This is a genomic window from Serratia sp. BIGb0234, assembly GCF_024809915.1.
Classification (GTDB): Bacteria; Pseudomonadota; Gammaproteobacteria; order Enterobacterales; family Enterobacteriaceae; genus Serratia; species Serratia liquefaciens.
Genome location: NZ_JANUEI010000002.1, coordinates 167655 through 279732, shown reverse-complemented (window position 1 = coordinate 279732; position 112078 = coordinate 167655). Strand labels below are relative to the sequence as shown.

General features: G+C 54.9%; 117 protein-coding genes, 1 pseudogene and 1 riboswitch (2 of these 119 only partly in view). Of the genes and pseudogenes, 67 read left to right on the top strand and 51 right to left on the bottom strand.

All coding sequences use genetic code 11. The features are described from left to right. The 4 genes and pseudogenes from M2407_RS08365 to M2407_RS08350 all read left to right on the top strand — a co-directional run. Positions 1–555: the 3' portion of an acyl-CoA desaturase gene (locus M2407_RS08365; RefSeq protein ID WP_259217581.1), read on the top strand. The gene continues 537 nt to the left of window position 1, outside the view; 555 of the gene's 1092 nt are visible here — the last part of the coding sequence; its start codon lies beyond the left edge, outside the window; it ends in the stop codon at positions 553–555. A gap of 2 nt (positions 556–557) precedes the next feature. Continuing rightward, complete coding sequence (locus M2407_RS08360) at positions 558–1652, top strand: acyl-CoA desaturase (RefSeq protein WP_115060999.1); 1095 nt, start codon at positions 558–560, stop codon at positions 1650–1652. Between the two features lie 125 nt (positions 1653–1777). Next, positions 1778–2002, top strand: coding sequence for a hypothetical protein (locus tag M2407_RS08355; protein WP_020827426.1), 225 nt, complete (start codon positions 1778–1780; stop codon positions 2000–2002). Beyond that, positions 1999–2264, top strand: a pseudogene (locus M2407_RS08350) (hypothetical protein). The gene M2407_RS08355 and the pseudogene M2407_RS08350 overlap by 4 nt, the downstream one beginning before the upstream one ends. Positions 2265–2272: 8 nt before the next feature. Here the strand turns inward: M2407_RS08350 and M2407_RS08345 are convergent. Genes M2407_RS08345 through M2407_RS08335 form a run of 3 tightly spaced genes read right to left on the bottom strand, consistent with a single transcriptional unit; the run spans position 2273 to position 4847 of the window. Then, complete coding sequence (locus M2407_RS08345) at positions 2273–2422, bottom strand: DUF2474 domain-containing protein (RefSeq protein WP_071844604.1); 150 nt, start codon at positions 2420–2422, stop codon at positions 2273–2275. 14 nt (positions 2423–2436) lie between these two features. Further along, positions 2437–3444, bottom strand: coding sequence for a cytochrome d ubiquinol oxidase subunit II (cydB, locus tag M2407_RS08340; protein ID WP_020827423.1), 1008 nt, complete (start codon positions 3442–3444; stop codon positions 2437–2439). 2 nt (positions 3445–3446) lie between these two features. After that, on the bottom strand, positions 3447–4847 hold the full coding sequence (locus M2407_RS08335; protein ID WP_020827422.1) for a cytochrome ubiquinol oxidase subunit I: 1401 nt from the start codon (positions 4845–4847) through the stop codon (positions 3447–3449). A 144-nt stretch (positions 4848–4991) separates the two neighbouring features. Between M2407_RS08335 and M2407_RS08330 the strand changes: the two genes are divergently transcribed. The 6 genes from M2407_RS08330 to M2407_RS08305 all read left to right on the top strand — a co-directional run bounded on the left by M2407_RS08330 (position 4992) and on the right by M2407_RS08305 (position 12151). Further along, positions 4992–6410, top strand: a complete 1419-nt coding sequence (locus tag M2407_RS08330) for a PLP-dependent aminotransferase family protein (RefSeq protein ID WP_046373304.1) — start codon at positions 4992–4994, stop codon at positions 6408–6410. A 153-nt stretch (positions 6411–6563) separates the two neighbouring features. Next, on the top strand, positions 6564–8252 hold the full coding sequence (locus M2407_RS08325) for an ABC transporter substrate-binding protein (protein WP_129940748.1): 1689 nt from the start codon (positions 6564–6566) through the stop codon (positions 8250–8252). Positions 8253–8300: 48 nt separating this feature from the next. Beyond that, positions 8301–9257 (top strand): ABC transporter permease, encoded by a 957-nt coding sequence (locus tag M2407_RS08320; protein WP_020827419.1) that lies wholly within the window; start codon positions 8301–8303, stop codon positions 9255–9257. Between the two features lie 2 nt (positions 9258–9259). Then, on the top strand, positions 9260–10210 hold the full coding sequence (gene opp4C / locus M2407_RS08315; protein WP_122079649.1) for an oligopeptide ABC transporter permease: 951 nt from the start codon (positions 9260–9262) through the stop codon (positions 10208–10210). Continuing rightward, positions 10207–11193, top strand: a complete 987-nt coding sequence (locus tag M2407_RS08310) for an ABC transporter ATP-binding protein (protein WP_128864737.1) — start codon at positions 10207–10209, stop codon at positions 11191–11193. Before opp4C ends, M2407_RS08310 begins: the two co-directional genes overlap by 4 nt. Then, on the top strand, positions 11183–12151 hold the full coding sequence (locus M2407_RS08305) for an ABC transporter ATP-binding protein (RefSeq protein ID WP_122079648.1): 969 nt from the start codon (positions 11183–11185) through the stop codon (positions 12149–12151). Before M2407_RS08310 ends, M2407_RS08305 begins: the two co-directional genes overlap by 11 nt. A gap of 2 nt (positions 12152–12153) precedes the next feature. On the opposite strand, the gene M2407_RS08300 is transcribed toward M2407_RS08305, so the two are convergent. Further along, positions 12154–13128 (bottom strand): alpha/beta hydrolase, encoded by a 975-nt coding sequence (locus M2407_RS08300; protein ID WP_128864735.1) that lies wholly within the window; start codon positions 13126–13128, stop codon positions 12154–12156. A 259-nt stretch (positions 13129–13387) separates the two neighbouring features. Here M2407_RS08300 and M2407_RS08295 point away from each other — a divergent pair, with 259 nt between their 5' ends. After that, positions 13388–14314 (top strand): N(4)-(beta-N-acetylglucosaminyl)-L-asparaginase, encoded by a 927-nt coding sequence (locus tag M2407_RS08295; RefSeq protein WP_129982710.1) that lies wholly within the window; start codon positions 13388–13390, stop codon positions 14312–14314. A 97-nt stretch (positions 14315–14411) separates the two neighbouring features. Here the strand turns inward: M2407_RS08295 and M2407_RS08290 are convergent, their stop codons facing one another. From M2407_RS08290 to M2407_RS08265, 6 genes are all read right to left on the bottom strand, one after another. Further along, positions 14412–15404 carry a LacI family DNA-binding transcriptional regulator gene (locus M2407_RS08290; protein WP_122079646.1) on the bottom strand — a complete coding sequence of 331 codons (993 nt, stop codon included), beginning with the start codon at positions 15402–15404 and terminating at the stop codon, positions 14412–14414. 61 nt (positions 15405–15465) lie between these two features. Beyond that, entirely contained in the window at positions 15466–16599 is a 1134-nt protein-coding gene (locus M2407_RS08285) for an ABC transporter ATP-binding protein (protein ID WP_041415470.1), read from the bottom strand. Continuing rightward, on the bottom strand, positions 16599–18011 hold the full coding sequence (locus M2407_RS08280; protein WP_130016300.1) for a M17 family metallopeptidase: 1413 nt from the start codon (positions 18009–18011) through the stop codon (positions 16599–16601). Before M2407_RS08280 ends, M2407_RS08285 begins: the two co-directional genes overlap by 1 nt. 4 nt (positions 18012–18015) lie before the next feature. Next, the gene (locus tag M2407_RS08275) at positions 18016–18849 is read right to left on the bottom strand and encodes a carbohydrate ABC transporter permease (protein ID WP_020827410.1); all 834 of its coding nucleotides are present in this window, start codon (positions 18847–18849) and stop codon (positions 18016–18018) included. Beyond that, positions 18839–19780 (bottom strand): carbohydrate ABC transporter permease, encoded by a 942-nt coding sequence (locus tag M2407_RS08270; RefSeq protein WP_046373311.1) that lies wholly within the window; start codon positions 19778–19780, stop codon positions 18839–18841. The genes M2407_RS08275 and M2407_RS08270 overlap by 11 nt, the downstream gene beginning before the upstream one ends. A 61-nt stretch (positions 19781–19841) precedes the next feature. Continuing rightward, positions 19842–21116, bottom strand: a complete 1275-nt coding sequence (locus M2407_RS08265; protein ID WP_020827408.1) for an ABC transporter substrate-binding protein — start codon at positions 21114–21116, stop codon at positions 19842–19844. A 740-nt stretch (positions 21117–21856) separates the two neighbouring features. Between M2407_RS08265 and M2407_RS08260 the strand changes: the two genes are divergently transcribed. The 6 genes from M2407_RS08260 to ompC all read left to right on the top strand — a co-directional run bounded on the left by M2407_RS08260 (position 21857) and on the right by ompC (position 29879). Beyond that, on the top strand, positions 21857–23071 hold the full coding sequence (locus M2407_RS08260) for an aspartate aminotransferase family protein (RefSeq protein WP_128864731.1): 1215 nt from the start codon (positions 21857–21859) through the stop codon (positions 23069–23071). A gap of 52 nt (positions 23072–23123) precedes the next feature. After that, positions 23124–24158: an arginine N-succinyltransferase gene (astA, locus tag M2407_RS08255; RefSeq protein ID WP_020827406.1), complete on the top strand. Its 1035-nt coding sequence runs from the start codon at positions 23124–23126 to the stop codon at positions 24156–24158. Next, complete coding sequence (gene astD / locus M2407_RS08250) at positions 24158–25630, top strand: succinylglutamate-semialdehyde dehydrogenase (RefSeq protein WP_130016299.1); 1473 nt, start codon at positions 24158–24160, stop codon at positions 25628–25630. The genes astA and astD overlap by 1 nt, the downstream gene beginning before the upstream one ends. A 180-nt stretch (positions 25631–25810) precedes the next feature. Then, a complete protein-coding gene (gene astB, locus M2407_RS08245) occupies positions 25811–27151 on the top strand; it encodes an N-succinylarginine dihydrolase (protein WP_259217570.1) in 1341 nt (446 codons plus the stop codon). Between the two features lie 11 nt (positions 27152–27162). Continuing rightward, complete coding sequence (gene astE / locus M2407_RS08240) at positions 27163–28146, top strand: succinylglutamate desuccinylase (RefSeq protein ID WP_259217568.1); 984 nt, start codon at positions 27163–27165, stop codon at positions 28144–28146. Between the two features lie 650 nt (positions 28147–28796). Further along, complete coding sequence (ompC, locus tag M2407_RS08235) at positions 28797–29879, top strand: porin OmpC (RefSeq protein ID WP_046373317.1); 1083 nt, start codon at positions 28797–28799, stop codon at positions 29877–29879. 83 nt (positions 29880–29962) lie between these two features. On the opposite strand, the gene M2407_RS08230 is transcribed toward ompC, so the two are convergent. After that, positions 29963–30187, bottom strand: coding sequence for a biofilm development regulator YmgB/AriR family protein (locus M2407_RS08230; protein WP_020827319.1), 225 nt, complete (start codon positions 30185–30187; stop codon positions 29963–29965). Positions 30188–30317: 130 nt separating this feature from the next. Further along, positions 30318–30509 (bottom strand): YebW family protein, encoded by a 192-nt coding sequence (locus M2407_RS08225; RefSeq protein WP_012145560.1) that lies wholly within the window; start codon positions 30507–30509, stop codon positions 30318–30320. Between the two features lie 228 nt (positions 30510–30737). Between M2407_RS08225 and lysM the strand changes: the two genes are divergently transcribed. The 4 genes from lysM (at position 30738) to M2407_RS08205 (ending at position 33626) form a co-directional block, all read left to right on the top strand. Further along, entirely contained in the window at positions 30738–31184 is a 447-nt protein-coding gene (gene lysM, locus M2407_RS08220) for a peptidoglycan-binding protein LysM (protein WP_020827318.1), read from the top strand. Positions 31185–31642: 458 nt separating this feature from the next. Then, complete coding sequence (locus M2407_RS08215; protein ID WP_020827317.1) at positions 31643–31807, top strand: hypothetical protein; 165 nt, start codon at positions 31643–31645, stop codon at positions 31805–31807. A gap of 96 nt (positions 31808–31903) precedes the next feature. Then, a complete protein-coding gene (locus tag M2407_RS08210; RefSeq protein WP_142815072.1) occupies positions 31904–32845 on the top strand; it encodes a pirin family protein in 942 nt (313 codons plus the stop codon). Positions 32846–33272: 427 nt separating this feature from the next. Beyond that, on the top strand, positions 33273–33626 hold the full coding sequence (locus M2407_RS08205; protein WP_046373320.1) for a DUF1304 domain-containing protein: 354 nt from the start codon (positions 33273–33275) through the stop codon (positions 33624–33626). A 29-nt stretch (positions 33627–33655) separates the two neighbouring features. Here the strand turns inward: M2407_RS08205 and M2407_RS08200 are convergent, their stop codons facing one another. Next, on the bottom strand, positions 33656–34042 hold the full coding sequence (locus tag M2407_RS08200; RefSeq protein WP_041414657.1) for a helix-turn-helix domain-containing protein: 387 nt from the start codon (positions 34040–34042) through the stop codon (positions 33656–33658). A 457-nt stretch (positions 34043–34499) separates the two neighbouring features. After that, positions 34500–34712 (bottom strand): YccJ family protein, encoded by a 213-nt coding sequence (locus M2407_RS08195; protein ID WP_037419942.1) that lies wholly within the window; start codon positions 34710–34712, stop codon positions 34500–34502. Positions 34713–34912: 200 nt separating this feature from the next. Between M2407_RS08195 and M2407_RS08190 the strand changes: the two genes are divergently transcribed. After that, positions 34913–35152, top strand: coding sequence for a DUF2766 family protein (locus M2407_RS08190; RefSeq protein WP_004945684.1), 240 nt, complete (start codon positions 34913–34915; stop codon positions 35150–35152). A 42-nt stretch (positions 35153–35194) separates the two neighbouring features. On the opposite strand, the gene M2407_RS08185 is transcribed toward M2407_RS08190, so the two are convergent. Next, entirely contained in the window at positions 35195–35428 is a 234-nt protein-coding gene (locus M2407_RS08185; RefSeq protein ID WP_020827312.1) for a YobH family protein, read from the bottom strand. A 163-nt stretch (positions 35429–35591) separates the two neighbouring features. Here M2407_RS08185 and M2407_RS08180 point away from each other — a divergent pair, with 163 nt between their 5' ends. Then, positions 35592–35750: a PhoP/PhoQ regulator MgrB gene (locus tag M2407_RS08180; RefSeq protein WP_044551945.1), complete on the top strand. Its 159-nt coding sequence runs from the start codon at positions 35592–35594 to the stop codon at positions 35748–35750. Between the two features lie 99 nt (positions 35751–35849). Then, positions 35850–36122: a YebO family protein gene (locus M2407_RS08175; protein ID WP_020827311.1), complete on the top strand. Its 273-nt coding sequence runs from the start codon at positions 35850–35852 to the stop codon at positions 36120–36122. A gap of 49 nt (positions 36123–36171) precedes the next feature. On the opposite strand, the gene fos is transcribed toward M2407_RS08175, so the two are convergent. After that, positions 36172–36579 (bottom strand): fosfomycin resistance glutathione transferase, encoded by a 408-nt coding sequence (gene fos, locus M2407_RS08170; RefSeq protein ID WP_129982719.1) that lies wholly within the window; start codon positions 36577–36579, stop codon positions 36172–36174. 169 nt (positions 36580–36748) lie between these two features. Here fos and M2407_RS08165 point away from each other — a divergent pair, with 169 nt between their 5' ends. The 3 genes from M2407_RS08165 to M2407_RS08155 all read left to right on the top strand — a co-directional run bounded on the left by M2407_RS08165 (position 36749) and on the right by M2407_RS08155 (position 38911). After that, positions 36749–37063, top strand: a complete 315-nt coding sequence (locus M2407_RS08165) for a phage protein NinX family protein (RefSeq protein ID WP_020827309.1) — start codon at positions 36749–36751, stop codon at positions 37061–37063. Positions 37064–37130: 67 nt separating this feature from the next. Further along, positions 37131–37367 (top strand): DUF4060 family protein, encoded by a 237-nt coding sequence (locus M2407_RS08160; protein WP_020827308.1) that lies wholly within the window; start codon positions 37131–37133, stop codon positions 37365–37367. A 176-nt stretch (positions 37368–37543) separates the two neighbouring features. Beyond that, the gene (locus tag M2407_RS08155; protein ID WP_048760154.1) at positions 37544–38911 is read left to right on the top strand and encodes an amino acid permease; all 1368 of its coding nucleotides are present in this window, start codon (positions 37544–37546) and stop codon (positions 38909–38911) included. Positions 38912–38949: 38 nt separating this feature from the next. On the opposite strand, the gene M2407_RS08150 is transcribed toward M2407_RS08155, so the two are convergent. After that, positions 38950–39240, bottom strand: a complete 291-nt coding sequence (locus M2407_RS08150; protein WP_020827306.1) for a hypothetical protein — start codon at positions 39238–39240, stop codon at positions 38950–38952. Positions 39241–39462: 222 nt separating this feature from the next. Between M2407_RS08150 and M2407_RS08145 the strand changes: the two genes are divergently transcribed. The 3 genes from M2407_RS08145 (at position 39463) to cspE (ending at position 41708) form a co-directional block, all read left to right on the top strand. After that, the gene (locus M2407_RS08145; protein ID WP_020827305.1) at positions 39463–40461 is read left to right on the top strand and encodes an MBL fold metallo-hydrolase; all 999 of its coding nucleotides are present in this window, start codon (positions 39463–39465) and stop codon (positions 40459–40461) included. An 879-nt stretch (positions 40462–41340) separates the two neighbouring features. After that, positions 41341–41457, top strand: a complete 117-nt coding sequence (locus tag M2407_RS08140) for a DUF2627 domain-containing protein (protein WP_071593021.1) — start codon at positions 41341–41343, stop codon at positions 41455–41457. A gap of 41 nt (positions 41458–41498) precedes the next feature. Next, positions 41499–41708 (top strand): transcription antiterminator/RNA stability regulator CspE, encoded by a 210-nt coding sequence (gene cspE / locus M2407_RS08135; protein WP_002221949.1) that lies wholly within the window; start codon positions 41499–41501, stop codon positions 41706–41708. 52 nt (positions 41709–41760) lie between these two features. Here the strand turns inward: cspE and pgeF are convergent, their stop codons facing one another. After that, on the bottom strand, positions 41761–42477 hold the full coding sequence (gene pgeF, locus M2407_RS08130; protein ID WP_259217548.1) for a peptidoglycan editing factor PgeF: 717 nt from the start codon (positions 42475–42477) through the stop codon (positions 41761–41763). Between the two features lie 142 nt (positions 42478–42619). Between pgeF and rlmA the strand changes: the two genes are divergently transcribed. Then, positions 42620–43441, top strand: a complete 822-nt coding sequence (rlmA, locus tag M2407_RS08125) for a 23S rRNA (guanine(745)-N(1))-methyltransferase (protein ID WP_217331347.1) — start codon at positions 42620–42622, stop codon at positions 43439–43441. A 100-nt stretch (positions 43442–43541) separates the two neighbouring features. Here rlmA and mntP read toward each other — a convergent pair whose 3' ends face one another. The 5 genes from mntP to manX form a co-directional block, all read right to left on the bottom strand. Then, on the bottom strand, positions 43542–44111 hold the full coding sequence (mntP, locus tag M2407_RS08120; RefSeq protein ID WP_041414651.1) for a manganese efflux pump MntP: 570 nt from the start codon (positions 44109–44111) through the stop codon (positions 43542–43544). A gap of 7 nt (positions 44112–44118) precedes the next feature. Next, positions 44119–44306: riboswitch (yybP-ykoY riboswitch) on the bottom strand. A 221-nt stretch (positions 44307–44527) separates the two neighbouring features. After that, positions 44528–44986 (bottom strand): DUF986 family protein, encoded by a 459-nt coding sequence (locus M2407_RS08115; RefSeq protein ID WP_020827301.1) that lies wholly within the window; start codon positions 44984–44986, stop codon positions 44528–44530. A gap of 54 nt (positions 44987–45040) precedes the next feature. Continuing rightward, positions 45041–45883: a PTS mannose transporter subunit IID gene (locus tag M2407_RS08110; protein ID WP_012145539.1), complete on the bottom strand. Its 843-nt coding sequence runs from the start codon at positions 45881–45883 to the stop codon at positions 45041–45043. A 15-nt stretch (positions 45884–45898) separates the two neighbouring features. Then, the gene (locus M2407_RS08105; RefSeq protein ID WP_017893113.1) at positions 45899–46699 is read right to left on the bottom strand and encodes a PTS mannose/fructose/sorbose transporter subunit IIC; all 801 of its coding nucleotides are present in this window, start codon (positions 46697–46699) and stop codon (positions 45899–45901) included. 55 nt (positions 46700–46754) lie between these two features. Next, positions 46755–47726 carry a PTS mannose transporter subunit IIAB gene (manX, locus tag M2407_RS08100; protein ID WP_046373327.1) on the bottom strand — a complete coding sequence of 324 codons (972 nt, stop codon included), beginning with the start codon at positions 47724–47726 and terminating at the stop codon, positions 46755–46757. A gap of 575 nt (positions 47727–48301) precedes the next feature. Here manX and M2407_RS08095 point away from each other — a divergent pair. Continuing rightward, positions 48302–49846, top strand: a complete 1545-nt coding sequence (locus M2407_RS08095; RefSeq protein WP_046373328.1) for a TerC family protein — start codon at positions 48302–48304, stop codon at positions 49844–49846. A 15-nt stretch (positions 49847–49861) separates the two neighbouring features. Here the strand turns inward: M2407_RS08095 and M2407_RS08090 are convergent, their stop codons facing one another. The 4 genes from M2407_RS08090 to pabB form a co-directional block, all read right to left on the bottom strand. Beyond that, positions 49862–51478, bottom strand: coding sequence for an EAL domain-containing protein (locus tag M2407_RS08090; protein WP_142815077.1), 1617 nt, complete (start codon positions 51476–51478; stop codon positions 49862–49864). Between the two features lie 281 nt (positions 51479–51759). Further along, a complete protein-coding gene (gene sdaA / locus M2407_RS08085) occupies positions 51760–53124 on the bottom strand; it encodes an L-serine ammonia-lyase (RefSeq protein ID WP_041414647.1) in 1365 nt (454 codons plus the stop codon). 445 nt (positions 53125–53569) lie between these two features. Beyond that, entirely contained in the window at positions 53570–54148 is a 579-nt protein-coding gene (locus M2407_RS08080; RefSeq protein ID WP_046373330.1) for a CoA pyrophosphatase, read from the bottom strand. Next, positions 54145–55518, bottom strand: coding sequence for an aminodeoxychorismate synthase component 1 (pabB, locus tag M2407_RS08075; protein WP_259217543.1), 1374 nt, complete (start codon positions 55516–55518; stop codon positions 54145–54147). The genes M2407_RS08080 and pabB overlap by 4 nt, the downstream gene beginning before the upstream one ends. A gap of 500 nt (positions 55519–56018) precedes the next feature. Between pabB and M2407_RS08070 the strand changes: the two genes are divergently transcribed. Further along, positions 56019–57026 (top strand): glycosyltransferase, encoded by a 1008-nt coding sequence (locus M2407_RS08070; RefSeq protein ID WP_046373332.1) that lies wholly within the window; start codon positions 56019–56021, stop codon positions 57024–57026. Between the two features lie 63 nt (positions 57027–57089). Then, on the top strand, positions 57090–57335 hold the full coding sequence (locus M2407_RS08065) for a YoaH family protein (RefSeq protein WP_020827293.1): 246 nt from the start codon (positions 57090–57092) through the stop codon (positions 57333–57335). A 33-nt stretch (positions 57336–57368) separates the two neighbouring features. Here M2407_RS08065 and purT read toward each other — a convergent pair whose 3' ends face one another. Continuing rightward, complete coding sequence (gene purT / locus M2407_RS08060; protein WP_046373333.1) at positions 57369–58547, bottom strand: formate-dependent phosphoribosylglycinamide formyltransferase; 1179 nt, start codon at positions 58545–58547, stop codon at positions 57369–57371. 241 nt (positions 58548–58788) lie between these two features. On the opposite strand from purT, the gene dbpA reads away from it, so the two are divergent. From dbpA to yebF, 4 genes are all read left to right on the top strand, one after another. Next, a complete protein-coding gene (dbpA, locus tag M2407_RS08055) occupies positions 58789–60171 on the top strand; it encodes an ATP-dependent RNA helicase DbpA (RefSeq protein ID WP_048760146.1) in 1383 nt (460 codons plus the stop codon). Positions 60172–60259: 88 nt separating this feature from the next. Beyond that, positions 60260–60583: a YebG family protein gene (locus M2407_RS08050; RefSeq protein ID WP_115058644.1), complete on the top strand. Its 324-nt coding sequence runs from the start codon at positions 60260–60262 to the stop codon at positions 60581–60583. A gap of 39 nt (positions 60584–60622) precedes the next feature. Further along, on the top strand, positions 60623–60931 hold the full coding sequence (gene yqfB, locus M2407_RS08045) for a N(4)-acetylcytidine aminohydrolase (RefSeq protein WP_020827289.1): 309 nt from the start codon (positions 60623–60625) through the stop codon (positions 60929–60931). Between the two features lie 70 nt (positions 60932–61001). Then, positions 61002–61361, top strand: a complete 360-nt coding sequence (yebF, locus tag M2407_RS08040; RefSeq protein ID WP_048760142.1) for a protein YebF — start codon at positions 61002–61004, stop codon at positions 61359–61361. Positions 61362–61444: 83 nt separating this feature from the next. Here yebF and M2407_RS08035 read toward each other — a convergent pair whose 3' ends face one another. The 5 genes from M2407_RS08035 to mdtH all read right to left on the bottom strand — a co-directional run bounded on the left by M2407_RS08035 (position 61445) and on the right by mdtH (position 66148). Next, on the bottom strand, positions 61445–62008 hold the full coding sequence (locus M2407_RS08035) for a lipoprotein (protein WP_020827287.1): 564 nt from the start codon (positions 62006–62008) through the stop codon (positions 61445–61447). Between the two features lie 154 nt (positions 62009–62162). After that, positions 62163–63803 (bottom strand): AarF/ABC1/UbiB kinase family protein, encoded by a 1641-nt coding sequence (locus tag M2407_RS08030; RefSeq protein WP_128864717.1) that lies wholly within the window; start codon positions 63801–63803, stop codon positions 62163–62165. Between the two features lie 27 nt (positions 63804–63830). Then, positions 63831–64478 carry a glutaredoxin 2 gene (grxB, locus tag M2407_RS08025; RefSeq protein ID WP_115058646.1) on the bottom strand — a complete coding sequence of 216 codons (648 nt, stop codon included), beginning with the start codon at positions 64476–64478 and terminating at the stop codon, positions 63831–63833. A 129-nt stretch (positions 64479–64607) separates the two neighbouring features. Then, positions 64608–64856, bottom strand: coding sequence for a hypothetical protein (locus tag M2407_RS08020; RefSeq protein WP_020827284.1), 249 nt, complete (start codon positions 64854–64856; stop codon positions 64608–64610). Between the two features lie 86 nt (positions 64857–64942). Further along, positions 64943–66148 (bottom strand): multidrug efflux MFS transporter MdtH, encoded by a 1206-nt coding sequence (gene mdtH / locus M2407_RS08015; RefSeq protein WP_128864716.1) that lies wholly within the window; start codon positions 66146–66148, stop codon positions 64943–64945. 345 nt (positions 66149–66493) lie between these two features. Here mdtH and rimJ point away from each other — a divergent pair, with 345 nt between their 5' ends. The 4 genes from rimJ to murJ all read left to right on the top strand — a co-directional run bounded on the left by rimJ (position 66494) and on the right by murJ (position 70302). Then, the gene (gene rimJ / locus M2407_RS08010) at positions 66494–67078 is read left to right on the top strand and encodes a ribosomal protein S5-alanine N-acetyltransferase (protein ID WP_020827282.1); all 585 of its coding nucleotides are present in this window, start codon (positions 66494–66496) and stop codon (positions 67076–67078) included. 9 nt (positions 67079–67087) lie between these two features. Beyond that, positions 67088–67732, top strand: a complete 645-nt coding sequence (locus M2407_RS08005; protein WP_048760134.1) for a YceH family protein — start codon at positions 67088–67090, stop codon at positions 67730–67732. Next, complete coding sequence (locus M2407_RS08000) at positions 67725–68645, top strand: Gfo/Idh/MocA family protein (RefSeq protein ID WP_048760132.1); 921 nt, start codon at positions 67725–67727, stop codon at positions 68643–68645. Before M2407_RS08005 ends, M2407_RS08000 begins: the two co-directional genes overlap by 8 nt. A 121-nt stretch (positions 68646–68766) precedes the next feature. Continuing rightward, on the top strand, positions 68767–70302 hold the full coding sequence (murJ, locus tag M2407_RS07995; protein WP_259217539.1) for a murein biosynthesis integral membrane protein MurJ: 1536 nt from the start codon (positions 68767–68769) through the stop codon (positions 70300–70302). Between the two features lie 71 nt (positions 70303–70373). On the opposite strand, the gene argS is transcribed toward murJ, so the two are convergent. Next, the gene (argS, locus tag M2407_RS07990) at positions 70374–72104 is read right to left on the bottom strand and encodes an arginine--tRNA ligase (RefSeq protein ID WP_020827278.1); all 1731 of its coding nucleotides are present in this window, start codon (positions 72102–72104) and stop codon (positions 70374–70376) included. Positions 72105–73022: 918 nt separating this feature from the next. On the opposite strand from argS, the gene M2407_RS07985 reads away from it, so the two are divergent. Continuing rightward, entirely contained in the window at positions 73023–73586 is a 564-nt protein-coding gene (locus M2407_RS07985) for a VOC family protein (protein ID WP_122079624.1), read from the top strand. On the opposite strand, the gene M2407_RS07980 is transcribed toward M2407_RS07985, so the two are convergent. Next, positions 73583–74734 (bottom strand): MalY/PatB family protein, encoded by a 1152-nt coding sequence (locus M2407_RS07980; protein WP_259217538.1) that lies wholly within the window; start codon positions 74732–74734, stop codon positions 73583–73585. The genes M2407_RS07985 and M2407_RS07980 overlap by 4 nt on opposite strands. A gap of 100 nt (positions 74735–74834) precedes the next feature. Between M2407_RS07980 and cutC the strand changes: the two genes are divergently transcribed. Further along, positions 74835–75593 carry a copper homeostasis protein CutC gene (gene cutC / locus M2407_RS07975; RefSeq protein WP_128864714.1) on the top strand — a complete coding sequence of 253 codons (759 nt, stop codon included), beginning with the start codon at positions 74835–74837 and terminating at the stop codon, positions 75591–75593. Between the two features lie 113 nt (positions 75594–75706). Here cutC and M2407_RS07970 read toward each other — a convergent pair whose 3' ends face one another. Continuing rightward, on the bottom strand, positions 75707–76801 hold the full coding sequence (locus M2407_RS07970; protein ID WP_128864713.1) for an acyltransferase: 1095 nt from the start codon (positions 76799–76801) through the stop codon (positions 75707–75709). A gap of 570 nt (positions 76802–77371) precedes the next feature. Next, complete coding sequence (locus M2407_RS07965; protein WP_259217537.1) at positions 77372–77494, bottom strand: hypothetical protein; 123 nt, start codon at positions 77492–77494, stop codon at positions 77372–77374. Positions 77495–77830: 336 nt separating this feature from the next. Between M2407_RS07965 and M2407_RS07960 the strand changes: the two genes are divergently transcribed. Beyond that, complete coding sequence (locus tag M2407_RS07960) at positions 77831–78328, top strand: hypothetical protein (protein WP_259217536.1); 498 nt, start codon at positions 77831–77833, stop codon at positions 78326–78328. A gap of 51 nt (positions 78329–78379) precedes the next feature. Here M2407_RS07960 and cmoB read toward each other — a convergent pair whose 3' ends face one another. The 5 genes from cmoB to M2407_RS07935 all read right to left on the bottom strand — a co-directional run bounded on the left by cmoB (position 78380) and on the right by M2407_RS07935 (position 82160). Further along, entirely contained in the window at positions 78380–79351 is a 972-nt protein-coding gene (gene cmoB, locus M2407_RS07955) for a tRNA 5-methoxyuridine(34)/uridine 5-oxyacetic acid(34) synthase CmoB (protein WP_128864711.1), read from the bottom strand. Continuing rightward, positions 79348–80091: a carboxy-S-adenosyl-L-methionine synthase CmoA gene (gene cmoA / locus M2407_RS07950; RefSeq protein WP_046373343.1), complete on the bottom strand. Its 744-nt coding sequence runs from the start codon at positions 80089–80091 to the stop codon at positions 79348–79350. The genes cmoB and cmoA overlap by 4 nt, the downstream gene beginning before the upstream one ends. A 102-nt stretch (positions 80092–80193) precedes the next feature. Then, positions 80194–80589, bottom strand: coding sequence for an MAPEG family protein (locus M2407_RS07945; RefSeq protein WP_020827270.1), 396 nt, complete (start codon positions 80587–80589; stop codon positions 80194–80196). Positions 80590–80691: 102 nt separating this feature from the next. After that, positions 80692–81507: a DUF72 domain-containing protein gene (locus M2407_RS07940; RefSeq protein ID WP_130015448.1), complete on the bottom strand. Its 816-nt coding sequence runs from the start codon at positions 81505–81507 to the stop codon at positions 80692–80694. A 74-nt stretch (positions 81508–81581) separates the two neighbouring features. Continuing rightward, on the bottom strand, positions 81582–82160 hold the full coding sequence (locus M2407_RS07935; RefSeq protein ID WP_116690313.1) for a hydrolase: 579 nt from the start codon (positions 82158–82160) through the stop codon (positions 81582–81584). A gap of 202 nt (positions 82161–82362) precedes the next feature. Between M2407_RS07935 and M2407_RS07930 the strand changes: the two genes are divergently transcribed. From M2407_RS07930 to ruvB, 7 genes are all read left to right on the top strand, one after another. Continuing rightward, entirely contained in the window at positions 82363–82590 is a 228-nt protein-coding gene (locus M2407_RS07930; protein WP_020827267.1) for an FmdB family zinc ribbon protein, read from the top strand. 202 nt (positions 82591–82792) lie between these two features. After that, a complete protein-coding gene (aspS, locus tag M2407_RS07925) occupies positions 82793–84583 on the top strand; it encodes an aspartate--tRNA ligase (protein ID WP_128864709.1) in 1791 nt (596 codons plus the stop codon). Beyond that, complete coding sequence (gene nudB, locus M2407_RS07920; protein WP_020827265.1) at positions 84583–85029, top strand: dihydroneopterin triphosphate diphosphatase; 447 nt, start codon at positions 84583–84585, stop codon at positions 85027–85029. Before aspS ends, nudB begins: the two co-directional genes overlap by 1 nt. Positions 85030–85048: 19 nt before the next feature. Continuing rightward, positions 85049–85792, top strand: a complete 744-nt coding sequence (locus tag M2407_RS07915; RefSeq protein ID WP_020827264.1) for a YebC/PmpR family DNA-binding transcriptional regulator — start codon at positions 85049–85051, stop codon at positions 85790–85792. A gap of 73 nt (positions 85793–85865) precedes the next feature. Continuing rightward, positions 85866–86387: a crossover junction endodeoxyribonuclease RuvC gene (gene ruvC, locus M2407_RS07910; protein WP_020827263.1), complete on the top strand. Its 522-nt coding sequence runs from the start codon at positions 85866–85868 to the stop codon at positions 86385–86387. A gap of 259 nt (positions 86388–86646) precedes the next feature. Beyond that, positions 86647–87261 carry a Holliday junction branch migration protein RuvA gene (gene ruvA / locus M2407_RS07905; RefSeq protein ID WP_020827262.1) on the top strand — a complete coding sequence of 205 codons (615 nt, stop codon included), beginning with the start codon at positions 86647–86649 and terminating at the stop codon, positions 87259–87261. A gap of 20 nt (positions 87262–87281) precedes the next feature. After that, positions 87282–88286: a Holliday junction branch migration DNA helicase RuvB gene (gene ruvB, locus M2407_RS07900; protein WP_020827261.1), complete on the top strand. Its 1005-nt coding sequence runs from the start codon at positions 87282–87284 to the stop codon at positions 88284–88286. A 69-nt stretch (positions 88287–88355) separates the two neighbouring features. On the opposite strand, the gene znuB is transcribed toward ruvB, so the two are convergent. Beyond that, positions 88356–89141: a zinc ABC transporter permease subunit ZnuB gene (gene znuB / locus M2407_RS07895; RefSeq protein ID WP_020827260.1), complete on the bottom strand. Its 786-nt coding sequence runs from the start codon at positions 89139–89141 to the stop codon at positions 88356–88358. Continuing rightward, complete coding sequence (gene znuC / locus M2407_RS07890; RefSeq protein WP_020827259.1) at positions 89138–89896, bottom strand: zinc ABC transporter ATP-binding protein ZnuC; 759 nt, start codon at positions 89894–89896, stop codon at positions 89138–89140. Before znuC ends, znuB begins: the two co-directional genes overlap by 4 nt. A 78-nt stretch (positions 89897–89974) precedes the next feature. On the opposite strand from znuC, the gene znuA reads away from it, so the two are divergent. From znuA to lpxM, 3 genes are all read left to right on the top strand, one after another. Next, positions 89975–90940 carry a zinc ABC transporter substrate-binding protein ZnuA gene (gene znuA / locus M2407_RS07885; protein ID WP_046373347.1) on the top strand — a complete coding sequence of 322 codons (966 nt, stop codon included), beginning with the start codon at positions 89975–89977 and terminating at the stop codon, positions 90938–90940. A 21-nt stretch (positions 90941–90961) separates the two neighbouring features. Next, a complete protein-coding gene (mepM, locus tag M2407_RS07880; protein ID WP_182822034.1) occupies positions 90962–92284 on the top strand; it encodes a murein DD-endopeptidase MepM in 1323 nt (440 codons plus the stop codon). Between the two features lie 149 nt (positions 92285–92433). Continuing rightward, positions 92434–93402: a lauroyl-Kdo(2)-lipid IV(A) myristoyltransferase gene (gene lpxM, locus M2407_RS07875; RefSeq protein ID WP_020827256.1), complete on the top strand. Its 969-nt coding sequence runs from the start codon at positions 92434–92436 to the stop codon at positions 93400–93402. Between the two features lie 67 nt (positions 93403–93469). Here the strand turns inward: lpxM and M2407_RS07870 are convergent, their stop codons facing one another. From M2407_RS07870 to M2407_RS07860, 3 genes are all read right to left on the bottom strand, one after another. Then, positions 93470–94354, bottom strand: coding sequence for a leucine-rich repeat domain-containing protein (locus tag M2407_RS07870; RefSeq protein ID WP_259217522.1), 885 nt, complete (start codon positions 94352–94354; stop codon positions 93470–93472). A 107-nt stretch (positions 94355–94461) separates the two neighbouring features. Beyond that, positions 94462–95904 (bottom strand): pyruvate kinase, encoded by a 1443-nt coding sequence (gene pyk / locus M2407_RS07865; RefSeq protein ID WP_020827254.1) that lies wholly within the window; start codon positions 95902–95904, stop codon positions 94462–94464. A 188-nt stretch (positions 95905–96092) separates the two neighbouring features. Continuing rightward, a complete protein-coding gene (locus M2407_RS07860; protein WP_020827253.1) occupies positions 96093–96965 on the bottom strand; it encodes a MurR/RpiR family transcriptional regulator in 873 nt (290 codons plus the stop codon). A 417-nt stretch (positions 96966–97382) separates the two neighbouring features. Here M2407_RS07860 and zwf point away from each other — a divergent pair, with 417 nt between their 5' ends. From zwf to mdtI, 4 genes are all read left to right on the top strand, one after another. Then, the gene (zwf, locus tag M2407_RS07855) at positions 97383–98858 is read left to right on the top strand and encodes a glucose-6-phosphate dehydrogenase (RefSeq protein ID WP_020827252.1); all 1476 of its coding nucleotides are present in this window, start codon (positions 97383–97385) and stop codon (positions 98856–98858) included. A 154-nt stretch (positions 98859–99012) separates the two neighbouring features. Further along, positions 99013–99654: a bifunctional 4-hydroxy-2-oxoglutarate aldolase/2-dehydro-3-deoxy-phosphogluconate aldolase gene (locus M2407_RS07850; protein WP_046373349.1), complete on the top strand. Its 642-nt coding sequence runs from the start codon at positions 99013–99015 to the stop codon at positions 99652–99654. Between the two features lie 565 nt (positions 99655–100219). Next, entirely contained in the window at positions 100220–100588 is a 369-nt protein-coding gene (gene mdtJ, locus M2407_RS07845; protein WP_046373350.1) for a multidrug/spermidine efflux SMR transporter subunit MdtJ, read from the top strand. Continuing rightward, complete coding sequence (mdtI, locus tag M2407_RS07840; protein ID WP_020827249.1) at positions 100575–100904, top strand: multidrug/spermidine efflux SMR transporter subunit MdtI; 330 nt, start codon at positions 100575–100577, stop codon at positions 100902–100904. Before mdtJ ends, mdtI begins: the two co-directional genes overlap by 14 nt. Positions 100905–100954: 50 nt before the next feature. On the opposite strand, the gene M2407_RS07835 is transcribed toward mdtI, so the two are convergent. Continuing rightward, complete coding sequence (locus M2407_RS07835) at positions 100955–101299, bottom strand: RidA family protein (protein WP_020827248.1); 345 nt, start codon at positions 101297–101299, stop codon at positions 100955–100957. Positions 101300–101432: 133 nt separating this feature from the next. Between M2407_RS07835 and M2407_RS07830 the strand changes: the two genes are divergently transcribed. The 5 genes from M2407_RS07830 (at position 101433) to rnd (ending at position 107919) form a co-directional block, all read left to right on the top strand. Next, complete coding sequence (locus M2407_RS07830; RefSeq protein ID WP_046373351.1) at positions 101433–103337, top strand: ATP-dependent DNA helicase; 1905 nt, start codon at positions 101433–101435, stop codon at positions 103335–103337. An 80-nt stretch (positions 103338–103417) separates the two neighbouring features. Further along, positions 103418–104119, top strand: a complete 702-nt coding sequence (tsaB, locus tag M2407_RS07825) for a tRNA (adenosine(37)-N6)-threonylcarbamoyltransferase complex dimerization subunit type 1 TsaB (RefSeq protein ID WP_259217520.1) — start codon at positions 103418–103420, stop codon at positions 104117–104119. Between the two features lie 101 nt (positions 104120–104220). After that, on the top strand, positions 104221–104811 hold the full coding sequence (locus M2407_RS07820) for a Slp family lipoprotein (protein WP_259217519.1): 591 nt from the start codon (positions 104221–104223) through the stop codon (positions 104809–104811). Between the two features lie 208 nt (positions 104812–105019). Beyond that, positions 105020–106708 carry a long-chain-fatty-acid--CoA ligase FadD gene (gene fadD / locus M2407_RS07815; RefSeq protein ID WP_046373352.1) on the top strand — a complete coding sequence of 563 codons (1689 nt, stop codon included), beginning with the start codon at positions 105020–105022 and terminating at the stop codon, positions 106706–106708. An 89-nt stretch (positions 106709–106797) separates the two neighbouring features. Then, the gene (gene rnd / locus M2407_RS07810; protein WP_259217518.1) at positions 106798–107919 is read left to right on the top strand and encodes a ribonuclease D; all 1122 of its coding nucleotides are present in this window, start codon (positions 106798–106800) and stop codon (positions 107917–107919) included. 233 nt (positions 107920–108152) lie between these two features. Here rnd and minE read toward each other — a convergent pair whose 3' ends face one another. From minE to minC, 3 genes are read right to left on the bottom strand one after another with little or no spacing between them, the layout of a single operon-like run. Continuing rightward, entirely contained in the window at positions 108153–108422 is a 270-nt protein-coding gene (minE, locus tag M2407_RS07805) for a cell division topological specificity factor MinE (RefSeq protein WP_012145482.1), read from the bottom strand. A gap of 3 nt (positions 108423–108425) precedes the next feature. After that, positions 108426–109238 (bottom strand): septum site-determining protein MinD, encoded by an 813-nt coding sequence (minD, locus tag M2407_RS07800; RefSeq protein WP_020827242.1) that lies wholly within the window; start codon positions 109236–109238, stop codon positions 108426–108428. Positions 109239–109263: 25 nt separating this feature from the next. After that, entirely contained in the window at positions 109264–109965 is a 702-nt protein-coding gene (minC, locus tag M2407_RS07795; protein WP_020827241.1) for a septum site-determining protein MinC, read from the bottom strand. Between the two features lie 136 nt (positions 109966–110101). Between minC and M2407_RS07790 the strand changes: the two genes are divergently transcribed. The 3 genes from M2407_RS07790 to M2407_RS07780 form a co-directional block, all read left to right on the top strand. Then, positions 110102–110374 (top strand): YcgL domain-containing protein, encoded by a 273-nt coding sequence (locus tag M2407_RS07790; protein WP_020827240.1) that lies wholly within the window; start codon positions 110102–110104, stop codon positions 110372–110374. Positions 110375–110430: 56 nt separating this feature from the next. Beyond that, positions 110431–111495, top strand: a complete 1065-nt coding sequence (locus M2407_RS07785; protein WP_130015441.1) for a lytic transglycosylase domain-containing protein — start codon at positions 110431–110433, stop codon at positions 111493–111495. 83 nt (positions 111496–111578) lie between these two features. Then, positions 111579–112078, top strand: partial view of a fumarylacetoacetate hydrolase family protein gene (locus tag M2407_RS07780; protein WP_044551811.1) — the 5' portion only. Its footprint extends 157 nt past the window's final position; 500 of the gene's 657 nt are visible here — the first part of the coding sequence; it begins with the start codon at positions 111579–111581; its stop codon lies beyond the right edge, outside the window.

Sequence of the window (112078 nt, the reverse complement as noted above, 5' to 3'; positions counted from 1 at the left end):
CTGGTGTTCGATTGGTCGGATCGTTTGGGCAAAACAGCGTTGGCGACCAAGGGCGTATTGCCGGGGCGCAAGGGCTGGGCGATGTTCATTGCCGGGAAATTGTGTCACCTGTTGCTGGTGCTGGTGATCCCGTTGGTGGTGGCACAACAAAATGGCATCGGCTGGCAAACGGTACTGATTGCCTATTTGATTAGCCAAATGCTGGCCTCGTTACTGGTGGTTTTTTTGCTGTTGGGCACGCACTGGGCGCAAGCCGAATTTTATGCGGTGCCGGCAGGCAGCCAGATGCCGCAGGGCTGGTATCGGCATAACTTCGCCACCGCCTGCGACTGGGAAACTTCGCCGAAGAGCTTGCACCATCTGACCGGCGGGCTGAATTATCATCTTACTCACCATCTGTTCCCCGGCTGGAATCATCGCCATTATCCGGCGCTGGCTGCCATATTGGCTGAGACGGCGGCGCGACACGGCATGGATTATCGCTGTATCGGTTATCGTGAATTGTTGCGACAGCAGCAACGTTTTTTACGTGCTATGGGGCAGCCACCACAATGAAAATGCCGGATACCACACCGCTGCCGCCTTTGGCGTTCCAGCGAGAGGCGAGTGAGATCCATCAGGAGCTGATGCGGGCCAGCCAGGCCTACCTGGCGACGCGCGGCGATCACCGTTTTGCCGACGGCAGAATGTTCGCCAAGCTGTTGGCGCTAATACTGCTGTGCGCCGGTTTTTACGCGCTGAGCCTGCAGCAGCAACATTTCTGGGCCTATTTCGGCTGTTACGTCGGCTTTATTTTTTCCGCCATGATGCTAACGGTGAATGTAGTACACGACGCCTCGCATAATGCCGTTTTCAAACGCGCACGGTTAAATCACTGGCTTAACTTCTTTGTCAGTATGCCCCTGGGGCTGGATGCCGACTGCTGGCGAGTGCGGCATGTCATTTTCCACCACGCCTATAACAACATCGAAGGTTACGATCCGGACATTGAACCCAACGGGGTGTTGCGCCAAACGCCGTTCCAGCGCCGCAAGGCGTTTATGCGCCTTCAGCCTTACTATTGGCCGATCGTCGCGGCGCTGACTTTCCCTTATTACATCTGGTTGTTCGACTGGTTGGATCGTGCCGGTAAAACCCGCATGACGCCAAAGATGATGTTCCAGGGCCGGAAGGGGTGGGGGATTTTCCTGTTGGGCAAGCTGGCGCATTTTACCCTGGCGCTGGCCATTCCGCTGTGGCTCACGCCGCCGACGATCGGTGTCGGCACGGTGTTACTGACCTATCTGCTCAGCCAGATGCTGTCGTCGCTGGTGTTTGTGATGCTGATTGTCGGCACCCACTGGGCCAAAGCCAACTTTTATCAGGCCCCAGAACAGGGAAGGTTGGCGCACGGTTGGTATCAGCACGTTTTTGCCACCACCTTTGACTGGCAAGCTTCACCGGCGTGGCTGGGGTATTGGCTTGGCGGGGCTAACCTGCACCTGACGCACCACCTGTTTCCCCATTGGAATCACCGGCACTACCCGGCATTGAGTCGCATCATTGAAGAGGTTGCCCCGCGTTTTGGCATTGATTATCGGGTTCTTGAACTGAGGGAGCTGCTGCGGTTACAGCAACGTTTTCTCAGCGCTATGGGGCGTAAGCCCAGCTGATCGTGGCTAAACGCAAGTCTTGCAACATATTGAATTTGCGAGACGTTACGCAGTTCACTAATTGAACAGGCCGTGCGGCTCACGTAAACTCTATCTCACTGACAGTAAGCCACAGGAGGTGGAGTATGCGCAGTTTGCCGATCCGTTTATCCAATAAGATTGATGACGATCTGAATGATATAGCCCGGCGCCATGGGATGGAGAAAACCGAGGTGATCAAGATGGCCTTTGCGTTGATAGCCATAGCCGATAAGCACTGGATGAAACAGAACGGAACGTCCCTTGGCATCGTGCGGGAGAATGGCAAAGAGCTGGAGGCCGTGGGGCGAGTCGTGGGGATCTTCCCATGAGCACCGAAAACGCAAACCTGCACGATGAGGCCGCCAGGGGGTACCTGAAGGAGATATTGGTCTTCGATGAAATGGAACGTTTGCGCTTGGCGCGTCAGGTGCTGTGCGGGATCTTCGTGATAAGCGTGGGCGTTTTACCGCCCAAGCTTATTGGGATCAAAGCGAGCCTATCAGGCAAGTGTTCGAGCTGTTGAAAATTGGTGCGCTACCCTTGGTAACGCTGGTTATTTCCTTCTACTTCCCCAATACTTCGGCCAGATAGCGCTCAACTTATTCCGATTTCATGCCCGCGGCGGTCATCAGCAGGCGGAACATCGAGGCGACCAGGAACAGCCCCAGTACGCTGGCGCTCCAGATAATCACCAGCCAGCCAACGCGCTTCCACCAGGGGGCCGGAGCGGATGCGGTTTTATTTTGCATAATGTCTTCCCTCATCAGTGGTAACCCTGTTCATGGCTGACCTTGCCGCGGAACACGTAGTAGCTCCAGAAGGTGTAGACCAAGATAATCGGGATGATAAACAGCGCGCCGACCAGCATAAAGCCCAGGCTTTGCGGTGGGGCTGCGGCGTCCCACAGGGTGATGGACGGTGGGATCAACAGCGGCCAGATGCTGATGCCCAAGCCGCTCAGGCCGAGGAACACCAGCAGCAGGGTCAGCAAGAACGGCGAATAGTGCGCCGCGTTTTTCACGCCGCGCTGGATGCCCCAGGCGCTGAGCAACACCAATACCGGTACCGGCAGCAGCCAGAACAGGTTTGGCAGCGTAAACCAGCGGCTGGCGATCTCGGGATGGGCAATCGGCGTCCAGATACTGACCACCGCCAACACCAGCAGCAAAGTGATCAGCAGCGGCGTCGCCAACCGATACATGCGTGCCTGCAGATCCCCGGCGGTCTTCATCACCAGCCAGGTACAGCCCAGCAGTGCATAGGTCACCACCAGCCCCAACCCGCAAAACAGCGCGAACGGCGTCAGCCAGTCTAAAGCACCACCGGCATAGCTGCGGCCGTTGACCGGGAAGCCGTTGATGATGGCGCCCACCACCACCCCCTGACTGAAGGTGGCGAAGAGAGAGCCCCAGATAAACGCCTTATCCCAGATATGCCGCTTTTCTTCCTTGGCCTTGAAGCGGAATTCAAAGGCCACGCCGCGGAAGATCAACCCGAACAGCATCAGGGTGAGCGGGATGGCCAGCGCATCGAGGATCACCGCGTAGGCCAACGGGAAGGCGCCAAACAGCGCCGCACCGCCCAGCACCAGCCAGGTTTCGTTACCGTCCCACACCGGTGCGACGGTGTTCATCATCACATCGCGGTCACCGCTGTCCTTGACCCAGGGGAACAGGATACCGATACCCAAATCAAAGCCGTCCATTACCACGTACATCATGGTGCTGAACACGATGATCACAAACCAAATCAACGGAAGATCAATGCCCATGCTCAGCTCCTGTCATCCAGAGTTTCTTTTACCGCAGACAGCGGGCGAGCCGGTCTGCCGTCCGTGTCGTCTTCATGGCTTTCATGCTGCTGCGGTCCCTTACGGATCAGGCGCATCATGTAGGAGTAGCCCACGCCGAACACCGAACAGTAAACGATGATAAACGCCAGCAGGCTGATGCTCATGTGCAAATCACCGTGCGCAGAGACCGCATCTTTGGTACGCAGCAGGCCATAGACCACCCACGGCTGTCGGCCGATTTCGGTGGTGAACCAACCCGCCAGCAGCGCCAGCAGCCCCGATGGCCCCATCCACAGGATGAAGTACAGGAAGGGACGCGACTGGTACAGCCCGCCGCGCCAGCGCAGCCACAGGCTCCACACCCCCGCGAGGATCATCAGCATGCCGAGCGCCACCATGATGCGGAACGACCAGAACACCACGGTGGAGTTGGGGCGATCTTCCGGCGGGAAGGATTTCAGCGCCGGGACCTGTTCGGTCAGGCTGTGAGTCAGGATCAGGCTGCCAAGATAGGGCACTTCCAGCTTGAAGCGAGTCTCTTCACGCTCCATGTCCGGCCAACCGAACAGGATCAGCGGCGTGGCCTCTCCCGGCGGGTTTTCCCAGTGGCCTTCAATGGCGGCAATCTTCGCCGGTTGGTACTTCAGCGTATTCAGGCCGTGCGCATCACCAATCAGGGCTTGTACCGGCGCGACGATCAGCGCCATCCACATCGCCATCGACAGCATTTTGCGCATTGCCGGCGTATCACGCCCGCGCAGCAGGTGCCAGGCGGCGGAAGCGCCCACGAAGAAGGCCGAAGACAGGAAGGCGGCGGTCGACATGTGCAACAGACGGTAGGGGAATGACGGGTTGAATATCACTTTCAGCCAGTCGACCGGTACCACCTGGCCGTTGATGATTTCGTGGCCCTGCGGCGTTTGCATCCAGCTGTTGGAAGCCAGGATCCAGAAGGTGGAAATCAGGGTGCCCAGCGCCACCATGCAGGTCGCGAAGAAGTGCAACCCTGGCCCGACGCGGTTCCAACCGAACAGCATCACCCCAAGGAAACCGGCTTCGAGGAAGAAGGCGGTCAGCACTTCATAGGTCAGCAACGGGCCGGTAATACTGCCGGCAAACTCAGAGAAGAAGCTCCAGTTGGTACCGAACTGATAGGCCATTACCAGCCCGGAAACCACGCCCATGCCGAAGTTGACGGCGAAAATTTTTGACCAGAAATGGTACAAATCGCGATAGGCTTCATTGCGCGTTTTCAGCCATAACCCTTCCAGCACCGCCAGATAACTGGCCAAACCTATGGTGATTGCGGGAAAAATAATATGGAAAGAAACGGTGAAGGCGAACTGTATTCTGGCAAGTTCCAGTGCATCAAGACCCAGCATGGCGCCTCCTTGGGTTGGACATAAAATAACCTCTTCAGTATAGCTGTAATTTTTTTGTGGAAAGCTTGGCGTCAAGTTAAGCACGGAGTACAGTGACTATAATAGTGACAGTTATTTCACTTTTTCATATAACAGTTAAGGCCTATGACCAGATACGAGCAGCTTGCACAACAAATTCGTGAACAGATCCAGAACCGGGTATGGCGGGCGGGGGACAAGCTGCCTTCGCTGCGGGAAAGCGGTAAACGCGCAGGCCTGAGTCTGATGACGGTGGTGCAGTCGTATCAACTGCTGGAGAGCCAGGGATGGATCGTTGCGCGCCCGCAGTCCGGTTATTACGTGGCGGCGCGTCCGCAGCCGCTGCCGCAGCCGGCGCGCGGGGAGAAACTGCTGCTGAGCGAGCAGGTAGACATCAACACCTTTGTTTTCGACGTGCTGCAGGCGTGCAAAGACCCAGGCATTGTCCCGTTCGGTTCGGCCTTTCCCGATGCCACGCTGTTTGCTCAGCCGAAGCTGGCGCGGGCGCTGAGCAGCGTAGCGCGCAAATTTACCCCGCACAGTTCACTGGCTAACCTGCCGCCCGGCAACGACGCGCTGCGCCGCAATATTGCCCAGCGTTATGCTTTAAGCGGCATGCAGGTGGCCCCGGATGAAATCGTGATTACCGCCGGAGCCATGGAGTCGCTGAGCCTTAGCCTGCAGGCGGTGACGCAGCCGGGGGATTACGTGGCGATCGAGTCCCCGGCCTTTTACGGGGCGTTGCAGGCACTGGAGCGGCTGCGGTTAAAGGCGGTGGCGATCGCGACCCATCCGCAGGACGGCATCGATCTGGATGCGTTGGAACATGCCTTGGAACAGTACCCGATCAAGGCCTGCTGGCTGATGACCTACTTCCAGAATCCATTGGGCGCCTCGATGCCGGCAGAGAATAAACAGCGGCTGGTGGGCATGCTGCGCGAGCGGCAGATATCGCTGATTGAGGACGATGTTTACGGTGAACTGTACTTCAGCGCTGAGCGCCCTCAGCCGGCCAAGGCATTAGACCAGGGCGGACAGATTTTGCACTGTTCGTCGTTTTCCAAATGTCTGGCGCCGGGCTTTCGCGTGGGCTGGGTGGCTGCCGGGCGCTACGCACAGCAGATCCAGCGTTTGCAACTGATGAGCACGGTATCCACCAGCGTGCCCACCCAGCTGGCGATCGCTGATTATCTGTTGCATGGTGGCTACGATACCCATCTGCGGCGCTTGCGTCGGCTGCTGGCTCAGCGTCAGAGCATGATGCGTCAGGCGATTGCTCACCACTTCCCTCCGACCGTGAAGGTCAGCCAGCCAGATGGCGGTTACTTTTTGTGGGTAGAGCTGGATCCGGCGTTGTCGTCGATGGAGCTGTATCAGCGCGCGCTGGCGCTGGGGGTGAGTATCGCGCCGGGCAGGATGTTCACCACCGGCAACCATTTCAACCACTGCTTCCGACTGAACGCCTCTTTCGACTGGAGCGACAAGCATGAAGCGGCTATCCAGACCTTAGCCAAACTTATCCGGCAGCTCGAGCCGGCAGGCTAAACTCCACCCAACGGCCGGCTATCGCAATAGAAAAATTCATATTGCGATTTCCGGCAATAGAATGCCGGTTTCGTTGTTAGACAGCCTCCCGGCCGCCGATTACTCTGCGATAAATTTTGTCACATTTATCAACGGGTAAACGAGGGGCAGTGGGTGAGAAAAATAAAAAACAAGGCAATCAAACCTTTACAAAAGCGGCTGGTTACGCTGGCGATCGCCTGTGCCGTGGGGCTGGCATTTAGCGTGCAGGCGGAAACCTTGGCGGAAGGTATTACCCCGGCCAGCGATGCCAGCCTGGTGCCGGCGGCGGCCAAGTTGCGTAAAGACACCGTGGTGGCCGGTATTCTTGAACCTCAGGGTAACTTCAATCCCTATCTGTTCAGCAATGGCTGGGATGAGAACGTCACCGACGTGATCTTTACCCGGCTGATTGGTCTGGACAGCCAGGGCAAGCCTGTGGCGCGGCTGGCAGAGTCCTGGCAGGTCAGCCCGGACAACCGGGTCTACACCATTAAACTGCGGCCTAATCTGGTCAACAGCGACGGCTCGCCAATCAAGGCCGAAGATATTGCCTTTACCCTGACGCTGCTGCATGACCCGGCCTATGACGGAGAGACCGACATTACTCCGGCGCACATTCAGGGCGGGGCGGAGTACAAGAACGGAACTGCCCCCAGCATCAGCGGGCTAAAGGTGATCGACGATCGTACGCTTCAAATCACCACCACCCAGCCGGGGGCGACTACGCTGCAGTTGATCGGCGGGCCGGTGCTGTCGAAAGCCTATTACGGCAAGGAGTATCAGCGCGGTAAGCTGGACAGCGTGCGTGCGCTGAACGGCAAGCCGTTAGGCAATGGCCCTTATATTTACGACAAATACGTGCCGGGTCAGGAGATCCGTTTTCACGCCAACCCGAACTTCTATCTCGGTAAGCCAGCGGTGGCGCGTTTTATTTACCGCGTGACCAACCCTTCTACCAACTTCCAGCTGTTCCAGACCGGTGAAACCGACTACGACGCCTTTACTTCCAAACCGGATGATATTGAACAGCTGAAGCTGCTCGGCTTCGCCAATATCAATTTGTACAGCTCGAGCGACTACAGCCGGGTGGATTTCAACTTTAAACGCCCGGCACTGCAGGATGCGCGTGTGCGTCAGGCGCTGATTTACGGGCTGGATCGGCAAAAGCTGATCACCGTGGTCTACCAGGGTTACGGTTCGGTCGCCAATCAGCCGATCTCACCCGTTTCCTGGGCTTATGATCCCAAGGGGATCAACCCCTATGCTTACGATGTCAACAAAGCCAAGCAACTGCTGGATCAGGCCGGTTGGAAACCGGGAGCGGACGGCATTCGCCAGAAGGACGGTAAAAAGCTGGAGCTGACGCTGTTGGTGACCAAAAAGCTGATTAACGACGCGCTGGTGCCGATTGCCAAAGATAACTATCGGCAGATTGGCGTGCTGTTGAAGCCGCAGGTGCTGGATTTCAATGCGCTGCTGGCGCAACGCAAGGCCGGTAATTACGATCTGGCGTCGCTCAGTACCAGCGGGCTGAATGATCCGCACGACGGGGTACGCGATTTCATCAGTCAGGTCAGTGAAACCGGCTATAGCAATCCGCAGGTGGACAAGCTGATTGGCGAGGCTAACGCCACGCTGGACATCGAGCAGCGTAAGCCGCTGTATCACCATCTGTATCAGGTGCTGGCTGAAGATCCGCCGGTGATCCTGTTGGGGAACCGTAAAGTGCTCAGCGCCAGCAGCGCACGCGTCACCGGCTTTAAACCGGACGTATACAACGGCCTGACCGGCAGCCTGCCGGACGTCAAGATCGCTCAGTAACGGTAAGGCACCGCTGCGCCGGTTTGGGCAGCGGTGACGGAAAACACCATGAGAAATTTTATCCTGCGCCGCTTGCTGCAAACCCTTCCGATGATGCTGCTGGCATCGCTGCTGATTTTCTTTATTTTCGCGCTGACCCCCGGTGACTTTATCGACGGCAACATCAACCTGACGCCGCAGCGCGCGGCTGAGCTGCGGGCGCTTTACGGGCTGGATCAGCCGTTGTTCAGCCGTTATCTGCACTGGCTCGGTCAACTGCTGCAGGGCGATCTCGGTTTCTCGCTGCAATACCAGATCCCGGTCAGTACCTTGTTGAATCAGTACATCTGGAACTCCTTCCTGCTGGCGTCGGTGGCGCTGGTGCTGTACTGGGGCATTGCGCTGGCGGTAGGTGTCGCCTCGGCGATGAAACCCTATTCGCTGTTCGATCATCTGGTGACCGTGGCGGTGTTCGGTGCCATGTCGTTTCCCACCTTTTTCCTGTGTCTGTTGCTGATCAAATGGTTCGCCGTCGATCTGCACTGGCTGCCTGCGGGTGGCATGCTGCGCACCGGTAGCGAAGCCAGCGGATTGGCGTGGGCACTGGACGTGGCGGCGCACCTGTTGCTGCCGGTGCTGGCGTTGGTGATGCTGCAGGCCGGCACCCTGACGCGCTATTTCCGCGCCAGCATGCTGGACGTGATCCGCATGGATTATATCCGTACCGCACGCGCCAAGGGGCTGAAGGAAAAGACGGTGATCCTGCGGCATGCGCTGCGGAATGCGCTGTTGCCGATCATCACCTTGTTGGGTTTTGAGCTACCCGCGCTGTTTTCCGGTGCGCTGATCACCGAAAAAATCTTCAACTGGCCGGGCGCCGGGCACATCCATCTCGATTCGCTGGCGGCGCGCGACTACCCGGTCTTGATGGGCTTTACGCTGTTTCTGGCGGTATTGACCATTTTAGGCAATCTGCTGGCGGACATTTTGTACGCCTATGCCGACCCGCGCATTCGTTTGAGGTAACTATGTTGGCATCCTTGTTTTTCGGGCGTCGTCGCCGTTGGCGGCAAGCGCAACTCCCGGCGCTGGCGCAGCTATCACCACCGCCGACCGCCCAGGCCTGGCAGCGGCTGCGGCGTCACCGCCTGGCGATGATTTCACTGCTGCTGTTGGTGTTGATGGCGGTGCTGTGCCTGTTCGGCCCGATGCTGTCGCCCTGGCAGGACGATGCCGGCGATGCGTTGAATATCAATCAGGCACCCGGCGCACAACACTGGCTGGGCACCGATTTTCTCGGTCGCGATATTTATACCCGCCTGCTGCTGGCGGGGCGTATTTCGCTGACCATTGGCCTGGTGTCGATGCTGTTGTCGGTCACGCTCGGCTACCTGCTGGGGGCGCTGTCCGGCTATCTTGGCGGCGTGGTGGATAAGCTGATTATGCGCTTTGCCGATCTGTTGATGACCATTCCCAGCCTGCCGCTGCTGATCATCATGGGAGCGATGCTGTCGGAGCTGGACGTTTCGCCGGACTACCGTATTTACATGGTGATGATCATGCTCAGCCTGCTGGGTTGGCCGTCGCTGGCGCGGCTGGTGCGCGGGCAAATTTTGTCGTTGCGCGAGCGTGACTTCATGCTGGCCACTGAGGTGCTGGGGTTATCCACCCGGCGGCGTATCTTCGGCCACCTGCTGCCCAATACCATTCCGATCCTGGTGGTGGTGGCCACCATGGGCGTCGCTAATGCCATTCTCAGTGAATCGGCCCTGAGCTATCTGGGGTTGGGCGTGGTGCCGCCAATGCCGTCGTGGGGCAACATGATGGACGCCGCCAACAGCCTGATCGATTTTCAACGTCGCCCCTGGCTGTGGATGCCGCCGGGGTTGGCGATTTTCATCACCGTGGTGGCGATTAATATTCTCGGCGACGGCCTGCGAGACGCGCTTGATCCAAAAATGAACGGGGTAAGACGATGAGCCAACCGCTGGTGGCCTTTAATCAACTGTCGGTAGCCTTCCAGGGCGAACAAGGGCGGGTGCGGGCGGTGCAACAGGTGAGTTTTGACCTTTATGCCGGACAAACGCTGGGGGTCGTTGGTGAGTCCGGCTGCGGTAAAAGCGTGACCGCGATGGCGCTGATGGGGCTGCTGCCGCAACCGCTGGCGCAAATCGACGGTGGTGAAATCCATTTCGACGGCCAGGACTTGCTGAAACTACGCCCGCAACAGATGGCCGATTTACGCGGTAACCGTTTGGCGATGATCTTTCAGGAGCCGATGAGCGCGCTGAACCCGGTGCTGACCATCGGTGAGCAGTTGGTTGAGCCGTTAATCCGCCATCGGGGGACTGCGCCAAAAGCGGCCTGGCGGGAGGCCACGGCGCTGATTACCGAGGTCGGACTGGCACGCGCCGAACAGCTGATGACCAGCTATCCGCACCAGCTTTCCGGTGGCATGCTGCAGCGCATCATGATCGCCATGGCCATCAGTTGCCGGCCGGCGTTGCTGATTGCCGACGAACCCACTACCGCATTGGATGTCACCGTGCAGGCGCAAGTTCTGGCGCTGCTGCGCGAGCAGGCGCGTAAGCACAATATGGCGATGATGCTGATTACTCACGATCTCGGGGTGATTGCCCAGATGGCGGATCGGCTGGTGGTGATGTACGCCGGGCGTATTGTCGAGCAGGGGGCCACGCATGAAGTGCTGGCCAACCCGCAGCACCCTTACACTCAGGGATTGATGGCCTCGCGGCCGGTGGCGGGGCAGCGACGGCGGCGGTTGTATTCGATCCCCGGTCAGGTGCCCGATCTGGCCAGTTTGCCGGACTACTGCGCCTTTGCCGAACGCTGTGACAAAGCGAGCGCCCGCTGCCGTGACGGTATTCCGCCATTGTATGGCGATCGGCGGCGGCAATCCGCCTGTTTCCTGAATGCCGGGGGGCGTATTCATGTTGGCTGAACCCTTGGTGGAGGTAAAAGGGCTGAAGAAATATTTCCCGCTGCGTGAAGGGCTATTCGGTCAGACTACCGGGCAACTGCGGGCGGTGGATGATGTCAGCTTCAGCATTCGCCGGGGAACGATTTTTGGCCTGGTGGGGGAGTCCGGCAGCGGTAAAACCACCGTAGGCCGAACCCTGCTGGGGCTGCATGAAAAGACCGCCGGTGAGGTACTGTTCAAAGGACAGGCGTTAGATGCGCTCAGCGCCCGCGAGCGGCGCGCGATGCGCCCGAAGATGCAACTGGTGTTTCAAGACCCGTATAGCTCTCTGAATCCGAGAATGCGGGTAGGCGATGCGATTGGCGAAGCGCTGCTGCAGCACGGTTTGGCGCAAAAGAGCGAGCTGCGAGACCGGGTGATAGACACCCTGGAAATCTGCGGGTTGTCGGCACAGCATTACGGGCGCTTCCCGCACGAGTTTTCCGGCGGCCAGCGCCAGCGCATCGGCGTAGCCCGTGCGCTGATCCTGCAGCCGGAGTTTATCGTCGCCGACGAACCGATTTCGGCGCTGGACGTCTCTATTCAGGCGCAGATCATCAACCTGTTTTCCGATCTTCAGGAACAGCAGGGGGTGACTTTCCTGTTTATTTCGCACGATCTTGGGGTGGTGGAGCATCTGTGTCAGGACGTAGCGGTAATGTACCTCGGGCAGATTGTCGAAAGCGCCGATCGCGATGCGCTGTTTCGTCGGCCGCTGCACCCTTACACTCAGGCACTGTTGGCCGCGGTACCCAGTTTGGATCCGCACCGTCAGCCGCAGGCGATGGCCCGGGGAGAATTACCTGACCCTGCCCAACCGCCGCAGGGCTGTCGCTTTCATACTCGCTGTCCGCAGGCCACTGCGCAATGCCGGGAACAGGCCCCGGCATTGCGGCAGGTAGCGGCAGGACATCGGGTGGCCTGCCATTATGTCGGCTGAGCTTAGGCCAGATAATGTTTTAGCGCACGCCCGGCCTGATGGATGGCCGAGTGCACCGCCGGGACTTCTGCGATCGCGTTGAGCAAGCCATAGTCGTGGATCAGCCCGTTATAACGGGTGGAGGTGACTTCGACTCCGGCGGCATTGAGCAGGCGGGCGTAGGCTTCGCCTTCGTCGCGCAGCACGTCCAGCTCGGCGGTTTGCACCAGCGCCGGTGGCAGGCCTTTCAACTGTTCCAGCGTGGCGTTAAGCGGCGAGGCGTAGATCTCTTTGCGCTGGGCTTTATCGGTGGTGTAGTGGTCCCAGAACCATTTCATCATATTGCGGGTGAGGAAATAACCTTCGCCGAACTGGTGGTAAGACTCGGTATCGAAATTGGCGTGGGTCACTGGCCATAGCAGGATCTGGCTGCGCAGGGCAGGCGTGCCTTTATCTTTCGCCATCAGGCTGACCACCGCCGCAATATTGCCGCCGGCGCTGTTGCCGACGACCGCCAGACGTGAACCGTCAACGTTGATTTTCTCGCCGTACTCGGCCACCCATTCGGTCGCCGCGTAGGCCTGATTGATGGCGACAGGGTAAGGCGCTTCCGGCGATCGGGTGTAGTTAACGAACACCGCCGCCGCGCCGGAGCTGTGGACCAGATCGCGCACCAGCCGTTCGTGGGTCGGGAAGTCCCCCAACACCCAGCCGCCGCCGTGGAAGAACATGAATACCGGCAGCTTCTCCTTTGCTTTGGCCGGCCGCACGATGTGCAACAGGATATCCTGGCCATCGACGTGAATGGTTTTTTCGCTGATTTCGACTTCACGCAGAGGGACTTCGGTACCGCTTTGCAGGCCCTCCATCACCTTACGCGCTTCTTTCGGCTTCAACTGCTCCAGGGGTTTGGCGTCACTGGAGTTCAGCGCATCAAGAAAGGTACGGATATCGTGCTGTGCTGCAGGCTGGGTGAGATCAACAGTTTTCTTGGACATCTTGATTCCTCTGGCACAGGGGGATGAAATCTTCTGGTGAGATCACAGTGTAGTAGAACAATGTGCCTGTGGGCTTAGTGGTGTGTGCCCTGTTGGAAAAGGCGCGTCACGCCACGCTTTTCACCGCTTCGGTTTGACTTTTCAGGTGGGCAGCGATATTTTTTAATCACCATGGAACACGTGTTCCATGGGGGCGAATGACCGGTCATTACCGGTGCCTTTCTTTTAGCGCTGAACGCCGTGCGGGAAACATAACCCTATGATTGTGATTGCAAACTCTGAAGGACATCCGGGTATCGGTCTGTCTGCCGAACGGTTACGACAGGGGCAGAATGGCCTGCGTGCCATCGTTGAGGGTATCAAGCTGGTGGAGCTGGATCCGAGCGTACGTACGGTGGGTTTCGGCGGCTGGCCCAACGTGCTGGGTGAGATGGAGCTGGATGCTTCGGTGATGGACGGCGACAGCTTGCGCACCGGTGCGGTGGGAGCGTTGCAAGGCTATCTGCATCCGGTGGAAGTCGCTTATCGGGTAATGGAAGATCTTAACCATGAAATCCTGGTGGGCGCCGGAGCGGCACGTTTCGCCGCTGAGATCGGCGCGTTGGCGGGTGACAACCTGATTGCCGACTCCAAGCGTGTCTGGTGGGAAAAACTGGAGCAGGCGATGGACGCCGAACAGCTTCGCAACTGGCCGAATATCCCACTGGCAGGGTTGTCGAATAATGCCACCGATCCAGAACGGGTGCGCGACACCACGGTATTTTTAGCCATGGATGGTGGGCGCACGCTCAGCGCGGCGACGTCAACGTCAGGCTGGGCGTGGAAATATCCGGGGCGACTGGGGGACAGCCCGATCATCGGCAGCGGCTCCTATGCCGACAGCCGCTATGGCGCCTGTGCCTGTACCCACACCGGGGAAATGACCATTCGCTGCGGTACCAGCCGCGCAGTGGTGCTGTATATGAAGATGGGCATGACGCTGGAACAGGCGGTGTACGAGGCCATCGAGGATCTGAATTACCTGAAAGATGGCTACACCGAAGGGGTGACTATTCACGCCATCGATAAGGACGGAAAGCATAAGGTCGTCAGCCTTAACTGCCCGGGCCCAATTCAGTATTGGCTGTGGCAGAGCGGTATGGCAGCGCCGGAATTGCGCGATGCGGAGATTATAACCACCCGTTGACCCGCTGCTCTGTGGTTTATGGAAGGGGCGCGGCATGCTGCGCCCAATAGCATCATCAATGCGTTAAATTGGGCCGAACAGGCTCACCCCTACCGGTTTAGCAGGACGCGCGAACCACCAACTCGGTGGGAATGGTTACCTGCTGCGGCGCAGCCTGGGGGCTGCCGCTGCGCAGTTCGACCAGCCGAACGATGGCGGCGATCATTGCGTCCATATCTCGGCGTACCGACGTGAGTTGGTAACTCGGCCAGGCTGCCATCGGGATATCGTCGAAGCCGTAAACCGCGACGTCCTGAGGGATCTGCAGCGAAGTGTGCAAACGAATATAGTCCATCACCCCCATCGCCATGGAGTCTGCGGTGCAGAAAATGGCCTGCGGAGCCGGAAGCGCGTCGAGCAGCTGCGGCGCGAGGTTAAAGCCGCTCAGGTAGCTGTAGTCGCCGCTCAGCTGCGCGACAATCTCTAACTGCTGCTGTGCGGCATGAGCCAGAAAGGTTTGTTGACGCAGCTGTTCACCGTGGGCGCTGCTGCGGCCACCGAGCAGCGCCACGCGGCGTTGACCCTTTTGCGCCATCAGTGCCGCCAGCTGTTGCAGGCTGGGTGACTCATCGGCGTTGAGAGCGTCGCACAGGGCGTCGCCCGCCAAACCGTTGAGCATAATGGGCGTAGCGATGCGAAACAGATCTTTTGCTGCACGCGCGCTGATGTTGTCGGCGAACACCACGGCAGAATCGACATGGTAAGAGATGGTTTGCTTCAGGTAGTTGGCCGGATCGTCAATGCCTTCCAGGCGGATCATCACCGCCTGCCGGTTGCTCTTCTGCAGTTGTTCAACCAGACGATCGAAAAACTCCAGGTCAGACAAATCGTGAAAGTGGTTCACTACCACCGCGACAAAGCCGGTTTTGCCGCTGTGCAGGCTCTGGGCGATGGCGTCTGGCGCATAGCCTAACTGACTGGCGACGCGCATCACCAGATCGCGGTTCTTTTGCGAGACCCGGCCCTGATTGGAAAAGGCGCGTGACACCACGGTGCGTGAAACGCCGGCCACGCGGGCGACATCGTGAGAGGTGACTTTTTTCATCGGCATACGGCAGCTACTCAACGGAAAACGGGGCGCTGCGGCAGAGGCACGCAGCGGCGATATGGTCTCACAGAATGCCAGCCGGCAACACTGTTTCCCCGCTTTGAGCTACCCGTTGACCGCTATGCGGATCAAAAAAGTGCAGGGCGGTGATATCCAGCGTAATGGCCAGCGGCTGGCCCTGGGCATACTGCAGTTGGGCGTGCTGTTTGACGATGTACTGCGCACCGTTGTCACCCTGTACGAACAGGTTGCTCTCAGCGCCCAGGTTTTCACTGTACACCAGTGTTCCACTCAAGTGGGGTTCTGCCCGTGGCGCGCTGATGCTGCACGCTTCCGGACGACAGCCCAGCGTCAGCCAGTCGCCTCCTCTTGCTGCCAGCGCCGGGAATTCGGCGGCGCTCAAGGGCAGCAGCAAACCAGAGTCGCCCTGCAATACGATCTGCTCGCCCTGCACCAGAACCTGCACGTCAAACAGATTCATCTGCGGCGAACCGATAAACTCGGCGACAAAGCGATTAACCGGGCGATGATAAAGATCCAGCGGCGTACCGATCTGCTGCACTTTCCCCTGATTCATGATGACCACTTTGTCCGCCATGGTCATGGCTTCCACCTGATCGTGGGTGACGTAAATGATGGTCGCGCCGATCGCCTTATGCAGTGCAGACAACTCCTGACGCATGCGGTTGCGCAGTTTGGCGTCGAGGTTGGAGAGCGGTTCGTCAAACAGAAACACCTTGGGCCGCCGAACAATCGCCCGGCCCAACGCCACGCGCTGACGCTGACCACCGGAAAGCTGGCCGGGTTTGACCTTCAGGAATTCCGTCAGGTGCAGCATTTCGGCCACGGCGGCAATCTGCGTGGCAATCTCCGCTTTGGCCATTCCTTTGATTTTCAAAGACAGCGCCATGTTTTCATAGACGGTCATATGCGGGTACAGCGCATAGCTCTGGAAAACCATGGCGATATCACGGTATTTGGGCAGCACCTCGTTCATGCGTTCGCCGTCGATCAACAGTTCGCCGGAGGAGAGGGTTTCCAGCCCGGCTATCATCCGCAGCGTGGTGGACTTGCCGCAGCCGGACGGGCCGAGCAGCACCACAAACTCACCTTTCTCCACCTGCAGATTCACGTCGCTGGCGGCCTGGTAACCGTTGTCATAGCGTTTGTTGATATCAACCAGTTCTACGTAAGCCATCATTCGCACTCCGTCTGGGCAAGCACGGCACTCAATCGCGCCAGCAGCAGCACGCCGAATGAGGACGCGCCGTTGGCGTACAGCTTGCGGTGCGGCATATCGGTAGACATGGCGGCAATATCCAGGTGCGCCCAGCGCTGGCCCGGCTGCACGAACTCGCCAATAAAGGTCGCCGCCACGCACGGGCTGCCGTGCGGATCTTCACCGCCGTGACGATAATCGGCAAATTCAGACTTCAATACCCCGCGATACCAGCCGCCGTGCGGCATTGGCCACACCGGCTCGGCGCTGGCCTTGCCCGCCTGGGTGACCTGTGCCAGAAAGTCGTCGTCGTTACCCATCATGGCCGCATACTCCTTGCCCAGCGCCACGCCTGCGCCGCCGGTCAGGGTGGCGATATCGAGTAAAAAGTCGGGCTGGAAGCGCTGCTGGGCATAGCTGATGACGTCCGCCAGCACCATGCGGCCTTCGGCGTCGGTTGAAATGATTTCCACCGACTTGCCGTTGTGCATGGTTACCACGTCGCCGGGGCGCTGTGCGCGGGAGGAGGGCATGTTTTCTACCAGGCCGCACAGGCCAATCACGCGGATCGGCAGTTGCAGCGCGTCGATGATACGCATGGCGCCCACCACCGCAGCCGCACCGCCCATGTCGAACTTCATGGTGCTCATGCGTGCCGCACCTTTGATGCTGATGCCACCGCTGTCGAAGGTGACACCTTTACCCACCAGCGCCAGAGTATGGCGTGCGTTGGCGGGATGGTGATCGAGGATCAGTAATTGCGATGCGCGGGCGCTGCCTTGACCAACGCCCAGCAGGCCACCGAAGCCAAGCTGTGCCATCTGCTCTTCATCCAGCACCTCCTGGCGCACATGAGTAAAGGCCAATTGCGCGACGGCCGCCACGAAGCTTTGCGGATAGAGAATATTGGCCGGCTTATTCATCAGCTCACGTCCGATGATCACGCCCTCGGCATGCAGATTGGCCCAGTCGCACAGCGCCTGCGTTGTCGCATCATGGCTGGCTAACGGCTGGGTCGGGTCGGTCAGCGTAGCGCTGGCATGATGTTGATAGCGATAAGCGCCCAGACGCAGGCCGAACAGCAGCCAGCGCCAGGTTTCTGTACTGGCCGATGAGCCTTCATCCAGTGTCAGACGCAGGTGCTGCAGCCCGAAGTGTTTTTGCCCGGCGGCGATACCGGCACCGGCATCCTGTAGGGCCGCGGGAGTCAGGGAAGGGCCGATATTGAGCGCAAAACGGCCGTCACCCAGCGGATAAAGCACGCCGACGGCGGCCTGTTGCAGGCCGGCATTTTGCAGCGTTACCGGCAGCGAACCTTCCGCAGCGGTAAACAGGGTGATTTGCTGGCGCGCCGCAGTGTCGTTTTCAATGTAAATATCAATGAATTGCATAAGGTTACCCTTTGACCGCCCCACGGGTGAGGCTTTCCATCATTTGTTTGGACGAGAAGATAAAGGCGATCAGCAGTGGGACGATCGCCAGGAAACTGCCGGTCATCACCAGGTTCCACGGCGTGGCGGTAGCGCCGCTCAGGCTGCGCAGCACCAGTTGGAGAATTTGCTTGTCCGGCGACTGCAATGCCACCAGTGGCAACATAAAGTTGTTCCAGGTATCGACCACCACCACGATCGCTACCGTCAGCAGCGCCGGGCGCATCAGCGGCAGGCCGATACGCAAAAATATCTGCAGTTCATTCAGACCGTCCATGCGTGCACTGTCGAGTATTTCGCTGGGCAGTGAGGAACTGACGTATTGCCGTACCAGGAAAATCCCGAAGATATTCACCCCGGCGGGCAGCCAGACGGCGGCAAACTGATCGAGCAAGCCAACGCTTTTAATCACGAAGAAGTAGGGCACCAGATTGACCACGCTGGGCACCATCATGGTCAACATGAGGGTGGTGAATAACACCTTTTTGCCCTTGAACTGATAGACGCTGAAGGCGTAGCCCGCCGCCGCGGAAACCAGCACGCTGGTCAGGGTGGCCATGGCGGTGACATACAGGGTGTTGAGCAGCGAGCGGGTGAAAGGCACCTGTTGCTCCAGCCCCCGGTAGTTTTCCAGCAGGTGGCTGCCGAAGCGCAGCGACATGCCCATGATGCTGCGGGTGTCCTGCGTCGCCAGCAACGCCGACCAATAGAACGGGAACAGCGACAGCGAGGCGAACAGCGATACCAACAGGTAAATCACCAGCTTGCCGGTGTCGAAACGGCGGCCCTCAGCGATCATTTTTGAGTCCTCCACGGTTGCCGAAACCCCAAAACACCAGCGCGCTCACCAGCGCAATCAGCAGGAACAGGATCCAGGAGATGGCCGACGCGGTGCCCATATCCAGATAGGACCAGCCGGTCTTGTAGACGTACATCGATACCGTCAGGCCGCTGTTGTCGACGCCGCCGGTGCCCTGCGTCAGGATCATGGGTTCATTGAACAGCTGCATGTTGCCGATCAGCGTCATCAGCGTGGCGAAGAAGATAAAGGGCGCCAGCAGCGGCAGTGCGATATAGCGGAATTTTTGCCAGCGGCCAGCACCGTCCAGCTCGATCGCTTCGTACAGGTCCGGCGAAATAGAGGCCAGACCGGTCATGTAAATCACCGTATTGATACCGGTGAATTTCCAGGTCACCTGATTGGCGATGGTGAAGCGGATCCAGTCGCTGTCAAAGAAGTTGATCGGCAACGCGGCGGCCAGCGCGCTCAGGTGCAGCTTGGCGGCCAATCCGCTTAACAGCTCGTTGACCATGCCGACCGGCGAGAACAGGTTGAACACGATCAGGCTGACGGCGACGGAAGAGGTGATGTAGGGCAGGAAGATCGCCGCCTTCAAAAAACGCCTGCCGCGCACGATGATGTGCAGCAGCGAATAAGCCAGGGTGATGGCGAACAGATGTTGGCACAGGCCGGACACCAACGTGATTTTAATGGTGTTGACCAGCGACACCCAGAAGGCGTCATCGGTGAAGGCATAGTAAAAGTTATCCAGCCCGACAAACTTCATCGAACTCAGGCCTTTTACCGGGTTCCAGGATTGGAATGAGAGAAACGCCGAGAAGAAGATCGGGAAGGCGTTGAACACCGCAAACAGCAGCATGAAAGGCAGCAGCAGCAGGTAGGCGGTGCGGTGATCGTGCAGCAGCCCTTTGAAAAATCGCTTACGCATAGACTCCCCGAACCGTCGGAAAACGAAAAAAGGCGGCCGGTAAGCCGCCGCAGTCTGATGATTACAGGGCGCGCATCCGCCGCTCCAGCAGCTTATTGGCATCGCGCAGAGTGCTGTCGATGTCCTGATGCTGCACCAGGATCTTCTTCGCCGCTTCGTTGAGAATTTCGTTGGCGATATTGTCTTCCGGTGAGGAAGCTACGGGCTTCAGGTCCGGCACCAGGCTGGCGTAATAGCGCATCGAGTGTTGGCCGCCGAGAATGCTGCTGGGCGTATCGAAGTAAGGCGCGTTATACACGTCGAGGCGTGCAGGCAAGGTGCCGGCGGTTTTCGCGGCGTCGATCACCACGTCACGCTGCATAAAGTATTGAATGAACTGCCAGGCCGCCTGGGCATTCTTGCTTTGCTTGGGGATCACCAGCGTGGTGCCGCCTGCGTTGACCTTGATATTGCCCGGCACGCCCGTCACCCGCCACAGACCGGCTTTCGCACCGTCCGGATCCAGTTCCTGCTCGATGCGGCCTTCGTCCCACGGGCCATCGATATCGGCGAACAGTTTCCCCTGCCGGTACAGTTTGATGTATTCCTGCGAGTTGGTGGAGCCGTCCAGGGAGGCTGCCAGCCCTTTGTCATACAGCGTTTTGATTACTGTCATCAGCTGTTTGATTTGCGGTGAATCCAGGTTGGGCTTGCCGTCTTTGGTGTATACCGGCTTACCCGGCTCACTGTTCATGCCTACCACCAGCGGATTGATCAGGCTGGTGGCTGCCGGCAGCAGATAGGCGCCTTGCTCTTTTTTCAGCTTCTCACCGAAGGCGATAAAGCTGTCCCAGCTTTGGGTTATGTCTTCTATTTTGACGCCGGCCTTCTGAACCATGTCGTTACGGTAGATCATGATCACCGGCCCGGTGTCGTAAGGCACGCCATAGATATTGCCGTCATTACCCTTCGCCAGGCTGATCATCGAAGGATCGAACTGCCAGCCCTGGCTATCAATGCTGAACGGCGGGGCGCTCAGGTTATTCAGGCCGCCGGAGTTGGCGAAGCTGCCGAGTTTGATGGTGCTGACGCTGAAGATATCGGCGGCGCCCTGGCCAACGGCCAACGCGGTGGTCAGCTTTTGATGACAGTCGGCGAAGCCGCATTTGATCGACTGCACCTGAATGTCCGGATGCGCCGCCTCAAAGTCTTTAATCACTTTGTTGATGTAATCATTGGGCAAATAGTTGGCGAAGGTAATGCTGGTGTTGGCACTGGCGGAAAGGGGCAGGCCCAGCAGCACGGCCAGTGCGACCCCGGTGATTCTTTTATTATTACGCAAGCAGACTTGAGCCATGATAACCCCGATCCTGTGCAGTCGATGTGGTGTGTGTTTTTTCATCATGGAACACGTGTTCCATTGAAATTAACCTATTATCGCGTCAGCAGACTGTCAACATTTTGTTCGGCAAGTTAACAAATATGAGATCTGACGCGGCAGTTGCCCAGCTTCACGCCCGATTTTGGCCCACACAGTGGCACGCAGAGCCTGTAATGACGCGGGTTTGCCCGCATCCGGTGCATTTTCTGCACCTGAATGGGGCAAAAGTGTGATGGGGAGCAAATCAGGCCAAATTATTTTTGCGAGCGCGATCAGAAATATCGAAGTTTTTTGTCATTGAATAGGATTTCGCAGCCAATGATGATTTTTCGCCTTATTTTTCCAATTATTCATTAGCAATGCATATTTATTGAATAAGTATGCATTATAAGCCGTTGTTTTACCGAAAAAAACCGCGTTTTTCGCCAAAAATCCCGTTTTGGCACGATAGCTGCTCTACACTCTTTATCAAACGGCATGTATTTTAACTGCTCGTTAACATTTATTCCCCGTTACAGGACCTGATACCCGGCATAAATAGCGAAAAACGCGAATGATGTAACAGATTTGTTTCTGCATAGGCGGTGAAAGGCAGAGTTATCACCGGCTAAAAAACGGATCGAACGGCGCGGTTTTTTATGTTTTGTTGTGGACCATCCAGGCTGGAGCGGCCTTTACAGTCAAAATTCAGTCTTTGCTGAAGTTATGAGGTCATTATGGAACAGCCAATCGCAGTTACCCGCCAGTCTTTCGACGACTGGATGGTCCCGGTTTATGCCCCCGCTGATTTTATTCTGGTACGGGGAGAAGGCTCGCAGGTATGGGATCAGCAGGGTAAGTCTTACATCGATTTTGCTGGCGGCATTGCGGTTAACGCGCTGGGCCATGCGCACCCGGTCGTGACCGCAGCGCTGGTGGAGCAGGCGGGCAAACTTTGGCACCTGGGCAACGGCTATACCAACGAGCCGGTGCTGCGGTTGGCCAAACTGCTGATTGACGCCACCTTTGCCGAGAAGGTGTTTTTCTGTAACTCCGGGGCAGAAGCCAACGAAGCGGCGCTGAAACTGGCGCGTAAACGCGCACTGGATAACGGCAACCACAGCAAGAACCAGATTGTGGCATTCAACAACGCCTTCCACGGCCGCACGCTGTTTACCGTGTCTGCCGGTGGCCAGCCTAAGTATTCCAAGGACTTCGCGCCATTGCCGGGCGGCATCACCCACACGCCATTTAACGATCTGGCGGCCGCTGCCGAGGTGATTAACGACAACACCTGCGCGGTGATCGTCGAGCCTATTCAGGGCGAAGGCGGCGTGTTGCCGGCCGATGCTGCTTTCCTGCAAGGCCTGCGTGAGCTGTGCGATCGCCACGATGCGCTGCTGATTTTCGACGAAGTGCAAACCGGCATGGGCCGTACCGGCGACCTGTACGCCTACATGCAGTACGGCGTGGTTCCTGACGTGCTGACCACCGCGAAAGCGCTGGGCTGCGGCTTCCCGATCGGCGCCATGCTGACCACTGACGAACTGGCCAAAACCCTGAGCGTCGGCACCCACGGCACCACCTACGGCGGTAACCCGCTGGCGACGGCGGTGGCGGGCGCGGTGTTCTCCGTCATCAACACGCCGGAAGTGCTGGAAGGGGTTAAGCAACGCCACCAGTGGTTCCTTGACGGCCTGAACAAGATTAACCAGCAGTATCCGATTTTCTCTGAAATCCGCGGCGGCGGCCTGTTGATTGGCTGCCAGTTGACCAAGGACTACGCCGGCAAGGCGAAGCAGATCACGCAGTTGGCCAACGAAGAGGGCGTGATTGCCCTGATCGCCGGTCCGGACGTGGTGCGTTTCACCCCTTCACTGGTTATTCCTGAGCAGGATGTGAAAGAGGGGCTGGCGCGATTCGCGCGAGCCGTGGCGCGGATTTGCAGCTAACACACAGGCTGCGCCCTTACCGGCGCAGCCTGATTCAGACGAGGTTCGCATTATGATGATTATTCGCCCTATAGAGCGTCGCGATTTGGCTGACTTACTGACGCTAGCCGGTAAGTCCGGCATCGGTCTCACTTCCCTGCCACAAGATGAAGATACCTTGTCGGCACGCATTGAGCGGGCGTTAAAAACCTGGCAAGGCGAACTTCCGCGTGGTGACCAGTGTTATCTGTTTGTGCTGGAAGACAGCGAGCGCCAGCAGGCGGTAGGGGTTTGCGCGATTGAAGTGGCCGTCGGGCTGACTGAACCCTGGTACAGCTTCCGCGTCGGCACGCAGGTGCATGCATCCAAACAGTTGAACGTGTATAAATCGGTGCCGACGCTGTTCCTCAGTAACGATCACACCGGCCATTCCGAACTGTGTACGCTGTTCCTCGATCCGGACTATCGTCACGGTGAAAACGGCAAGCTGTTGTCGAAGGTGCGTTTCCTGTTTATCGCCGCTTTCCGTGAGCGTTTCTCCGCCCGGCTGATTGCCGAAATGCGCGGTTTCTCTGATGAAGAGGGCCGTTCGCCGTTCTGGGAGAGCGTCGGGAACCATTTCTTTTCCATCGAGTTCGCCAAGGCGGACTACCTGAGCGGCACCGGCCAGAAAGCGTTTATCGCCGAACTGATGCCGAAACACCCGCTATATGTCGATTTCCTGGCCGAAGACGCGCAAAAAGTAATAGGCGAAGTGCACCCGCAGACCGTGCCTGCACGTCGGGTACTGGAGTCCGAAGGGCTGCGTTATCAGGGTTACGTCGATATTTTTGACGGTGGCCCAACGCTGGAAGCGGAAATCGATCAGATCCGCGCGGTCAAACAAAGCCGTCTGGTGAAAGTGGTACTGGATGAGACCCCGATGCGCGCCGATGCGCCGGCTCTTTTGGTGGCCAACGATCATTATGAGAATTACCGCGCACTGCTGGTCAATGCCGATCTGTATGACGACCGTCTGCATCTCAATGCCGCTACCGCCGAGGCGCTGGGCGTTGAACAAGGCAGCCCGGTGCGGGTCATCCCCCTTATTGCACAGGAGAAAGCGTAATGTCACATCCTGCACTCTTTATTAATGGCGCCTGGCAGCAAGGCCATGGCGCTGCGTTCAGCAAAACCGATCCGGTTGATAACCAACCGCTGTGGCAGGCTAACGCCGCCGACGGCAGCGATGTTGCTGCCGCCTGTGAAGCTGCCCGCGCCGCTTTTCCGGCCTGGGCTCGTACCCCATTCGAACAACGCGAACAGTTGGTGAAGCGTTTTGCCGCTTTGTTGGAAGAGCACAAGTCTTCTTTGGCGGCGGTGATCAGCCGTGAAACCAGTAAACCGCGTTGGGAAACCCTGACCGAAGTGCAGGCGATGATCGGCAAAGTGGCGATTTCATTGCAGGCCTATCAGGCGCGTACCGGCGTAAGCCAGACTGCGATGGCGGACGGCGCTTCGGTGCTGCGCCACCGCCCGCATGGAGTACTGGCGGTGTTCGGCCCTTATAACTTCCCCGGACATTTGCCGAATGGCCACATCGTGCCGGCGCTGCTGGCGGGCAACACCGTGGTGTTCAAGCCGAGTGAACTGACGCCGCAAACTGCCGAGGAAACCCTGAAGCTGTGGCAACAGGCCGGGCTGCCCGATGGGGTTCTCAATCTGGTGCAGGGCGGGCGTGAAACCGGTGAGGCGCTGGCCGCCAGCGCGGATATCGACGGCCTGCTGTTCACTGGCAGCGCGGGTACCGGTTACCATCTGCATCGCCAGTTGGCCGGGCAGCCAGAAAAGATCCTGGCGCTGGAAATGGGCGGCAACAACGCGCTGATTATCGATCAGATCGAGGATCGCGATGCGACGGTTAACCTGGCGATTCAGTCGGCGTTTATTTCCGCCGGCCAGCGCTGCACCTGCTCGCGCCGCATTCTGGTGAAACGCGGCAGTGAGGGCGACGCTTTTATCGAGCGTTTGGTGCAGGTGGCGAGTGCGCTGCGTGTCGGGCGTTGGGACGCTGAACCGCAGCCGTTCATGGGCGGCGTGATCTCTTCGGCGGCGGCGGAAAAAATGCTGGCGGCGCAACATCACCTGTTGGCACTGGGCGGCAACGCTCTGCTGACCATGCAGCGTCTGGAAAGCGGCAGCGCGCTGCTCAGCCCAGGCATTATTGACGTGACCGGGGTGCGTGACGTACCGGACGAAGAGTACTTCGGCCCGCTGACCACCATCATTCGCTATAACGACTTTGATGAGGCGCTGCGTATCGCCAACCAAACGCGTTATGGCCTGTCGGTTGGGCTGGTCTCGCCGCTGCGTGAGCAGTTTGATCATCTGCTGCTGGAAGCGCGTGCCGGTATCGTCAACTGGAACAAACCTTTAACCGGGGCTTCCAGTGCGGCACCTTTCGGCGGTGTCGGGGCGTCCGGCAACCACCGTCCGAGCGCCTATTACGCGGCAGATTATTGCGCCTGGCCAATGGCGTCATTGGAAAGCGAAAGCCTGACGCTGCCGGCCAGTTTGTCGCCGGGGCTGTCGTTTAATTAAATTTTACCCGTCGCCTTTCAAGCCGCAGCGGGGCGAATAAGTTCGCCCCGTTTAACGCGGGCACAGCATGTAGCGCCCCTACAATAACTGGGGATGAGCAAACTGCTCGCCTGGCTGCAACTTGAAATTCATAGGGTATGTTTTGAGTAGGGCCGAGCTTGCTGGGCCCAGGAGAAAAGCATGTCAGGATATGAAGTCAATTTCGATGGTCTGGTGGGCCTGACGCATCACTATGCCGGGTTGTCATTTGGCAATGAGGCCTCGACCCAGCATCAAAACAGCGTGTCGAATCCGAAACTGGCGGCCAAACAGGGGCTGCTGAAGATGAAGGCGCTGGCGGATCTCGGCTTTCAGCAGGGGGTATTGCCGCCGCAGGAACGGCCGCACCTGCCGATGCTGCGTAAGTTGGGTTTCAGCGGCAGCGACGAAACGGTCTTGGCGCAGGCGATGAAGCAGTCTCCGCGCCTGCTGTCTGCGCTCAGCTCGGCTTCTTGCATGTGGACCGCCAATGCGGCCACGATTTCACCTTCGGCGGACAGCGCGGATGGCAAAGTGCATTTCACCGCGGCCAATCTGAACAACAAATTCCATCGCGCGATTGAGGCCGAGACCACCACCGGCGTGCTGCGGGCGATTTTCAACGATCCACGCCATTTCGCCCACCATGAGGCTTTGCCGCAGGTGGCGCTGTTTGGTGACGAAGGCGCGGCCAACCACAACCGACTGGGCGGCGATTATGGCAAGCGTAGCGTGCAGATGTTCGTCTACGGCCGACAGGAGTTTGGCGGAGAAATCGCCCCAACTCGCTATCCGGCACGCCAGACGCGCGAGGCCGGGGAGGCGATTGCCCGTCTGCACCAGTTGGATGAGCAACATACGGTGTTTGTGCAACAGAATCCGGCGGTGATCGATCAGGGCGTATTCCACAACGACGTTATCGCCGTCAGTAACCAGAATGTATTGTTCCACCATCAGCAGGCGTTTTATCAGCAGCAGCAGGCGCTGGATGAAGTGCGTCGCAAAATGGCGTCGCTGGACAGCGAACTGGTGGCGATTGAGGTGCCGACGGAGCGGGTTTCCGTGGCGGATGCGGTCGCGACATATCTGTTCAACAGCCAAATTCTGACCAAGCCTAACGGCAAGATGATGATTGTGGTGCCGGAAGAGTCGCGTCAGCATCGCGGCGTGTGGGGCTATCTGAGCGAGATGGTGGCCAGTGGCGGACCAATTGATGAAATCAAGGTGTTCGATCTGCGTGAAAGTATGCGCAATGGCGGTGGGCCTGCCTGCCTGCGATTACGTGTGGCGCTGAACGAGCAGGAATTGCGGGCAGTCAATCCGCGCGTGATGATGAACGATACGCTGTTCGTTACGCTCAATGACTGGGTTGACCGCTATTACCGAGATCGTCTGACGCAGAACGATTTGGCTGACCCGCAATTGCTGCGTGAAGGGCGCGATGCGCTGGATACCCTGACGACCATCCTCGGGCTGGGATCGGTTTATCCTTTCCAACAATAGGCGATGTCATCATGTTTGATTTGTTGGCTCTGACGCTGGAAGGGCAAACGCCCGAAGAGCAACGGGGCGAAAATGCGGATTTACACTGGCGTTGGCTGGGGGAAGGCCTGCTGGAAATCACACCGCGCCGGGGATACCGGCAGGCGGTGGTGCTGTCGGCGGGGATCCACGGCAATGAAACGGCGCCGATTGAGCTGCTCAATCAACTGGTCAAGGATCTGCTTGGCGGCGAGCGAACTTTGGTGGTTCGGCTGCTGGTGATATTGGGCAATCCACCGTCAATGCGCGCCAATAAACGGTACCTGCACAGCGACATGAACCGGATGTTTGGCGGCCGCTATCGCGATTTCAGCCACAGCGACGAAACCGTGCGGGCGCAGCAACTGGAGCAGGCCGTCGCCGCGTTTTTCGACGGTGAGCAAGCGACACGTTTCCATTATGATCTGCATACGGCTATCCGAGACTCGCGCCTGCCGCGCTTCGGGATTCTTCCTTTCCAGACCCGGCCTTACAGTGCCGAGATGCTGGCATTGCTGGACGCGGCCGATTTGGATGCGTTGGTGATCCACAGTGCGCCGGGCGGCACCTTCAGTAATTTCACCAGTGAGCATGCCGGCGCCGCCAGCTGTACGCTGGAACTGGGCAAGGCGCGGCCGTTTGGTAGCAATGATTTACAGCAATTTGCGGCCATTAACCGTGCACTGCAGGCGGCAGTCAGTGGCGAAGCCTTGCCGCAGCGAATGGGAGAGGCTCTGCGGGTGTTCCGCGTTGAGCGATCGCTGATCAAACGTAGCGAAGCGTTCAAACTGCATCTCAGTGATGATACCGCCAATTTTACCGAGCTGGAGCAGGGGACGTTACTGTGTGAACAACCGGGGGAGGAGTACCGGGTTCAGCATGCCAGAGAATGGATTTTGTTCCCTAATCCCCAGGTCGCACTTGGATTGCGCGCCGGTATGGTGCTGATTGAAGCGCCGCGCAGCACGCTGTATTAACCTGTCAGTTTCGAATACGGTTTTATACTTACAGTATTTAAGGTTGTAGCGATGTCGGCTGCAACCTTAAATAACGGTGGTATATCCTGCTGCTAATTCCTGTTACTTCCCCTTCTTTATAGTCTCTCTATCGAAACTTATATTTTATGTTGAATTTATTTTTGCCTTCATTTTTTGATGGTTTGAATCGATTTAATTATTCGAAGCGGTAAAAGACTTGCTTAAAACGTGGCGAAACACACTAAATCACCGCAATGACTTTACTCAGATAAAAATGTGAAATAAGTAACGTTATTAGTAACCATGCTAAGATTCATGGTATTTATGAATCGAATGGAAAGCATACAAAAGGAAATCAAATTGCACCTTTATGGTGCGTTGCACCAAATTGGTTATAAGATATGTAATAAATATCAATATGAATCAATGAGTTGATTGACTTCTTTGTTGTAATATTTTGTTACACATAAACATGCTTTATCCACGGTGTTTTATGAACTTTTTTATTTTAAGTTTGGATTCATGATGCTAATGTCACATGGCTTCTTAATTAGAGGCGCTCATAAAACACTAAATGATAAAGATCACAGCCCAAACCATAAATTGGGCGTGATGGGCAGAAATTAAAATTATAATATCTAGGAAAATAAATGATGAAACGCAGTGTATTAGCCTTAGCTATTGCCTTAGGGGCAATGACCTCCTTTGCCAACGCGGCAGAAATTTATAATAAAGATGGCAATAAACTCGACCTGTACGGTCGCGTAGCAGCCAAACATGTTTTCAGCGATGACAAATCCGAAGATGGCGACAAGACTTATGTCCGCTTCGGTTTTAAAGGCGAAACGCAAATCAATGACCAACTGACCGGTTACGGCCAGTGGGAATACAACGTCCAGGCCAACCACGATGAAGCGCAGGGCACTGCCGGCACCAAAACCCGTCTGGGCTTTGCTGGCCTGAAGTTCGCCAACTACGGTTCATTCGACTACGGCCGTAACTACGGCGTGGTGTACGACGCAGAAGCCTATACCGACATGCTGCCGGAATACGGCGGCGACTCCTACAGCTACACCGACAACTTTATGACCGCGCGCTCCAATGGCCTGGCTACCTACCGTAACCGCGACTTCTTCGGCTTGGTGGAAGGCCTGAACCTGGCGTTGCAGTACCAGGGCAAAAACGACAGCGACAGCCGCGGTGTGACCAAACAAAACGGCGACGGCTACGGCATGTCCCTGGATTACCAGGACATCGGCGGCTCCGGTATCGGCGTAGCGGCGGCATTCTCGGATTCCAACCGCACCAGCGATCAGAAAAAATCTGTTTACGGTAAAGGCGACAGCGCAACGGCCTGGACCACAGCGATTAAATACGACGCCAACCAGGTTTACCTGGCTGCCATGTACGCCGATACGCGCAACATGACGCCAATCAGCGGCAACGGCGTATCTGGCTTCGCCAACAAAACGCAGAACTTCGAAGTTGTGGCCCAGTACCAGTTCGAAAACGGTCTGCGTCCTTCTCTGGCCTACGTGCAGTCTAAAGGCAAGGATATCGAAGGGATTGGCGATGTTGATCTGGTGAAATACGTGGAAGTGGGTGCGACTTACTACTTCAACAAAAACATGTACACCTACGTTGACTACAAAATCAACCAGTTGAACGACGATAACAAACTGAAGCTGAGCACTGACGACGTCGTGGCAGTGAACCTGACCTATCGTTTCTAAGTTTCAACACCATTACCTTCTTCCTGTGTCGGGATAAAACGGTAATCAGGCAGAGCGAAAGCTCTGCCTTTTTTATTGGGTTGTTAACCTTTGGGGGCTTGCCCCATCACTTCGATGGCGGAACGCAATGTAGCAAAGCGTTGCTGATTGGTTTCATGTTCAATCTCGTTAACCAAATGGGCCAGAATATTATTGCCGGAAACTTTTTTGTTGAGATTGATCAGTTGAATGACCGCGCCGCCGACCACCAGGCTGACGTCGCGTAACAGGGCTTCGTAGTGTTCGTTTGAGAAGGTAGAAACGGGCATCGCGCCATCTCCATATCGTTCGGGTGAGGCAATTTAGCAAAATAGTGGCATAAAGCATCGTCGGCATGCCGGCTTTCCGGTGAATTCAGAAATTCCTCAGAGGAAAGTAGTATAAAAGTCTTTTGGCGATTTACATCGGCGCATATTCGTTGGCGGGTAGCCAAAAGCCATCGATAAAATCTTCAAATGGGAAGCAGCCGGCGTGGCGCAGGTTTTGTTCTTTCATACTGATCAGGCACTGGCGTTCGTCACGCAGCACGTCAACCACGATATCGGCGCAGCCGCCGTCCAGATAACAGACAAACATCACCAAGGCGTACATCGCTTCTTATATCCTTCCTCCTAATCCTTCCATGCTCTTATTGTAGGTAACTTCAGCGATTGTTTCATGTCAGGTGCTGCATAAAAGGACAGATTGGCAATGAAAGTTGGCACTTTCGGATTACTCTAACCGCTTAATACTGTTGGACCAATTGAATATCCCTCTTGCGGTGCTAAGCTTAATAAGTCTTAAGTCAATGCAACATGCTAACCATCGAAAGGAGTGAATATGGGTTTGTTTAACTTCGTCAAAGAAGCGGGCGAGAAACTGTGGGACACAGTGACCGGCAATGCGACAGCCGAAGATCAAAGCGCAAAACTGAAGGACCATCTCAATAAAACCGGCTTGCCGGGTATCGATAAGGTTGATGTGCAGGTGGTTGACGGTAAAGCCGTAGTAACCGGGGATGCGGTCAGTCAGGAGTTGAAAGAGAAGATCCTGGTGGCCATCGGTAACGTGGCAGGTATCAGCGGCGTGGAAGACAAAGTAGCGGTTGAACAAGCCGCCGCGGAAAGCCGTTTCTATACCGTGAAGAAGGGCGACACCCTGAGTGCGGTCTCGAAAGAAGTGTATGGCAACGCAAATCTGTATAACAAGATTTTCGAAGCGAACAAGCCAATGCTGTCCAGCCCGGACAAAATTTATCCGGGGCAGGTGCTGCGTATTCCGCAGTAATACCCACAGCAGCACGACACTGCCTGGCCCGATCTGTTATCGGGCTTTTTTTATGTTTACTTGCATAAGTTAGCCTAATTATTTTATTGTCTTAATAAGACTTTTGAATGCATCGTAATCTTGGTCATCTCAGTTCTGGGGGAGTGTTGACCCTGGTGAGGAAAGTTGATAGCGTCTTGCCACTCTTGAGGTCTGAGTGGCATTGGGCGCGGAATCTGACAAACCCGCAATGGCGGGCTTTTATCAATCACCCTTCACAAAAACGTTAACGCGTGATGAGTTAAGATAGATTCTGTGAAACAACAACGTAATACCTCACAAGATAAAAACTACCGTGAAACTTTGGGAGACGCGCAATTCGCTGTCATTGTGCTGGCGATAGCGTCCTGTTCCCTGATCATTTTTACGCTTTCAGTCACGCTATGGCTGACGTGATGTCGTTCAATACAGGAGATAAAATGGAGCACAATCTCCACGATGAAACCAAGCTGTTGGCCGTTATCGGTTTACTGGTTTCCGTGTTGTTAGTGGTATCGATTCTTTTTGGTGTGACTTACTTTTCCGATCTCAAGCATGCACGCGATGAGGTCGACATCAAAGGCTGCTATATAAAGGCGTCGTAGCCTTCTGCCTCCCGGGTTGCGTTCTGGTCGCTTGCTCATGATAAGCTGGCGTCCAGCTACTCGCTCAACCCGTGTGTCGTTCTGGAGGCGTTAATCATGAGCAATTCCCGCCCAACCTATTCATCCTCTTCCCGTGATTGTCCTGTGGTTGACGGCATCCGTCAGATCCAACGTATTGCCGTACGTAACGCCGAAGTTGGTGGTATCCCGATAAGCCGTGCCTTGCCCACCCGTGAACGGCGTACGCTAGGCGCATGGTGCTTTCTCGACCATGCAGGCCCGTCGGTATTCAGCGGTTCCTCCCAGGGGATGGACGTTGGTCCACATCCGCATATCGGTCTGCAAACCTTTACCTGGATGATTGAAGGGGAAGTTCTGCACCGGGATAGCCTGGGCAGCGAACAGGTGATACGGCCCGGACAGGTCAATCTGATGACCGCAGGACGCGGTATAGCGCATACCGAACAGTCCACCGGTGAGCAACGGCGTTTGCATGCTGCACAATTGTGGATTGCCTTGCCTGCAGAACATGCCGATACTGCGCCGCGCTTCGATCATTATCCCGACTTGCCGTGCTGGCTGCACGATGAGGTCAAACACACTTTACTGGTGGGGGAGTTCGAACAATATCGCTCTCCGGTGTCGACTTTTTCACCGTTAATCGCCATGGATTTGGAATGGCAGGCTGATGGTTATTTGCAATTACCTCTGCGAAAAGATTTTGAAATAGGTTTATTGCCCCTTATTGGTGCATTTGAGGTTAATGATGAAAAATTTTCACCTGATGAATTCGCCTATTTAGGTATAAATCTTAACCGTATCGAGTTACGTGCCAAGAAAGGAAGTCGTGCATTATTAATCGGTGGCTTGCCATTAACCGAAGAGATTCTCATTTGGTGGAATTTTGTCGGCCACAGCAAACAAGAGATTAGCCGTGCGCAACGTGATTGGGAGCAGGGGAATTCACGTTTTCCCGATGTCGTCGGCTATTGCGGTCCCCGCATGACCGCGCCACGCCTGCCCTGGAGCGATGATTGATACCTTCGTGCTATAACAACGGGATATTTTTATTCATTTCGCTCTATTAACGTTAAATTAATGTGATCGGAATTCCATGTTTTCGCATCGATATAGTTTATCTGGTAAATAGTGATCTTGCGCAAATAAATGGTCGGAGCAGTGGATTAAGATAACTTTCAAGAAGTGATGTTATCTACCGCTAGTCAGAAGCCTGTGAGGTTAATATGAGCCAAGTACTCTATCGTGCAAGATTATCCCATGTTGTTATTGCAACGGCGGCGTTCTGGATCTCTATCGCAGCCATGCTGGTTGTTGTTCTGAGCTAACTCTGAATGATTATGCAATAAACCCGCTACGGCGGGTTTTTTTATGTCGATATATTCGCAATATTCTCAGTGAGGTTATACTTATAAAACCCAATATCTGATTAACCCTGCTAATAACAATGATAATTCTTTCTAATATAGTGGTGTTGCTTATTGCAGCGATCCATTTGTATATCCTGATCCTGGAAATGTTCCTATGGCAGAAGCCTACCGGCAGGCGAGTGTTCGCCACCACCGCGGAGTTTGCTGCCGCCACGCGGGTGCTGGCGGCCAATCAAGGGTTATACAACGGTTTTCTGGCGGCGGGATTAGCCTGGGGCGTCTGGCGTGAGGAGCCGGCGGTGCAACTGTTCTTTCTTGGGTGTGTGCTGGTGGCGGGCGTGTTTGGTGGGCTGACCGCGAGCCGCAAGATTCTCCGTGTACAGGCGCTGCCCGCTCTGGTCGCTATTTTAGTGGTGCTGTGGGCACATTAGCCCGCCGTTAGCGGCGGCGGGAAAGAGAGTCAGGCGGTTTTTTGATGAATGACGTGCAGCGGCGGGGCGATATGCAGGTCGACGCTTAAATCCTGACGGAAATCATAAGGCGTGATGTTGAAGCGCTTTCTGAACATATAAGTGAAATGCGATTGCGAGCCAAAACCGAAATCCAGAGCGATGTCGAAGATGGAGGCGTCACTGGTGCGCAACTGGTAAACCGCCCCGGCCAATCTGCGTTCGCGAATATACTTACCGAGCGAAATCCCGGTCGCTTCTTTGAACAGCTTCTGCATGTGCCACAGGGAGTAGCCGGAATACTCGGCCAGCTCTTCAAGATGGATCACTCTTCCAAGGTGAGTTTCGACCCATTTACTGAGGGCGCAGACTAATGAGAGGTGGTGTTCTTGTATCATCAGTGCGTCTGTGTGAGATCTACATAGCGCTGAAGTATACACAACTTGCCGCCATGGACAAAAAGACCGCCGTCACCCAGGCGAAATTATTCGGAAAAACCATCGTCAAGCAGCTTGTCAGGCGGAAGGAAAAACGGCTAATCTGAGGTTGCCCGCTACCGCTGATATCGCAGTGGTTCTGGTCGCAAAGAATAACCGCCAAAGCAGAGTCAGCCGTGACAATTCAGCGTTGAAGGGGTGATCGCATGTTAATGACAGTGATTATTACTCTGGTTGTGATTGTGGGCGTTGCCGCTTTTATGGTGACGCCGGTGATGAGAATGAATAATGCGGAAGGTGTGGGAGGTGAAGAGCCGTGATTTCAGGGAACAACACGACCCCAAGTCGGGGTTGACCGAAAACCGAAAAAGCCTGGGCGCAGCAGTGACCCGGGCTTTTTATTGCTGAGTTGCGTGGATTAGACGTTTTTTCGCTCCACGGTTTCTTCGCCCCAGTACAGCTGGTCGGCACTGGTTTTGGCGAAAGCTATTTGCAACGCTTCGTCACTGCCTTCCTCCCAGATTTTTTGTGCCAGAACCTCATCGTTTTTTGCCAGCTCAAAAATTGCCTCCGCGATTTCAACCGAGGTTTCACGTACGGTTGCCCAGGATTTCACATTGTGATTTGCCATAACTTTCTCCTGTTGGGGTGTGGCTGAAGGATGCGCCGGTAAGCGCGTCGCTTAAACCTTAAGTATAGGCCAATACGGCCGGGCATTTTGGCACCCGATGCGCAATAACGTTGAAATTCAGCGGCAAACAACCTGGGGGCGGCAAAGCACCAGGTGACATGTTATTCTGTGCGGCGACTGAATCAAGAAGGAAAGTAATTATGTCAGACATGCTGAGCAACGATCAGGAATTGGCCTCCGACCTGGTTGCCTGCCAACTGGTAATCAAACAGATTCTGGATGTTATCGACGTTATCGCGCCGACCGAGGTGCGTGACAAGATGGCAAGCCAGCTGAAAAGCATCGATTTCTCCACTCATCCTGCCGGTGCCGATCCCGTGACCCGCAGGGCGATCGAAAAAGCGATTGCGCTGATTGAGATGAAGTTTACCCGCAACTGATGGGGGAAACCGTCGCCAGGCGACGGTTTCGGGCGGTGGTGATCAATCCACCACCGTTTCGACTTTTTTGAACAGCGGACAGTCGGCCACGCCAATGACGCCGTTGTCCCCGTGCAGATACTGAGCAATCACCACATTGCGTGCGGTCATATATTTACACTGCAACCCCAGGCCAGCCACGTTCTTGTTGCTGCCGACTAATACGCCGTATCCCGAAAACAAAAATACGCCATACACCACTGCCAGTAGCAGTAACCCCTTAATCAGCTTACTCATTATAACTCCCGTTTATTTATCGTCGTTGCGATATAGCCACGCGCCGACGCAGGCTGCAACGGTAACAATCTGAAAAGTCATCGTCAAAACGGTTTCTAAACGACAGGTTAAACTTCGTTTAAGTTAGCTGTGGTAGCATCACGAACAGATTATCAAGATAACAATGAGGCTGCTAAATTTGTTGCGAAAAAAAGTCCTCGTGATAGTGGCGTTCCTTGCGGCCTGTCTGTTTTTTTACCTGCTGGCGCTGGATAGCTACTGCGATGAGGGAGGCTCCTTTGCGTTGGGGGTGTGTTCCGTTACTCGTTTCATTCCCTGGTGAGATGCGCAGCGGTGCATAACAATTTACTATCAAGATGTTCGTGCCCGCACCCGGAGTGTTAAGATGTGCGCCTGTTTTTAGCAGTAGGTAGGGTTGTCCATGTACGATTTAGGTTTTGGTTCGAATAGCCTGCTTTCGCTGGCCCTCGCGGCGCTGGCGCTGTTGGTGGGATTATGGGTCTGGTTCCTGGTGAATCGTGCCAGTGTGCGTGCCAATGAACAGGTCCGTCTGCTGCAGGAAATTGCCGAGCAGCAGCGTCAGCAGACTGCATTATTGAAAAGCCTGGCGCAAAGCGCGCGTGGCGATAGCGTAATCGACGATGACGATCTCAGCCCGGCGCTGGATTTCAAAGGTTTTATCCCCGAGCGTTAATCAAACTTTCTGCCGGGTGGCATGCCCAAGTTTACGCCACCCGCATCGCTTAGAAAAACTCCATTCCCTGATAGGGCGCTGCGCGGCACGCCGCCAACCGACTGGCCAGGTCGCCGCCGTGAATTTCCAATTGGTGTCCGTCCGGATCAAGAAAGTACAGCGACGCCCCCTCGCTACGGTTAGTTTTCCACTCATCAACCCCTGCCTGGCGCAGCCGCGAAGCAACCTTGGCGAAATCTGCCGGCGCCACGCTGAACGCGTAATGGGTGTAATCCTTCGCTGAATTTACGGCTCGTGCGTCGTCCCATGACAAACACAGCCACAGCTCCCCCAGAGACAGGTAGGCGCCAGTTTGCCAGCGAGCATGTGGGACAAAACCCAACAGGTTGCTATAAAAATTGAAGCTGCGGTTGACGTCGCTGACTGCAAGCGTCAGATGGTTGAGGCCAGTTAACATGCCGGTATTCCTGCGCAACAAAACAGGGAAAAAGTGTAATCAGCGCCCAGGAAAAGATAAAGCCGAAAAAACATTAGTGGAGATAATGTGGAAAGCCCTCGCGTTGTCATAAATCTGTCGTATTGGCATCGTAATGTAGCGCCAACTCTACGAAAGATGGATAAAGCCGATGATTAAATGGTATGAAGAAAGCGACGCCGAGGTGAACCGCAGCATTGCGCTGATCACCGGAGAAAATCCGGACAAATGGTATCCCTACGGCGGTGTGAAAGGTAAAGACTATTGCAAGAATCCCTCCGATGCCTGGCCGATTATCTGCGCCAATAAAATCAGCCTGAATGCCGACAGCCAGGGCGACAACCCGCAGTGGCAGGCGCGTATGATCACCCAACGCGGCGAATGGCAGGCGGACAGCAGCAGCCCGCTGCGTGCGGCAATGATCTGCTTCCTGCTGAGCCAGCAAACCAACGAAATGGTCCGTTGAAACACCAGAATTACTGATGATTTTTCCCTTTTTATGACAACAGAACTGTCTCTGGCGGAGCCTGTTTATGAAGCGCATTATTAAAGGTGATAAAAACTTGTCTCATCTGGTGATTGCCCATGCGGCAATCGATCGTCATGCCGAAAGCTTTGGTCAGCGCCGACAGGGCTGGCCGTCAACCTACCTGATAAAATATCAAAACGATCGCGTGGCGGTAGAGGTGGTAACACGCCGCCAGTCCTACGTCGCCACGCTGATGATTGGTGCCCGCAACCTGACCAAACTTTGCGGTCTGTCCAGCTAAAAACCTGCCCTTACTGCCGTTAATCCCAGCATAAAATAGCGCCTTGGCCGACGTCGCCGGGGTGCTACTCCTTGATGCTCACGGGGTTAAGTGTTAAAAAGCCGCCCGCAGATACATTTATTGAATGGCGAAATCTTGTGCAACAGCGCCAGGTTCCCACGCCATATGAGGATAAGATGGGCGGTCAGCAGCAGGATACCCCGCTAAAACGCGGTTTAAAAAACAGACACATACAACTTATCGCCCTGGGCGGCGCTATTGGCACCGGCCTGTTTCTCGGCATTGCGCAGACCATTAAAATGGCCGGCCCATCGGTATTGCTGGGCTATGCCATCGGCGGATTCATTGCCTTCCTGATCATGCGCCAACTGGGGGAAATGGTGGTCGAGGAGCCGGTTGCCGGGTCGTTCAGCCACTTCGCTTATAAATATTGGGGCGATTTCGCCGGTTTTCTTTCCGGCTGGAACTACTGGGCGATGTTCATTTTGGTCGGTATGGCCGAACTGACCGCCGTCGGTATTTATATTCAGTACTGGTGGCCGGACATCCCAACCTGGGTTTCCGCCGCGGTATTTTTTGTCCTGATCAATTTGATCAACCTGGTCAATGTCCGACTGTATGGCGAGACCGAGTTTTGGTTTGCCATCATCAAGGTGGTGGCGATCGTCGGTATGATCCTGTTTGGTGCCTGGCTGCTGGCCAGCGGCAACGGCGGTCCGCAAGCCAGCCTCAACAACCTGTGGGAGCAGGGGGGCTTTATGCCGCACGGCATCAGCGGGCTGGTGATGGCGATGGCGGTGATCATGTTCTCGTTCGGCGGCCTGGAGATGGTCGGCATCACTGCGGCCGAAGCCGCCGATCCGCGCCGCAGCATCCCCAAGGCCACCAATCAGGTGGTGTACCGCATCCTGATTTTTTATATCGGTTCGCTAACGGTCCTGCTGTCGCTTTATCCGTGGGACAAAGTGGTGGAAGGCGGTAGCCCGTTCGTGATGATTTTCCATGCGTTGGACAGCAGCCTGGTGGCGACCCTGCTTAACGTGGTGGTCCTGACGGCAGCGCTGTCGGTGTACAACAGCGGCGTCTATGCCAACAGCCGCATGCTGTTCGGCCTGGCTACGCAGGGCAATGCGCCCAAGGCGTTGACGCGGGTGAACAAGCGCGGCGTGCCGGTGCTGTCGATTGCGCTGTCGGCGCTGGTGACCTCTGTCGGTGTACTGATCAACTATGTGATGCCCGGCAAGGCGTTTGAATTGCTGATGGCGCTGGTGGTGTCCACGCTGGTGATCAACTGGGTGATGATTTGCCTGGCGCATTTACGCTTCCGCGCGGCGAAAAACCGTCAGGGCGTGATCCCGAGCTTCAAGGCGTTGTGGTACCCGTTCGGCAACTATTTGTGCCTGGTGTTCCTCAGTCTAATCCTGGTCATCATGTATTTCAGCGAGGGGATCCGTATCTCGGTGTTGCTGATGCCGGTGTGGATCTTGCTGTTGTGGGTAGGGTTCAAGCTGACGCGCCGCAAGGGCGCTAACGTTCGGCGTTAAGGTTTAACGGAGGCGCGTTTTGCGCCTCCCATTTTCATTTAGCCGCGTGGCATAAAGGCATTGCCCGGTGCGGAGCGGCCCAACCCCAACAGCTTCCTGCACAGCAGGAATACCGTGGTGATGACATCGATAGCGACCACGCTAAGCATCAATACGGCCAGCATGAAAAAACTCACCATCGCGCCAAACAACAGCACCAGGGGTGCCGGCACGCGTACGCGGCGCAGTTTCATCGCGACATACATTTTCCAATACTGCATCTGTGCCAGCATCGCGCTACGGATACGGCCCATGCGAACACGTGATTTGCGTGATGTAGAACGGCTCATAACTTCTCCTTTTCTGAATGTCCTATAAGTAAAACACAAGGATCTTAAGAGATGCTTAACAGGCTCTAGGCGGCCCTGGCATTCTCACAGGGATTGTGACACCACATTAGGCAAAAAGGTCCCCCCTGAGGTGAGCACAGTTCACAAAGCGCACCAATCGTCTATTTTGTTATGTTATCGAAACTGCCCGTGCAGGGTGTCCGCAGTGGTCGGGAGAGCAACTTGAAGATAACCAATCGTTACTATGATGCCGGCAAAGCGCACCATACGCCGCAAGGGTTTCGTAACCCGGAGCCTACTCTGCGCCGGGAAGGGGATTTGAAGCGCTGGCAGGATGAGCGCAAGCAGCAGGGCCTGCCCAAGCCGCCGCAAATGGGATACCAACAGTTTACCCAACGCTGGTGGCAGCAGGCCGACCTCAGCGGCAGTGACAACGGTATCTGGTGGTTGGGGCATGCCTCAATGCTGCTGCGTCTTGAAGGGCGTTACATTCTGATTGACCCGGTGTTGTCGCAGCGCGCATCGCCGTTGAGTTTTTATGGCCCAAAGCGCAAGACCCCAACGCCGCTGACGGTGCAGCAGTTACCGACGGTGGACGTGGTATTGATCTCGCATAACCATTATGACCATCTCGATCGGCGCACCATCAGGCAGTTGGCGCGTCGTTTTCCGCACGCGACCTTTATCGTCCCGTTGGGGCTGAAAAGTTGGTTCCGTCGCTATCGCCTGCAACGGGTCGAGGAGCTGGACTGGTGGGATAGCCTGCAGTTGGGTGACCTGACGTTTCACAGTACGCCGGCGCGCCACTGGAGTATGCGCACCCTGTGGGACCGCAATCGCTCTTTATGGTGCGGTTGGGTAATTCATCATCCGGCACTTCGATTCTATTTTTCGGGCGACAGCGGCTATTCGGAGCGGCTGGCGGACATTGGCGCGCGTTTAGGGCCTTTCGACGTGGCGGCGTTGCCGATAGGCGCTTATGCACCACGTTGGTTCATGCAGGAACAACATATGGATCCGCAACAGTCGGTGACGCTGTATCAGCAATTAAATGCGCCGCAGGTCATTCCAATCCATTGGGGTGTTTTTGAATTAGCCGATGAGTCATTGGATGAGCCGCCGCAGCAATTAAAACTGGCGTTGAGTTCGGCCGGGATAGAGCAACACCGGTTCCGGCCAATTAAAATTGGTGAGCGCATTCTGCTTGAACCTAACTCTTAAGCGTTAATTCGTGGCAAGCGGGGCTGGCGTCGCCCCCGTAGCCGTCCGCAAGCCAGTCCCACCGCAGGTTGTAGCGATGTGGGCAGCTTGCCGGACGGCAATATCCACAACCTGGCCTAACCGGTTGACTTGAATAGGGTAGCGGCGCGACAAAAGATAAAATAAATACGTCAACTCGCAATTGCTCTTGATCGCATAAATACCCGCTCGGTTTTTAAGATTTAATTTCGCTATAGGTTCGCACTGACCTCAAGGTTATTGGCGTTATTTAACGGCGTAACGGAGGATGTATTTCTCTGTGGATGCACGACCACGGTGCGTAAATTCTGATTTTGCATGCTTATGCACCCAAAAGTGGCACGCTATTTGATTTTCATGGTAGGGCTTGGGTTGCATAAATTATGGTCAGTTGGCGAGCGTGGCAATAATTTACCCTGGTATTATTGTACTGTTGCAGGCGGAGGGATTGCCGAAGAGTGGGCTATGCCAGCGTTGAGCCGTCCGGATGGCAACCCAATGGTCGGATCAGCCGGTCTCCAATACGCCCGTTCATCGATATTCAAATGTCGTATAAGAAATTCCATAAAGATTCAAATTTTTTAACGTTCTAAGCGTCTGGCTGGGGTTATATGTTGCAACATTCATGAGTCAATCGGATGAAAGAATTGTTAAAATTCAGTCAGGATGCGGAGTGTAGCGCAGTGTAAGTGTTAAGCAGAAAATAGCTAAGGCTTCAACATCTTTTAGCCTATTTAAGCTTATATTGCTCTCGACCGTTTCAAATATGTGCGACAGCTCCATCAGTGATTAAAAATGGCTTGCCATCGAATACAGAGTATGTGATAACGCATCTGGGTAAAACGAGGTACAGTTCTGTATATGTGTGGCATTTTCAGTAAAGAAGTTCTGAGTAAAAACGTTAGCGTTGAATACCGCTTCTCTGCCGATCCTTATCTTAGTGCCTCAAGCAGTAACGACTCTAGTTTGTCTATGTAACGCCTACGGGCGGTTTAAACAATCCAAAGGAAATACTCAAGATGGCAAAGATCAAAGGTCAAGTTAAGTGGTTCAACGAATCTAAAGGTTTCGGTTTCATCACTCCAGCTGACGGCAGCAAAGACGTGTTCGTACACTTCTCTGCAATCCAGGGTAACGGCTTCAAAACCCTGGCTGAAGGCCAGAACGTTGAGTTCGAAATCCAAGATGGCCAGAAAGGCCCATCTGCAGTAAACGTTACTGCAATCTAATCAGCGTCAGCTGTACAAAAAACCCGCCTTGGTGCGGGTTTTTTCGTTTCTGTTATTCGCCGGTGATAATAATGGCCGCGTACTGGTTGCGTCCGGTGATGCCAGGGTGGGTGGGATCCTGTTCGCGACGGTGACTGTTGCGCCGATAGCTGGTGTATTTAAAGCGCTGTGGCTGGAGCGGGTCGGTATTTGGCGTGCAGATAGTGCAACTGCCGGCACGGTCCACGGCGGCGAACCCCAGCTCGCGAAGTTTGGATTCGGCGATTGCGGCCAGATCCAGGTGACGATAGTGGGGGCTGATTAAGCTGGCGGGCAGCGGCAACTGCTGTTTGAACCGTTCGACCAGCTCTTCGTTCACCTCATAACAGCATGGGCCGGCCGCAGGGCCGATGGACGCAACCCAGTTGGTGGTTGAGTCATCTTGTGCGATACGCGCCGCCAGCTGCTCCAGAACGCCATCCAGCAGCCCACGCCAGCCGGCATGCACGGCTGCAATGGCCGAGCCGTCATGGCGGCTGAAAATCACCGGCAGGCAGTCTGCCGTTAACACGCTGAGCAGAATGCCCGGTTGGCTGGTATAGAACCCATCGGCCTCACCGCACGCCTGTGCTGCCTGCGTTACGTCGACAATGCGCGTGCCGTGTACCTGTTTTTTTTCCGGCAAGGTGGCGCGGTAGGGCTGCAGATGCCCAGGCAGCAACGCGCTCTTGTTGCCGAAACCGTGTCGAATAGCGGGAACGCGGTTGAGAAGCGGGGAATAGTCGGTCATAAACGTCTTTACCTGCGTCAGAAAACTTAGCGTCAGTGTAGTCAGTTTTTTTCCTGCTTGGCTAGCCCCCATGGGATGCGCCTTGCATCACACAGAAGCCTTCTTTAGACTAGCCGCGCCGTATCTCTCTGGAACCCAAGCCATGTCTTATCAGTGCCCTCTGTGCCATCAGCCGCTTCATTTTTCCTCACCGCAATGGCGTTGCGACGCTAACCATCAGTTTGACTGCGCCAAAGAGGGCTACGTCAACCTGCTGCCGGTACAGCACAAGCGTTCGAAGCAACCCGGCGACAGTACGGAAATGATGCAGGCGCGGCGCGCGTTCCTGGATGGCGGTTTTTATCGGCCTTTGCAGCAGCGGGTAGCCGAGCTGTTGGATGAGGCGCTGGCACCCGACGCACAGGCGCTGCTGGATATCGGCTGCGGCGAGGGGTACTACACGGCGGAAGTGGCTGCCCGATTGACGCAACAACGCAATATGACCCTGTATGGGCTGGATGTCGCCAAGGTGGCGATCCGCTATGCGGCCAAGCGTTATCCTGCGGTGTCATTCTGCGTAGCGTCGAGCCATCGTCTGCCGTTCGCCGATGCATCTTTAGACGCCATTCTGCGTATTTATGCGCCCTGCAAGGCGGAAGAACTGGCCCGGGTGGTGAAACCCGGTGGCGTCGTGGTGACTGTATCGCCTGGTCCACGCCATCTGTATCAGTTAAAAGAGCAGGTTTATCAGCAGGTGCAACTGCATGCTGAACAGAATGAGCAGTTCGCAGGCTTTGACTGTGAGCGGGTCGAATCGCTGGCCTACCCGATGACGCTGCCGGGCGAGCAGGCGGCCAATCTGCTGCAGATGACGCCTTTTGCCTGGCGGGCCTCTCCGGAGGTCCAGCAGCGCCTGAGTGCCAGTGAGACCTTCCTCTGCGAAACAGATTTCGTTATTGCGCTCTATCGCCGCCGGCATGCTTAATGCCGCCCGACAGTGTGCGGGCCAGCGATGACCTGACCAACTAAGGTGGGCAGAAACAAAAAACCTGCCGTTGGCAGGTTTTTCTTTGGGTGCTGTCGGTTCAGGCGAGGTAGCCCAAATGCTCCAGCAGAATATTGACGCCGATGGCGATCAGCACCACGCCGCCAAGGATCTCGGCACGTTTACCGAGTAATGGCCCAATAAAGCGGCCAATCATCATGCCCAGCGTCGCCATAATCATGGTGGCCATGCCGATCGCCATGGCGGTGTGCACAATGTTCACCTGTAGGAAGGCCAGGCCAACGCCGATAGCCATAGCATCCAGACTGGTGGCGATAGCCGTGGCCACCAGCAGCCAGAATCCGTGACGCTTCACTTTCTCTTCTTCTTCAGGGCGGTTTCTGACGCCTTCGACAATCATGCGCATACCGAGAATAAACAGCAGCGAGAAGGCGACCCAGTGATCCCACTCCATGATGTATTGACTGGCGAACAGGCCGATGCCCCAACCGATAATCGGCGTAATGGCTTCAACCACGCCGAAGATGAGTCCGGTGCGTAGCGCTTCACGAAAACGGGGCTGATGCAGGCTGGCACCTTTGCCGATCGATGCGGCAAACGCATCCATAGACATGCCAAAAGCGAGAATGAGAGTAGCTGACAAGTTCATGTAAAATAGCCTCGGCCGGGCGGCTCCATATACACGTAACCCACCCCCAACCATACGACGGAGTTACGTGTCTATGGTCTCGCCAACCTTACCTGGCTGCCCGCACCACGTTTTAATGATTAAAACGAGTATGTTGATACGGGCGTTTCTGGCGTTTAATTGTCCAGAAACCGGCTACTCCCCAATGACGGCGCAACCATACCATATTATTTCCGTTGGCAACAACCCTTATTCCCCATGGATATTTATTTGGAATTGATAATTATTTTCATTAATAAAATATGCAAGACGGAATATAATGTAGGCGAGTGCAATAATGTTGCATAAATAATAATCAGGTAGCCTTATGCGCTGGCGATTAATTATCCACATTCAGCGCATGGCGAGAACAGAGGTTCTGTTGAGGTTATTTTTAATCACTGATTTTCAACAAAAAAGTGATATATTTTTTCCAGATCGTCTAATTGCGTGACCTGGATCAGCAGTCTGCGCCGCTCCAGATCGATGACCAGAATGCCATCCTCGGATAAATTCATGGCCTTAATGCGGTTATATTCGATAAACGCATTGGCATAAAAGAAACCCTGCGCTTTAAACAACATCTTGGGCCAGCGAATATAGGATATGTAGACGGCGATCAGTGCTAAAGAAATAAGCAGATAGGTGGTTAATGCAGCACCCTGTGTCGTGACATTACGATAAATCAGAATGGCAATCAGACCGACAAAGATCAGACAATCAATCCGGTTACGTCGTTTTAGCTGTACCTTGAGCAGCGTTTTGCCCTTCAGCAGGTTCATCCCGAATTCGTCGTAAATCGCATACACCAGCATCAGCGCGGTGAAAATCAGTAATACGCCATCGGTCAGCGACATCTTTCAACTCCACAAATAAAAAAACCGGGGGTTTCCCCCCGGCTGATAATCGTCTTACAGGCCCAGCAGGCCAACCCAGTAACCAAAGATACCGATGGCGAAGAAGCCGATGATAATCCACAGCGCATTCACTTTCCTGCGCAGCAGCCACATACAGCCAAAGGTCAGTAGTAACGGCACCAGGCCCGGCATCAACTGGTCGAGGATAGTCTGCACCGTGGTCACCGTGGTATGCCCGGTCTGGTCGGTGATTTTAGACACCACCAGCGGGATATTCACGTGCGTCCACTTGTTAACCAATGCCCCCATGACAAACAGGCCGAGAATCGACGCTCCTTCCGTCAGTTTTTGCAGGAAGCCGCCGCCCATGTCGTTAACGATATCCACCCCTTTGCGATAGCCGTAGGCCACGCCGTAATAGCGGGTCAACAGGCGCACCAGGTTGAACAGGACGAAGAATAAAATCGGACCCAGCAGGCTGCCGCTCATGGCGATACCGGCACCAAGCGCGGCGAATACCGGACGAACGGTCCCCCAGAAAATCGGGTCGCCTACGCCGGCCAGAGGCCCCATCAAGCCGACCTTGATGCCGTTGATTGCCGCATCGTCGATCGGCGCGCCGTTAGCGCGTTGCTCTTCCATTGCCATGGTCACGCCAAGCACCGGCGCCGCCACGTAAGGGTGGGTGTTGAAGAACTCCAGATGGCGTTTAATCGCTTGTTTGCGATCGTCGTTATTTTCCGGGTACAGGCGACGGATCACCGGCACCATGGAGAAGCAAAAACCCAGCGCCTGCATACGTTCGAAGTTCCATGAACCCTGGAACAGGTTCGAACGCATAAACACACCGCGAATATCGGCTGGCGTGAGTTTCTTTTGAGCTGTTGTATCAACCATTTCTCTCACCTATTCCTAGTCCAGTTCGTTATCGAGGTCGTTGGCGTTAGCCGGGCCGGCTTGCACAACTTGTGACTTGTTGTATTTCGGGCTGAGCTGGATATACAGCACGGCCATCACCACGCCGATAACGCCGAGCGCGACCAGGTTAAAGTTGGTGAAGGCGGCGGTAACGAAGCCGAGGTAGAAGAATGGCATCAGATAACCGGCACGCATCATGTTGATCACCATGGCGTAACCGACCACCACGATCATTCCGCCGGCGATGTTCAGGCCGCTGGTGACGACTTCCGGGATCGAGTTAAGCAGCGCGTGAACGCCAGAGGTGCCGACCGAGATAGCGACGATAACCGCTGGGATAGCGATACGCATCGCCTGCAACAGCAGGGCGGAAATATGCAACCAGGTGATGGCGCGTAAACTGCCGCGTTCTGCCGCGCTGTCCGCTGCGTGCTGGAAGGCGACGGTCAGGGTACGCACGATGATGGTCAGAACTTGTCCGGCTGCCGCCAGCGGGATGGCCAGGGCGATACCGGCACCGACGCTTTGTCCGCCGGCAATAACCAAAATGGTGGAAATGATGGACGCCAATGCCGCATCTGGCGCAACCGCCGCACCGATGTTCATCCAGCCCAGGGCGATCATCTCCAGCGTACCGCCGATGATGATACCGGTTTTCATATCACCGAGGATAAAACCGATCAGGGTACAGGCGACCAGCGGACGGTGAAATTGAAACTCGTCAAGAACGGAACCCATCCCGGCGATACAGGCAACGATAAATATCAGTACAATCTGAAGAGTGGTAATCTCCATTGCACTTCTCCTATGACCAAAGATCTCTGAGTAAAATAATTACTGGCTGTCGCCATTAATTGAGTTTGTTAATCAGGTCCATCATTTTTAACCGGCTGTCGGACGAGACTTTACGCACTTCCAATTCAATACCGCGCTCGTTTAATTTCTTAAACGCTTCGATATCTTTTTCGTCAACCGACACGGCATTGTTCACCTGCGTTTTGCCCTGGCGGAACGCCATGCCACCGATATTCACCGACTTGATATCCACACCGGCTTCCACCAGGCGCCAGACGTCGGTCGGATTGGTAAACAGCAACATGACGCGATCGCCAGCGTATTTCGGGTTGTTCCACACGCGAATGGCTTTCGCTACGTCAACCACGTGTGCGGTGACGCCCGGCGGGGCAACCTGGGTCAGCAAGGTTTTGCGGACGTGGTCGGCGGCAACTTCGTCGCTGACCACGATAATGCGGCTGACGTCGGTTTCCTTGGTCCAGCGGGTCGCTACCTGGCCGTGGATCAGGCGGTCATCGATACGGGCCAGGCCGATTTTCATATGGTCATTGGGCCCCAGCGGCGCTTGTGGGGCAGCGGGTTTGGCGGCGGGAGAACTCTGCGGTGCCGCGGGCTTAACACTCTCTTCTGCCGGTTTTTTCAGCGCTTTCACGCCCTCACGGCCGGTTTCCAACGCCAGGGCGACCAATTCGTCGAAGCTGGGGTTGTCGTCTCGTGCCATGAAGGTTTCCACCAGCATGGGAATGTTAACCCCGGTGACGACCTCATAATTTTCTTTATCGACGGCGATGCGGCTGGCCGCATTGAACGGGCTGCCGCCCCAGGTATCCACCAGGAACAGGACGCCACCGCTGGTGTCGAGTCCGCTGATTTTCCCGTTGTATTTCTCGATTAACGTTTCGGCATTTTCTCCGGGGACGAAATCTATAAAAGCGACGTTGTCCTGTTCGCCCAATAGCATCTCCGTCGTTTTCAGCAATTGTTCCGCTGCGGTCCCGTGTGTGCCGATGATAATAGCTATTGCCACTCGCTACCTCCTCATTGAACTTCGTGCACGGATTGTGTCGGTCTTTAGTTCATTTGCTTCCTGGCAGTCACTTCCGCGGTTCAGATACATTATGGTAGAAATCTGGAAACCCGCTCTTAACATTTCTCGCGCAGTTTCAAATGCCTGTGCGCGTTGTTCCACGTTAGCGCCATTTATTTTAGTGAGTGAAAAAATAAATTTTGTGACGTTGCTCTGTTATTGAGCGCTCGGATAAGTCCTAACGCAGCGTTTGAGGAATTAAACAACAGAGCTGTTACAAGAGAATGCAGAAGGTAAAAAAGCTTCTTTGCCGGCTAAAAATTTCCTGCTAGAGTATTTCCTCTTTCATATTTAGGAGTGAAGGGCCTCAGCCCACCCTATGGACTGTCACCGAAGTTACTGTTTTTCAAGGTTCCACCCGCCACCTGCTGGCGTTGCAAACATCACACGGCCGCTCGGCCATTCCCCGGTACTACAATCCCGTTATCTTGCTGTTGTTGTCAGCGCTAATCCTGCGTCGGCATTCTCACGCCTGAGCACCGCTCGGCAATCCTGTCTTTTTTTCGGAGTCTGATATGGAATTTTTAATGGACCCCTCAATTTGGGCTGGGTTACTGACACTTGTCGTGTTGGAAATTGTACTGGGTATCGACAACCTGGTGTTTATCGCCATTTTGGCCGATAAGCTGCCGCCGAAGCAGCGTGATAAAGCGCGTATCCTCGGATTGTCGCTGGCGCTGTTTATGCGTCTGGGCCTGTTGTCGGTGATTTCCTGGATGGTTACGCTGACCACGCCGCTGTTTAGCGTCGCGGACTTCAGCTTCTCCGGCCGCGATCTGATCCTGCTGTTCGGTGGTGTTTTCCTGTTGTTCAAGGCCACCATGGAATTGCACGAACGGCTGGAAGGGCAGACGCATCAGGATGGTGCCAACCGCGGTTACGCCAAGTTCTGGGCGGTGGTGGTGCAAATTGTGATCCTTGACGCAGTGTTCTCGCTCGACGCGGTGATTACCGCCGTGGGGATGGTGAACGACCTGCCGGTGATGATGACCGCCGTGGTTATCGCTATGGTGGTGATGTTGGTGGCCTCCAAACCGCTGACTAACTTCGTGAATGCGCACCCGACTATCGTGGTGCTGTGTCTGAGCTTCCTGTTGATGATCGGCTTGAGCCTGATCGCCGAAGGCTTTGGCATGCATATTCCGAAAGGCTATCTGTACGCTGCGATTGGCTTCTCGATCCTGATTGAGCTGTTTAACCAAATCGCGCGCCGTAACTTTATCAAGCACCAGGCCCATCGCCCGATGCGTGAACGCACCGCCGAGGCGATTATGCGTCTGATGGGGCAACAGCGTGCGCAGCAGACGGATGAAGCGGCACCGTTGCCGGTGAATGAAACCTTCGCGGAAGAAGAGCGCTATATGATCAGCGGCGTGTTGACGCTGGCCTCGCGTTCACTGCGTAGCGTGATGACGCCGCGTACCGAAATTTCATGGGTGGATTGCGATCGTTCCCGTGAAGAGGTGCGCGAACAGCTGTTGGATACTCCACACAGCCTGTTCCCGGTTTGTCGTGACTCGTTGGATGAAATTATCGGCGTGGTGCGTGCCAAGGATCTGCTGGTGGCGGTAGAACGGGGCGAAGACATCGCCGAGTTTGCCGCGCGCACACCGCCGATCGTGGTGCCGGAAACCATGGACGTGATTAATCTGTTGGCAGTGCTGCGTCGCGCCAAGGGGCGACTGGTGGTGGTCACCAATGAGTTCGGCGTCGTGCAGGGGCTGGTGACGCCTTTGGACGTGCTGGAAGCCATTGCCGGTGAGTTCCCCGATGAGGATGAGACGCCGGATATCGTGGTGGAAGCCGACAGCTGGCTGGTAAAAGGCGGTGCCGATATGCACTCGCTGGAGCAGGCGCTAAACTGCGAAGATCTGGTCAGCCCGACGGCAGATTACGCCACCTTGGCTGGGTTCCTGCTGGCCCATTACGGCCAAATGCCGGTGGTGGGGGACGTGGTGGAGCTTAACCGGCTGCGCTTCGAAGTCATTGAGGTGTCAGAGTACCGCATTGAGCTGGTGCGCATCACCAAAGTGGAGCCTCACGACGAGGAACATCAGTAACAGAAGCCGGAGGCATCATGCCTCCGGCTTTTTTTCCAGCCCTGCCTTTTGCTCTTCCCGCTGATTCCCCGTCCGTAACCGCGATTCGTACTGCTGTAGCCACAGCGGGAAAACATGGATTGGCATTGGCTTGGCAAAATAGAAGCCTTGCAGGGCATTCACGTCGTGCGAACGCAAATATTCAACCTGTTCGGCGGTTTCTACCCCTTCAGCCACCAGTTTTAATTTCAGACGCTGTGCCAACGTAATAATGGTATCGGTGACTGTGGCGTTAATGGCATCGGTACCGATGGCGGCGGTAAAACCGCGATCGATCTTCAACACGTCCGGGCTGAGTTTTTTCAGGTAGCTGAGCGAGCTGTGCCCGGTGCCAAAGTCATCGATCGCCAGCATAATGCCCATCTCCTTCAGCGTTTTGATTTGCTCATACTGAATTTCTGACAGCGCGGTGCGTTCGGTCAGCTCCAGCATCAGCGACGGCATCGGTTCGGCAGGCAGCCACAGACGGCGAATGTCATCGATGATAGTCACCGCGTTGAAATGCTCCGCGGCGACGTTGATGCTGATATAAAACGACGGACGCGGCGGGAATAACTGCAGATTTTCCACTACGGTGCTTATCAGGTAGCGGGTCAGGGGAATGATTAACCCATGCTGTTCCGCCAACGGGATGAACACGTCGGGGGAGATCCAGCCCTGGCGTTTGTTTTTCCAGCGCAGCAGGGTTTCAACCCCAACGCAGCGACCGGTTTCAGCGTTGATGATCGGCTGACAGTAAACGCGGAATTCGCGATGAGAAATGGCATGTCCTATATGGTACGAAAGGCTCATGCGATTCGCGGTGAGCAGGTACACCACGTAGGCCGCCAGCAGGCTGATTAGTAACGACAGCGGAACATGGCGCGGCAGTGCCGCCAGCGCCAGCATGCCGGCCTGAGGACCGAACAGCGAGACAGAGAACGGGTATTGCGTAGATTTCGCGGTATAGCGCAAATCGGTTATCAGGCTATCGCTGCGCAGGATCTCGCGGCGACCGTATTCCAAACTGTAATCTCCGACGTTCAGCACCACCCGCTGTGCATAGGGTTCCTGAGGCTCGAGCAGAAAGTTTGCCAGCAGTTCAATATTGAAGACGTGCAAGACGCCGTTACGGCGATCATTATCCGCCTCTGGCGTCCACATGATCAGGGTGGGGACGCCTTTGGCGACCGACAGCGAAGGGCGCAGCGCCAGCTTCGCGCCATCGTTTGCTATTGCGGGCAAAATAGCGCTGAAAACATACTTGCGGGAACCAAACAGGCTGGAACAATAAATAACACCATCCTTGACCAGCAGCACTGCCCGAAGCGCCTGGTTTTGCGCGGCGCGAAAGCGCAGCGTTGGCATGACGGTTTCACAAGTGGAGGTCAGCAGGGGCATGGAGCGTTTGGCCTGTAATTCAGCCGGTGACAACAGGTTGTTGATCTTGGCGACGGTGCGATTGGCAAGCACCTGTCGATTGTGTTCGATGGTGCCGATTTCCTGATAGTAGCGGGTGTAAAGCGACAACAGTAGAATAGCCAACCCGACCGCCCCGGCTAGCAGCCAACGGTAATAGCGGTATTTGGTCACGGTAAGTTGGGTCATCAACATCGCTAAATCCTTGTTCGGTAAGCCAGCCCAGAATCACCGTCAGGCCAAACAGTCCAAAATGATACTCGGCTAATTCTAGCCTGTCGTTATACAAGAGTGATGGTAACCCAGTAAATTATTTAAATTTGGCGAAACAGAGGGGGAAATTGTGGGTTAACCGCAGGATCGATGTGACGTTGCCGACATATTTTACTGTGACATTGTCACTTAATTGGCGTTAGCGATTTGATTATCAACAAATTCTGGAAAGAAAAACCCCGCCATAAAGGCGGGGTTTGGGGTTAATCGCACTGCACTTTTATTGCCAGACCGCCACGCGAGGTTTCGCGGTATTTAGCGTTCATGTCTTTACCGGTTTCATACATGGTCTCGATCACCTTATCCAGTGACACGCGAGGCTCACTGGTACGGCGCAGCGCCATGCGCGCCGAGTTGATCGCTTTCACCGAAGCAATGGCATTACGCTCGATGCAAGGCACCTGAACCTGACCGGCAACCGGGTCACAGGTCAACCCCAGGTTGTGCTCCATGCCGATTTCCGCCGCGATGCAAACCTGTTCCGGGCTGCCGCCCAGCAGTTCGGCCAAACCGGCCGCTGCCATGGAACAGGCCACGCCTACTTCGCCCTGGCAGCCCACTTCAGCGCCAGAGATAGACGCGTTCATTTTGTACAGAGCACCGACTGCGCCCGCCGCCATAAAGTAACGGATGTAAATATCCGGGCTGACGGATTCGATAAAGTGGTCATAGTAAGCCAGCACGGCCGGTACGATGCCGCAGGCGCCGTTGGTTGGAGCGGTGACCACGCGGCCACCGGCGGCGTTCTCTTCGTTGACCGCCAGCGCGAACATATTGACCCAGTCAATGACGTTCATCGGATCGCTGGACAATTTGTCGGAAGAAACCAGCAGGCGACGTAATGCGGAAGCACGACGCGGTACGCGCAGCGGACCAGGCAGCACGCCTTCGGTGTTCAGGCCACGGTCGATACAGGCGCGCATGGTCTGCCAGATATTGCCGAAGTAGGTTTCGATCTCCTGCTTGCTGTGCAGCGCCAGTTCGTTCTGCATCACCATGCCGGACAGCGACAGCCCGGTTTCACGACAATGCTCCAGCATTTCACGCGCAAAATTGAACGGGTAAGGAACGCTCAATTCATGCGCATCGGTTTTGCCGAAATTCTCTTCATCGACGATAAAACCACCGCCGATAGAATAGTAAGTCTTGCTGTAAACTTGTTTATCCCCGGCGAAGGCGTGGATTTGCATGCCGTTCTCATGCAGCGGCAGGTTATCGCTGCGGAACACCATGCCGCCGTCACGCGGGAAATCTACCTCATGCAGGCCGCTGGCCAGCATCAGTCTTTGACGTTGTTCTACATCGCGAATAAAACCCGGGATGCTATCGATATCAACGGTATCCGGCATGTTGCCTGCCAGGCCGAGGATGATAGCGATATCGGTATGGTGACCTTTACCGGTCAATGAGAGTGAGCCGTAAACGTCTACGGCAACACGCGTGATAGAAGGCATCAGGCCTTTATTTACCAGATCGTCGACAAACTGTTTGCCGGCTTTCATCGGTCCAACCGTATGAGAGCTGGACGGGCCGATGCCGATCTTAAACATGTCGAAAACGCTAATCACGCTAAAACTCCTTAGAGGCATATTGTTATGGCTGCATCGGTTAAAAACCGTGCAGGGAACAGCGATATTGTAAAAGGGCCGTACGGGTTCGGTTGCCTTTTTCGCATGAAATAAAATAATCCTTGGTGTCAGTCCTGTTTATGATTGCCGCAGGCGCTCGGCCAGTCGAAGAACAGCCGCCACCTAAACTCGGTTAATGGCAATCGCGCCAGCTTCCACTGCTGAACGCGGCCGGCTTAAACCCTGCTGAAATAGTGGTTTATTCCGGACGGCGGTATTTTACAGGTATTTCGTAAGGTTGAAGAGAGGGTTTACAGTTTTTTTAAAACTCTGATAGCCAGAACGGTAGTTGAAAAAGCAAACAAATGAAGTGATGCCGATCGCTTTACCCGTGCCGCTGGTGCAGGTAACCGTTTGGCTTGTGATCGGCGTCACGGAATTGGGGCTAAATGCTGACCTGTTGCGCCAGGCGGCGAATGATTGCCGCGGTCAATCCCCAGACAAATTGACTCTGATACCAGGAGAGATAAATACGGTGCGAATGACCGGCGCGCTGAATATCCAGCGGGTAATAGCGTGAGAGGGTCAGCGCTTCGTGCAAAGGCATTTCGAAAACGTCGGCCACTTCATCTTCATTGGCGCTAAATTGCACGTCGGGTGAGATCAGGCCGACAACCGGAGTGACCTGGAAACCGGTGCTGCTGTCGAGCGGGGCCAGTTGGCCAAGGATAGTCACCGCCTGGGGCGGGATTGCCACTTCCTCCTGGGCTTCACGCAGGGCGGTAATAATCGCTGAGCCGTCTTCGGCATCGGTTTTACCGCCGGGAAATGCCACCTGGCCCGGATGTTTTCGTAGTGAGTCGGCACGGCGGGTGAGCAGCAGCGTGGGCTCGGGCCGGCAGATAATGGGTATCAGCACCGCCGCAGGGCGAACGTTATGCGAAATCTGTGACGCCTGCGGCAATTGCAGCTGGAAGCGGCTGATAAACGCCGCCAGCGAAGTCGGATAAGTCGGTTGGCTCACGAAGCGATAAACTCCCCCAGTTGCGGTAGGATGCGGCCGACTTTATCGAAAGTTTCCTGATATTCCGCCTGTTCCTGGCTGTCGGCTACGATGCCGCCACCGGCCGAACAGTAAATGCGGCCACTTTCGGTGAACAAAGTGCGGATGGTGATGTTGGTGTCCATGGTGCCACAGGCGCTGATATAGCCGATACTGCCGCAGTAGGCGTTACGCCGCTGTGGCTCCAGCTCTTCGATAATTTCCATCGCCCGTACCTTGGGCGCACCGGTAATAGATCCGCCCGGGAAGCAGGCGCGCAACAGCTCAGTTGCTGGTGTGCGTTCGGGCAGGAGGGCGGTGATGGTGCTGACCAGATGATGTACCGCCGGGAAAGGCTCCACCACGAACAGTTCGGGAACTTTGACGCTGCCCGGTTCGGCGACGCGGCCGATATCGTTGCGCAGCAGATCGACAATCATCAGGTTTTCCGCGCGATCTTTGGCGGAATTCGCCAACCGTTGCGCCTGCTGCGCATCTTGCTCGGCATCGGCCAGCCGCGGCAGCGTGCCCTTGATAGGGCGGGTTTGGATCTGCTGGTTCTCCAGCCACAAAAAACGCTCGGGCGAAACGCTCAGTACGGCGTTGTCCGGCAGACGTAAAAAGGCAGAGAAGGGGGCTCGATTGCTGGCGCTCAGTTGCTGAAAGGCTTGCCATTCATCGCCCTGATAATCTGCGGAAAAGCGTTGAGTCAGATTGATTTGATAGCAATCGCCGCTGCGCAAATACTGCTGGATACGTTGGAATTTTTCACCATATTGCTGCCGTGTCATGTTGGCTTGCCAGCGGCTGGTCAAGGTGAAGTCTTGCTGAGGTTCAGATTGCTGGCTGCATAACCACTGCCAGCGTTGTTCAGTATCGCCATAGCTGAGCAGCGTTAGCGTCTTCTTATGGTGATCGGCAATCAGCGCCCAGTCGTAAATGCCAACCGCCATGTCCGGCAAGGTGATATCCGCCTGTGCCATTTGCGGCAGTTTTTCCACTCTGCGGCCCAGATCGTAACCGAATAGCCCCAGAGCGCCGCCCTGGAATGGCAAGTCGGTATTTGCTGCCGGATGTTGGTTTTGTTGTTCCAACTGCTGTTGCAGTAACTGGAAGGGATCTTCCTTCGATTGCCGTACCTCCGAGCCGTGACAGAGCTCTGTGATTTGCCCTCGGGTAGTCAGAGTGACCTTGGGGGCCGCGACCAAAATATCGAAACGGTTATGCGAATGTTCGGCAAAGCCGGAATGCAGCAACATGGCCCAGGGGTGTTGAGCAAGAGGAGCAAACAGCTCCAGCAGGGTGGTGGGGGTGTAGGGCAAAGATTTTAGATTGGGTGCGGTTGCGCTCATGGGCCTCAATAAACCTGACTGACGGGGCGGCTGTTTATGATGGCTATTCTGCCATATTCAGCCGATAGGCGCATGTCCTGGCATGTGTGGGCAAAGCACACTTCACATAAACAATGAATCAACAAATTTGCAAATGAAGCATTTTTTGCGACTTCAACTATAATCCAATATGTTAAAAACTGCGTTATCAATTAATGACTCGGATATATCTTATCCATTGGAATCGGGTTTTATAAATTAAATCCTAGTAATTAGTTTTATTGCGTTATTACTTTTGATTGAGATCACAAAAATATCAGGCGAACTTATGACATTGCCTGATAATACCGGTTCCCGGACGATAAATACCCAAAAAGAGCACGTTTCGTATAAAACTATAAACAGTAACAAGACGCATTTATACCCGTTTTATCGCCGGGCACTGCGTTCTAATTTAATTGCACCCTGATATTTTTAAAAAATAGAGATATTCATTCGTTACTTTTTGCGAAGAGCTGCCTATGCCCCTAATGCTGAGTGTCATCGTCCCGTTACATAACGTGGGTGAACTGTTTGAGCCGTTTTTGGCCTCGCTGTTAGCCCAACAGGAGCGGCGCCTGGAGGTGATCATCGTCAACGACGGATCCACCGACGGCTCTGGTGATATCGCCCACCGCTATGCCCAACGGCATCCTCATATTACCGTGATTGACCAGCTCAATGCGGGCGTATCCTGTGCGCGCAATGCCGGGTTGGCTGTAGCACGCGGAAAATATGTGGCATTTCCCGACGCGGATGATTTACTGGCGCCGGAAATGTATGCAACCCTGATTGAAATGGCTGAAGAAAATCAATTGGATGTCATGCAGTGCAACGGTGAACGTTATTTCACCGACCAAGATGAACTGCAACCGATTATTCCGCAAAACCGCTTGGGCGACACCGGCGTTATTAGCGGAGTGAAATGGTTGGAACGCGCGCTCAAATCGAGAAAATTTATTCATGTGGTCTGGCTGGCGGTATATCGCCTTGATTTTATTAAACAGCATCGGTTGTATTTTGAACCGGGTTTGCACCACCAGGATATTCCCTGGACCACCGAGGTGATGTTTAATGCGCAGCGGGTGAAATATCTCAGTAAAACGTTGTATCGCCAGCGAGTGCACGATAAATCGATCAGCAACCGTCGCCGGACAGGCCAGGCCAACGTTGAATATCAACGCCATTATATGAAAATAGTGGAGATGCTGGTGGCGTTGAACCAGCGCTATGCACGGAAAATCAGTATCCGTCCTGCTTTTCACTGGCAGATCACCCGTGAAGCCCTGGGAATTTGTCACAGCATTCGCCGTGAGCCCGAACTGGCGGCTCAGTGCCGGATCACCGATGAGTTCTACCAGCGCGGTATCGATCGCGCAATGTCCACCAACGCGCGCGGCCTTAAGCAGGGCTGGCACGTCATGCTCTGGTTGCATCGCCTGAAACAGTGGCGACACGGCGATCATTGCTCACAACCGGCCGCTGAATAACAGGCGTTGGGATCCGCCGGTTTAAGGGGTATACTCGCCCTCCATTTTACCGGAGAGAAACACATGCTTGCAGGTATGCCGTCGTTAAGCCATCTAGAGCAGCAGGAAGCTGCGGATCGTATCCATCAGCTGATGGAACAAGGCATGAGCAGTGGTGAAGCCATCGCACGGGTTGCGCAGGAAATCCGTGAAAAACATCAGGGTGACCAGGTTAGCGTTATGTTCGATGACGAAGATGACGATGAAGAGTATCAGGAACGCCCGGACGATCAGGGTGATGATGACTCGGAAGAAGACGAAAACTATTGATGTTGCAGGGGCCGGCAAGCCGGCCCCAAAGCCTTAACCTTCAATGACCACCGCAGCAGCAGCCTGCTTGGCCGACTCTACCGCCAACTCGATATTTTCAGCTGTCGCCAACGCGACGCCCATCCGACGTTGACCTTCAATTTCCGGCTTGCCGAACAAACGCAGCTGATTGTGGCCGGTCAGTGCACGATCCAGCCCGCTGAAACGCAGGTCGCTACTGGTAAGCTGTGGCAGGATCACCGCCGAGGCAGAAGGGCCGAACTGACGGATTGCGCCAATCGGCAGACCGAGGAAAGCACGCACGTGCAGTGCAAATTCAGACAGGTCTTGTGAAATCAGGGTCACCATGCCGGTATCGTGTGGGCGCGGTGAAACCTCGCTGAAAATCACTTCGTCGCCACAGACAAACAGCTCGACGCCGAACAGGCCAAATCCACCCAGTGCCTTCACCACGTTTTCCGCAATGGCCTGCGCGCGGCTGAGCGCCAGTTCGCTCATCTGCTGCGGCTGCCAGGACTCACGGTAATCCCCGTCTTCCTGACGGTGTCCGATCGGTGCGCAGAAATGTACGCCATCGACGGCGCTGATGGTCAGCAGAGTGATTTCAAAATCGAACTTCACCAGGCCTTCGACAATCACCCGTCCCCCGCCGGCACGGCCACCCTGTTGGGCGTAATCCCAGGCGGTTTTCAGCTGCTCCGGGCTGCGGATCAGGCTTTGGCCCTTACCGGAAGAGCTCATGACAGGTTTGATGATGCATGGGTAGCCGATTTCGTCGACGGCCTGACGGAAGGCTTCTTCACCGTCGGCAAAACGGTAGCTGGAGGTCGGCAGGCCGAGCGTTTCTGCCGCCAGGCGACGGATGCCTTCGCGGTTCATGGTCAGGCGCGTCGCTTCTGCGCACGGCACCACACGGTGCCCTTGCTGCTCCAGTTCAACCAGCATGCCGGTGGCGATAGCTTCAATCTCCGGCACGATGTAATCAGGACGTTCCTGTTCAATCACGGCTTTCAGCGCGTTGCCGTCCAGCATGTTAATAACGTGGCTGCGATGGGCCACGTGCATGGCCGGGGCATTGGCGTAACGATCTACGGCAATCACTTCCAGCCCCAAACGCTGGCATTCGATGGCAACTTCTTTTCCCAGCTCCCCGGAGCCGAGCAGCATAACGCGGGTGGCGGAGGGGCGCAGGGCGGTTCCAATAGTTAACATAGTCTCGTACCTGGATCTGTGGAGAGTAATGCGGTCTGATTATGGGCGAGCAGTATATACGAAAACGTTTGCGTGTGCAGCCGGTGGCAAACGCGTTATCGGTTTCTGGGGTAAAACCCCGGCTGGCGGCTTTTTTTATGCGTGAAATCCGTAATCCTGACTATCTCTGTTATCATCTGCGGTTGATTCGGTGCTGCCGTGGGCGCGCCGCCATTCCATTTGCCATATAAGAGTTATCGCCGTGAGCACAGTTTCTTTTTCTTCCCTGCCGCTGCCAGCCGAACAGTTGGCCAACCTCAACGAACTGGGGTATGCCGAAATGACGCCGGTGCAGGCTGCCGCATTGCCCGCCATCCTGAAAGGGCAGGACGTACGTGCCAAAGCAAAAACCGGCAGCGGTAAAACGGCGGCGTTCGGCATTGGCCTGCTGGACAAAATCAACGTTTCCCAAGTGGCCGCTCAGGCACTGATCCTGTGCCCGACGCGTGAGCTGGCGGACCAGGTGAGCAAAGAATTGCGTCGTCTGGCGCGCTTCACTCAGAACATCAAAATTCTGACCCTGTGCGGGGGCCAACCGATGGGGCCGCAGCTCGATTCGCTGGTGCACGCGCCGCATATCGTGGTGGGCACGCCGGGGCGTATTCAGGAACACCTGCGCAAGAAAACGCTGGTGCTGGATGAACTGAAGGTGCTGGTGCTGGACGAAGCCGACCGCATGCTGGACATGGGCTTTGCCGACGATATCGACGATGTGATCAGCTACACGCCGCCGCAACGTCAGACGCTGCTGTTCTCTGCAACCTATCCGAGCGGGATCGAACGCATCAGCGCTCGCGTGCAGCGCGAGCCGCTGAATGTGGAAGTGGACGACGGTGAAGAGCAAACCACCATCGAACAACGTTTCTACGAAACGACCCGCGATCAACGCCCGGCGGTATTGGTGTCGGCGATTCGTCATTACCAACCTTCTTCTTGCGTGGTGTTCTGTAACACCAAACGCGATTGTCAGAGCGTGTACGAAGCGCTGGAAGCGCGAGGCATTAATGTCCTGGCGCTGCATGGCGATCTGGAACAGCGCGATCGCGATCAGGTGCTGGTGCGTTTTGCCAACCGCAGCTGCCGGGTGCTGGTAGCAACTGACGTTGCTGCGCGCGGTCTGGATATTAAAGAGCTGGAGTTGGTGGTCAACTACGAGCTGGCGTTCGATCCGGAAGTGCACGTGCACCGCATCGGCCGTACCGGTCGTGCCGGTTTGAGCGGCCTGGCGATCAGCCTGTGTACGCCACAGGAAATGACGCGTGCGCATGCGATTGAAGAGTATCTGCAGATCAGAGTTAACTGGGCCCCGGTGTCCGAGTTAAGCGGTGCGGGAAACACCACGCTGGAAGCCGAAATGGTCACCCTGTGCATCGACGGCGGGCGTAAAGCCAAGATCCGTCCTGGCGATATTCTCGGCGCACTGACCGGCGAGGCCGGGTTGACGGCGGCGGAAGTGGGTAAAATCGACATGTTCCCGGTGCATGCCTACGTGGCGATCCGCAAGGCCAGCGCGCGTAAGGCGCTGCAGCAGCTGCAGCAAGGCAAAATCAAGGGTAAGAACTGCAAGGTGCGGTTGTTGAAATAAGTCGCGTCAGGGGTGCGCTTGCATCCCTGCGTATAATCACCTTATACTGGTTATAAATACAGTATTCTAACCTTTGAGGAATGCACACATGGCGGTTGAAGTTAAATATGTGGTGGTGAGAAACGGTGAGGAAAAGATGACTTTCGCGACCAAGAAAGAAGCCGACGCTTACGACAAAATGCTGGATCTGGCCGACAGCCTGGGTGAGTGGCTGCAGCAGGCTCCGCTTGAGCTGGATGACGAACAGCGAGAAGGCCTGAGCTTCTTCCTGGCGGAAAACAAAGATGCGCTGGGGCAGATTTTGCGCGGCGCGACGCCGACTGAAACACCGAAGAAAGCTGCCAAAGTGAAAACGGAAAAACCTGCTGCTACCCCAAAAGAGGGATCTGCGTCAGAAAAGCAGGCAGCATAATGACTTATGTTGCGGTAATGTGATGAAAAAGGATCTAGAATGAGCCGTGAAATAACTTTCTTCACTCGTTTTGAGCAAGACATTTTGGCCGGGCGCAAGACCATTACCATTCGGGACGCCAGTGAGTCTCACTTTCAACCCGGTGAGGTTTTACGCGTTAGCCGCAATGAAGACGGTGTTTTCTTCTGCATGATTGAAGTGCTGTCGGTTACGCCGGTGCGTTTGGATGCGTTAACCGAGCAGCACGCTCAGCAAGAAAACATGTCGCTCAGCGAACTGAAGCAGGTGATCAAGGAAATCTATCCGGGGCTCGATGAGCTGTTCGTCATCACCTTCGCCAAACGCTGATCTTTTGCCAGACCAGTTGTGAGCCAAGGGCTGGCGCCCGCGGGTAGCGTAAATCACAACTGGAGGGAATATGAAAGCAACGGGACTGAGTTTGGCCGTAGCACTGTTGGCCACGGTAGGTTTTACCACCACGGTGCAGGCGCAGGAACAACGCAGCGCGAAGGTGGCACAATGCGCGGGTCTGCAACCGGCAGACGTCGCCGCTCAGGTGAAACGCGATTACCTGCAGAACCGCATTACGCGCTGGGAGTCGGATAAAAAGCTGCTGGGTACCGCTACCCCGATAGCCTGGATCAGTCCGGAGGCGATTACCGGCAAGGACGCGGTATGGCAGGTGCCGTTAACGGTACGGGGCACCAAGCTGGATAAAACCTACAATGTCACCCTCGACTGCAACGCCGGTAAAATCACCTACAGCGAACCGCAATAATCTCACCGTTTTCCGGCGCATTAACGTCTGAAAAATATCAAGCCCGCGTTAACAGCGGGCTTTTTGTTTTTTTAGTGTCAGCGTCAGTCGGTAAATGGAATAACCAGTTCACCTGGCTTCACTTCCAACCCTTTAGCCAGTTTCTTGGCCATGGCTTCTGTTTTACTGTTATCCGGGTTCAGCACATAGGCCGGCTTTTGATCGAAATAGGATTTCAGCGATTGATTCAGATAAGGGGTCAGGGCCTTCATCACCGTCTGCATTTTCTCCGGCTGCACGCTGTAGTCGGTTAACTCCATGTCTTTGAGGAACACCGCGCCTTGCTCGCGGTCATACACCGGCTGTGCCTTCAGCGTCAGCTTCAGGTCCGCGGTCTGCGGGCCCAGAATGGAAGTGATATTCACTTTCGCATCGCCGGAAAGGGTAACCTTGCCCGGTTCGCTACGCCCAATTTGGCTCTTTAGCTGAGTCAGCACGATATTGGCGTCCAACAGCCCTGGCACGCCGATCTGCTTCTGGTAATCGTTGTGCTTTTGCAGGTAATCATTCACTTCCTGCTCGCTGAGCGTGTACTGGGTCAGCTGATTGCAGCCGACCAATGCGCCGGCGAACAGCAGGGCGGCTGCGCCCATCAGGATCTTTTTCATGTGTGCCTCATAGCTACTGCCAACGAAAATGCTGCAGATTATTGATTTATCATTATAAACGCTCGCTGTCTGCGAAGGAAACCGTTGATGTCAGCGAGCAGGGTGATAGTGCGCGTGAAATACCTGGCTACCTATCGGATAACGCTGAAACTGTTCAGCGCCGCAGACGCAGTACCAGCAGCAAGACACCACCCAGGCAGGCAAGCGCGCCCAGCGCCGGAAACAGTGGAATACCCCACAACCGCAGGGAAGAGTGCATCAGATAGGGCGCCAGGCCCAACGCGAAGGCGGCGGTGACAATAGCAATGGCCAGCGTGATGGCGGCTCGCTCCAAAGCCTTGCTCAACTGATCGATGTTTTTGACGTTGATATCGGCGCTGATTTTCCCGCCTTTAAGACGGCGCATCAGCAGCCGCAAGGTTTGCGGCAACTCTTCACTGGCGTCCAATGCCTCGCCGCCCAATGCCAGCATACGCCGACGCACCGCCTCCGGGGTATAACGCTGCAGCATTACCTGTTGCAGCATAGGTTTCAGGGTGGCGATGATATCGAAATGGGGATCCAGCCGATGCAGCACGCCGTCGGCTGTGATTAACGCCTTGAACAGCAACACCAGGTCTGGCGGCAGTGCCAACTGATGCTCACGCACCATCACCAACAAATCGGTCAGCGCCTTGCCCAGTGTGAGAGTGGCAGAGGCCTGTTTATCGAGAAAGTTTTGCGCCGCCAACTCCAGATCCAGCAGATCCAAAGGATCGCTGTCCGACCAGGCGATCAAAGTGTTGACGATGCCGGCGGATTCTCGTTCGGCGATGGCCTGCAGCAACAGCAGCAATTGATTACGTCGCCGTTCGGAAAGCTGGCCGACCATACCGAAATCGATAAAGCCGACACGATTATCCGCTAACGCCATTACGTTACCCGGATGCGGATCGGCATGATAAAGACGGTGCTCCAGCACCATTTTCATAAAGGCCTGTGCGCCGCGCTGAGCGAGTAATGGGCCATCTAATCCTGCCGCCGCCAGTTGCTGCGGATTTTCCGGCGCGATACCCGGTAGAAATTCCTGCACCAGCAGGCGCTGAGACGACCATTGCCAGTAAATCTTCGGAATCACCACGTTGGGCTGCTGGGCAAACTGTTGGGCGACCCGTTCGCAGTTGTTACCCTCGTGAGTCAGGTCCAGTTCATGCGTCAGCGCGGTTGCCAGGGCTCTGACCATCTGCCGCGGACGATAACGGGCCAGCGCCGGGCTCTGTTGCTCCACGGTTTCCGCCAGATAGGTCAGCAGGCGCAAGTCGGCTTGAATGGTTTTTGCCAGACCGGGACGTAACACCTTAATCACCACCGCTTCGCCGCTGTGCAGGCGGGCGCGGTAAATTTGCGCCATCGAGGCGGCGGCCAGCGGGGTTTCGTCAAATTCGGCGAACAGGCTGTGCGGGTCACCCTTCAAGTCTGCCCGGATCTGTGGTGCCAGTTGTTCCCACGAAAGGGTGCTTGCCTGACTGTGCAGACGGTCAAGTTCGTCGGTCCAGCTTGCGTCCAACAGATCTGAACGGGTAGCCAGGATCTGGCCGAACTTAACAAAGGTCGGCCCCAAGGCTTCCAGCGCCGCACGCAGGCGCTGCGGCAATGTTTGACCGTCTTGCCTTTCACTGCTGCCTTCAGCACCGCTTAACAGATTGCTCAGACCCAGCAGACGAATCACATCCTGCAATCCATAACGGATCAGCACGGTGGAGATTTCTTTCAGCCGTGCCCGATCGCGGGCAGTGACCAGCACCATTTTCAACATTTGCGCGCTATATCCTTATCGCGGGGGTTACTGTTCCATATCGAACAGCAGTGGGACGTCACTGCGTTGCGCCATACGGTTGCGATAAGCTTCTACGTTTTCCGGCAGCGTAAGCCCGGCGACGATCGACAGCGAACGCAGCAGGGGGAACAGGTGGATATCATCTTCCGACAGCGTGCCATTCACCGCGTCTGCGGAGACCACCAGGCCGGAAAGTGTTTGCAAGTCGTCCTCCAGTTGGGCAATCAGATCGGCACTGTCAGCAAGGTGCTCGGAAAAATCCCCGATCGAGGCCTGCTTTTTGTCGCTAAAGTACTGGCGTGCACTGTCAGTGGCGAACTCTTCGAAGTCGGCATTGGCAAAGCGCGGCAGCAGTAGATTGATGCTATAACCACCGACCCGTTGCAGCCAGTCGGCGATCGCCGGGTTGGTTTTACCGGTCAGCAGCGGCTTGCCGTCGAGGTTATCAACGTAATGCACGATATCCATGCTTTCAGGAAGATAGCTGCCGTCATCCTTTTGTAAAATCGGCGCCATTTTTTTGCCAATCATGCCGACAGGCGTCGCTTCATCATCGTTGAGCAGGGTGACCAGGCGGACGGGCAGGTTTTTCAGGCCGAAAATCATGCGGGCTTTAACGCAGAATGGGCAATGATCGTAGATAAACAGTTTCATGCTTGCTCCGGTTGTCAGGTTTTAACAGCAATAGTTATCACAGCATACTGAGGCTGTCGCGAAAAGTTCTTGCTGGAAGGTGCGTAATTGTTGTTTGGCCCGTACAGACTGCGCGGGCCAAGGCAGAGATTATTTTTTTGTCGGAACGGAATTAATCACTTCTATCAAATGCATGCGTGCTTCTTCCAAATCGATTTTATCACGCTCGTTGCTGGCGTTGACAATCTGCAGCTGTTTGATGATGTCGCTCTTTAAAGTGGCATTGTCAGCGATGACGTGGGCCAGCGCTTTTTCTACCAATGTTGACCGCGCGTAGATCATGCGCAGGTTCAGTACCATGTGTTCCAACAGCTGCGGTAATTTGTCTTCTTCACTCATCGCCAACTTCTCCCGTTTATGTTTTTACTATCAGGATAGCAGCTGTGGATAATTCGGCTGATTTTCTGGCAACTTAGAGAAAAATCTCAGCCGCCGGGCAGCGCTTCCGATGCGATGCTGCGTGGATTGAACTGCCAATAAAGGGCGAATAGGGTTATCAGTCCCACGATGCCAAGCAGTATCCAGGGCAGTTCCGGCATGCCAACCGCATGGCCGGTGTCGTACATCCAGCCGCCGCCGGTATAACCTACAGCGCCGCCCAGCGCCAGACCAAGCCGGCTGAATCCCATATAACTGCCGCGTGCGCGCGGATCCGCTAGCGAAGCACTGAGGGTTTCACGCGCTGGTTCGGCGATGATGGAGCCGAGATAGAAACAGCAAATCAGGGTAAATACGCCCTGAAGACTGGAAGCCAGCCCGACCGGGATCAGGCTGAGGGTCATCAGCAACAGCCCGGCCATCAGCCGCTGCTCCAGACGGAAACGTTTTTCGCTCCAGCGCGCGATCGGGTAGAGCAGTGACAGCGACAGTGCGGCCTCAATGGCATACATCCATTTCACCGCCGTCGGTGAACCAGCGATTTCATTGACGACGATCGGCAGCATCAACATCACCTGTACCGACAGCATGTAGTAACCGGTCAGGGTCAGTACATAGGTCAGGAAGCGGCGATCGCGCAGGACACGCATCATGCCTTCCTTCATGGGGGCGCGAACGGTGGATATTCGGTATGCCGGCAGCAACCAGGCATTCCAACCCGCCGCTAGCACAAAAATGCCCGCACCGACCCAGCAGACAAAGTGAAAATCATACTGCAGCAACCAACTGCCGATCAGGGCGCCGATGACCGCACCGGCGCTGTCTTGCATCATCAGCAGCGAGTAAAAACGGCCGCGTTCATGCGGGCGGGTAAGCTTAATCACCAATGCGGTACGCGGCGGATCAAACAGCGTACCGCCGAGGGCGGACAGGGCACAGGAGAACCACAGTATCCAGGGTTGGTCGGCCATCGCCATGGTGGCGAAGCCTGCCGCGCGCATCAGCATGCCGGTGACAATCATCGGTTTGGCGCCGAATCGGTCGGCTATCGCGCCCCCGAAGATCCCAAGGCCTTGCTGGATCAACTGGCGTAATCCCAGCGCTGCGCCGACCACCACCGCCGCCCAGCCAAGCTGATCGACAAAGCGAATCGAAATAAGCGGGAAGACCACAAAAAAGCCTAAAACCACCAACAGATTATCGAGTAATAGAAAATATTTACCCAAGCTCCGCGCTTGCGATACCAGAGACATGCTTCACCACGAGCAATTAAGAGGGAGAGGAGTGCAACCGCTCTAGTGTGTACCCAATCCCGTATTGCCGATAGGGGCGGGATAGATAATATTTTTTTATCGTCAATACGTTACCTGCGCGGCAAAACGGCACGAAAATAGTCGTAAAATGACTAATCGCTTATTTACTGAGCTGCCGGGATTTTACCTCTGGGGCAGGCTGCGGTTATATTAAATGAGGGTAAGTGCGGTTCTGCGCCGATGGTTGAGAAATAATGGCTCAGAATAGGTTCGTCGCCGGATTATTGTCCAAACGTGCGCCCAATAAATACTTCTTATCGAACCGTTCTGACCGCGGGGGAAATGATGTTTGGCTACCGCTCTGCATCACCAAAAGTACGCCTCACCACCGACCGACTGGTTGTCCGTTTAGTGCATGAACGCGATGCCTACCGGCTGGCGGAATACTATGCCGAAAACCGAAGCTTCCTTAAACCCTGGGAACCGGTTCGGGATGAAAGCCACTGTTATCCTTCCGGCTGGCAAGCGCGGCTGGGGATGATCACTGAAATGCAAAAGCAGGGCAGCGCCTACTATTTTATCCTGCTCGATCCGGAAGAAAATGAAGTGCGCGGCGTGGCCAACTTCAGCAACGTGCTGCGCGGCTCATTCCATGCCTGTTTCCTCGGGTATTCGCTGGCCGAGAAATGGCAGGGCCAGGGGCTGATGTTTGAAGCGTTGCAGTCCTCCATTCGCTATATGCTGCGCCAGCAGCGTATGCACCGCATCATGGCCAACTATATGCCGCACAATCAGCGCAGTGGCGCACTGCTGACCCGACTGGGATTCGAACGTGAGGGTTATGCCAAGGATTATCTGCTGATCGACGGGCAGTGGCAGGATCACGTACTGACAGCTTTAACCAATAAAGAATGGCTACCGCCACGCTGAGGCAAAATAATGAAATATGAATTAAGCGCTAAAGAAGCCAGGGTAATTGGCTGCATGCTGGAAAAGCAGGTAACCACCCCTGACCAGTATCCCCTTTCACTCAATGCCATCACCCTGGCCTGCAATCAGAAAACCAACCGCGAACCGGTGATGGATCTTGCTGAAAACGAAGTTCAGCAGGTTCTCGATCTGCTGTTAAAGAAACACTTTTTGCGCACCCTGAGCGGTTTCGGCAATCGGGTGGTCAAATATGAACAGCGTTTTTGCAATTCAGAGTTTGGTCAGCTCAAGCTGAGCGCCGCTGAATTGGCGGTGATCGCCACTTTACTGCTGCGTGGCGCGCAAACCCCTGGGGAATTGCGTACCCGAACCAACCGCATGCATGAATTTAATGATGTTACCGAAGTGGAGCAGGTGCTGGCGCAACTGAGTGCGCGTGAGGATGGCCCCTTCGTGGTGCGGCTGGCGCGGGAGCCGGGCAAACGTGAAAGCCGGTTTATGCATTTGTTCAGCGGCCAGATTGACGAGGCACCTGCGGAAGCATCAACGGCCAATGACAGCGATTTACACGAGCGAGTGAGTACGCTGGAAAACGAAGTGGCGCAGCTTAAACAGCAAGTGCAGGCGTTATTGGAGCGGGGATCGCATGAGTAAATTACGCGTTGGCGTGGTGGGGTTGGGCGGTATTGCTCAAAAGGCTTATCTGCCGATCCTCAGCCAGGCGGCAGACTGGACGTTAGTCGGCGGTTTCTCCCCGAATCAGCAAAAGGCACAGCCCATTTGTGACAGCTATCGCATGGCCTGTTTTTCGGGGCTCGACAGCCTGGCGCAGCAGTGTGATGCGGTGTTCGTTCACAGCAGCACCGCCAGCCATTTTCAGGTGATTGGCGAGCTGCTGCGATATGGCGTTCACGTTTATGTCGACAAGCCGCTGGCGGAGACCGTGGAACAGGGCGAACAGCTACTGGCCCTGGCTGAAAAACAGGGCAAGGCGCTGATGGTTGGCTTTAACCGTCGCTTTGCACCGCTGTACCGTCAGTTGAAGCAGGATATGAACCAACCGGCGTCGATTCGTATGGATAAACATCGTGCCGACAGCGTCGGACCCAACGATGCGCGCTTTACCCTGCTGGACGATTACCTGCACGTGGTGGACACCGCACTGTGGTTGGGCGGCGACGCTGGGCAACGGCTTAGCGGTAGTCTGCGCATTAACGATGTCGGTGAGTTGGTTTATGCCGAACACCATTTTGAATGCGGAGAAACGCTGGTGACCACCAGTATGCATCGTCGGGCCGGCAGCCAGCGCGAAAGCGTACAGGCGGTAACGGATGGCGCAATCTATCAAGTAAACGATATGCGTCAGTGGCTGCGGGAAGATTCACAAGGCGTGCTGGAACAGCCGGCACCCGGCTGGCAAACCACGCTGGCGCAGCGCGGTTTTGACGGCGCGATCCGTCATTTCCTTGCCTCTGTCAGTAACCAAACGCTGCCGGAAACTGCCGGAGAGCAGGCGATCGCTGCCCAGCGGGTGATTGAACGCCTGTTGCGAGACGCCAATTTGTAACATAACTCCATGTAACATATGAGAGTAGCTATTCTGCGACGTACGGGTAAACTTAGCCGATAGTTTTACTGACGCCTGCTGATGCAGGCGTCGACATTTACAGGGCACATCAAAAAACCACATGAACCTACTAAAATCACTGGCAGCCGTCAGCTCTATGACGATGTTTTCACGGGTGCTGGGCTTTGCCCGTGACGCCATCGTGGCGCGGGTATTTGGTGCCGGTATGGCAACGGACGCCTTCTTCGTGGCGTTCAAACTGCCTAACCTGCTGCGGCGCATCTTCGCCGAGGGGGCCTTTTCGCAAGCCTTTGTCCCGATCCTGGCCGAATACAAAAGCCAGCAGGGAGAAGAAGCAACGCGTACCTTTATCGCTTACGTTTCCGGACTGCTGACGCTGGTGTTGGCCGTGGTGACGGTGTTGGGGATGCTGGCCGCCCCATGGGTGATTTACATTACCGCGCCGGGCTTTGTCGATTCACCGGACAAATTCGCGTTGACCTCGTCGCTGCTGCGGGTGACCTTTCCTTATATTCTGCTGATCTCGCTGGCGTCATTGGTGGGGTCAATCCTTAATACCTGGAACCGTTTTTCGATCCCGGCGTTTGCGCCGACGTTGCTTAACGTCAGCATGATTGGGTTCGCGCTGTTTGCCGCACCTTACTTCAATCCACCGGTGATGGCGCTGGCCTGGGCGGTCGTCGTGGGCGGCGTGCTGCAATTGGGCTACCAGCTCCCCCATCTGAAGAAGATCGGCATGCTGGTGCTGCCGCGCCTCAAGCTTGGCGACGCGGGCGTATGGCGAGTGATGCGTCAGATGGGGCCAGCCATTTTCGGCGTCTCGGTCAGCCAGATCTCACTGATCATCAATACCATTTTCGCCTCCTTCCTGGTCTCCGGTTCGGTGTCCTGGATGTACTATGCCGACCGTCTGATGGAATTCCCCTCCGGCGTGCTGGGCGTGGCGCTGGGAACCATCCTGCTGCCGTCGCTGGCGAAAAGTTTTTCCAGCGGCAACCACGATGAATATTCGCGTTTGATGGATTGGGGGCTGCGCCTGTGCTTCCTGCTGGCGCTGCCGAGCGCCATAGCTTTGGGCATTCTGGCCAAGCCGCTGACCGTCTCTTTGTTCCAGTACGGCAAGTTCAACGCCTTCGATGCCGCCATGACCCAGCGTGCGCTGGTGGCCTATTCGGTGGGACTGATGGGATTGATCGTCGTGAAGGTGTTGGCGCCAGGGTTCTATTCGCGTCAGGACATTAAAACGCCGGTTAAGATTGCCATTATCACGTTGATCTTAACCCAGATGATGAACCTGATGTTTATCGGTCCGTTAAAGCATGCGGGGCTTTCGCTGTCGATTGGTCTGGGAGCCTGTATTAACGCTTCGCTGCTGTATTGGCAGTTGCGCAAGCAGAAGATTTTCCACCCGCAACCGGGTTGGGCTCTGTTCCTGACTAAACTGGTGATTGCGGTGATCGTGATGTCGGTAGTATTGGTCGGGGTGATGTGGCTGATGCCTGCCTGGGATCAGGGCAATATGCTGGCACGCCTGCTGCGTCTGGCAGTGGTAGTGGTAGCAGGTATTGTGGCTTACTTCGGCGTACTGGCCGGCTTGGGTTTCCGTCCGCGCGATTTTGCTCGGCGAGTGGCGTAACTGGGCTTTCCCACTTTCAGAATATAAAAAGGGTCGCCTCGGCGACCCTTTCTCGTATTAAGCGTGATGACTTACATACGTTCGACGGTTTCGATACCCAGCGTATCCAGACCGATTTTCAGCGTTTTGGCGGTTAACAGTGCCAGCTTCAGGCGGCTCTGGCGCGCTTCTTCGCTGTCTGCATTCAGGATCTGGCAGTGCTCGTAGAAGCCGGAGAACAGGCCCGCAAGATCGTACAGGTAGCTACACATCACGTGCGGGGTACCTTCGCGCGCCACGGTGGTGATCACTTCTTCAAACTGTAGCAGGCGGGTCGCCAGCGCAATTTCGCGCTCTTCGGTCATCACCAGCGGCAGGGTCAGATTACTTTCGTCGACACCGGCACGTTTGAATACGGAAGCCACACGGGTATAAGCATATTGCATGTAAGGCGCGGTATTGCCTTCAAACGCCAGCATGTTGTCCCAGTCGAAGATATAGTCGGTGGTGCGGCTTTTCGACAGGTCGGCGTATTTAACCGCACCAATGCCTACGGCATTGGCCAGGCTTTGCATCTCTTCCGCTGGCATGTCCGGGTTTTTCTCGGCGATCAGCTTGCCTGCACGATCGACCGCTTCATCCAGCAGATCGGACAGTTTCACCGTGCCGCCTGAACGGGTTTTGAACGGCTTGCCGTCTTTACCCAGCATCATGCCGAACATGTGGTGCTCCAGCGAGAGGCTGTCCGGAATATAGCCGGCTTTACGCACGATGGTCCAGGCCTGCATCAAATGTTGATGCTGGCGTGAGTCGATGTAGTAGAGCACGCGGTCGGCGCCCAGCGTTTCATAACGGTATTTCGCACAGGCGATGTCGGTGGTGGTGTACAGGTAGCCGCCATCTTTCTTCTGGATAATGACACCCATAGGCTCGCCGTCTTTATTCTTGTATTCGTCGAGGAACACCACGGTGGCGCCTTCGCTTTCTACCGCCAGCCCCTTGGCCTTGAGATCGGCCACGATGCCCGGCAGCATCGCGTTGTACAGGCTTTCACCCATTACATCGTCTTCGGTCAGGGTGACGTTCAGGCGGTTATAGGTCAGCTGATTCTGCGCCATGGTGATGTCGACCAGCTTACGCCACATCTTCAGGCAGTATTGATCGCCGCCTTGCAGTTTTACCACGTAGGCACGGGCGCGTTCGGCGAACTCGGCGTCTTCATCATAGTGTTTCTTTGCTTCACGATAGAACTGCTCCAGATCGGACAGGCCCATATCGCTGGCGTTTTCGTTCTGCATTTTTTCCAGATAGGCAATCAGCATGCCGAACTGGGTACCCCAGTCACCCACGTGGTTGGCGCGGATCACTTTATGCCCCAGGAATTCCTGAGTGCGTGCCGCAGCGTCACCGATAATGGTGGAGCGCAGGTGGCCGACGTGCATTTCTTTCGCCACGTTGGGCGCAGAGTAGTCAATCACGATGGTCTGCGGTTTGACGGGAGCAATGCCCAGTTTTGGCGCGCCAAGCACCAAATCAGTTTGCTGCGCGACCCAGTCGCTGTTCAGGAAGATATTGATAAAACCTGGACCGGCAATTTCCACTTTGCTGGCGACGTCGCCGAGATCAAGCAGTTGCACCACTTTTTCCGCCAACTGGCGTGGCGGCATGCCGAGTTTCTTGGCAACGGACATCACGCCATTGGCCTGATAGTCGCCAAACTGCGCTTTTGCGGACTGACGGACCTGCGCTTCGCAATCGGCTGGCGCGCCTGCGGCAATCAGCGCCTGGCTGACTTTATCTGAAAGAAGAACCTGAATATTCACCGGGTTACCTTAATGACGAACGAGGGGCCGTATGCCATGCCCCTGTGGGATTCAAAGGTGGTTTTACTGGCCACGCGTCAACACGCCGACCCACCACAAAACAGCCTGCAATTGTAACCGATCTGATGAGTGACGTCAGCAGTTGGCGCGGGGGAAGGCGAAAGACGGCGTGATAAGGCATTGCATCGTGGCTGGCCCACGAAGGGGCGAGGAGAATGGGTCACGGAGCGGATAATTCAGACGGACAAAAAGAATAAGCTCATGGAAAAATCAAATAGCAAACTTAGTGTTTTTTGTTTCTGCGCCCAGCGTCCAGCGTATTATTGCGACGTGATTTGAAGTGACGGTATATCGCATAGGCGGCAATAATCACTAATAACAGGGATATTATTAAAAGGAACATAAAGGATCGTCTCCGGCTCAATTTTCACTAAAGTAGCCTAATTGATATTTTCACGCAATTACCCACGGGATGTTTAGGAAGATTCTCAGATTGCAAATAAAATAAATTTATATAAAGAATTGTATTTATTGATTTTTTTATTTTCACGTATTTTTTATGGCCTTTTTACTACGCTAGCGTTAACTATTTTTTAAGCATATATGAATACCAGAACAGGTGAATTATCAGGCTTAATAAGTTAGTAATATTCTCAATCCGTCAATCATAAGAAAAAGCTATAAACTTATGCGTTAACTTTCATCTGAAATTGGATCTTGGCTGATGTCAAATGAAGCAGATAATAGCTTCTGCGTTAATACTCCTTTTGTACTTTGGCCGGACTTCACGGGAGGGCATTTTACCCTGCGCATTTTGAGGTTAAAAATTTCAGTTTCCCGGACCGGTCAGGTGGATAGCAACGTCTCAGGCGTGTAAATTACCCCCCTGAAAACCGCTTTTGTTGTTTCGAGGACCCTATGACTAGCTTTCCGGCCATTGCCGAACTTCACGATTTAGCGCTGGATCTGCCGCGTTTTGAGCAGGCGCTGAGCCAGTTTGCTGAAAAACTGCAGCTGGATCTGTCCCAGTTCACTGCAGACCACGTTTCGCTGCGCTGCCATCAAAACACTACCGCTGAACGCTGGCGACTGGGGTTAGAGCAGTGTGGTTCACTGCTGTCAGAGGCGATGATCAATGGCCGTCCGATTTGCCTGTTTGATCTTCAGCAGCCACTTAAGGTGGGGCCTTGGCAGATCGACTGCGTGGAGCTGCCTTATCCCGGAGACAAGCGCTATCCGCACGAAGGTTGGGAACACGTAGAGCTGGTGCTTAGCGGCGAACCGGCCACGCTTTATGCGCGTGCGTTGGCCCACCTGCCGGATGAAGCGCTGCTGGCTCCGGGCATCAAACTGAAACAAAGCTCACCAAAGGGAGAAGGCGAACGTTTACCGAATCCAACGCTGGCGATCACCGACGGCACCGTGACGATCAAATTCCATCCTTATTCCATCCGGGACATTGTCGCCAGCGAACAGGGTTAATTGGGCTGCAGCGAGCGGGTGGCCAGCAGCATGCGGTCTAGCGCCTGGCTGAGCAGTTCGCGCCGGCAGCCAAAGTTCAAACGAACAAAATGCCGGTTGCCAAAATCCAGACCCGGGCTTAATCCTACGCCGGCCTGTTCAAAGAAGGCGTGCGGGTTATCGACCGGCAGCTGGCTGCAGTCTATCCAGGCCAGATAGGTGGCTTCGATGGGCTGCAGTGCCAGCCCTGGCATGGCATTAATACGCTCGATCACCCAATCACGGTTTGCGCGTAGATAAACCAACAGTTCGTCCAGCCACTCTTGCCCATGTTGGTAAGCGGCCTGCGCAGCAACCAATGCGAGCACATCCACCTCCGGCACAATACCGCTGCGCGCACGGACCAGCTTCTTGCGCAGCTCCGGGTTGGGAATAATTGCCATTGAGGCACCAAGACCGGCGATATTGAAGGTTTTTGACGGCGACATCAGCGTGACGCTGCGCTGGGCGGCATCATCATTCAACGTGGCGAAGGGGATGTGTTCACAACCCGGTTCAAGCAACAGATCGCAATGAATTTCATCTGAACAAACAACCAGATTATGTTTTTTGGCAAACTCATGCTGTTGCAACAGCTCCTGCCTGCGGTAGACGGTGCCGCCGGGATTTTGCGGGTTGCACAGCATCAATAATTTCTCTGCACCGCTGAGCTGTGCTTCGACAGCGCTGAAATCCAATAGCCAGCGCCGGTCCTGCAGCGTCAACGGTACCGCTAGCTGTGTGCGGCCGGCAAATTTCGCTGCTTTACGAAACGGCGGGTAGATTAGCGAGGGGGCCAGAGTGCCTTCTCCCTCGGTGGTAAAAGCCCGCACGCATAAATTCAGGCCGCAAACCAGGCCAGGCAGGAAAACCAGCCATTCAGGATTGATATGCCAGCCGTAGCGCTCTAGCATACGGCGGGTAAAAACCTCAATCAGCTCAGGGGAGGGATGACCGTAGCCGAATACGGCATGAGCGACGCGCTGCTGCAAGGCATCAATAATTGCCGGCGGTGACGGGAAGTCGGTATCGGCAACCCAGAGCGGAATAACGTCGCGGTCGCGATATTTATCCCACTTAACGCTGTCACTGTGACTGCGGTCTACCCATAGATCAAAATTGAATGCCATAGTTACTACCCTGAGCTGGCTTATGCTTACTATGAGCCTAAATGAGAAATTGAAAAATTAACAATGGCCGTCGCAAGTTAGCCGTCATCTGGGGGTGACAATGATTAAACTGGAAGTTTGCTGCTATAGCGTCGATTGCGCGCTGACGGCCGAGCGGGCAGGTGCCGATCGTATAGAGTTATGTGCCAGCCAAAGTGAGGGCGGCTTGACGCCAAGCTATGGCTCTTTACGTCTGGCACGCGACAGGATCGGTGTGCCGGTGCACCCTATTGTTCGTCCACGCGGTGGGGATTTTTGCTACGGTGCGGTGGATTTTGACGTTATCAAGCATGATATTGCCCAGATCCGCGATATGGGCTTTGCCGGTGTGGTGGTGGGCATGCTGGATGAAGAAGGGCATATCGATCTGCCGCGCATGCAAGAAGTGATGCGTTTGAGCGGTAATATGGCGGTGACGTTCCACCGCGCTTTCGACATGTGCCAAAATCCGCTGGTGGCGCTCGATCAACTGACGCAGTTGGGCGTGGCGCGGATACTCACCTCAGGCCAGCAGCAAAATGCGGAATTGGGATTGCCCTTACTGCGCGATCTGGTGCAGGCCAGCCAGGGACCGGTGATTATGGCCGGTGCCGGCGTGCGGCTCAGCAACCTGCACAAGTTTGTCGATATTGGTATTCAGGAGCTGCACAGCTCCTCCGGCCATGCGGTGCCTTCGACCATGCGCTATCGTAAAGCGGGTGTCACCATGTGTTCCGACAGCGAGTTTGACGAGTTCAGCCACTATTGCGTGGATGGCGAGATGGTAGAAGCGATGAAAAACTCGCTGGCTCTGGTAGATCCTTTCGCGCAAAGTGCCTGACAAGCACTTTGCGCGAAATGTGGGAGTATATTATAAGCCCGGTGAGCTTATGGAGGTTAACGCTTACTATATGCACGAGAGTAAGTCACTGGGAGTTTTATGCTTAATGTTGATTAAGCTATTTTCCTTTTTTTGCTTAGCGATGCAATAACGGCGTCGATATAAATTTGAGCTTGAGTTACGGGTTTTTCTATAACTGTGGAAAATAAAGCCTTCCAAACGAATGACAGTCTTTTTTCGATGATAAAATGCATCAGGCTGGCAATAATGAAAACGGTTGTTATAATTGCTATGTAGACGAATATTTTATTTTCATTTGTTGCGAATTTATTTAGCATCATATATCCAAAGTGGGCATGAATTAAGTATACTGGATATGTTAATGCCCCGGCTAATTTTGAACCTTTTAATTTAAGTTTTTCAGATGCTGTAGTGTTCTGAAAGAAGAAAAATAGATAGAACAATGTTATTACCGCTGTGATGATATAAGGAGAATGACCAGGGGAAACGATGTTTCCTGTGCTCTCAACGCGATTTGTAATGTAAAGAGTACTGATTACATATAGGAAGGTGATTACTAAAAATCTTGGTAGGGTAAAACGCTCTCTTAACATTGCAAATAAGGCGCCGGAAACAAAGTAACCATAAAATCCGCCAAGATAAACACGATTCTCCATGCCGAAAAAATAAGATATTATTATTACCACACCCCAGGCGACAATGATTTTTTCCAAATGCTTATTAAGCCCAAATAGTAGTATGGCAAATATAAAAAGATAAAATTTCAATTCAAATATTAGAGTCCAGTAAACTCCGTCAACATTATCAACACCGATTAATGATTGTAGCATGGTGAGGTTGATAAGGATTTCCTTAATATTTACGGACATTGAGTTTCCGCCGAGGAAAAACGCAAACAACGATGTGAAGAGAATTGCAAACCAATAGGCCGGGTAAAGTCGTATGACACGAGAAGTCGCGAATTTAGCTGCACTTCTATTTTTAGCTGAATAAAATATTACATATCCGCTGATCATAAAAAATAGCTCAACACCTAGATATCCATATTTTGTAATGTTTGATATGCTGGTTATTAAGTCAATGGAGTAAACTTTTCCATTGCTTATGCCATTGAATGTATAATGATAAAGAACAACCATTAATGCAGCGAATAAACGTCCGTAATCCAAAAGTTCGAGCCTTTTCATCTTATAAGTCCTCGTGCACTATGTTTCTAATTCATTTGAATAAATTATTAAAAATAGAAATTCAAACATAAATTTTTGCTCTCTATAGGTTGTGAACTAATTACATATCATTGTTCCTGATTCATTTTTTAAATTCAAAGTTAAATCTTAGTAGGAAAATTGTTAATTACAATGGTATTTTTGAAAATTTTTAGTGATTGATATATAGGAAAATTCTTAGGATTATTTTGATTCTTGTTTTTTTGTCCTCGTCAATGGGAAAGACTGGTAATTATAAAAATCAGACTTTAGCCAGTATGGTATCCATTGAAAAACTGCGGGTAATGATGGGCATCTCAGGAATGCAGAGTTGGATTGATTTTAATGTATTGATTTATTATTAAATTATTGAAGTGGATTCTGTAGTTGAGCTTGTTTTTATAGACTGCGCTCTACTTTACAGCTTCAGCGCGTAAACCCCAGTTTCATTAGTTAGCCTTTGGTTTGACGACTATATTTACGTTTTGATTGATTATTAAACTGTTAGGCGTGTGATCCTGACTGAAATCCAGCTCAATTCAGAGACGTCATTTAGGCATGATCTTCGTACCATTTAGCGGAAGGATCGATGAGGATGATGCGATTTACCGAAGAGCAGGTTGCGTCGTCATGAAACAGGTTGATCTCGCTACGCAAGTGCCAGCCGTCAGTCATAGATTGAGCATCTTCAATGCCACATTTCATTTCCATGATCCCCGACGACCTTGTCCTGTCAGCGCTGGCACTGATGGCGTCCAATGACGGCGCCATAACAAGTGCAATAACCTCTGTCGTCAGCCAGCTCGCATGGCTGCATAAAACACAGGGATTTGTACGGTTATGGAGGAGTCATGAAGTGTTATTTGATTTTGTTGTTGATGGCCTGTCTTGCATTGTCCGGCTGCGTTGCAGCTTATTACCGCTAAGGAGAGTGGCATGCGTTATCTGATGATTGTATCGCTGATTTGTTGTTTAAGCGCCTGTGCCTCTTTGTATTACAGGTGAATGGCGATGAGACGACTAACCGCTATCGCATTGCTGATGCTGACAGGTTGCGTGTCGGTGTATGGGCCGACAAAAGCCGGTAATCAACCTGCCGAGGGCACGACAGGTGATGCATCCGTTCCTTCGGCAGCCGATGACGGCAGCCTGATCGGTAACCGAAAACCGGATGAGCTGTTCACGCGCACCCTGGCCATTTTAAGCGCGAAAGGGATAACCCCAACGTTGACCGACAGTCGCCTTGGCGTTCTCGGGGCTGCCGGGAGCGAGGCCGAACTGGCGGGACTTTATCTGGATTGCACCGACCAGGCGACCCCGTCAAATCTGACGGAGGAATATCGAATACTGGTGCAGATTTATAGCGCCGGGGAGGGAAGTCATGTCATGGTGCAAGTTAGCGGGGTTGCCGGGCTGACGGCTGCGGATGGCAATGACAAAGTGAAACCCTTTGAATGCAAATCCAGCGGCGTGCTGGAAAAGGACTTGCTGGAGGCCTGGCGAAAATAACGGGCGTAACGTCATCACCCCGATAGGGACGAGGTGATGACGTTTTTCACTTTAGGGCTTCTTGGCTACCAGTACGGCACGCAAGGGCGCGGGGTAGCCTTCGACGGTTTTGCTCGGGTCTTGTGGATCAAGGAATTCGGCCAGTGACTCACTGGTCATCCAATCGGTGCGGCGTTGCTCTTCGGTGCTGGTGACGCACATGTCGGCGATTTTAACGTCGACGAAACCGCACTTCTCCAGCCAGCATTTCAATGCTTCGGCTGACGGAATAAAGTAGACGTTACGCATTTGCGCGTAGCGGTCACCGGGTACCAGAACCTGATGGCGATCGCCTTCCACCACCAGCGTTTCCAATACCAGCTCACCTTCGGAAACCAGTTGGTTTTTCAACTGATACAAATGGTCCAGCGGCGAGCGGCGATGGTACAGCACGCCCATCGAAAACACCGTGTCGAACGCCGCCAGCTCGGGCAACTGCTCAATACCGAGCGGCAACAGGTGGGCGCGTTGATCGCCGCCCAACAGCTTGCGCACCGCTTCGAATTGGCACAGAAACAGCTGCATCGGATCTATGCCCACCGCCAGATGCGCACCCGCGCCAACCATGCGCCACAGGTGATAACCGCTGCCGCAGCCGACGTCGAGAATGGTGCGTCCAGCCAGCGGTGAAATGTGCGGTAATACGCGATCCCACTTCCAGTCGGAATGCCATTCGGTGTCGATATCGATGCCATACAATGAGAACGGGCCTTTGCGCCACGGCATCATGGTGCGCAGCATCTTTTCAATGCCTTCCAACTGGCCCGGCGACAAAGGGGGTTCCATCTCGGCACGGACGCCGTGCAACAAATCAAGCTGGGTCGGCGTCAGTGCCGGTAAATGTTCAACCGAATTAAACCACTGCTTGAATTTACCGTGTAGCGACTCGCGCTGCCAGGCGCTGAGCTGTGCCGGCAGGGTATCCAGCCAGTGGCTGAGGTTGCTTTTCGCGATGCGTTGATAAAAATCGCCAAACTCAATCATGCTGCGGCTCCCGCTTTCAACGCGATCAGTGAACCGAAGTTAAAGCACTGGAACCAGACTTCCGCATGCTCAAAACCGGCCTGTTTCAGACGGGCTTTGTGGGCGTCCACGGAGTCAGTCAGCATGACGTTTTCCAGCATGCTGCGCTTCTGGCTGATTTCCAGCTCGCTGTAACCGTTGGCACGTTTGAAATCGTGATGCATGTTGAACAGCAATTCGCCGACATCGGCATCTTCAAAGCTGAACTTCTCCGACAGCACCAGTGCGCCGCCTGGGCGCAGACCGCGGTAAACCTGTTCCAGCAGGCGCAGGCGGTCGGCGGGTTCGAGGAATTGCAGGGTAAAGTTCAGGACTACCATCGAGGCGTTTTCGATGTTGATATCAAGGATATCGGCTTCGATAACGTCTACCGGGGTGTCGGCGCGGAAGGCATCAATATGACGGCGGCAGCGCTCGACCATGGCCGGAGAGTTGTCGACGGCGATGATGTTACAACCCGCCACCTTGATATTCCGCCGCATCGACAGCGTGGCTGCACCCAGCGAACATCCCAGGTCGTAAACCCGACTGTCGGGCTGCACGAAACGCTCGGCCAGCATGCCAATCATGGAAATGATATTGGAATAGCCTGGAACGGAACGCTGGATCATGTCGGGGAACACTTCAGCGACGCGTTCGTCGAAGGTCCAGTCGCCCAATTTGGCGATCGGGGCAGAAAAAAGAGTATCGCGGTTTGGCATAGCGGAAAATCGGTTCAGAATTCGAAGGGGCGTATTCTAACAGATAATGACAAAAAGCGCAGCGGAAGCAGGCGGCGTAGCCGCCTGAGGACGAACAGGGGATTAATGCAGGCTAAAAATAAGATCCCATGGCAGATAGAAAATATTGGCCAGTACCATTAACACCAGCGAAATGTAGGTGGCCGCCATGCCCGATCGACGCCAGCGCACCTCGCGGTTACGCAGACCGTAGTAATGCACCAAACGGCCGGCCATCAGCATCAGACCGCAAATATGGATCATCCATATTTCAGCGCCGTTCATCTCCATGATCACCAACAGCACTGCGGCGATAGGAATGTATTCTACGGCATTGCCGTGAACGCGGATTGCAGTTTGCAGCTCATAAAAACCGCCGTCCCCGTAGGCGACACGGTATTGCATCCTTAACCTAACCACGTCATAAGAGAGTTTGATCAACAACAATGCGCCGAGCACTACATAAAGCGCGCTTACCATTTTTAACTCCATTCCCTAACCAAAACTGGCAGCCAGCATCATAGCCGCCATTGCAATCACTGTCGCGAGGAAAAATCTGATGTAATTGGTCAGATTAATCGGTCAAAACAGCGCATCCTGCTCCGGCCAGTCCGGTGGAGGGGGTAAATTCGGAATAGCCTGATACAGCTGCTGCCAGATTTTCTGTGCCTGCTGGGGGGAATCACCATTATCCGGCGTATGTATAAACAAAAAAGGTTGGTGCTGTTGCTGCCAAACGGGCAATTTCTGCTGCCAGGCGTCGAACCAGCGCAGGTTATCTTGCAGCACATCGCCGCCGATGAAACGTACCAGCGGATTGTTGGCGGTGACCAGAGCATGCACCGGCAGCTTGGGCTTTTTCTGCTGGGCATCGCGCACGGCGGCGCTGTTGGGCAGGGCGTGATGCACCGGCCGGCTGTCGAGGATCACCCGGTTGATACCCCGCTGGTGTAACCCCTGATTCAGCAGCCGCTCTTCCTCGCCTTTGTCGAAAAACGCCGGATGCCGCACTTCCACGCCATAGGTAAACTCTTTCGGCAAAGCGTCGAAGAACTGCCACATCGCCGGTAATTCCGCCGGGCCGAACGCCGCCGGCAATTGCAGCCACAGCTGGCCTATGCGCTGATGCACCGGACCCAGGCAGTGGTAAAATGCCTGCAGTTCGGCGGCGCAGTTACGCAGTGCAGCCTGATGGCTGACGGTGGCGGGGAACTTGAAACAGAAGCGAAAATCATCGGTGGTCATATCGCGCCAACGCTGGACTATTTCCAGTTTGGGTAACGCGTAGAAGGTGGTATTGCCTTCCACGCAGTTAAAATAGCGGCTGTAATCCGCCAGATCGCGCAGCCCGATACGATTCCAGGCCGGGTGTTGCCACTGTGGGAGTCCGATATACATCAAGCTAGCATCTTCCTTAATTTTCCCTGCCAGTCAAAGGTGGGGGCAGCAGGCGGCGCCCCTACAAGTTAGCGTTACTGGTCGAGTGCGGCAACAATTTCGCGGGTGCTGCGAACACGCGCCAACCGCGGGAAGATATTATCGAAAGCAAACTGGTGCATTTCAGCATTTTGCGCACTGCAGAGATCTTCGGCTATCACTAACTCGTAGCCGTGTTCCCAGGCCGCGCGAGCCGTAGATTCCACGCCAATATTGGTGGAGATACCGCCCAGCACCACCGATTTAATGCCACGGCGACGCAGTTGCAAGTCAAGATCGGTGCCGTAAAACGCACCCCATTGGCGCTTAGTCACCAGAATGTCGCGGTCGCTCACCGCCAGGGATGCCGGGAATTCCCACCAGTTGGCAGGCAATCCGCCGGCAGGGGCGGGAGACGGTTTGTCCACCGGCTGTTTCAGCGCTTCGGCGAAAGAGTCGGACCAGCCGACGCGTACCAGGATCACCGGTGCCCCCAGCGAACGGAAATGTGCCGCCAACTGCGCGCCATTGGCCACCACGCTTTCGGCGCTGTGTGGGCCACCGGCGAAGGGCAGGATGCCGTTTTGCAAATCAATTAACACCAGTGCGGTGGTGTGAGCATCAAGTTTCAACATGGAAATATCTCGTGACAAGGTGGATGAAATACGCGCAGCTTAGATAGCGCGCTAAACAAGCATCGATTCAGGCTACGTGAAAAAAGCATCACCGGTTAATGAGAAATTTGTTAATCAATGTGTTACTTCGGGCAAAAACACACCATTTAGTGTTGCAACAAAGCTGTGTTCGCACTTATCTGGCGCATGAATTTCCTTTATAATGATCGCCTTTTTTCAGCTCACTTTACTCCAACGACCTATGCCGATTTATGAATATGCATGTGGTGCTTGCAGCCACCGGTTAGAGAAGTTGCAAAAATTTTCCGATGCGCCGCTGACGGATTGTCCGGCGTGTAGGCAGCCCGCGTTAACCAAGCTGATTTCTTCCACCGGTTTCCAGTTAAAGGGTACCGGTTGGTATGCAACCGACTTCAAACCGGGCAAGTAAATATACCCTATAGCTTTCGAGTAGCAGCCAGCCAGCCAGCTATCTCACCCCTGGCGCCTACTTGAGTAAGTCACTGGGGTGAGAGAGTGCAGATTACAACGCTGCAACTTGAAAGATGACGGGTATTGAGTTCATCAGAAAACAGCCGCGTGGCAGGCGCCAAAAGCCCGCGCGGCATCGGCTTAAGCCAAAAGGATAGCGTATGCGTACTGAATATTGCGGGCAGTTGAATCTGTCTCACGTGGGCCAGGAAGTCACTTTATGTGGTTGGGTCAACCGTCGTCGCGATCTGGGCGGCCTGATCTTTATTGATATGCGCGACCGCGAAGGCATCGTGCAGGTGTTCTTCGATCCGGACCAGAAGGCCGCGTTCGACAAGGCGTACGACCTGCGCAATGAATTCTGCATCCAGATCGTCGGCACCGTGCGTGCCCGTCCGGACAGCCAGATCAATAAAGATATGGCTACCGGTGAAGTAGAAGTGTTCGCCCATGCACTGGAGATCATCAACCGCTCCGAGCCACTGCCGCTGGATTCCAACCAGGTCAACACCGAAGAAGCGCGCCTGAAATACCGCTACCTGGATCTGCGTCGCCCGGAAATGGCCGATCGCCTGAAAACCCGTGCCAAAATCACCAGCTTTGTGCGCCGCTTTATGGACAGCCACGGTTTCCTCGATATCGAAACCCCGATGCTGACCAAGGCCACGCCGGAAGGCGCCCGTGACTATCTGGTCCCGAGCCGCGTACATAAAGGCAAGTTTTATGCGTTGCCACAGTCGCCGCAGCTGTTTAAACAGCTGTTGATGATGTCCGGTTTCGACCGCTACTACCAAATCGTCAAATGCTTCCGCGACGAAGACCTGCGTGCCGACCGTCAGCCTGAATTTACCCAGATCGACGTGGAAACCTCTTTCATGACCGCCGATCAGGTGCGTGAAGTGATGGAGAAACTGGCGCGTGAACTGTGGCTGGACGTGAAGGGCGTAGATCTGGGTGATTTCCCGGTCATGACCTTCGAAGAAGCCATGCGTCGCTATGGCTCGGACAAGCCGGACCTGCGTAACCCACTGGAGCTGGTGGACGTTGCCGATCTGGTGAAGGACGTGGAATTCAAGGTGTTCTCCGGCCCGGCTAACGATGCCAAAGGCCGCGTTGCCGCGATCTGTGTACCTGGTGGTGCGCAGCTGACCCGTAAGCTGATCGATGAGTACGGCACTTTCGTTAACATCTATGGTGCCAAAGGCCTGGCCTGGCTGAAGGTCAATGACCGTGCCGCCGGCATGGAAGGCGTACAAAGCCCGATTGCTAAATTCCTCAGTGCAGAAGTACTGGAAGCAATTCTGGCGCGTACCAACGCGCAGAGCGGCGACATTCTGTTCTTCGGCGCCGACAGCTTCAAGATTGTCACCGATGCGATGGGCGCGCTGCGTCTGAAGCTGGGCCGTGATTTGGAACTGACCAAGCTGGACAGCTGGGCACCGCTGTGGGTCGTGGACTTCCCGATGTTCGAAGAAGACGGCGAAGGTGGTCTGGCAGCGATGCACCACCCGTTCACCGCACCGCGCGACATGAGCCCGGAAGAGCTGGCCAACACGCCAATCAATGCCATCGCCAACGCCTACGACATGGTGATTAACGGCTACGAAGTGGGTGGCGGTTCCGTGCGTATTCACCGTAGCGAAATGCAGCAGACGGTATTCAGCATTCTGGGTATTAACGAACACGAGCAACGTGAAAAATTCGGTTTCCTGTTGGACGCGTTGAAGTACGGTACGCCGCCGCACGCCGGTTTGGCCTTCGGTCTGGACCGTCTGGTGATGCTGCTGACCGGCACCGACAACATTCGTGACGTGATCGCCTTCCCGAAAACCACCGCTGCGGCCTGCTTGATGACCGAAGCACCAAGCTTCGCGAACCCGGCGTCGTTGCAGGAGCTGGCAATCAGCGTGGTAAAGAAAGCGACTGACGATTCAAATGTAGAGAACCAGTAATGAACTACAAGCGTCCCGAGTCTATTCTGGTAGTGATTTATGCCAAATCCAGTGGTCGGGTGCTGATGTTACAGCGGCGCGATGATACCGAATTCTGGCAGTCGGTGACCGGCAGCCTGGAGGAAGATGAGTCGCCGCCGCATGCCGCACGGCGTGAGGTCATGGAAGAAGTCGGCATCGATATCGAAGCAGAGAAACTGCCGTTGTTCGATTGCCAGCGCTGTGTGGAGTTTGAACTCTTTGTCCATTTGCGACATCGCTATGCCCCGGGAACCACGCGCAATAAAGAGCACTGGTTCTGTCTGGCTTTGCCTGAAGAGCGCGATCCGGTGATTACCGAGCATCACGCCTACCAGTGGCTTGAGGCGGCGGAAGCCGTGAAGTTGACCAAGTCCTGGAGCAATCAGCAGGCGATTGAAGAGTTTGTGATTAATTCAGTCCAGTAATTTTTTTCGGAGATTTTTTATGGCAGGTCATAGTAAGTGGGCCAACACAAAGCACCGTAAAGCAGCGCAGGATTCCAAGCGCGGTAAAATTTTCACCAAAATTATTCGCGAGCTGGTGACCGCCGCGAAACTGGGCGGTGGCGATCCGGGGGCTAACCCGCGTCTGCGTGCGGCGATCGACAAGGCGCTGTCCAACAACATGACGCGCGACACCCTGAACCGTGCCATCGCGCGTGGGGTAGGCGGTGATGATGATACCAATATGGAAACCATCATTTATGAAGGCTACGGCCCGGGCGGCACTGCCGTCATGATCGAGTGCCTGAGTGACAACCGCAACCGTACCGTGGCGGAAGTGCGTCATGCCTTCACCAAGTGTGGCGGTAACCTCGGCACCGACGGCTCCGTGGCTTACCTGTTCACCAAGAAGGGCGTGATCACTTACGCAGCGGGCCTGGATGAAGACGTGGTGATGGAAGCTGCGCTGGAAGCCGGTGCTGAAGATATCGTCAGCTACGACGATGGCGTTATCGACGTCTTCACCGCCTGGGAAAACCTGGGTGAAGTGAAAGACGCGCTGACCGCTGCCGGTTTCACCGCCGAATCGGCAGAAGTTTCCATGATCCCATCGACCAAAGCCGATATGGATGAAGAAACCGCGCCTAAGCTGCTGCGCCTGATCGACATGCTGGAAGACTGCGACGACGTGCAGGAGGTTTACCACAACGGTGAGATCTCCGACGAGGTTGCTGCGACGCTGTAATGGGGTTGAAGTACGGCGCTGTCTTGTGGCAGCGCCTGGCGAAGTTAATGCTTAACGCAAGGTGGGTGTAGGGATGACGATCATACTCGGTATCGATCCCGGATCGCGCGTCACCGGTTACGGCCTGATTCGTCAGCAGGGCCGCCAGTTGAGCTATATTGCCAGCGGTTGTATTCGTACCGTAGTGGATGACATGCCGACGCGCTTAAAGCTGATTTATGCGGGCGTCAGTGAAATCATTACCCAGTTTAAACCAGACTTTTTCGCTATTGAACAGGTGTTTATGGCGAAGAACCCGGATTCGGCGCTCAAGCTTGGGCAGGCGCGCGGCGTGGCTATTGTTGCTGCCGTGAACCAGAATTTGGAAGTGTTTGAGTATGCGGCACGTCAGGTTAAACAAACGGTGGTCGGTACCGGCGCGGCCGAAAAAGCACAGGTGCAGCATATGGTGCGCTCGCTGCTTAAGCTGTCGGCCAATCCTCAGGCCGATGCCGCCGATGCGCTGGCGATCGCCATTACCCACTGTCACCTCAGCCAAAACGTGCTGCGGATGAGCGAAGGGCGATTGAACCTGGCGCGTGGACGTTTAAAGTAACGCTTAATCAGTTCCGAGGCTGGATATCCATCCAGCCTTAGTTTGATAACAAACACCCGAAAAGCGTGGTTTTCGGATGTTTGGGGTAAACCTGTAGACATCATCCTTTGTTTTTATTAGCACTCAGATCGCTGATGTTAAATATAGAGGACTTTGTCAGCAGTATGAGGCTGGATATTCATCCAGCCTTTTTTATGTTATAAGCTTTAGCAGCACGGCATGGCAGAAGGTCATGCTCAGGAATTCAGCAGGAGGGTAAATGATAGGTCGTCTCAGAGGTTATATTCTGGAAAAGCAACCGCCACTGGTATTACTGGAGGCAAACGGCGTGGGCTATGAAGTGCATATGCCGATGACCTGCTTTTATGAACTGCCTGAGCTGGGGCAAGAGGCTATCGTGTTTACCCAATTTGTGGTGCGCGAAGATGCCCAACTGCTGTATGGCTTCAACGATAAACAAGAGCGCGCGCTGTTTCGCGAACTGATTAAAGTGAACGGCGTTGGCCCTAAGCTGGCGCTGGCCATTCTGTCCGGCATGTCAGCGCAGCAGTTTGTCAGCGCGGTTGAGCGTGAAGAGATCACGTCGCTGATAAAATTGCCGGGCGTAGGCAAGAAAACCGCAGAGCGCCTGGTGGTCGAAATGAAAGACCGCTTCAAAGGGCTTAATGGCGATCTGTTTAACAGCAGCAGCGAAATCACGCTTCCTGCCACAGCGGCGAAAGCGGCCGAACTGGATGCGGAAGCCGAAGCGGCCTCTGCGCTGGTGGCGCTGGGCTACAAACCGCAGGAGGCCAGTCGCATGGTCAGTAAAATCGCCAAGCCGGGTGCAGATTGCGAAACCCTGATCCGCGACGCGCTGCGTGCCGCGCTGTAAGCGCCGATAAGGGGTAGAGAATGATTGAAGCCGATCGCCTGATTTCTGCCGAGCCGATCAATGAAGAAGAAATTCTTGATCGCGCCATCCGGCCGAAGCTGCTGACGGAGTATGTCGGTCAGCCGCATGTCCGCGAGCAGATGGAAATCTTTATTCAGGCTGCCAAGCAGCGTGGCGACGCTCTGGACCATTTGCTGATCTTCGGCCCGCCCGGGTTGGGGAAAACCACGCTGGCCAACATCGTTGCCAATGAAATGGGCGTTAACCTGCGCACCACCTCCGGGCCGGTACTGGAAAAGGCGGGCGATCTGGCGGCGATGCTGACCAACCTGGAACCGCACGACGTCCTTTTTATCGATGAAATCCACCGTCTGTCTCCGGTAGTGGAAGAAGTGCTGTATCCGGCGATGGAAGATTACCAACTGGATATCATGATCGGTGAAGGCCCAGCAGCACGCTCGATCAAACTCGATTTGCCGCCGTTCACGCTGGTGGGGGCAACCACCCGCGCCGGTTCCCTGACTTCGCCACTGCGCGATCGCTTCGGCATTGTGCAGCGTCTGGAGTTTTATCAGGTTGCCGATCTGCAGCACATCGTTTCACGCAGCGCTAACTGTCTGGGGCTGGATCTGTCGGACGAGGGCGCACATGAAGTGGCTCGCCGTGCGCGCGGTACACCGCGTATCGCCAACCGTTTGCTGCGTCGGGTACGCGATTTTGCCGAAGTCCGCGCCAATGGCGTGATCAATGGCGAGGTGGCGATGCAGGCGCTGGATATGTTGAACGTTGACGCCGAAGGCTTCGATTACATGGACCGCAAACTGTTGCTGGCGATAATCGACAAGTTCACCGGCGGCCCTGTGGGCCTGGATAACCTGGCGGCAGCGATCGGCGAGGAAAGGGAAACTATCGAGGACGTGATCGAGCCGTTTCTGATCCAGCAAGGTTTCATCCAACGCACGCCGCGCGGGCGCATGGCCACCAATCATGCCTATAAGCACTTTGGCATGGTGCGCGAAGAGTAAATATTACGCCGTAATCCGCATTAAAAAGGGCCGCTAATTGCGGCCCTTTTGCTATCTGCGAGAGGGAGGTCAGGCTTGCTGCTTCCTGGACAAGCTCAGGACGAACAGCACCGCCGCACTCAGTACCACCGATGGGCCGGCCGGGGTATCGTAAAATGCCGAGAAGGCCAATCCACCGGTCACTGCCAGCACACCCACCAGCACCGCGTAGGCGGCCATTTGCTCAGGGGTTCGGGCGAAGCGCCGTGCGGTAGCGGCCGGAATGATCAGCAGTGAGGTGATGATCAGCGCGCCGACGAATTTCATCGCCAGACCAATGGTCAGGGCGGTAACCAGCATCAGTACGGTACGAGCACGGACCAGATTGACCCCGTCAACATGTGCCAGCTCTGGGCTGACGGTCATCGACAGCAGGTTGCGCCACTGCCACCACAGGATCAACAGTACGACACTGACCCCAATGGCAATCATCCAGATATCGGTGAAGGTGACCGACAGCAGGTCGCCAAACAGATAGGCCATCAGGTCGACCCGCACGTTGGACATCAGCGCCACCACCACCAACCCCAACGACAGCGCACTGTGCGCCATAATACCGAGCAGGGTGTCAACGGAAAGTTGCGGACGACGCTCCAGCCACACCAGCACCAGCGCCAGCACCAGCGTCACGGCAATCACCGCATAGAAAGGATTTACGTCCAGCAGCAGCCCGAAGGCCACACCCAGCAAAGAGGCGTGTGCCAGGGTATCGCCAAAATAGGACATCCGGCGCCAGACCACAAAGGAGCCTAATGGACCGGCGGCGGCGGCCAACAACACCCCGGCCAGCCAGCCGGGTAATAACAGTTCGATCATGCCTCACGGCCCCCGGTTTTCTTCAACACAATTCGTCCTTGCAGGTCGTGACGGTGATTATGGTGGTGACGATAGACCGCCAATTGCTCCGCACCGCGGTTGCCGAACATGGCGATGAATTCAGGATGCATCGAGACCACTTCCGGTGCGCCGGAACAGCAGATGTGTTGGTTGAGGCACAGCACTTCATCGGTTTTCGCCATCACCAGATGCAGGTCATGGGACACCATCAGAACCGCGCAACCCAGTTCTTTGCGCAGTTGGTCGATAAGATCGTACAGCGCCAGTTGGCCGTTGACGTCAACCCCTTGCGTTGGCTCATCCAGCACCAGCAGTTGCGGTTTGTTCAGCAGCGCCCGCGCGAGCAGTACGCGCTGATTCTCGCCGCCTGAGAGTTTTTGCATCGGCTGATCGAGCAAGTGCGCTGCGTGCACGCGTTTCAGCGCGGGCAGAATATCGGCTTTCTTTACGCCGGGTTTCAGGCGCATAAAGCGGCTTACGGTGAGTGGCAGGGTGGCGTCGAGGTGCAGTTTTTGCGGCACGTAACCGATACGCAGACCCGGTTCGCGTTCCAGCGTACCTTCCGTTGGCGCAACCAGCCCGAGTACCACGCGCACCAGCGTGGATTTGCCCGCGCCGTTTGGGCCGAGCAGCGTCAGAATACGGCCCGGTTGAAGGCTGAGCGAAATATTCGACAGCACCTTACGGTTACCAAAGGAGACGGAGATATTTTTTAGCGTTGTCAGTGTGGACATCTCATGATTACATTTTGCAGAACTAACCGAATGTTATAATATCACGCCTCGCTGATGAAAACGACGGGATTACTGATAATGGCACATAAAAATAAATGGCTGCAGCGCACGTTGCTGGCTAGCGCACTGATGATGGCCGGACCGCTGAGCAGCGCCTCTGCGGCGGTAGTGACATCCATTCGCCCACTGGGCTTTATCGCCTCCGCCATCGCCGATGGCGTAACGCCGACCGAGGTGCTGCTGCCGGATGGCGCCTCGCCGCACGATTTCGCCTTGCGACCTTCCGATATCCAACGCCTGCGTGCCGCCGATCTGGTGGTGTGGGTAGGCCCGGATATGGAAGCTTTTCTGACCAAATCCCTAACACCGGTGTCGGCTAATCGTCAATTGGCCATCAGCGAACTGAGCGGAGTAAAACCGCTGTTGATGAAGGGCGAAGACGACGATCATGAGCATGAACACGACCATGATCATGCAACGGATGCGCATAATCATGCCGATCACGATGAGGGCGATGGGCACCATCATGGCGAATATAACATGCACGTTTGGCTGTCTCCGGAAGTGGCAAAAGTGACCGCGATCGCGATTCACGACAGGTTATTGGAACTTATGCCACAGAATAAGGACAAATTAGACGCAAACCTGCGCCAGTTCGAGAATCTACTGACGCAAACTGACAAAAATGTTGGTAACATGCTCAAGCCTGTGCAAGGCAAAGGATATTTTGTTTTTCATGATGCTTACGGCTATTTTGAGAAACATTTCGGTTTGAGCCCGCTGGGCCATTTCACCGTGAATCCCGAAATCCAACCTGGAGCACAGCGCTTACACCAAATTCGAACACAGTTGGTTGAGCAGAAAGCAGTCTGCGTTTTTGCTGAGCCACAATTCAGGCCGGCCGTAATCAATGCCGTTGCCAAAGGGACCAAAGTGCGTTCTGGAACGCTGGACCCGCTGGGCACCGGCATCGCACTGGGGAAAGACAGCTACGGGAACTTCCTGACTCAGCTGTCAAACCAGTACGTGAGCTGCCTGAAGTAAAGATTATGAGGATAAAATCGAGTGCAGCAGATAGTCCGAACTATCGCTCTGGCGTATAACAATCTGCCACGGCCCCACCGCGTCATGCTGGGGTCGCTGACAGTGGTTACATTGGCCGTTGCCGTCTGGCGGCCTTTTGTTTATCACCCAGAACATAACCCCATCGTTAAAAGCATTGAGTTAGAATCCAGCCAGTTACGATCCTTGCTGCCAGAAGCCAGCGAACCGATCGATCTCGACCAAGCCACCCCCGATGATGACATCCCACAGGATGAGCTGGACCAGAAGGTCGCCGGCGAGGATGGCGTGCATGAATATGTTGTTTCTACCGGTGATACGCTGGGCAGCATTCTGACCCAATACGGCATAGATATGTCGGATGTCACGCTGTTGGCATCGCAAAACCGCGATCTGCGTAATCTGAAAATTGGCCAGCAGCTGTCATGGACGGTGAACGATGCCGGCGATCTGCAGCGTTTGACCTGGGAAGTTTCCCGGCGTGAAACCCGCACCTATGACCGCGTAGGTAACAACTTCAAAGAAACCCAGGAGTCGCAGCAGGGCGAATGGCGCAACAATGTGATCAGCGGCCGTCTGAACGGCAGTTTCGTCAGCAGCGCCGGCGATGCCGGTCTGAGCCGTACTGAAATCAATGCGGTGATCAAAGCGCTGCAGTGGCAGTTGGATTTCCGCAAACTGCGCAAAGGGGATCAGTTCTCGGTACTGATGTCCCGCGAACACTTTGACGGCAAGAGCGCACAAAGTCAGCTGTTGGGCGTGCGTATGCGCACCGGCGGCAAAGACTATTACGCCATCCGTGCCGAAGACGGTAAATTCTACGATCGTCAGGGCTCGGGCCTGGCGCGCGGCTTCATGCGTTTCCCAACCATGAAGCAGTTCCGCATCTCTTCAAACTTCAACCCACGCCGGGTGAATCCGGTCACCGGGCGCATTGCGCCGCACAAAGGCGTCGACTTCGCGATGCCGGTCGGTACTCCGGTGCTGGCGGTGGGCGACGGCGAAGTGTTGATCGCCAAACGCAGCGGCGCCGCGGGCAACTACGTGGCCATCCGCCATGGTCGCCAGTACACCACGCGTTATATGCACCTGAAAAAGCTGTTGGTTAAGCCAGGCCAGAAGGTGAAACGGGGTGATCGCATCGCGCTATCCGGCAACACCGGGCGCTCAACCGGCCCGCATCTGCACTTCGAAATGTGGACCAACCAGCAGGCGGTCAACCCGCTGACGGCGAAACTGCCGCGTTCAGAAGGGCTAAGCGGTAAAGATCGCAGCGATTATCTGGCGCAGGTGAAAGAAGTGGTGCCTCAGCTGCAGCTGGATTGATCCCTTTGCCCCGGCGCGTTACCGCGCCAGTGATTCCATCGGCCTGATTACGGGCCGATGTTGTTTTATATTGGTGCTTCGCCGTTGTGAATTGCAAAATCACCCTTTGCAATTATGATTAGCCGAACCGCTATGTTAAGAGCTTGTGCATGCAAAACGAGAAAAAATCGAACCTAGAGTTCATTCCGCAATTTCAGAAAGCCTTTTACCATCCGCGCTACTGGGGCGTTTGGCTGGGAACCGGGTTAATGGCCGGTATTTCACTGGTGCCTGCACGTCTGCGCGATCCGGTGCTCGGCGCAGTGGGTAAACTGGCCGGCAAGGTGGCAAAAGGCGCTCGACGCCGTGCGCGCATTAATCTGTTGTACTGCCTGCCTGAGCTGCCCGAAAATGAGCGTGAACATATCATCGACGAGATGTTCGCCACCGCACCGCAATCGATGATCTTGATGGCGGAGCTGGCCTGTACCCAACCTGAGAAAGTGTTGAAGCGCGTTCGCTGGCACGGTGAAGAAGTGCTGGATAAAATCCGTGAAGAAGGGCGTAACGTGATTTTCCTGGTACCACACGGGTGGGCGGTGGATGTTCCGGCGATGCTGATGGCAGCTCGTGGTCAGCCGATGGCGGCGATGTTCCATAACCAAAGCAACCCGCTGGTCGATTATCTGTGGAACACCGTACGTCGCAAGTTCGGCGGTCGCATGCACGCGCGCAATGACGGTATCAAGCCGTTTATCAGTTCTGTGCGTCAGGGGTATTGGGGCTATTATCTGCCGGACCAGGATCACGGAGCAGAACACAGCGAATTCGTGGATTTTTTTGCGACCTATAAAGCTACGCTGCCTGCGGTCGGGCGTCTGATGAAGGTCTGTCGTGCGGCCATTGTGCCGCTGTTCCCGGTGTATGACGGTAAAACCAGCATGCTGGATATCCATATACGACCGCCGATGGACGACCTGGCGACGGCCGACGATCGCACCATTGCCCGCCGGATGAATGAAGAAGTGGAGAATCTGGTAGGTCCCAACCCGGAACAGTACACCTGGATCCTCAAGCTGCTGAAAACGCGTAAAGAAGGGGAAATCGAACCCTATTCACGCGACGATTTATACCGCTAAGCTCAGTTTTGGCGTCAGGCAAGGGTCAGTCATCTGCGGGTGACTGGCCCTTGCTGTTTCTGACGGTTCAAATATGCACCAGGCAACCTTGGGCAATCAGCGGCTCCAGCACGGCAGGCATTTCGGCAAAGTTGTTCCAGCGTAGATCCAACCGCTGTAACTGGGTTAACTCGGCCAGGCTGTCAGGCAGGACGCTTAGGCGGTTAGCGCGCAGATCCAACGTGGTCAGTGCCTTAAGCTGACCAAAAGACGTCGGTAGCTGTTGCAGGCGGTTGGTTCTGAGGTTGAGGTGAGTCAGGTTGGCCAGCCGACCCAAAGTGGTTGGCAGCTGGCTGATAGCGTTATTTTCCACATCCAGCACCCTCAGCGCAGAGAGCTGGGCTATTTGCTCTGGTAGTGCAACCAGACGATTATTCATCAGGTGCAGTTCCCGCAGGTCGGTCAACTGGCCGAACGTCTCAGGCAACGAGGCAATCTGGTTATTGTAAAGCCGCAGTTCCTGCAGCGCGCCGAGTTGCACGATTGCCGTAGGTAATTCGCTCAGTTGGTTATCTGTCGCATTCAAATACCGCAGTTTATGTAACCGCCCCAGTTCGAGGGGCAGATCGCGAAAGGCGTTATCGCTGAGGTATAAATAAGTCAGTTCACGCAGCTCACCGATCCCAGCCGGTATCTGGTTGGCCTGGTTATGGCCGCAATCGAGCATGGCCAGCTGTTTCAACAGGCCTATTTCAGTTGGCAGTTCGCTGAGTTGGTTGCAAGAGATGTTCAACACCTGCAGATCGGCATGCTGCAAAATCTGCCGTGGGAATTGCCGAAGCCGATTGTTATACAGACTGATTTTTAGCAGTGAGTTGCCTTGTAGACAGGTATCGTCCAGATTTTCCAGCCCTTGACCGTCCAGATCCAGACATTGTGCCGTGCGGTTTTGCTGTGGGTGTTGATGAAGCATCGAAGCCTCTCCGTTTGCCATGGTGGCGACAGGAGACGAGTTTAACAGGGGGAAAGGGCGGTGCGGGAAAAAATGCCGGCCGCGTTAACGGCCGGCGGCAGGACAGATTACTCGACGCGCAGAATACGGCTGGTGTTGGTGGTGCCAACGGTTTCCATCACGTCACCCTGGGTGACGATCACCAGGTCACCCGAGACCAGGAAGCCTTTATCACGCAGGCGGTTAACCGCGTCATTGGCGGCGATAACACCGTCGTTATGGCTGTCGAAGTACACCGGGGTCACGCCGCGATAGAGTGCGGTCAGGTTCAGCGTGTGTTCATGGCGCGACATGGCGAAGATAGGCAGGCCGGAGCTGATGCGTGACATCATCAGTGCGGTACGGCCGGATTCGGTCATGGCAATCAGCGCGGTAACACCTTTCAGGTGGTTGGCTGCGTACATTGAAGACATGGCGATAGCCTCTTCAATGTTGTCGAACTGTACGTCCAGGCGGTGCTTGGAGACATTGATGCTTGGGATCTTCTCCGCGCCCAGGCAAACGCGCGCCATTGCGGCTACGGTTTCGGCCGGGTATTGACCCGCGGCAGTTTCGGCAGACAGCATCACGGCGTCGGTGCCGTCCAGCACGGCGTTCGCCACGTCCATTACTTCGGCGCGGGTCGGCATCGGGTTGGTGATCATCGACTCCATCATCTGGGTCGCGGTGATCACGGCACGGTTCAGGGTGCGAGCACGGCGGATCAGCTTTTTCTGGATGCCGACCAGCTCAGGGTCGCCGATTTCGACGCCCAGATCGCCACGGGCAACCATCACTACATCGGAGGCCAGAATGATGTCATCCATGGCTTCGTCGCTGCAGACGGCTTCGGCACGCTCAACCTTGGAAACGATCTTGGCGTGACAGCCAGCATCGCGCGCCAGACGGCGGGCATAGTTCAGATCTTCGCCGGTGCGCGGGAAGGAAACCGCCAGATAATCGACGCCGATTTTTGCTGCGGTGACGATATCGGCCTTGTCTTTCTCGGTAAGGGCTTCTGCGGACAGGCCGCCACCCAGTTTGTTAATGCCTTTATTGTTGGACAGCGGGCCGCCAACGGTCACTTCGGTAAAGACTTTCATGCCCTGAACTTCGAGCACTTTCAACTGTACGCGGCCGTCGTCCAGCAGCAGTACGTCGCCCGGCACCACGTCGGCAGGCAGGCCTTTATAGTCGATACCGACCTTTTCTTTATCGCCTTCGCCCTTGGCCATGTTGGCATCGAGCAGGAATTTATCACCGATGTTAAGGAAGATTTTGCCTTCCTTAAAGGTGGAAACACGAATTTTCGGCCCTTGCAGGTCACCCAGAATAGCGACGTGACGTCCCAACTTGGCAGCGATTTCGCGCACTTTGTCGGCGCGAGCCTGATGATCTTCTGCCGTGCCGTGGGAAAAGTTTAGCCGAACTACGTTTGCGCCTGCGGCAATGATCTTTTCCAGATTATTGTCGCGGTCAGTAGCCGGACCCAGGGTGGTAACAATTTTGGTTCTTCTGAGCCGTCTGGACATGTATTACTCCGTTGACTGGTGAAGCAAATTATTGGTGTTGCGATAACGTCGGATAACGAAACCTGGAGTGAAATGTAATTTTACTACACTGATGTTTCACCTGGGTTACCCGCATGAGCGTTTTAACAGGGTACTGCCTCTAATGCCGCCGTCCAGATGATCTTGAACGACAGGTTTTTTCACATCGGTTACGAGTCGAAATTGTTGGGGATAACGACACCCTTATCAAAGCGCGATTCTTTCAACGCTTCCTTGACCCGCTTCAAGTTATCTCTGAATTTGGCCCCTCTGCGCAAGGTAAATCCGGTGGCGAGCACGTCTATGAGCGTTAATTGCGCAATTCGTGACACCATCGGCATATAAACGTCGGTATCTTCGGGAACATCAAGCAACAACGCCAGGGTTGCCTCGTGCGCCAGAGGGGTATCGCGTGAGGTGATGGCGATAACCGTGGCGTCGTTTTCACGCGCCAGCTGCGCCATTTCCACCAGGTTTTTGGTACGACCGGTGTGGGAGATTAACACCACTACGTCCCCTTCGCTGGAATTCATGCAGCCCATACGTTGCATGACGATATCGTCGAAGTAGACCACCGGGATATTAAAGCGAAAAAATTTGTTCATCGCGTCGTGAGCGACCGCCGCAGAGGCCCCCAAACCGAAGAAAGAGATTTTTTTTGCCTGGGTAAGTAGATCAACCGCACGATTGATTGCGGCAATATCCAAATTTGCCTTTACTGTATCCAGACTGGCCATCACCGATTCGAATATTTTACCGGTATAGGCATCGACGCTGTCATCTTCCTCCACGTTACGGTTTACGTACGGAGTGCCATTGGCCAGGCTTTGGGCGAGATGCAGTTTGAAATCGGGGAAGCCTTTGGTATCGAGGCGGCGACAAAAACGGTTGACGGTGGGTTCGCTGACGTCTGCCATTCTGGCCAGCGTCGCGATACTGGAGTGGATGGCGGTCTGCGGGGAGGCCAGGATCACCTCAGCGACTTTCCGTTCAGATTTGCTCAGCAGCTCCAGATGACTCTGGATTTTTTCCAGCGTATTCATATAACGAGGGTCACTCATGGTTTATACCCGTCGCATTTCAAGCTACAGCGGGGTGATGGCAGTTGCTATAACTTGAAATCCATAGGGTATGTCGATTTCAATCAAAGGAGAAATCAATGCCGGTTTAATGGAAATATACTACGTGCTGGTAACCGTTGGCAGTGTCGACAGAGGGTATGCAGGCTTTTTTCATCAGAACATGACCTGTGTCTAACTTTCATAATGGTAAAAGAGCATCAAAAAAGACAGAAAATTACAGTTTTTGGCTCGGGCACCTACGTTTAGAGCCGGTAGCGCTTAACACTGCATTTTCTGGGGCTTTTTTTCTACTTTTGATCCGGGTTTACTGGCCGTAGTCAAAGAGAGTACATTAGTAATGTAAGAAAATTACAAATATCCTGCAACGAGGAGATGAACATGGCGGTAACCTCTACAGCCCAGGCGTGTGACCTGGTTATTTTCGGCGCGAAAGGCGATTTGGCGCGTCGTAAGCTGTTGCCTTCCCTGTACCAGTTAGAGAAAGCCGGTCATATCCATCCGGATACCCGCATCATCGGCGTCGGCCGTGCCGAGTGGGATAAAGAAGCCTATATCAAGGTGGTCAAGGAAGCGCTTGGCACCTTTATGAAAGAAAAACTGGATGACGAGCTCTGGGCGACGCTGAGCGCGCGCCTGGATTTCTGCAACCTGGATGTGAACGACAGCAAGAACTTTACCAAATTGGGTAAAATGCTGGACCAGAAACATCGCACCACCATTAACTACTTTGCCATGCCGCCAAGCACCTTTGGCGCGATTTGCAAAGGGTTGGGCGAAGCCAAGTTGAACCACGAGCCGGCGCGCGTGGTAATGGAAAAACCGCTGGGCACCGATCTGGCTTCTTCACGCGTGATCAACGATCAGGTCGCGGAATATTTCAACGAGAGCCAGGTTTATCGTATCGACCATTATCTCGGTAAAGAGACGGTACTGAACCTGCTGGCGCTGCGCTTCGCCAACTCGTTGTTCGCCTCCAACTGGGATAACCGCACCATCGACTCCGTACAGATCACCGTAGCGGAAGAGGTGGGTATTGAAGGGCGCTGGGGCTACTTTGACCAGGCCGGTCAGATGCGCGACATGATCCAGAACCACCTGTTGCAAATCCTGACCATGATTGCCATGTCGCCACCGGCGGATCTGACGACTGACCGTATTCGCGACGAGAAAGTGAAGGTACTGCGTTCACTGCGCCGCATCGATCAGACCAATGTACGTGAAACCACGGTGCGTGGTCAGTACACTGCTGGCTTCGTGCAGGGCAAAAAGGTGCCGGGTTATCTGGAAGAGGAAGGGGCGAATAAAAGCAGCAATACTGAAACCTTCGTCTCAATCCGCGTTGATATCGACAACTGGCAGTGGGCCGGCGTGCCATTCTACCTGCGTACCGGTAAGCGTCTGCCGACCAAATGTTCTGAAGTGGTGGTCTACTTCAAGAACCCGCCATTGAACCTGTTCAGCGATTCTTACCAGCAGTTGCCGCAGAACAAATTGACCATTCGTCTGCAGCCGGATGAAGGCATCGAAATTCAGGTGTTGAACAAGGTGCCGGGTCTGGATCACAAGCACCGTCTGCAAACCACCAAGCTGGATCTGAGTTTCTCCGAAACCTTCAACCAGGAGCATGTGGCTGACGCCTATGAGCGTCTGTTACTGGAAACCATGCGTGGCATCCAGGCGCTGTTCGTGCGCCGCGACGAAGTGGAAGAAGCCTGGAAGTGGGTTGACTCCATTATGGACGCGTGGAAAGCGGATAACGAGGCACCTAAGCCGTACCAATCCGGCACCTGGGGCCCGGTCGCTTCAGTGGCGATGATCACCCGTGACGGCCGTTCCTGGAACGAGTTCGAGTAATCACCCTGCCGGCAGCTTATCTGCCGGCATTTTTTTGCCCGCAGTACCGGGGCGCAACATCACTTGGGGTACGGCCGGACGCCTGCGCTTTAATGCGTGGGGCCCTGTGGCAGGGGCGTGCCATTGATAACCCGTAAGTAATGGAGAAGTAACGATGAAAAACTGGAAAACCAGCGCAGAACAGATCCTGACCGCAGGCCCGGTGGTTCCGGTGATAGTGATTAACAAGCTGGAACATGCGGTGCCGCTGGCCAGGGCGCTGGTAGCCGGTGGTGTGCGCGTGCTGGAAGTCACATTGCGCACCGACTGCGCCATGGAGGCAATCCGCGCTATCGCGGCAGAGGTGCCGGAGGCAATTATCGGTGCCGGTACGGTGATTAACCCGCAGCAGTTGCAGGCAGTGACCGAGGCCGGCGCGCAATTCGCTATCAGCCCCGGCCTGACGGACGCGCTGCTGAAGGCCGCAACCGCAGGCACGATTCCATTGATCCCGGGTATTAGCACTGTTTCAGAGCTGATGCTGGGTATGGATCACGGGCTGCGTGAGTTCAAATTCTTCCCGGCGGAAGCCAACGGTGGCGTGAAGGCGTTGCAGGCGATCGGCGGTCCATTCCCGCAGGTGCGTTTCTGCCCGACCGGGGGCATCACGCCAAACAACTACCGTGATTACCTGGCGCTGAAAAGCGTGTTGTGTATCGGCGGTTCCTGGTTGGTTCCGGCCGATGCGTTGGAAAAGGGCGACTACGCTCGCATCACCGAACTGGCACGTACCGCGGTCAGTGGCGCTGCGGCCTAACCCGCGCCGCGTCTGGGTTTGACGATTATTTGCCCGCACCACGCTAAACGAAGGCTCAACGACGTGTTGAGCCTTTTTTTATTTTTAAATTACTTAACTTTCTTATTTTTAAACTTTTTTTTAATGGTTTTTGTGAAAACGGCGGTTTGCTTTCTTTTTTTGGCTATGGTACAACTATCGCAGTTGAAAATTTTACTTGATGAGGATATTGGGCAAATCGCACTCCGTGTAACAAGATAATGTGCGGCTGAGAATAGAGAATAATTATGATGACAACTAATGGAATTACCCTCAGAACCTCTACTTGCCAGCTTTTCCTGTCTGCCATCCTTGCTAGTGAGCATCACTGGTGCAGCGAGCTATAGCGTCTTTCTCCCTTAACCGGTGCTGGTGACAGGCTCAGTCCTCCGTCATTCCGCGTAGCCGGGCAAACTTCTTTATTACGCTTGGGTCAGTTTATCCCCAGGGATCTCTGCGTCTTCAGCGCCTCGTTGCGCCTGTCTGACGAGATAAATCGGGATAAATATGCCTTAGCGTGCGTTATTCGCCGTTTGGGAGAGAAATTATGATTTATTGGATCTTTTTAGGCTTGGCCATCGTGGCCGAAATTATCGGTACCCTGTCGATGAAATACGCCAGCGTTAGCGGCGGCATGACCGGTCACATTGTGATGTATGTGATGATCACTGCATCATACGTCATGCTGTCATTGGCGATTAAACGCGTTGCCCTTGGCGTTGCTTACGCGCTGTGGGAAGGGATCGGTATCCTGTTTATTACCTTGTTCAGCGTATTGTGGTTTGATGAGCCTATCTCGGCCTTGAAGGTGCTGGGTCTGGTGACGTTGATCGCCGGGATCTTGTTGGTGAAGTCCGGTACCCGCAAACCACGAAAACAGGCCAGCCCGCGAGGTGACAACCATGCAACAGCTTGAGTTGTACCACATTGGGTTCTTGGGACTGGCGATTGTGTTGGAAATTGTCGCCAACATCTTCCTGAAGATGTCAGACGGTTTCCGTAAAATCTGGTTAGGCCTGCTTTCATTGCTGTCGGTGCTGGGGGCGTTCAGTGCTCTGGCACAGGCGGTGAAGGGGATAGACCTGTCGGTGGCTTATGCATTGTGGGGTGGTTTCGGTATTGCCGCGACAATCGCCGCCGGCTGGATCCTGTTCGGTCAGCGCCTGAATGCCAAAGGCTGGATTGGTTTGGTGTTGTTGCTGGCAGGTATGGTGATCATCAAGCTGGCTTAAGCAGCAGATGAAAATAAAACCGCAGGCGTTATCGTCTGCGGTTTTTTCGTTTATACCGCAGCAATAATTTTGATTTCAACCTTGTACTTCGGATTCATCAATTTGGCTTGCACGGTGCAGCGTACCGGCGCGCTACCCGCAACTACCCAGGCATCCCAGGCGGCGTTCATGGCAGCAAAATCGGCATCGTCGGCCAGAAAAATGGTGGCGTCCAGCACCCGGCTTTTATCTGACCCAACGCGCGCCAGGATCACGTCAATTGCTGCCAGGGCGTTCGCGGTTTGGGCGGTAGCGTCATCATCCAGGTTTTCCGGCACGCTGGTGTAATAGACGGTGTCGTTGTGAACGACGGCTTCGGACCAACGTTTGTCTGGATCAATTCGTTCGATATTCATTCAATTATCTCCATATCATCATCGCGTTAAGGGTAACACAGCCATCGGCAGAAATGTGTGACGATAAAGTCGGTGGTAGCCACGCGGCAGGATAGGCATAATTAGCGCTGAATTACATCGGCAGAGAGATAGCGTGGCAGACGATTTCGCAACAGACGGCGCCCTGGCGCAGGCAATCAAGGGTTTCAAACCGCGTGAAGCACAGCGGCAGATGGCGGAAGCGGTCACCGAAGCCATTAATTTCAAGCAGGAACTGGTGGTCGAAGCGGGCACCGGTACCGGCAAAACCTACGCCTATCTGGTGCCGGCACTGCGGGCCGATCGCAAAGTGATTATTTCCACCGGGTCAAAAGCGTTGCAGGATCAGCTTTATGCACGCGATTTGCCCACCGTGGCCAAGGCACTGAAGTACAAAGGCAAGATGGCGCTGCTGAAAGGGCGCTCCAATTACCTGTGTCTGGAACGTCTGGAGCAACAGTCGATGGCGGGCGGCGAGTTGGCCGGGCAAACGCTGATCGATCTGGTCCATCTGCGCAAATGGTCGTCCATGACCAAAGAGGGCGACATCAGCAGTTGCAGCGACGTGGCGGAAGACAGCTTCGTTTGGCCGCTGGTGACCAGCACTAACGACAACTGCCTGGGCAGCGATTGTCCTTTGTATAAAGATTGCTTTGTGGTCAAAGCGCGTCGTCGCGCCATGGATGCCGATGTGGTGGTGGTGAACCACCATCTGTTCCTGGCCGATATGGTGGTGAAGGAGGGCGGCTTTGCCGAACTGATCCCTGAGGCCGATGTGATGATCTTCGATGAAGCGCATCAGATCCCCGATATCGCCAGCCAATATTTTGGTAAGCAACTGACCAGCCGTCAACTGCTGGACCTGGCCAAAGACATTTCCATTGCCTATCGCACCGAAGTGCGCGATGCCGCACAACTGCAAAAAAGCGCCGACCGCCTCAGCCAAAGCACGCAGGATTTTCGTTTGATGCTGGGAGAACCAGGGTTTCGCGGCAACCTGCGCGAGGTGCTGAGCCAGCCCAATGTACAACGCGCCTTGCTGCTGCTCGATGATGCGCTGGAGCTGTGTTATGACGTGGTCAAACTTTCCCTTGGCCGTTCGGCCTTGTTGGACGCGGCTTTTGAACGCGCTACGTTATATCGTGCCCGTCTCAAACGTTTGAAAGAGGTCAATGAACCGGGGTTCAGCTATTGGTATGAGTGCAACTCGCGTCACTTTGTACTGGCGTTGACGCCGCTGACGGTGGCCGATCGTTTCCGTGAGTTGCTGGATGAAAAACCGGGCAGCTGGATTTTCACCTCGGCAACGCTGTCGGTTAACGAGCAGATGGGCCACTTTACCGAGCGTCTGGGGTTGAATAAGGCCAAAACGCTGCTGCTGGCCAGCCCATTCGATTACGCCAAACAGGCCTTGCTGTGCGTACCGCGCTTTTTACCCTCACCAAACCAGCCTGGCGGCGCGCGGCAATTGGCACGCATGCTACGGCCGCTGATTGAAGCCAATAACGGCCGCTGCTTCTTCCTTTGTACTTCGCACCAGATGATGCGGGAATTGGCGGAAGAGTTCCGTGCCACCATGACCTTGCCGGTGCTGTTGCAGGGGGAAACCAGCAAGGGCCAGTTGCTGGCTCAGTTTGTCGAGGCCGGCAATGCCCTGTTGGTGGCGACCAGCAGCTTCTGGGAGGGGGTAGATGTACGCGGCGATGCATTGTCGTGCGTGATTATCGACAAACTGCCGTTTACCTCACCCGATGATCCGTTGTTGAAAGCCCGGATTGAAGACTGCCGATTACGTGGCGGCGACCCATTCAACGATGTGCAACTTCCGGACGCGGTCATTACCCTGAAACAGGGGGTTGGACGCCTGATCCGCGATACCGACGATCGCGGCGTGCTGGTGATTTGCGACAATCGGTTGGTGATGCGCCCCTATGGTGAAGTTTTCCTCAATAGCCTGCCGCCGACGCCGCGTACCCGCGATATCGCCCAGGCGATTGCCTTCCTGCAGGCAGATCGCTAGCGGATAGGCGTGACCCCAGGGCTGTGCTACAATGCGCGCCCTGTATGAAAAACCCTGTTTTTTTCCCGCCTGAGGTTGGCATGTCCACGCGAATTTTAGCGATCGATACAGCGACGGAAGCCTGTTCCGTTGCTATCTGGAATCAAGGCGAAATCCACGCCCTGTTTGAGCTGTGCCCACGTGAGCATACGCAACGTATTTTACCTATGGTGCAGCAGGTGCTGGCGGAATCCGGGGTCACCCTTGGCCAGCTCGATGCGCTGGCTTTTGGCCGCGGGCCGGGCAGCTTTACCGGCGTGCGTATCGGCATTGGCATTGCTCAGGGCTTGGCGCTGGGCGCCGACTTGCCCTTGCTGGGCGTTTCCACGCTGCAAACCATGGCGCAGGGCGCCTGGCGACTCACCGGGGCTGACCGTGTGCTGTCGGCGATAGATGCGCGTATGGGCGAAGTCTACTGGGGTCAGTTTGAACGCCAGCAGGACGGTAACTGGCTTGAAAGTGAAGGTGAAGCGGTACTTACCCCGGCGCAGGCGCTGGTGCGTGCGCAAGGTCTGCAAGGCCACTGGGCGCATGTCGGCACCGGCTGGCAAACCTATCCGGATTTGGTTGCCGGTTCCACGTTAACCCTGAGCGATGGGCAAATGTTGTTACCGCAGGCGGAAGATATGCTGCCGTTGGCGCTGCATGCCTGGCAACAGGGTTTGGCGGTGGTGGTAGAAAATGCCGAGCCGACCTATTTGCGTAATGAAGTCACCTGGAAAAAATTGCCGGGGCGCGAATAGCCGCAACCTATTGTGCTTTGGCGGCAATAGGGATAGGAATGATCTGCAACTTGCTCCGTGAATTGATGTCAAAGTTACAGCCATTTCAGGAGATTGCGACGATGTTAACCCGCACTGTTTGTAAAAAAATGTCGCTGCTGGCTATTGCCGGCAGCGTGCTGGCGCTGTCAGGTTGCGTAACCGTGCCTGATGCGATTAAAGGCAGCACGGCAACGCCGGTGCAGCAGCTGCCTTCGGTACAGAATGCGCCGAACCTGTTTGTCGGGGCTGAGGCTCGCTTTGGCGGTACCGTTGTGAACGTTGCCAATGAGCAGGGGCGCACGCTACTGGAAATTGCGGCCGTGCCGCTCGATTCCGGCGCCCGGCCGATATTGGGTGAGCCGTCACGGGGTCGTCTGATAGCCTCGGTTAATGGCTTCCTGGAACCGGTTGATTTTAAGGGCCAGTTAGTGACGGTAGTTGGGCCAATCACCGGCGTGAAAGACGGCAAGATCGGCATGACACCGTACAAGTTTGTTACCATGAATGCCACTGGCTACAAACGCTGGCATCTGTCTCAGCAGGTGATGATGCCACCGGCGCCGATGGGCCCCTGGGGCTGGCGTAGCGGTACCTGGGGCCCCGGTTGGGGCGTGGGGTATGGCTGGTACAACCCTGGCCCAGTGCAGGTGCAAACCATCGTTACCGAGTAATGCTTGCTTGTTGTTAAATTTTAATAGGGCGGCTCCGGCCGCCTTATTCTTTTGGCGTAGGGAATGACCGCCAATTAGTGACGTACATCGCAACCTGAATATTGTTTAAAACTCAAACTGGTCTGCTGAGTTAAAATATTGTTATGGTTTGGCTGCATATTTGGGGGCTGCGATGATGATAATGAATAATAATTTCAGGAGTAATACCTTGGATAAGGTCTGGTTAAAACGTTACCCGGCGGATGTTCCGGCAGAGATCGACGCCGATCGTTATTCATCTTTGGTCGAAATGTTTGAAAATGCGGTTCAGCGCTACGCAGATCAACCGGCTTTCATTAACATGGGTGAGGTGATGACCTACCGCAAGCTGGAAGAACGTAGTCGGGCTTTCGCGGCTTACCTGCAAAATGAGCTGGGGCTGCAGAAAGGCGACCGCGTTGCTCTGATGATGCCGAACCTGTTGCAGTATCCCATCGCGCTGTTTGGTATCTTACGTGCGGGTATGGTGGTGGTGAACGTTAACCCGCTGTATACGCCACGTGAATTGGAACATCAACTGAACGACAGTGGCGCAAGTGCTATCGTGATCGTCTCCAACTTTGCTCACACGCTGGAAAAAGTGGTGTTCAACACCCAGGTCAAGCATGTGATCCTGACGCGTATGGGCGATCAGCTCTCCGCCGCCAAAGGCACGCTGGTTAACTTCGTCGTCAAATACATCAAGCGGCTGGTGCCGAAATATCATCTACCGGCTGCCGTTTCTTTTCGCAGTGCGCTCCAGCGCGGGCGTCGCCAACAGTATGTTAAACCCGATATTATCAACACCGATCTGGCGTTCCTGCAGTATACCGGTGGGACTACCGGCGTGGCCAAAGGCGCTATGCTGACGCACCGTAATATGCAGGCCAACCTGGAGCAGGCTAAAGCTGCCTATTTGCCGCTGTTTCGTGAAGGGCAGGAGTTGGTGGTAACGGCGCTGCCGCTGTATCACATTTTTGCGCTGACGGTGAACTGCCTGCTGTTTATCGATTTGGGTGGGCGCAATTTGCTGATCACCAACCCACGCGACATTCCAGGGCTGGTGAAAGAGCTGGGCAAATATCCGTTCACCGCCATGAGTGGGGTGAACACCCTGTTCAATGCACTATTGAACAACGAGGACTTCCACAAGCTGGATTTCTCCACGCTGCGTTTTTCCGTCGGCGGCGGCATGTCAGTACAGAAATCGGTGGCGGACAAGTGGGAGAAAACCACCGGTAAGCACTTGCTGGAAGGATACGGCCTGACGGAATGTGCGCCGCTGGTCTCCGGTAACCCTTACGATCTGAAACACTACAGCGGCAGTATCGGTTTGCCTGTACCCTCGACGGATATTCGGCTGGTGGACGATAACGGTCAGGACGTGCCGGTTGGTGAGCCGGGTGAACTGTGGGTCAAAGGACCGCAAGTTATGTTAGGCTACTGGCAGCGGCCGGATGCCACCGATGAAGTATTGAAAGATGGCTGGCTCGCGACCGGCGATATCGTTACAGTGGACGATATGGGCTTTGTCCGCGTCGTCGACCGGAAGAAGGACATGATCCTGGTTTCCGGGTTTAACGTATACCCGAACGAGATTGAAGACGTGGTCAGTCAGCATCCGAAAGTATTGGAATGCGCGGCGATTGGCGTGCCGAATGAGGTAACCGGTGAGACGGTTAAAATTTGCGTGGTGAAGAAAGACGCTTCGCTGACCAAAGAAGAGCTGTTGACCCATTGTCGTCGGCAGCTTACCGGGTATAAAGTGCCTAAAATTGTTGAGTTCCGTGACGAGTTGCCGAAGTCTAACGTCGGTAAAATTTTGCGGCGAGAACTGCGTGATGAGCAGAAAAAACCTGCAGCGGCCGATGCCGCCTAGGTTATCATCCACGCCTTACAGATCAACAACGCCGGTGAATGCCGGCGTTGTTGTGTTTGAATCATGAAAGCGACCAAGAGAATGACGTTTTGAACTATCAGTTGATCACTACCGATGCCGGATTGCAGCAGGTCTGCGAGCAGGCGAAAAAGCATGCCCAGATAGCGCTGGACACCGAATTTGTCAGAACGCGCACCTATTATCCGCAGTTAGGCCTGATTCAGTTATACGACGGTGAACAACTCTCCCTGATTGACCCCCTGCCAATCAAGCAATGGCAGCCGTTTATCGAGCTGCTGAGTAATACTCAGATTGTGAAGTTCCTGCACGCCGGCAGTGAGGATCTGGAAGTGTTCCTCAACGCGTTCAAAACGCTGCCGACTCCGATGGTGGACACCCAAATTCTGGCGGCCTTCACCGGTCGACCGCTGTCTTGCGGTTTTGCGACCCTGGTGGCGGAGTATATGCAGGTGGAGTTGGATAAAAGCGAAGCCCGCACCGACTGGCTGGCGCGTCCGCTGACGGAAAAACAGTGCGTCTATGCGGCGGCTGACGTGTTCTATCTGCTGCCGATGGCCAAACGCCTGGTTCAGGAAACTGAAGAGGCCGGTTGGACGGCTGCCGCTAATAATGAATGCCTGTTGCTATGCCAACGCCGTAGCGAGACGCTGGCGCCAGAATTGGCCTACCGTGAAATCACCAATGCCTGGCAACTGCGTCCGCGTCAGTTGGGCTGCTTGCAGAAGCTGGCTGAATGGCGCCTGCGTCAGGCGCGTGAGCGCGATCTGGCGGTAAACTTCGTGGTACGTGAGGAAAACCTTTGGCAGGTGGCGCGACATATGCCGACATCGCTGGGGGAATTGGACTCTCTGGGCCTGAGCGGTCCGGAAATTCGTTATCACGGTAAAACGCTGTTGGCGCTGGTGGCAGAGGCTAATGAGCTGGATGAGGCTGCACTGCCAGCAGCGCTGTCTAACCTGATCGATCAGCCGGGCTACAAGAAAGTGTTCAAGGATATCAAGGCGGCGATCGTCATTGTCAGTGAGCAAAGCGGGTTGAGCAGTGAATTACTGGCATCGCGCCGACAGATTAACCAACTGCTGAATTGGCATTGGAAATTGAAGGGTGCTGACAGCCTGCCAGAATTAATGAGCGGTTGGCGCGGTGATTTATTGGCGGCGCCACTGCAGGCTATTTTGAAGGATTATTAATCGAGTGGTAAAACTTGGGGCAGGGTAAGGAAACGCTGCTCCGATTATTTATTAGAAATAACCATAACAACACTTACCGACAGCATTTACTTTAAACAACACTGACGCAAGATTAATTGAGATTAATCCCAAAGGCTAAAAACGATTATTAGGCGTTTTTTATCTCAATAACTGGTTATGCATACAGTTACCCCCTGCAAGAAAATATACAGGGGGTAATTAGTGCGTCACACTCATTTAGTTACTTCTTCCGATTCCGGTAATGTCACGTTGAGTTCGAGTACCGAAATATCATCCCCTTTCTGCTCAAACTGCACGTGCAGCATTTCAGGGTCGATTTGAATATATTTGCAAATTACCGCCAGAATATCGCGTTTCAAATCAGGCAGATACGGGGGCTCACTGTCCCCGCGACGACGCTCTGCGACGATAATCTGCAGCCGTTCCTTGGCTATATTGGCTGTCTGCTTTTTGCGGGACAGAAAGAAGTCTAGTAATGCCATGGTTTATCCCCCAAAAAGGCGTTTCAGGAAACCCTTCTTCTCTTCTTCAATGAAGCGGAAGGGGCGTTCTTCCCCTAACAGGCGGCTAACGGTATCGTCATAGGCTTTGCCGGCATCCGACTCGGCGTCGAGGATCACCGGTTCACCCTGGTTGGATGCACGCAGTACGGATTGGTCTTCCGGGATAACGCCGACCAATGGAATGCGCAGAATTTCCAGCACGTCTTCCATGCTCAGCATGTCGCCACGGCTGACGCGACCTGGGTTGTAGCGGGTCAGCAGCAGGTGTTCCTTGATTGGCGATTCGCCTCTCTCGGCACGGCGAGATTTGGAAGACAAAATGCCCAGAATACGGTCAGAGTCACGTACCGAGGAGACTTCCGGGTTGGTGGTGATGATAGCTTCATCAGCAAAATACAGCGCCATCAGTGCGCCGGTTTCGATGCCCGCCGGAGAGTCACAAACCACAAAATCAAAATCCATTTCGCCCAGGTCGTTGAGGATCTTCTCAACGCCTTCGCGGGTTAACGCGTCTTTGTCACGCGTTTGCGAAGCTGGCAGGATAAACAGATTTTCGGTGCGCTTGTCTTTGATCAACGCCTGATTCAGTGTGGCATCACCCTGAATCACGTTAACGAAATCGTAAACAACCCGGCGTTCGCAGCCCATGATCAGGTCAAGATTACGCAGGCCGATATCGAAATCGATCACTACGGTTTTCTTTCCTTTTTGGGCTAAACCGGTAGCGATGGCCGCGCTTGAAGTGGTCTTGCCAACGCCCCCTTTACCCGATGTAACAACAATAATGCGTGCCATGAAATGGATTCCTTGTCAAAAGGGCTTAATTTAAAGGTTGTATGGTTAAAGCGTTATCCAACAGGCTGAGTCGTACTGCCTGCCCGACATAGTCGGACGGGATTTGGTCGCTCAACCAGTACTGCCCTGCGATAGAGACTAGCTCAGCACCCAGGTGCGTGCAAAAAATCTGGCACTGTGTATCACCTGATGCACCGGCCAGCGCACGACCGCGCATCATGCCGTAGACGTGAATGTTGCCATCGGCAATTAATTCAGCGCCGGCGCTAACGCTGCTGGTCACTATCAGATCGCTGTTGCGGGCATAAATTTGTTGGCCGGAACGGACAGGGGTACTGATGATGCGCGTCTTGGCGGGGGCGTTGGGATCCACCACCGGGGCTGGCGCAGGCGCCGGTTCCGGTGTGGCCATCTTTTGGCCTTTGCCTTCGTTCAGCAACGGCAGCCCGGCACGGGTTATTGCGCGTTTCTGCCGCTCATCTCTGCAACCGCTGATACCCACAACGCGCAGACCTGCTGCCGTGACAGCCTGTTGAAGTTCTTTCCAGTTTGCGTCGCCGTTCAGCGTTGCAACGTTGATAACAACAGGGGCGTTTTTCAAAAAAGCGGGCGCTTGCTCTACTTTTTCCAGTAACGCCTGACGTATTACCTCGGGTTCCGAATTATGCAAATGAACAACCGATAGGGTAAAACTGCTGCCTTTTAGCTCAATTGGCGATTGTGACATCTATCCTGACTCAGTCTCAGCAACTTTAAATCCCCGGAATACCAATCGGGGTGCGATATTCCGAAGTACTATAAGCATGTTATAGTCAGAGTTATATCCAGGCAAGACGCTGCCCCAATTAAATAGAGTTAAAAACATGCTTTGTGTGATCTATAGAAGTTCTAAACGCGATCAAACTTATCTTTATGTCGAAAAAAAAGACGATTTCTCCCGTGTGCCGGAAGATCTGATGAAAAGTTTCGGTACGCCGCAATTGGCAATGGTGCTTTCCCTTGAAGGGCGGGAAAAGTTAGCCTCGGCGGATATTGAGAAAGTGAAAGAAGCCCTGAAAGAAGAAGGGTTTTATCTTCAGGTCCCCCCGCCGTTGGAAAATTTATTAAACCAGCATTTGTCTGGCGACAAAAAATAACCTGCGAAGATGTAGGAGAGGCTGGAAGCGCTCAAAACTGATAAAGGAGCCGCGTGATGAGATTGTCGGCAATAACCCTGCTATCGACTCTGTTGACGTTAGGATGCACAGTCAGTCAGCAGGCGATGGCGCAAGGGGCCACATCGGCGTCGGAAGCTTCGTCGGGCACAGCTACTCCTGCGGCTCAGAGCCGACTCTCTGAAACGGGTCGCGATCCTGCGCAGTTCCCGGCCTATGTTGAACAGTTAAAGCGCCAGGCGCTGGCGCAGGGCATCAGCCCGGCGATTGTCGACAGTGCTTTCACCGACGTGCATTTTGTCGATCGGGTGATCAAGGCTGACCGTAATCAGCCGGAAAAGAAAATCACGCTGGACGACTACCTCAAGCGCGTATTGCCACCCGCCAAGATCGCACAAGGCCGTGCGCTATATCAGCAGTATCATCCTAAGCTTTCGCGGCTCACCGCGCACTACGGCGTGCCGGGACGTTATGTCGTGGCACTGTGGGGCATGGAAAGCGCCTTCGGCAAAATCCAGGGGCGTGAAGATGTGATATCTGCGCTCGCCACCTTGGCTTTTGAAGGGCGACGCGAGGCGTTCTTCAGTCAACAGCTGATGGCGGCGCTGCAAATCCTCGAGCAGGGTCATGTCAGCCGCGAGCAGTTGAAAGGCTCCTGGGCCGGTGCCATGGGGCAATGCCAATTTATGCCGACGTCGTTCCTTAACTATGCTGCGGACGGCGACGGTGATGGCCGCATTGATATCTGGAACAACGTTGACGATGTCTTTGCCTCTACGGCCAGCTATCTGTCGAGCGAAGGCTGGCAGCGTGGTGTGGGTTGGGGCAGAGAGGTCAGGTTGCCTGCCGGATTCAGCACCGAGGCTGTGGGGCTAAAGGATAGCCAGGCGCGCAGCGTCAATGAATGGCAAAAACGCGGGGTGCGGCGTCCGGATGGTTCAGCGCTGCCGCATTCCAGCCTGCGCAGTTGGCTGATCACACCGGATGACATGCAGGGCCGGGCATTCCTGGTTTATGATAATTTCCGCACGATTATGCACTGGAATCGCTCTTACTATTTTGCGATCGGTGTGGGTATGATGGCTGACGGTATCGGGCAATAGAAAAAGGCTGCGGTGCCTCCACCAGCGCGTGGAATAACGGGCTTAGCATGCTAAGCCCCTACATGATTGTAGGGAGAGGCGGTATGTATCAACATAGAGACTGGCAGGGTTCATTACTTGATTTTCCGGTAAATAAAGTGGTTTGCGTCGGCAGTAATTACGCCGATCACATCAAGGAAATGGGCAGTGCAACCTCGGCAGAGCCGGTAGTGTTTATCAAGCCTGAAACGGCGCTGTGCGATATTCGCCAGCCGGTGGCGATCCCCAAAGAGTTTGGTTCGGTACATCATGAAGTGGAGCTGGCTGTGCTGATCGGTACGCCGCTAAAGCAGGCTAATGAAGATCGCGTGGCGCGTGCCATCGCCGGATACGGTGTTGCGCTTGATCTGACGCTGCGGGAACTGCAGGCGGGCTTCAAGAAGGCGGGACAGCCTTGGGAAAAAGCCAAGGGTTTCGACGGTTCTTGCCCGATATCCGGGTTTATACCGGTAGCGGAGTTTGGCGATCCGCAAAATGCGGAGCTGTCCCTGACGGTCAATGACCAGGTGCGACAACAAGGCAATACTCGCGACATGATCACGCC

What these genes read in the sequence shown, in the direction of transcription:
- M2407_RS08360 (WP_115060999.1), top strand. Translation starts at nt 558, where the DNA reads ATGCCGGATACCACACCGCTGCCGCCTTTGGCGTTCCAGCGAGAGGCG.
- M2407_RS08355 (WP_020827426.1), top strand. Translation starts at nt 1,778, where the DNA reads ATGCGCAGTTTGCCGATCCGTTTATCCAATAAGATTGATGACGATCTG.
- M2407_RS08345 (WP_071844604.1), bottom strand. Translation starts at nt 2,422, where the DNA reads ATGCAAAATAAAACCGCATCCGCTCCGGCCCCCTGGTGGAAGCGCGTT.
- cydB (WP_020827423.1), bottom strand. Translation starts at nt 3,444, where the DNA reads ATGGGCATTGATCTTCCGTTGATTTGGTTTGTGATCATCGTGTTCAGC.
- M2407_RS08335 (WP_020827422.1), bottom strand. Translation starts at nt 4,847, where the DNA reads ATGCTGGGTCTTGATGCACTGGAACTTGCCAGAATACAGTTCGCCTTC.
- M2407_RS08330 (WP_046373304.1), top strand. Translation starts at nt 4,992, where the DNA reads ATGACCAGATACGAGCAGCTTGCACAACAAATTCGTGAACAGATCCAG.
- M2407_RS08320 (WP_020827419.1), top strand. Translation starts at nt 8,301, where the DNA reads ATGAGAAATTTTATCCTGCGCCGCTTGCTGCAAACCCTTCCGATGATG.
- opp4C (WP_122079649.1), top strand. Translation starts at nt 9,260, where the DNA reads ATGTTGGCATCCTTGTTTTTCGGGCGTCGTCGCCGTTGGCGGCAAGCG.
- M2407_RS08310 (WP_128864737.1), top strand. Translation starts at nt 10,207, where the DNA reads ATGAGCCAACCGCTGGTGGCCTTTAATCAACTGTCGGTAGCCTTCCAG.
- M2407_RS08305 (WP_122079648.1), top strand. Translation starts at nt 11,183, where the DNA reads ATGTTGGCTGAACCCTTGGTGGAGGTAAAAGGGCTGAAGAAATATTTC.
- M2407_RS08300 (WP_128864735.1), bottom strand. Translation starts at nt 13,128, where the DNA reads ATGTCCAAGAAAACTGTTGATCTCACCCAGCCTGCAGCACAGCACGAT.
- M2407_RS08295 (WP_129982710.1), top strand. Translation starts at nt 13,388, where the DNA reads ATGATTGTGATTGCAAACTCTGAAGGACATCCGGGTATCGGTCTGTCT.
- M2407_RS08290 (WP_122079646.1), bottom strand. Translation starts at nt 15,404, where the DNA reads ATGCCGATGAAAAAAGTCACCTCTCACGATGTCGCCCGCGTGGCCGGC.
- M2407_RS08285 (WP_041415470.1), bottom strand. Translation starts at nt 16,599, where the DNA reads ATGGCTTACGTAGAACTGGTTGATATCAACAAACGCTATGACAACGGT.
- M2407_RS08280 (WP_130016300.1), bottom strand. Translation starts at nt 18,011, where the DNA reads ATGCAATTCATTGATATTTACATTGAAAACGACACTGCGGCGCGCCAG.
- M2407_RS08275 (WP_020827410.1), bottom strand. Translation starts at nt 18,849, where the DNA reads ATGATCGCTGAGGGCCGCCGTTTCGACACCGGCAAGCTGGTGATTTAC.
- M2407_RS08270 (WP_046373311.1), bottom strand. Translation starts at nt 19,780, where the DNA reads ATGCGTAAGCGATTTTTCAAAGGGCTGCTGCACGATCACCGCACCGCC.
- M2407_RS08265 (WP_020827408.1), bottom strand. Translation starts at nt 21,116, where the DNA reads ATGGCTCAAGTCTGCTTGCGTAATAATAAAAGAATCACCGGGGTCGCA.
- M2407_RS08260 (WP_128864731.1), top strand. Translation starts at nt 21,857, where the DNA reads ATGGAACAGCCAATCGCAGTTACCCGCCAGTCTTTCGACGACTGGATG.
- astA (WP_020827406.1), top strand. Translation starts at nt 23,124, where the DNA reads ATGATGATTATTCGCCCTATAGAGCGTCGCGATTTGGCTGACTTACTG.
- astD (WP_130016299.1), top strand. Translation starts at nt 24,158, where the DNA reads ATGTCACATCCTGCACTCTTTATTAATGGCGCCTGGCAGCAAGGCCAT.
- astB (WP_259217570.1), top strand. Translation starts at nt 25,811, where the DNA reads ATGTCAGGATATGAAGTCAATTTCGATGGTCTGGTGGGCCTGACGCAT.
- astE (WP_259217568.1), top strand. Translation starts at nt 27,163, where the DNA reads ATGTTTGATTTGTTGGCTCTGACGCTGGAAGGGCAAACGCCCGAAGAG.
- ompC (WP_046373317.1), top strand. Translation starts at nt 28,797, where the DNA reads ATGATGAAACGCAGTGTATTAGCCTTAGCTATTGCCTTAGGGGCAATG.
- M2407_RS08230 (WP_020827319.1), bottom strand. Translation starts at nt 30,187, where the DNA reads ATGCCCGTTTCTACCTTCTCAAACGAACACTACGAAGCCCTGTTACGC.
- M2407_RS08225 (WP_012145560.1), bottom strand. Translation starts at nt 30,509, where the DNA reads ATGTACGCCTTGGTGATGTTTGTCTGTTATCTGGACGGCGGCTGCGCC.
- lysM (WP_020827318.1), top strand. Translation starts at nt 30,738, where the DNA reads ATGGGTTTGTTTAACTTCGTCAAAGAAGCGGGCGAGAAACTGTGGGAC.
- M2407_RS08215 (WP_020827317.1), top strand. Translation starts at nt 31,643, where the DNA reads ATGGAGCACAATCTCCACGATGAAACCAAGCTGTTGGCCGTTATCGGT.
- M2407_RS08210 (WP_142815072.1), top strand. Translation starts at nt 31,904, where the DNA reads ATGAGCAATTCCCGCCCAACCTATTCATCCTCTTCCCGTGATTGTCCT.
- M2407_RS08205 (WP_046373320.1), top strand. Translation starts at nt 33,273, where the DNA reads ATGATAATTCTTTCTAATATAGTGGTGTTGCTTATTGCAGCGATCCAT.
- M2407_RS08200 (WP_041414657.1), bottom strand. Translation starts at nt 34,042, where the DNA reads ATGATACAAGAACACCACCTCTCATTAGTCTGCGCCCTCAGTAAATGG.
- M2407_RS08195 (WP_037419942.1), bottom strand. Translation starts at nt 34,712, where the DNA reads ATGGCAAATCACAATGTGAAATCCTGGGCAACCGTACGTGAAACCTCG.
- M2407_RS08190 (WP_004945684.1), top strand. Translation starts at nt 34,913, where the DNA reads ATGTCAGACATGCTGAGCAACGATCAGGAATTGGCCTCCGACCTGGTT.
- M2407_RS08185 (WP_020827312.1), bottom strand. Translation starts at nt 35,428, where the DNA reads ATGAGTAAGCTGATTAAGGGGTTACTGCTACTGGCAGTGGTGTATGGC.
- M2407_RS08180 (WP_044551945.1), top strand. Translation starts at nt 35,592, where the DNA reads ATGAGGCTGCTAAATTTGTTGCGAAAAAAAGTCCTCGTGATAGTGGCG.
- M2407_RS08175 (WP_020827311.1), top strand. Translation starts at nt 35,850, where the DNA reads ATGTACGATTTAGGTTTTGGTTCGAATAGCCTGCTTTCGCTGGCCCTC.
- fos (WP_129982719.1), bottom strand. Translation starts at nt 36,579, where the DNA reads ATGTTAACTGGCCTCAACCATCTGACGCTTGCAGTCAGCGACGTCAAC.
- M2407_RS08165 (WP_020827309.1), top strand. Translation starts at nt 36,749, where the DNA reads ATGATTAAATGGTATGAAGAAAGCGACGCCGAGGTGAACCGCAGCATT.
- M2407_RS08160 (WP_020827308.1), top strand. Translation starts at nt 37,131, where the DNA reads ATGAAGCGCATTATTAAAGGTGATAAAAACTTGTCTCATCTGGTGATT.
- M2407_RS08155 (WP_048760154.1), top strand. Translation starts at nt 37,544, where the DNA reads ATGGGCGGTCAGCAGCAGGATACCCCGCTAAAACGCGGTTTAAAAAAC.
- M2407_RS08150 (WP_020827306.1), bottom strand. Translation starts at nt 39,240, where the DNA reads ATGAGCCGTTCTACATCACGCAAATCACGTGTTCGCATGGGCCGTATC.
- M2407_RS08140 (WP_071593021.1), top strand. Translation starts at nt 41,341, where the DNA reads ATGTGTGGCATTTTCAGTAAAGAAGTTCTGAGTAAAAACGTTAGCGTT.
- cspE (WP_002221949.1), top strand. Translation starts at nt 41,499, where the DNA reads ATGGCAAAGATCAAAGGTCAAGTTAAGTGGTTCAACGAATCTAAAGGT.
- pgeF (WP_259217548.1), bottom strand. Translation starts at nt 42,477, where the DNA reads ATGACCGACTATTCCCCGCTTCTCAACCGCGTTCCCGCTATTCGACAC.
- rlmA (WP_217331347.1), top strand. Translation starts at nt 42,620, where the DNA reads ATGTCTTATCAGTGCCCTCTGTGCCATCAGCCGCTTCATTTTTCCTCA.
- mntP (WP_041414651.1), bottom strand. Translation starts at nt 44,111, where the DNA reads ATGAACTTGTCAGCTACTCTCATTCTCGCTTTTGGCATGTCTATGGAT.
- M2407_RS08115 (WP_020827301.1), bottom strand. Translation starts at nt 44,986, where the DNA reads ATGTCGCTGACCGATGGCGTATTACTGATTTTCACCGCGCTGATGCTG.
- M2407_RS08110 (WP_012145539.1), bottom strand. Translation starts at nt 45,883, where the DNA reads ATGGTTGATACAACAGCTCAAAAGAAACTCACGCCAGCCGATATTCGC.
- M2407_RS08105 (WP_017893113.1), bottom strand. Translation starts at nt 46,699, where the DNA reads ATGGAGATTACCACTCTTCAGATTGTACTGATATTTATCGTTGCCTGT.
- M2407_RS08095 (WP_046373328.1), top strand. Translation starts at nt 48,302, where the DNA reads ATGGAATTTTTAATGGACCCCTCAATTTGGGCTGGGTTACTGACACTT.
- M2407_RS08090 (WP_142815077.1), bottom strand. Translation starts at nt 51,478, where the DNA reads ATGTTGATGACCCAACTTACCGTGACCAAATACCGCTATTACCGTTGG.
- pabB (WP_259217543.1), bottom strand. Translation starts at nt 55,518, where the DNA reads ATGAGCGCAACCGCACCCAATCTAAAATCTTTGCCCTACACCCCCACC.
- M2407_RS08070 (WP_046373332.1), top strand. Translation starts at nt 56,019, where the DNA reads ATGCCCCTAATGCTGAGTGTCATCGTCCCGTTACATAACGTGGGTGAA.
- M2407_RS08065 (WP_020827293.1), top strand. Translation starts at nt 57,090, where the DNA reads ATGCTTGCAGGTATGCCGTCGTTAAGCCATCTAGAGCAGCAGGAAGCT.
- purT (WP_046373333.1), bottom strand. Translation starts at nt 58,547, where the DNA reads ATGTTAACTATTGGAACCGCCCTGCGCCCCTCCGCCACCCGCGTTATG.
- M2407_RS08050 (WP_115058644.1), top strand. Translation starts at nt 60,260, where the DNA reads ATGGCGGTTGAAGTTAAATATGTGGTGGTGAGAAACGGTGAGGAAAAG.
- yqfB (WP_020827289.1), top strand. Translation starts at nt 60,623, where the DNA reads ATGAGCCGTGAAATAACTTTCTTCACTCGTTTTGAGCAAGACATTTTG.
- yebF (WP_048760142.1), top strand. Translation starts at nt 61,002, where the DNA reads ATGAAAGCAACGGGACTGAGTTTGGCCGTAGCACTGTTGGCCACGGTA.
- M2407_RS08035 (WP_020827287.1), bottom strand. Translation starts at nt 62,008, where the DNA reads ATGAAAAAGATCCTGATGGGCGCAGCCGCCCTGCTGTTCGCCGGCGCA.
- M2407_RS08030 (WP_128864717.1), bottom strand. Translation starts at nt 63,803, where the DNA reads ATGTTGAAAATGGTGCTGGTCACTGCCCGCGATCGGGCACGGCTGAAA.
- grxB (WP_115058646.1), bottom strand. Translation starts at nt 64,478, where the DNA reads ATGAAACTGTTTATCTACGATCATTGCCCATTCTGCGTTAAAGCCCGC.
- M2407_RS08020 (WP_020827284.1), bottom strand. Translation starts at nt 64,856, where the DNA reads ATGAGTGAAGAAGACAAATTACCGCAGCTGTTGGAACACATGGTACTG.
- mdtH (WP_128864716.1), bottom strand. Translation starts at nt 66,148, where the DNA reads ATGTCTCTGGTATCGCAAGCGCGGAGCTTGGGTAAATATTTTCTATTA.
- rimJ (WP_020827282.1), top strand. Translation starts at nt 66,494, where the DNA reads ATGTTTGGCTACCGCTCTGCATCACCAAAAGTACGCCTCACCACCGAC.
- M2407_RS08005 (WP_048760134.1), top strand. Translation starts at nt 67,088, where the DNA reads ATGAAATATGAATTAAGCGCTAAAGAAGCCAGGGTAATTGGCTGCATG.
- M2407_RS08000 (WP_048760132.1), top strand. Translation starts at nt 67,725, where the DNA reads ATGAGTAAATTACGCGTTGGCGTGGTGGGGTTGGGCGGTATTGCTCAA.
- murJ (WP_259217539.1), top strand. Translation starts at nt 68,767, where the DNA reads ATGAACCTACTAAAATCACTGGCAGCCGTCAGCTCTATGACGATGTTT.
- M2407_RS07985 (WP_122079624.1), top strand. Translation starts at nt 73,023, where the DNA reads ATGACTAGCTTTCCGGCCATTGCCGAACTTCACGATTTAGCGCTGGAT.
- M2407_RS07980 (WP_259217538.1), bottom strand. Translation starts at nt 74,734, where the DNA reads ATGGCATTCAATTTTGATCTATGGGTAGACCGCAGTCACAGTGACAGC.
- cutC (WP_128864714.1), top strand. Translation starts at nt 74,835, where the DNA reads ATGATTAAACTGGAAGTTTGCTGCTATAGCGTCGATTGCGCGCTGACG.
- M2407_RS07970 (WP_128864713.1), bottom strand. Translation starts at nt 76,801, where the DNA reads ATGAAAAGGCTCGAACTTTTGGATTACGGACGTTTATTCGCTGCATTA.
- M2407_RS07965 (WP_259217537.1), bottom strand. Translation starts at nt 77,494, where the DNA reads ATGACTGACGGCTGGCACTTGCGTAGCGAGATCAACCTGTTTCATGAC.
- M2407_RS07960 (WP_259217536.1), top strand. Translation starts at nt 77,831, where the DNA reads ATGAGACGACTAACCGCTATCGCATTGCTGATGCTGACAGGTTGCGTG.
- cmoB (WP_128864711.1), bottom strand. Translation starts at nt 79,351, where the DNA reads ATGATTGAGTTTGGCGATTTTTATCAACGCATCGCGAAAAGCAACCTC.
- cmoA (WP_046373343.1), bottom strand. Translation starts at nt 80,091, where the DNA reads ATGCCAAACCGCGATACTCTTTTTTCTGCCCCGATCGCCAAATTGGGC.
- M2407_RS07945 (WP_020827270.1), bottom strand. Translation starts at nt 80,589, where the DNA reads ATGGTAAGCGCGCTTTATGTAGTGCTCGGCGCATTGTTGTTGATCAAA.
- M2407_RS07940 (WP_130015448.1), bottom strand. Translation starts at nt 81,507, where the DNA reads ATGTATATCGGACTCCCACAGTGGCAACACCCGGCCTGGAATCGTATC.
- M2407_RS07935 (WP_116690313.1), bottom strand. Translation starts at nt 82,160, where the DNA reads ATGTTGAAACTTGATGCTCACACCACCGCACTGGTGTTAATTGATTTG.
- M2407_RS07930 (WP_020827267.1), top strand. Translation starts at nt 82,363, where the DNA reads ATGATCGCCTTTTTTCAGCTCACTTTACTCCAACGACCTATGCCGATT.
- aspS (WP_128864709.1), top strand. Translation starts at nt 82,793, where the DNA reads ATGCGTACTGAATATTGCGGGCAGTTGAATCTGTCTCACGTGGGCCAG.
- nudB (WP_020827265.1), top strand. Translation starts at nt 84,583, where the DNA reads ATGAACTACAAGCGTCCCGAGTCTATTCTGGTAGTGATTTATGCCAAA.
- M2407_RS07915 (WP_020827264.1), top strand. Translation starts at nt 85,049, where the DNA reads ATGGCAGGTCATAGTAAGTGGGCCAACACAAAGCACCGTAAAGCAGCG.
- ruvC (WP_020827263.1), top strand. Translation starts at nt 85,866, where the DNA reads ATGACGATCATACTCGGTATCGATCCCGGATCGCGCGTCACCGGTTAC.
- ruvA (WP_020827262.1), top strand. Translation starts at nt 86,647, where the DNA reads ATGATAGGTCGTCTCAGAGGTTATATTCTGGAAAAGCAACCGCCACTG.
- ruvB (WP_020827261.1), top strand. Translation starts at nt 87,282, where the DNA reads ATGATTGAAGCCGATCGCCTGATTTCTGCCGAGCCGATCAATGAAGAA.
- znuB (WP_020827260.1), bottom strand. Translation starts at nt 89,141, where the DNA reads ATGATCGAACTGTTATTACCCGGCTGGCTGGCCGGGGTGTTGTTGGCC.
- znuC (WP_020827259.1), bottom strand. Translation starts at nt 89,896, where the DNA reads ATGTCCACACTGACAACGCTAAAAAATATCTCCGTCTCCTTTGGTAAC.
- znuA (WP_046373347.1), top strand. Translation starts at nt 89,975, where the DNA reads ATGGCACATAAAAATAAATGGCTGCAGCGCACGTTGCTGGCTAGCGCA.
- lpxM (WP_020827256.1), top strand. Translation starts at nt 92,434, where the DNA reads ATGCAAAACGAGAAAAAATCGAACCTAGAGTTCATTCCGCAATTTCAG.
- M2407_RS07870 (WP_259217522.1), bottom strand. Translation starts at nt 94,354, where the DNA reads ATGCTTCATCAACACCCACAGCAAAACCGCACGGCACAATGTCTGGAT.
- pyk (WP_020827254.1), bottom strand. Translation starts at nt 95,904, where the DNA reads ATGTCCAGACGGCTCAGAAGAACCAAAATTGTTACCACCCTGGGTCCG.
- M2407_RS07860 (WP_020827253.1), bottom strand. Translation starts at nt 96,965, where the DNA reads ATGAATACGCTGGAAAAAATCCAGAGTCATCTGGAGCTGCTGAGCAAA.
- zwf (WP_020827252.1), top strand. Translation starts at nt 97,383, where the DNA reads ATGGCGGTAACCTCTACAGCCCAGGCGTGTGACCTGGTTATTTTCGGC.
- M2407_RS07850 (WP_046373349.1), top strand. Translation starts at nt 99,013, where the DNA reads ATGAAAAACTGGAAAACCAGCGCAGAACAGATCCTGACCGCAGGCCCG.
- mdtJ (WP_046373350.1), top strand. Translation starts at nt 100,220, where the DNA reads ATGATTTATTGGATCTTTTTAGGCTTGGCCATCGTGGCCGAAATTATC.
- mdtI (WP_020827249.1), top strand. Translation starts at nt 100,575, where the DNA reads ATGCAACAGCTTGAGTTGTACCACATTGGGTTCTTGGGACTGGCGATT.
- M2407_RS07835 (WP_020827248.1), bottom strand. Translation starts at nt 101,299, where the DNA reads ATGAATATCGAACGAATTGATCCAGACAAACGTTGGTCCGAAGCCGTC.
- tsaB (WP_259217520.1), top strand. Translation starts at nt 103,418, where the DNA reads ATGTCCACGCGAATTTTAGCGATCGATACAGCGACGGAAGCCTGTTCC.
- M2407_RS07820 (WP_259217519.1), top strand. Translation starts at nt 104,221, where the DNA reads ATGTTAACCCGCACTGTTTGTAAAAAAATGTCGCTGCTGGCTATTGCC.
- minE (WP_012145482.1), bottom strand. Translation starts at nt 108,422, where the DNA reads ATGGCATTACTAGACTTCTTTCTGTCCCGCAAAAAGCAGACAGCCAAT.
- minD (WP_020827242.1), bottom strand. Translation starts at nt 109,238, where the DNA reads ATGGCACGCATTATTGTTGTTACATCGGGTAAAGGGGGCGTTGGCAAG.
- minC (WP_020827241.1), bottom strand. Translation starts at nt 109,965, where the DNA reads ATGTCACAATCGCCAATTGAGCTAAAAGGCAGCAGTTTTACCCTATCG.
- M2407_RS07790 (WP_020827240.1), top strand. Translation starts at nt 110,102, where the DNA reads ATGCTTTGTGTGATCTATAGAAGTTCTAAACGCGATCAAACTTATCTT.
- M2407_RS07785 (WP_130015441.1), top strand. Translation starts at nt 110,431, where the DNA reads ATGAGATTGTCGGCAATAACCCTGCTATCGACTCTGTTGACGTTAGGA.